This window comes from Massilia violaceinigra (genome assembly GCF_002752675.1).
GTDB lineage: Bacteria > Pseudomonadota > Gammaproteobacteria > Burkholderiales > Burkholderiaceae_D > Telluria_A > Telluria_A violaceinigra.
In genome coordinates, this window is record NZ_CP024608.1 from 1 (window position 1) to 115,343 (window position 115,343).

The 115,343-nt window shown below is 61.0% G+C and carries 98 protein-coding genes, 3 tRNA genes, 5 rRNA genes and 1 pseudogene (1 of these 107 running past the window's edge); 51 read left to right on the forward strand and 56 right to left on the reverse strand.

The features are described 5' to 3' along the window. From CR152_RS00005 to CR152_RS00020, 4 genes are all read right to left on the reverse strand, one after another. Window positions 1-1,631, reverse strand: a 23S ribosomal RNA gene (locus CR152_RS00005); the annotation flags it as partial. 231 nt (window positions 1,632-1,862) lie between these two features. Then, a tRNA-Ala gene (locus tag CR152_RS00010) sits at window positions 1,863-1,938 on the reverse strand. Window positions 1,939-1,960: 22 nt separating this feature from the next. Then, window positions 1,961-2,037: transfer RNA gene (locus CR152_RS00015), tRNA-Ile, on the reverse strand. A 91-nt stretch (window positions 2,038-2,128) separates the two neighbouring features. Continuing rightward, a 16S ribosomal RNA gene (locus CR152_RS00020) occupies window positions 2,129-3,659 on the reverse strand. A gap of 700 nt (window positions 3,660-4,359) precedes the next feature. On the opposite strand from CR152_RS00020, the gene CR152_RS32585 reads away from it, so the two are divergent. Continuing rightward, window positions 4,360-4,842, forward strand: a complete 483-nt coding sequence (locus CR152_RS32585) for a hypothetical protein (RefSeq protein WP_157778251.1) — start codon at window positions 4,360-4,362, stop codon at window positions 4,840-4,842. A gap of 35 nt (window positions 4,843-4,877) precedes the next feature. Continuing rightward, window positions 4,878-5,399 carry a GGDEF domain-containing protein gene (locus CR152_RS00030; protein WP_157778252.1) on the forward strand — a complete coding sequence of 174 codons (522 nt, stop codon included), beginning with the start codon at window positions 4,878-4,880 and terminating at the stop codon, window positions 5,397-5,399. 490 nt (window positions 5,400-5,889) lie between these two features. Here the strand turns inward: CR152_RS00030 and rrf are convergent. The 4 genes from rrf to CR152_RS00050 form a co-directional block, all read right to left on the reverse strand. Continuing rightward, window positions 5,890-6,002, reverse strand: a 5S ribosomal RNA gene (gene rrf / locus CR152_RS00035). 148 nt (window positions 6,003-6,150) lie between these two features. Further along, window positions 6,151-9,023, reverse strand: a 23S ribosomal RNA gene (locus tag CR152_RS00040). A gap of 293 nt (window positions 9,024-9,316) precedes the next feature. Further along, window positions 9,317-10,847, reverse strand: a 16S ribosomal RNA gene (locus tag CR152_RS00045). A gap of 407 nt (window positions 10,848-11,254) precedes the next feature. Then, the gene (locus tag CR152_RS00050) at window positions 11,255-11,836 is read right to left on the reverse strand and encodes a hypothetical protein (protein ID WP_229413223.1); all 582 of its coding nucleotides are present in this window, start codon (window positions 11,834-11,836) and stop codon (window positions 11,255-11,257) included. Between the two features lie 323 nt (window positions 11,837-12,159). Between CR152_RS00050 and CR152_RS00055 the strand changes: the two genes are divergently transcribed. The 11 genes from CR152_RS00055 (at window position 12,160) to CR152_RS00105 (ending at window position 22,104) form a co-directional block, all read left to right on the forward strand. Then, entirely contained in the window at window positions 12,160-13,647 is a 1,488-nt protein-coding gene (locus CR152_RS00055) for a B12-binding domain-containing radical SAM protein (protein WP_099872614.1), read from the forward strand. A gap of 107 nt (window positions 13,648-13,754) precedes the next feature. Beyond that, window positions 13,755-14,888: an MlaE family ABC transporter permease gene (locus CR152_RS00060; protein WP_099872617.1), complete on the forward strand. Its 1,134-nt coding sequence runs from the start codon at window positions 13,755-13,757 to the stop codon at window positions 14,886-14,888. 41 nt (window positions 14,889-14,929) lie between these two features. Further along, complete coding sequence (locus CR152_RS00065) at window positions 14,930-15,745, forward strand: ABC transporter ATP-binding protein (RefSeq protein WP_229413758.1); 816 nt, start codon at window positions 14,930-14,932, stop codon at window positions 15,743-15,745. A gap of 3 nt (window positions 15,746-15,748) precedes the next feature. Continuing rightward, window positions 15,749-16,708 (forward strand): MlaD family protein, encoded by a 960-nt coding sequence (locus CR152_RS00070; protein WP_099872623.1) that lies wholly within the window; start codon window positions 15,749-15,751, stop codon window positions 16,706-16,708. Between the two features lie 8 nt (window positions 16,709-16,716). After that, entirely contained in the window at window positions 16,717-17,364 is a 648-nt protein-coding gene (locus CR152_RS00075) for an ABC-type transport auxiliary lipoprotein family protein (protein ID WP_229413224.1), read from the forward strand. Beyond that, window positions 17,361-18,539: a VanZ family protein gene (locus CR152_RS00080; RefSeq protein ID WP_099872628.1), complete on the forward strand. Its 1,179-nt coding sequence runs from the start codon at window positions 17,361-17,363 to the stop codon at window positions 18,537-18,539. Before CR152_RS00075 ends, CR152_RS00080 begins: the two co-directional genes overlap by 4 nt. A 55-nt stretch (window positions 18,540-18,594) precedes the next feature. After that, window positions 18,595-18,912 carry a (2Fe-2S) ferredoxin domain-containing protein gene (locus tag CR152_RS00085; RefSeq protein WP_054265111.1) on the forward strand — a complete coding sequence of 106 codons (318 nt, stop codon included), beginning with the start codon at window positions 18,595-18,597 and terminating at the stop codon, window positions 18,910-18,912. A 12-nt stretch (window positions 18,913-18,924) separates the two neighbouring features. Next, complete coding sequence (locus CR152_RS00090; protein WP_370663800.1) at window positions 18,925-19,590, forward strand: alpha/beta hydrolase; 666 nt, start codon at window positions 18,925-18,927, stop codon at window positions 19,588-19,590. Window positions 19,591-19,635: 45 nt separating this feature from the next. Next, the gene (locus tag CR152_RS00095) at window positions 19,636-20,781 is read left to right on the forward strand and encodes a D-alanyl-D-alanine carboxypeptidase family protein (RefSeq protein ID WP_099872631.1); all 1,146 of its coding nucleotides are present in this window, start codon (window positions 19,636-19,638) and stop codon (window positions 20,779-20,781) included. Window positions 20,782-20,857: 76 nt separating this feature from the next. Further along, window positions 20,858-21,784 (forward strand): aldo/keto reductase, encoded by a 927-nt coding sequence (locus tag CR152_RS00100; protein WP_099872634.1) that lies wholly within the window; start codon window positions 20,858-20,860, stop codon window positions 21,782-21,784. A gap of 20 nt (window positions 21,785-21,804) precedes the next feature. After that, window positions 21,805-22,104 (forward strand): metal-sensitive transcriptional regulator, encoded by a 300-nt coding sequence (locus CR152_RS00105; protein ID WP_099872637.1) that lies wholly within the window; start codon window positions 21,805-21,807, stop codon window positions 22,102-22,104. A 19-nt stretch (window positions 22,105-22,123) separates the two neighbouring features. On the opposite strand, the gene pssA is transcribed toward CR152_RS00105, so the two are convergent. Beyond that, entirely contained in the window at window positions 22,124-22,903 is a 780-nt protein-coding gene (gene pssA / locus CR152_RS00110; protein WP_229413225.1) for a CDP-diacylglycerol--serine O-phosphatidyltransferase, read from the reverse strand. Window positions 22,904-23,053: 150 nt separating this feature from the next. Here pssA and CR152_RS00115 point away from each other — a divergent pair, with 150 nt between their 5' ends. Beyond that, window positions 23,054-24,001 carry a CAP domain-containing protein gene (locus CR152_RS00115; RefSeq protein WP_099872642.1) on the forward strand — a complete coding sequence of 316 codons (948 nt, stop codon included), beginning with the start codon at window positions 23,054-23,056 and terminating at the stop codon, window positions 23,999-24,001. A gap of 76 nt (window positions 24,002-24,077) precedes the next feature. Further along, window positions 24,078-24,710 carry an Hpt domain-containing protein gene (locus tag CR152_RS00120; RefSeq protein ID WP_099872645.1) on the forward strand — a complete coding sequence of 211 codons (633 nt, stop codon included), beginning with the start codon at window positions 24,078-24,080 and terminating at the stop codon, window positions 24,708-24,710. A gap of 33 nt (window positions 24,711-24,743) precedes the next feature. Here the strand turns inward: CR152_RS00120 and CR152_RS00125 are convergent, their stop codons facing one another. The 16 genes and pseudogenes from CR152_RS00125 to rpmH all read right to left on the reverse strand — a co-directional run bounded on the left by CR152_RS00125 (window position 24,744) and on the right by rpmH (window position 37,288). After that, window positions 24,744-24,929 carry a hypothetical protein gene (locus CR152_RS00125; protein WP_229413226.1) on the reverse strand — a complete coding sequence of 62 codons (186 nt, stop codon included), beginning with the start codon at window positions 24,927-24,929 and terminating at the stop codon, window positions 24,744-24,746. Between the two features lie 316 nt (window positions 24,930-25,245). Further along, window positions 25,246-25,800, reverse strand: a complete 555-nt coding sequence (locus CR152_RS00130) for a DUF1439 domain-containing protein (protein ID WP_099872648.1) — start codon at window positions 25,798-25,800, stop codon at window positions 25,246-25,248. Window positions 25,801-26,354: 554 nt separating this feature from the next. Further along, window positions 26,355-27,647 carry an RNA polymerase sigma factor gene (locus tag CR152_RS00135; RefSeq protein WP_099872650.1) on the reverse strand — a complete coding sequence of 431 codons (1,293 nt, stop codon included), beginning with the start codon at window positions 27,645-27,647 and terminating at the stop codon, window positions 26,355-26,357. A gap of 21 nt (window positions 27,648-27,668) precedes the next feature. Then, entirely contained in the window at window positions 27,669-28,523 is an 855-nt protein-coding gene (locus CR152_RS00140; protein WP_167399852.1) for a YciI family protein, read from the reverse strand. A gap of 94 nt (window positions 28,524-28,617) precedes the next feature. Continuing rightward, window positions 28,618-29,031 carry a YciI family protein gene (locus CR152_RS00145; protein ID WP_099872656.1) on the reverse strand — a complete coding sequence of 138 codons (414 nt, stop codon included), beginning with the start codon at window positions 29,029-29,031 and terminating at the stop codon, window positions 28,618-28,620. Window position 29,032: 1 nt separating this feature from the next. Then, on the reverse strand, window positions 29,033-29,524 hold the full coding sequence (locus tag CR152_RS00150; RefSeq protein ID WP_099872659.1) for a VOC family protein: 492 nt from the start codon (window positions 29,522-29,524) through the stop codon (window positions 29,033-29,035). A gap of 25 nt (window positions 29,525-29,549) precedes the next feature. Then, the gene (locus tag CR152_RS00155) at window positions 29,550-30,014 is read right to left on the reverse strand and encodes a GyrI-like domain-containing protein (protein ID WP_099872662.1); all 465 of its coding nucleotides are present in this window, start codon (window positions 30,012-30,014) and stop codon (window positions 29,550-29,552) included. 87 nt (window positions 30,015-30,101) lie between these two features. After that, window positions 30,102-30,887 (reverse strand): EAL domain-containing protein, encoded by a 786-nt coding sequence (locus tag CR152_RS00160; RefSeq protein WP_099872665.1) that lies wholly within the window; start codon window positions 30,885-30,887, stop codon window positions 30,102-30,104. Between the two features lie 115 nt (window positions 30,888-31,002). After that, window positions 31,003-31,518 (reverse strand): hypothetical protein, encoded by a 516-nt coding sequence (locus CR152_RS00165; protein ID WP_099872667.1) that lies wholly within the window; start codon window positions 31,516-31,518, stop codon window positions 31,003-31,005. Window positions 31,519-31,627: 109 nt separating this feature from the next. Beyond that, window positions 31,628-32,185: a riboflavin biosynthesis intermediates N-glycosidase gene (ybiA, locus tag CR152_RS00170; protein WP_099872670.1), complete on the reverse strand. Its 558-nt coding sequence runs from the start codon at window positions 32,183-32,185 to the stop codon at window positions 31,628-31,630. 93 nt (window positions 32,186-32,278) lie between these two features. Next, window positions 32,279-32,575, reverse strand: a complete 297-nt coding sequence (locus tag CR152_RS33740) for a DUF2695 domain-containing protein (protein WP_208640044.1) — start codon at window positions 32,573-32,575, stop codon at window positions 32,279-32,281. A 641-nt stretch (window positions 32,576-33,216) separates the two neighbouring features. Continuing rightward, a complete protein-coding gene (gene mnmE / locus CR152_RS00185; protein ID WP_099872675.1) occupies window positions 33,217-34,596 on the reverse strand; it encodes a tRNA uridine-5-carboxymethylaminomethyl(34) synthesis GTPase MnmE in 1,380 nt (459 codons plus the stop codon). Window positions 34,597-34,708: 112 nt separating this feature from the next. Beyond that, the gene (gene yidC, locus CR152_RS00190; RefSeq protein WP_099872679.1) at window positions 34,709-36,364 is read right to left on the reverse strand and encodes a membrane protein insertase YidC; all 1,656 of its coding nucleotides are present in this window, start codon (window positions 36,362-36,364) and stop codon (window positions 34,709-34,711) included. Window positions 36,365-36,375: 11 nt separating this feature from the next. Further along, on the reverse strand, window positions 36,376-36,636 hold the full coding sequence (gene yidD / locus CR152_RS00195; protein WP_099872682.1) for a membrane protein insertion efficiency factor YidD: 261 nt from the start codon (window positions 36,634-36,636) through the stop codon (window positions 36,376-36,378). A gap of 113 nt (window positions 36,637-36,749) precedes the next feature. Continuing rightward, window positions 36,750-37,121: pseudogene (gene rnpA, locus CR152_RS00200) on the reverse strand (ribonuclease P protein component); the annotation flags it as partial. Window positions 37,122-37,153: 32 nt separating this feature from the next. Next, entirely contained in the window at window positions 37,154-37,288 is a 135-nt protein-coding gene (gene rpmH, locus CR152_RS00205; protein ID WP_010401996.1) for a 50S ribosomal protein L34, read from the reverse strand. Between the two features lie 668 nt (window positions 37,289-37,956). On the opposite strand from rpmH, the gene dnaA reads away from it, so the two are divergent. The 7 genes from dnaA (at window position 37,957) to CR152_RS32595 (ending at window position 48,888) form a co-directional block, all read left to right on the forward strand. Next, the gene (dnaA, locus tag CR152_RS00210) at window positions 37,957-39,372 is read left to right on the forward strand and encodes a chromosomal replication initiator protein DnaA (protein WP_099872686.1); all 1,416 of its coding nucleotides are present in this window, start codon (window positions 37,957-37,959) and stop codon (window positions 39,370-39,372) included. A gap of 181 nt (window positions 39,373-39,553) precedes the next feature. Beyond that, window positions 39,554-40,660: a DNA polymerase III subunit beta gene (gene dnaN / locus CR152_RS00215; protein ID WP_054265133.1), complete on the forward strand. Its 1,107-nt coding sequence runs from the start codon at window positions 39,554-39,556 to the stop codon at window positions 40,658-40,660. Window positions 40,661-40,841: 181 nt separating this feature from the next. Further along, window positions 40,842-43,334, forward strand: a complete 2,493-nt coding sequence (gene gyrB, locus CR152_RS00220) for a DNA topoisomerase (ATP-hydrolyzing) subunit B (protein WP_099872689.1) — start codon at window positions 40,842-40,844, stop codon at window positions 43,332-43,334. A 382-nt stretch (window positions 43,335-43,716) separates the two neighbouring features. Then, window positions 43,717-44,919, forward strand: a complete 1,203-nt coding sequence (locus tag CR152_RS00225; protein WP_157778253.1) for a DNA cytosine methyltransferase — start codon at window positions 43,717-43,719, stop codon at window positions 44,917-44,919. After that, a complete protein-coding gene (locus CR152_RS00230; protein WP_099872696.1) occupies window positions 44,916-45,884 on the forward strand; it encodes a phosphoribosyltransferase-like protein in 969 nt (322 codons plus the stop codon). Before CR152_RS00225 ends, CR152_RS00230 begins: the two co-directional genes overlap by 4 nt. Next, window positions 45,881-47,905, forward strand: a complete 2,025-nt coding sequence (locus CR152_RS32590; protein ID WP_157778254.1) for an ORC-CDC6 family AAA ATPase — start codon at window positions 45,881-45,883, stop codon at window positions 47,903-47,905. Before CR152_RS00230 ends, CR152_RS32590 begins: the two co-directional genes overlap by 4 nt. Window positions 47,906-47,907: 2 nt before the next feature. Next, window positions 47,908-48,888, forward strand: coding sequence for a hypothetical protein (locus CR152_RS32595; RefSeq protein WP_157778255.1), 981 nt, complete (start codon window positions 47,908-47,910; stop codon window positions 48,886-48,888). A gap of 289 nt (window positions 48,889-49,177) precedes the next feature. Here CR152_RS32595 and CR152_RS00240 read toward each other — a convergent pair whose 3' ends face one another. Continuing rightward, on the reverse strand, window positions 49,178-49,462 hold the full coding sequence (locus CR152_RS00240) for an AAA family ATPase (protein ID WP_229413227.1): 285 nt from the start codon (window positions 49,460-49,462) through the stop codon (window positions 49,178-49,180). Between the two features lie 256 nt (window positions 49,463-49,718). Between CR152_RS00240 and CR152_RS00245 the strand changes: the two genes are divergently transcribed. From CR152_RS00245 to CR152_RS00270, 6 genes are all read left to right on the forward strand, one after another. Then, window positions 49,719-50,330 (forward strand): DUF2760 domain-containing protein, encoded by a 612-nt coding sequence (locus tag CR152_RS00245; protein ID WP_099872701.1) that lies wholly within the window; start codon window positions 49,719-49,721, stop codon window positions 50,328-50,330. Beyond that, window positions 50,327-52,168: an Hsp70 family protein gene (locus CR152_RS00250; protein ID WP_099872703.1), complete on the forward strand. Its 1,842-nt coding sequence runs from the start codon at window positions 50,327-50,329 to the stop codon at window positions 52,166-52,168. Before CR152_RS00245 ends, CR152_RS00250 begins: the two co-directional genes overlap by 4 nt. 8 nt (window positions 52,169-52,176) lie before the next feature. Beyond that, window positions 52,177-55,014, forward strand: coding sequence for an Hsp70 family protein (locus CR152_RS00255; RefSeq protein ID WP_099872705.1), 2,838 nt, complete (start codon window positions 52,177-52,179; stop codon window positions 55,012-55,014). 83 nt (window positions 55,015-55,097) lie between these two features. After that, on the forward strand, window positions 55,098-56,897 hold the full coding sequence (locus tag CR152_RS00260) for a hypothetical protein (protein ID WP_099872708.1): 1,800 nt from the start codon (window positions 55,098-55,100) through the stop codon (window positions 56,895-56,897). Between the two features lie 138 nt (window positions 56,898-57,035). Then, on the forward strand, window positions 57,036-57,368 hold the full coding sequence (locus tag CR152_RS34780) for an HNH endonuclease (RefSeq protein WP_099872711.1): 333 nt from the start codon (window positions 57,036-57,038) through the stop codon (window positions 57,366-57,368). Between the two features lie 93 nt (window positions 57,369-57,461). After that, window positions 57,462-58,541 (forward strand): phospholipase A, encoded by a 1,080-nt coding sequence (locus tag CR152_RS00270; RefSeq protein WP_099872713.1) that lies wholly within the window; start codon window positions 57,462-57,464, stop codon window positions 58,539-58,541. Window positions 58,542-58,641: 100 nt separating this feature from the next. On the opposite strand, the gene CR152_RS00275 is transcribed toward CR152_RS00270, so the two are convergent. From CR152_RS00275 to CR152_RS00285, 3 genes are read right to left on the reverse strand one after another with little or no spacing between them, the layout of a single operon-like run. Further along, window positions 58,642-59,406 carry a hypothetical protein gene (locus CR152_RS00275; RefSeq protein ID WP_099872716.1) on the reverse strand — a complete coding sequence of 255 codons (765 nt, stop codon included), beginning with the start codon at window positions 59,404-59,406 and terminating at the stop codon, window positions 58,642-58,644. 45 nt (window positions 59,407-59,451) lie between these two features. Further along, window positions 59,452-60,240, reverse strand: coding sequence for a DUF2491 family protein (locus CR152_RS00280; protein ID WP_167399853.1), 789 nt, complete (start codon window positions 60,238-60,240; stop codon window positions 59,452-59,454). Between the two features lies 1 nt (window position 60,241). After that, window positions 60,242-60,817: a hypothetical protein gene (locus tag CR152_RS00285; RefSeq protein WP_099872719.1), complete on the reverse strand. Its 576-nt coding sequence runs from the start codon at window positions 60,815-60,817 to the stop codon at window positions 60,242-60,244. 91 nt (window positions 60,818-60,908) lie between these two features. Between CR152_RS00285 and CR152_RS00290 the strand changes: the two genes are divergently transcribed. Both CR152_RS00290 and CR152_RS00295 read left to right on the forward strand, forming a co-directional pair. Continuing rightward, window positions 60,909-61,193 carry a hypothetical protein gene (locus CR152_RS00290; protein ID WP_099872722.1) on the forward strand — a complete coding sequence of 95 codons (285 nt, stop codon included), beginning with the start codon at window positions 60,909-60,911 and terminating at the stop codon, window positions 61,191-61,193. 95 nt (window positions 61,194-61,288) lie between these two features. Next, entirely contained in the window at window positions 61,289-61,774 is a 486-nt protein-coding gene (locus CR152_RS00295; RefSeq protein WP_099872724.1) for a phage regulatory CII family protein, read from the forward strand. A 40-nt stretch (window positions 61,775-61,814) separates the two neighbouring features. Here CR152_RS00295 and CR152_RS00300 read toward each other — a convergent pair whose 3' ends face one another. Then, window positions 61,815-62,231 carry a hypothetical protein gene (locus CR152_RS00300; protein WP_099872726.1) on the reverse strand — a complete coding sequence of 139 codons (417 nt, stop codon included), beginning with the start codon at window positions 62,229-62,231 and terminating at the stop codon, window positions 61,815-61,817. A gap of 119 nt (window positions 62,232-62,350) precedes the next feature. Further along, entirely contained in the window at window positions 62,351-63,499 is a 1,149-nt protein-coding gene (locus tag CR152_RS00305; RefSeq protein ID WP_157778257.1) for a GGDEF domain-containing protein, read from the reverse strand. Between the two features lie 258 nt (window positions 63,500-63,757). Here CR152_RS00305 and CR152_RS00310 point away from each other — a divergent pair, with 258 nt between their 5' ends. After that, entirely contained in the window at window positions 63,758-64,759 is a 1,002-nt protein-coding gene (locus CR152_RS00310; RefSeq protein ID WP_099872731.1) for a 2-hydroxyacid dehydrogenase, read from the forward strand. Window positions 64,760-64,806: 47 nt separating this feature from the next. Here CR152_RS00310 and CR152_RS00315 read toward each other — a convergent pair whose 3' ends face one another. The 11 genes from CR152_RS00315 to CR152_RS00365 form a co-directional block, all read right to left on the reverse strand. Continuing rightward, entirely contained in the window at window positions 64,807-65,439 is a 633-nt protein-coding gene (locus tag CR152_RS00315; RefSeq protein ID WP_157778258.1) for a hypothetical protein, read from the reverse strand. Between the two features lie 5 nt (window positions 65,440-65,444). Further along, a complete protein-coding gene (locus CR152_RS00320) occupies window positions 65,445-66,473 on the reverse strand; it encodes a pesticin C-terminus-like muramidase (protein WP_157778259.1) in 1,029 nt (342 codons plus the stop codon). Window position 66,474: 1 nt separating this feature from the next. Continuing rightward, window positions 66,475-66,828: a hypothetical protein gene (locus CR152_RS00325; RefSeq protein WP_099872736.1), complete on the reverse strand. Its 354-nt coding sequence runs from the start codon at window positions 66,826-66,828 to the stop codon at window positions 66,475-66,477. Between the two features lie 14 nt (window positions 66,829-66,842). Continuing rightward, window positions 66,843-67,415 (reverse strand): DUF4123 domain-containing protein, encoded by a 573-nt coding sequence (locus CR152_RS00330; RefSeq protein WP_099872739.1) that lies wholly within the window; start codon window positions 67,413-67,415, stop codon window positions 66,843-66,845. A gap of 1 nt (window position 67,416) precedes the next feature. Further along, a complete protein-coding gene (locus CR152_RS00335; protein WP_099872741.1) occupies window positions 67,417-67,752 on the reverse strand; it encodes a PAAR domain-containing protein in 336 nt (111 codons plus the stop codon). A gap of 29 nt (window positions 67,753-67,781) precedes the next feature. Next, window positions 67,782-70,457: a type VI secretion system Vgr family protein gene (locus CR152_RS00340; protein WP_099872744.1), complete on the reverse strand. Its 2,676-nt coding sequence runs from the start codon at window positions 70,455-70,457 to the stop codon at window positions 67,782-67,784. A 353-nt stretch (window positions 70,458-70,810) separates the two neighbouring features. Beyond that, window positions 70,811-71,551: a DUF4142 domain-containing protein gene (locus CR152_RS00345; protein ID WP_099872747.1), complete on the reverse strand. Its 741-nt coding sequence runs from the start codon at window positions 71,549-71,551 to the stop codon at window positions 70,811-70,813. Between the two features lie 287 nt (window positions 71,552-71,838). After that, window positions 71,839-72,648: a response regulator gene (locus CR152_RS00350; protein WP_099872750.1), complete on the reverse strand. Its 810-nt coding sequence runs from the start codon at window positions 72,646-72,648 to the stop codon at window positions 71,839-71,841. A gap of 32 nt (window positions 72,649-72,680) precedes the next feature. After that, window positions 72,681-73,022 (reverse strand): Hpt domain-containing protein, encoded by a 342-nt coding sequence (locus CR152_RS00355; protein ID WP_099872753.1) that lies wholly within the window; start codon window positions 73,020-73,022, stop codon window positions 72,681-72,683. Further along, window positions 73,019-73,405: a response regulator gene (locus CR152_RS00360; RefSeq protein ID WP_099872756.1), complete on the reverse strand. Its 387-nt coding sequence runs from the start codon at window positions 73,403-73,405 to the stop codon at window positions 73,019-73,021. The genes CR152_RS00355 and CR152_RS00360 overlap by 4 nt, the downstream gene beginning before the upstream one ends. A gap of 26 nt (window positions 73,406-73,431) precedes the next feature. Continuing rightward, window positions 73,432-75,411, reverse strand: a complete 1,980-nt coding sequence (locus CR152_RS00365; RefSeq protein WP_099872759.1) for a PAS domain S-box protein — start codon at window positions 75,409-75,411, stop codon at window positions 73,432-73,434. Between the two features lie 353 nt (window positions 75,412-75,764). Between CR152_RS00365 and CR152_RS00370 the strand changes: the two genes are divergently transcribed. The 7 genes from CR152_RS00370 to CR152_RS00400 all read left to right on the forward strand — a co-directional run bounded on the left by CR152_RS00370 (window position 75,765) and on the right by CR152_RS00400 (window position 82,900). Next, window positions 75,765-76,352 carry a hypothetical protein gene (locus CR152_RS00370; protein ID WP_099872761.1) on the forward strand — a complete coding sequence of 196 codons (588 nt, stop codon included), beginning with the start codon at window positions 75,765-75,767 and terminating at the stop codon, window positions 76,350-76,352. 124 nt (window positions 76,353-76,476) lie between these two features. Beyond that, window positions 76,477-76,547: transfer RNA gene (locus CR152_RS00375), tRNA-Cys, on the forward strand. Between the two features lie 38 nt (window positions 76,548-76,585). After that, entirely contained in the window at window positions 76,586-77,767 is a 1,182-nt protein-coding gene (locus CR152_RS00380) for a right-handed parallel beta-helix repeat-containing protein (RefSeq protein ID WP_099872764.1), read from the forward strand. A gap of 374 nt (window positions 77,768-78,141) precedes the next feature. Continuing rightward, the gene (locus CR152_RS00385) at window positions 78,142-80,028 is read left to right on the forward strand and encodes a carbohydrate-binding module family 20 domain-containing protein (protein WP_229413228.1); all 1,887 of its coding nucleotides are present in this window, start codon (window positions 78,142-78,144) and stop codon (window positions 80,026-80,028) included. Between the two features lie 293 nt (window positions 80,029-80,321). After that, complete coding sequence (locus CR152_RS00390) at window positions 80,322-81,626, forward strand: cation:proton antiporter (protein ID WP_099872767.1); 1,305 nt, start codon at window positions 80,322-80,324, stop codon at window positions 81,624-81,626. A gap of 124 nt (window positions 81,627-81,750) precedes the next feature. Further along, window positions 81,751-82,419, forward strand: coding sequence for a hypothetical protein (locus CR152_RS00395; RefSeq protein WP_157778260.1), 669 nt, complete (start codon window positions 81,751-81,753; stop codon window positions 82,417-82,419). Window positions 82,420-82,456: 37 nt separating this feature from the next. Next, window positions 82,457-82,900: a hypothetical protein gene (locus CR152_RS00400; RefSeq protein WP_099872771.1), complete on the forward strand. Its 444-nt coding sequence runs from the start codon at window positions 82,457-82,459 to the stop codon at window positions 82,898-82,900. Between the two features lie 31 nt (window positions 82,901-82,931). On the opposite strand, the gene CR152_RS00405 is transcribed toward CR152_RS00400, so the two are convergent. Continuing rightward, entirely contained in the window at window positions 82,932-83,255 is a 324-nt protein-coding gene (locus CR152_RS00405; protein WP_099872774.1) for a transposase, read from the reverse strand. A gap of 55 nt (window positions 83,256-83,310) precedes the next feature. Beyond that, window positions 83,311-84,690: a thioredoxin family protein gene (locus CR152_RS00410; protein ID WP_157778261.1), complete on the reverse strand. Its 1,380-nt coding sequence runs from the start codon at window positions 84,688-84,690 to the stop codon at window positions 83,311-83,313. Window positions 84,691-84,799: 109 nt separating this feature from the next. On the opposite strand from CR152_RS00410, the gene CR152_RS00415 reads away from it, so the two are divergent. Continuing rightward, entirely contained in the window at window positions 84,800-86,647 is a 1,848-nt protein-coding gene (locus CR152_RS00415) for an AsmA family protein (RefSeq protein WP_167399854.1), read from the forward strand. Between the two features lie 121 nt (window positions 86,648-86,768). Then, a complete protein-coding gene (locus CR152_RS00420; protein WP_099872778.1) occupies window positions 86,769-87,587 on the forward strand; it encodes a hypothetical protein in 819 nt (272 codons plus the stop codon). 16 nt (window positions 87,588-87,603) lie between these two features. On the opposite strand, the gene nudC is transcribed toward CR152_RS00420, so the two are convergent. After that, entirely contained in the window at window positions 87,604-88,425 is an 822-nt protein-coding gene (nudC, locus tag CR152_RS00425; protein WP_099872781.1) for an NAD(+) diphosphatase, read from the reverse strand. A gap of 226 nt (window positions 88,426-88,651) precedes the next feature. Here nudC and CR152_RS00430 point away from each other — a divergent pair, with 226 nt between their 5' ends. Further along, window positions 88,652-89,656 carry a glycosyltransferase family 9 protein gene (locus CR152_RS00430; protein ID WP_099872784.1) on the forward strand — a complete coding sequence of 335 codons (1,005 nt, stop codon included), beginning with the start codon at window positions 88,652-88,654 and terminating at the stop codon, window positions 89,654-89,656. 305 nt (window positions 89,657-89,961) lie between these two features. On the opposite strand, the gene CR152_RS00435 is transcribed toward CR152_RS00430, so the two are convergent. From CR152_RS00435 to CR152_RS00455, 5 genes are all read right to left on the reverse strand, one after another. Beyond that, window positions 89,962-91,029 (reverse strand): glycosyltransferase family 9 protein, encoded by a 1,068-nt coding sequence (locus CR152_RS00435; RefSeq protein ID WP_099881852.1) that lies wholly within the window; start codon window positions 91,027-91,029, stop codon window positions 89,962-89,964. A gap of 74 nt (window positions 91,030-91,103) precedes the next feature. Continuing rightward, window positions 91,104-91,910, reverse strand: coding sequence for a glycosyltransferase (locus CR152_RS33960; RefSeq protein ID WP_099872787.1), 807 nt, complete (start codon window positions 91,908-91,910; stop codon window positions 91,104-91,106). Further along, window positions 91,907-92,524, reverse strand: coding sequence for a DUF4254 domain-containing protein (locus CR152_RS33965; protein ID WP_099872790.1), 618 nt, complete (start codon window positions 92,522-92,524; stop codon window positions 91,907-91,909). Before CR152_RS33965 ends, CR152_RS33960 begins: the two co-directional genes overlap by 4 nt. Window positions 92,525-92,612: 88 nt before the next feature. Next, window positions 92,613-92,813, reverse strand: a complete 201-nt coding sequence (locus CR152_RS00450; protein ID WP_099872793.1) for a DUF2795 domain-containing protein — start codon at window positions 92,811-92,813, stop codon at window positions 92,613-92,615. Between the two features lie 80 nt (window positions 92,814-92,893). Beyond that, window positions 92,894-94,114 carry a pyridoxal-phosphate-dependent aminotransferase family protein gene (locus CR152_RS00455; protein ID WP_099872795.1) on the reverse strand — a complete coding sequence of 407 codons (1,221 nt, stop codon included), beginning with the start codon at window positions 94,112-94,114 and terminating at the stop codon, window positions 92,894-92,896. A gap of 791 nt (window positions 94,115-94,905) precedes the next feature. Between CR152_RS00455 and CR152_RS00460 the strand changes: the two genes are divergently transcribed. From CR152_RS00460 to CR152_RS00470, 3 genes are all read left to right on the forward strand, one after another. Beyond that, a complete protein-coding gene (locus CR152_RS00460) occupies window positions 94,906-96,264 on the forward strand; it encodes a flavin-containing monooxygenase (protein WP_157778262.1) in 1,359 nt (452 codons plus the stop codon). Between the two features lie 247 nt (window positions 96,265-96,511). Continuing rightward, window positions 96,512-99,808, forward strand: a complete 3,297-nt coding sequence (locus tag CR152_RS00465; RefSeq protein ID WP_099872801.1) for a DEAD/DEAH box helicase — start codon at window positions 96,512-96,514, stop codon at window positions 99,806-99,808. Window positions 99,809-100,086: 278 nt separating this feature from the next. Continuing rightward, entirely contained in the window at window positions 100,087-100,620 is a 534-nt protein-coding gene (locus CR152_RS00470) for an isochorismatase family protein (RefSeq protein ID WP_157778263.1), read from the forward strand. A gap of 8 nt (window positions 100,621-100,628) precedes the next feature. Here CR152_RS00470 and CR152_RS00475 read toward each other — a convergent pair whose 3' ends face one another. Continuing rightward, window positions 100,629-101,486, reverse strand: coding sequence for a DUF2306 domain-containing protein (locus tag CR152_RS00475; RefSeq protein ID WP_157778264.1), 858 nt, complete (start codon window positions 101,484-101,486; stop codon window positions 100,629-100,631). A gap of 148 nt (window positions 101,487-101,634) precedes the next feature. On the opposite strand from CR152_RS00475, the gene CR152_RS00480 reads away from it, so the two are divergent. Both CR152_RS00480 and CR152_RS00485 read left to right on the forward strand, forming a co-directional pair. Further along, on the forward strand, window positions 101,635-102,693 hold the full coding sequence (locus CR152_RS00480; RefSeq protein ID WP_099872806.1) for a sensor histidine kinase: 1,059 nt from the start codon (window positions 101,635-101,637) through the stop codon (window positions 102,691-102,693). Beyond that, window positions 102,690-103,460, forward strand: coding sequence for a LytR/AlgR family response regulator transcription factor (locus CR152_RS00485; RefSeq protein ID WP_099872809.1), 771 nt, complete (start codon window positions 102,690-102,692; stop codon window positions 103,458-103,460). Before CR152_RS00480 ends, CR152_RS00485 begins: the two co-directional genes overlap by 4 nt. Before the next feature lie 18 nt (window positions 103,461-103,478). Here CR152_RS00485 and CR152_RS00490 read toward each other — a convergent pair whose 3' ends face one another. The 3 genes from CR152_RS00490 to CR152_RS00500 are packed head-to-tail and all read right to left on the reverse strand — an operon-like array spanning window position 103,479 to window position 106,088. Next, entirely contained in the window at window positions 103,479-103,841 is a 363-nt protein-coding gene (locus CR152_RS00490; protein ID WP_099872811.1) for a glyoxalase superfamily protein, read from the reverse strand. 55 nt (window positions 103,842-103,896) lie between these two features. Continuing rightward, complete coding sequence (locus CR152_RS00495; protein WP_099881853.1) at window positions 103,897-105,213, reverse strand: aminopeptidase P N-terminal domain-containing protein; 1,317 nt, start codon at window positions 105,211-105,213, stop codon at window positions 103,897-103,899. Continuing rightward, window positions 105,213-106,088: a DMT family transporter gene (locus tag CR152_RS00500; protein WP_167399855.1), complete on the reverse strand. Its 876-nt coding sequence runs from the start codon at window positions 106,086-106,088 to the stop codon at window positions 105,213-105,215. The genes CR152_RS00495 and CR152_RS00500 overlap by 1 nt, the downstream gene beginning before the upstream one ends. Before the next feature lie 96 nt (window positions 106,089-106,184). Here CR152_RS00500 and CR152_RS00505 point away from each other — a divergent pair, with 96 nt between their 5' ends. Then, a complete protein-coding gene (locus CR152_RS00505; RefSeq protein WP_099872815.1) occupies window positions 106,185-107,051 on the forward strand; it encodes a LysR family transcriptional regulator in 867 nt (288 codons plus the stop codon). Window positions 107,052-107,146: 95 nt separating this feature from the next. Here the strand turns inward: CR152_RS00505 and CR152_RS00510 are convergent, their stop codons facing one another. Then, window positions 107,147-107,842: a glutathione S-transferase family protein gene (locus tag CR152_RS00510; protein WP_099872817.1), complete on the reverse strand. Its 696-nt coding sequence runs from the start codon at window positions 107,840-107,842 to the stop codon at window positions 107,147-107,149. Window positions 107,843-108,352: 510 nt separating this feature from the next. Between CR152_RS00510 and CR152_RS00515 the strand changes: the two genes are divergently transcribed. The 3 genes from CR152_RS00515 (at window position 108,353) to CR152_RS00525 (ending at window position 112,414) form a co-directional block, all read left to right on the forward strand. Then, entirely contained in the window at window positions 108,353-109,246 is an 894-nt protein-coding gene (locus tag CR152_RS00515) for a c-type cytochrome (RefSeq protein ID WP_099872820.1), read from the forward strand. 141 nt (window positions 109,247-109,387) lie between these two features. Next, window positions 109,388-111,523 carry a DNRLRE domain-containing protein gene (locus CR152_RS00520; protein ID WP_157778265.1) on the forward strand — a complete coding sequence of 712 codons (2,136 nt, stop codon included), beginning with the start codon at window positions 109,388-109,390 and terminating at the stop codon, window positions 111,521-111,523. A 69-nt stretch (window positions 111,524-111,592) separates the two neighbouring features. Beyond that, on the forward strand, window positions 111,593-112,414 hold the full coding sequence (locus CR152_RS00525) for a tetratricopeptide repeat protein (RefSeq protein WP_157778266.1): 822 nt from the start codon (window positions 111,593-111,595) through the stop codon (window positions 112,412-112,414). A 125-nt stretch (window positions 112,415-112,539) separates the two neighbouring features. Here the strand turns inward: CR152_RS00525 and ssb are convergent, their stop codons facing one another. Further along, on the reverse strand, window positions 112,540-113,046 hold the full coding sequence (ssb, locus tag CR152_RS00530; RefSeq protein ID WP_054265190.1) for a single-stranded DNA-binding protein: 507 nt from the start codon (window positions 113,044-113,046) through the stop codon (window positions 112,540-112,542). A gap of 332 nt (window positions 113,047-113,378) precedes the next feature. Here ssb and uvrA point away from each other — a divergent pair, with 332 nt between their 5' ends. Further along, a protein-coding gene (uvrA, locus tag CR152_RS00535; RefSeq protein ID WP_099872826.1) for an excinuclease ABC subunit UvrA crosses the window boundary here: on the forward strand, window positions 113,379-115,343 show its 5' portion. Its footprint extends 882 nt past the window's final position; only the first 1,965 of its 2,847 coding nucleotides appear in the window; it begins with the start codon at window positions 113,379-113,381; the stop codon falls past the right edge of the window.

Genomic DNA, 115,343 nt, shown 5'->3' on the forward strand with positions numbered 1-115,343 from the left:
CATCTCGCCCACCTGTGTCGGTTTGCGGTACGGTCTCGTATGACTGAAGCTTAGAGGCTTTTCTTGGGAACCACTTCCGATTGCTTCAGAACCTAAGTTCCTCGTCTCGACCCCTTGAATTACGCGCCCGGATTTGCCTAAGCGCCTTCTATGAGTCAAAAACCAACACTTCCAACCGTTGGACAACCTTCCGCGATCCGTCCCCCCATCGCATCATACGACGGTGCAGGAATATTAACCTGCTTCCCATCAGCTACGCATCTCTGCCTCGCCTTAGGGGCCGACTCACCCTGCTCCGATGAACGTTGAACAGGAAACCTTGGGCTTACGGCGTGGGAGCTTTTCACTCCCATTATCGCTACTCATGTCAGCATTCGCACTTCTGATACCTCCAGCATCCTTTACAAGACACCTTCGCAGGCTTACAGAACGCTCTCCTACCATATAGATCAAGATACAAGTATCGAGAAATATATCCGCAGCTTCGGTGACTGGCTTAGCCCCGTTACATCTTCCGCGCAGGACGACTCGATCAGTGAGCTATTACGCTTTCTTTAAATGATGGCTGCTTCTAAGCCAACATCCTGACTGTTTTAGCCTTCCCACTTCGTTTTCCACTTAGCCAATCTTTGGGACCTTAGCTGGCGGTCTGGGTTGTTTCCCTCTTGACGCCGGACGTTAGCACCCGACGTCTGTCTCCCAAGCTCGCACTCATCGGTATTCGGAGTTTGCAATGGTTTGGTAAGTCGCAATGACCCCCTAGCCATAACAGTGCTCTACCCCCGATGGTGATACTTGAGGCACTACCTAAATAGTTTTCGGAGAGAACCAGCTATTTCCAAGTTTGTTTAGCCTTTCACCCCTACCCACAGCTCATCCCCTAATTTTTCAACATTAGTGGGTTCGGACCTCCAGGGCGTGTTACCGCACCTTCATCCTGGCCATGAGTAGATCACTTGGTTTCGGGTCTACACCCAGCGACTGTCGCCCTATTCGGACTCGATTTCTCTACGGCTTCCCTATATGGTTAACCTTGCCACTGAATGTAAGTCGCTGACCCATTATACAAAAGGTACGCAGTCACGGAACAAGTCCGCTCCTACTGTTTGTATGCACACGGTTTCAGGATCTATTTCACTCCCCTTCCGGGGTTCTTTTCGCCTTTCCCTCACGGTACTGGTTCACTATCGGTCGATTACGAGTATTTAGCCTTGGAGGATGGTCCCCCCATATTCAGACAGGATTTCTCGTGTCCCGCCCTACTTGTCGCACGCTTAGTTCCACACATCGAATTTCGTATAAGGGGCTATCACCCTCTATGGCACCAATTTCCAGTGGTTTCTACTATCCGTCATGCTAAAACGTGCAGGCTCATCCCATTTCGCTCGCCACTACTTTGGGAATCTCGGTTGATTTATTTTCCTGCAGCTACTTAGATGTTTCAGTTCGCCGCGTTCGCTTTGCATACCTATGTATTCAGTATGCAATGACCTAAAAGGCCGGGTTTCCCCATTCGGAAATCTGCGGATCAAAGCTTGTTTGCTAGCTCCCCGCAGCTTATCGCAAGCTACTACGTCCTTCGTCGCCTGTAATCGCCAAGGCATCCACCATGTGCACTTATTCGCTTGTCCCTATAACGTTAGCCTCTTAGTGTTGCCACTAAAAGAGCGTTACAGAGATAAGAAAGTACAGCGTTGTTGCTTTGTTTTGATACATACAATCACTACCCATCGAACCGCCTGTCGGCGATTCGATTAAAACTTTACTTCTTCCAGATTGTTAAAGAACGAAACAGCTTTAATCTCTAAAAGACCAAACCTAAACCCAGTGGCTTACGTTTGTACTTTCAGAAGTTTGTAGAGTGGTGGAGGATGACGGGATCGAACCGACGACCCCCTGCTTGCAAAGCAGGTGCTCTCCCAGCTGAGCTAATCCCCCAAGGTATATCTAAAGACATAACTGGTAGGGCTGGTTGGACTCGAACCAACGACCCCCGCGTTATCAACACGGTGCTCTAACCAGCTGAGCTACAGCCCCGACTTGGACACTGCTACTGTTTCTTCTTAATTAAACAGCCGATAAGTGTGGACGTTTGTTGAACCGGCTCTATAGCCTGGTGCAACTCTAGAAAGGAGGTGATCCAGCCGCACCTTCCGATACGGCTACCTTGTTACGACTTCACCCCAGTCACGAATCCTACCGTGGTAAGCGCCCCCCTTGCGGTTAAGCTACCTACTTCTGGTAAAACCCGCTCCCATGGTGTGACGGGCGGTGTGTACAAGACCCGGGAACGTATTCACCGCGACATGCTGATCCGCGATTACTAGCGATTCCAACTTCATGTAGTCGAGTTGCAGACTACAATCCGGACTACGATACACTTTCTGGGATTAGCTCCCCCTCGCGGGTTGGCGGCCCTCTGTATGTACCATTGTATGACGTGTGAAGCCCTACCCATAAGGGCCATGAGGACTTGACGTCATCCCCACCTTCCTCCGGTTTGTCACCGGCAGTCTCATTAGAGTGCTCTTTCGTAGCAACTAATGACAAGGGTTGCGCTCGTTGCGGGACTTAACCCAACATCTCACGACACGAGCTGACGACAGCCATGCAGCACCTGTGTTACGGTTCTCTTTCGAGCACACCTCGATCTCTCGTGGCTTCCGTACATGTCAAGGGTAGGTAAGGTTTTTCGCGTTGCATCGAATTAATCCACATCATCCACCGCTTGTGCGGGTCCCCGTCAATTCCTTTGAGTTTTAATCTTGCGACCGTACTCCCCAGGCGGTCTACTTCACGCGTTAGCTGCGTTACCAAGTTAATTAAAACCCGACAACTAGTAGACATCGTTTAGGGCGTGGACTACCAGGGTATCTAATCCTGTTTGCTCCCCACGCTTTCGTGCATGAGCGTCAATCTTGACCCAGGGGGCTGCCTTCGCCATCGGTGTTCCTCCACATCTCTACGCATTTCACTGCTACACGTGGAATTCTACCCCCCTCTGCCAGATTCTAGCCTTGCAGTCTCCATCGCAATTCCCAGGTTGAGCCCGGGGATTTCACGACAGACTTACAAAACCGCCTGCGCACGCTTTACGCCCAGTAATTCCGATTAACGCTTGCACCCTACGTATTACCGCGGCTGCTGGCACGTAGTTAGCCGGTGCTTATTCTTCAGGTACCGTCATTAGCAAGAGATATTAGCTCTCACCGTTTCTTCCCTGACAAAAGAGCTTTACAACCCGAAGGCCTTCTTCACTCACGCGGCATTGCTGGATCAGGCTTTCGCCCATTGTCCAAAATTCCCCACTGCTGCCTCCCGTAGGAGTCTGGACCGTGTCTCAGTTCCAGTGTGGCTGGTCGTCCTCTCAGACCAGCTACTGATCGATGCCTTGGTAGGCCTTTACCCCACCAACTAGCTAATCAGATATCGGCCGCTCCAGGAGCATGAGGTTCTTGCGAAGCCCCCACTTTCATCCTTAGATCGTATGCGGTATTAGCGTAACTTTCGCTACGTTATCCCCCACTCCAGGGTACGTTCCGATATATTACTCACCCGTTCGCCACTCGCCGCCAGGTTGCCCCGCGCTGCCGTTCGACTTGCATGTGTAAGGCATGCCGCCAGCGTTCAATCTGAGCCAGGATCAAACTCTTCAGTTCAATCTCTGTTTAATGTCCTTGCGGACAGATCGCTCACTCAAAATACTGACAGGCCACTTCTTGCGAAGCGCCTATATTTCTTTTTTGTGAACATTTGATAATTTAAGTATTCAACGTCGCTTACGCTTCGTTGGCACCTTCATCAAACGCCCACACTTATCGACTGTTAATTGTTAAAGAACTTATTCTGTACTACTTCTGCCGTTTGCTACGAAGCGTTGTGTTCGTTGCAGCAGAGAGGTGAGATTATGCAGCGTTTCGCGTTTCTCGTCAACCCCTTCTTTGCTACCGCGTCTCCTTGGAGACGGCCCCAACTGCCTGCTAACTACTTGATTTCGTTAACCCTTTCAGCGGGGAGGCGAACTATAGCAAAGGCCCCTGAGTTTGACAAGGTGCCTTTCGCATTTACTTGGACTGATGACTCATCAGCGGCAGTACCACTGCGGTCGTTATCAACGTTGTCTCGACCGCATGCGAGCTTCCCCCTCGCTCACCTGCAGCCAGCACGGCAGTTTGTACGGGTTCCACGACCCGTTGTATGTGTGCGTAAAACTTACGCAGAGGTATGCATTGCGTCGCGGCAATCACATCGCTCCCCTGTAAGTACGCGCGGTCTTTGATCCGCCCCGATGACGATCTGGCGAACTGCCCCTTCAACATGCAATTTCCTTCTCGTTCCCTCCCCCACATGGAAACGCTCGTGATCGGATTGATCGTGCTCACGGCAACCCTGCTCGTCTGGCAACACTTCGGAATGGAAAGGATCATGGAGTTTTCCGCCGCCAGTGGGCGACCGGTTGAGCTTTTGGATGACCGCCTGCAGCAAGGCGGCAGTGTCGCCAAGCTCACGCGACGACCCGATGCGCTGGTTATGGATTGCGATCTGCGCCTGACGGTCGAATGGCCCTACTGTCGCGTCCTTTTTACGCTAAGCAAAAATGAATTCGGCGTCGATCTGTCGGAATTCGACTCCATGAGCTTCGACATGTCGTACGAAGGCCCGGGCGACCATACCGTACGGATCTCTCTCCGTAATTTCGAGCCCGACATGTCGACATTGGACGACTACATGGCGCAAAAGGTGAACGAAACCCACTTTGTCGTCCCAGCGAAAGGCATCGTCAAAATGCCAATGAAGGTCTTGCGTACCGCGCCCTGGTGGACCGTGTCCGATCGCAACTGAGTAATAGCACGACCCGACTCGCTTTACTGAGCAAAGTGAATGAGGCTCTGGAGCTGGAAACCCGTGAACTGGCCGGCCAGGCCCACACGGATCCGCTCACCCAGGTTCTGAATCGGGAGGGCTTACGCGCTGCGCTGATGGAAAAGTGGCCGCATCCCGATGCGTCACCTGAGCAGTTCGCAGTGGTGTTTGTCGATATCGACCATCTTAAAAAGGTGGATGATACACATGGCCATAGTGTCGGCGATAAGGTGTTGTGTGCTCTCGCTGCTGCGATACAACGTGGAATTCGCGCAAGCGACAAGCTGGCGCGTTGGGATGGCGAAGAATTCCTGATCATTTGCCCCGGTACCAAGGCAGCCGATGCTCATCTATTAGGGGAGAAGCTGCGCGAAGCATTGAGTTATCAGATCTGGCCGCACGGGCTCCGGGTTACCGCGTCGTTCGGAGTGACGGCCCTTCAGCCTGGAGAAGTCATTGGTGACGCGATCAAGCGCGCCGACAGTGCGCTTGATCAAGCCAAATCGAATGGCAGGAACTGCGTGCGAGTTGCTTAACATGATGGTGCAATAATGCGGAGGTTGACATCATGCGACACCAGCATGTCGAGAGCCTGCCGGCCGGGCGCCAGCAGTAGCGCCGGCAATTTTCGCAACGCCGCACAGATGGCGACAGCCGGCAGCTGCGCCATTTTTGCAAGAAAGAATTAAATGAAACGACACTATCTTTTCGTTGTTGCCCTGGCCTTACCCCAGATAGGGCGAAAGCGACGACCCGAACCAAAGCTATTTTCTAAAGAAGAAATTCAAGGGCAGTAAATTTGATGCTGGAGTACAAGATTGAACGTAACTGCGGCCGCATTCCCGGACCAGGCAACGATGATCGTCTGGAAATTGTGAAGCGGCTGACTGTCGTGAAATAGCAATACTCGACTGCAGAGGCGCCAGGTGATCTCAAATTACCTGGTAATGAACACGTCCAAACGAATCTGCGGACGAAAAAAAACCCGCATGGCTTTCGCTCACACGGGTCTTTCTCTTATAACTAGCCTGACGATAACCTACTTTCACACTGGTTGCAGCACTATCATCGGCGTAAAATCGTTTCACGGTCCTGTTCGGGATGGGAAGGGGTGGTACCGATTTACTATGGTCATCAGGCATAACTTGTACAGCTTGGTGCTCCCGATCGGGCAGCACTAGCTTGAATCTGGAAGAAGTATCGTTTTATTGTATTACTGGGGTAGTGACTGTGCGTATCGCACAAAACACAACGCGCATTTCTTATCTCTGTACCTGCTAAGGTTATAGGGACAAGCCGTACGGGCAATTAGTATCAGTTAGCTTAATGCATTACTGCACTTCCACACCTGACCTATCAACGTCCTGGTCTCGAACGACCCTTTAAAGAGCTCAAGGCTCTGGGAAATCTCATCTCAAGGCAAGTTTCCCGCTTAGATGCTTTCAGCGGTTATCTCTTCCAGACTTAGCTACCCGGCAATGCCACTGGCGTGACAACCGGTACACCAGAGGTCTGTCCACTCCGGTCCTCTCGTACTAGGAGCAGCCCCCTTCAAATTTCCAACGCCCACGGCAGATAGGGACCAAACTGTCTCACGACGTTTTAAACCCAGCTCACGTACCACTTTAAATGGCGAACAGCCATACCCTTGGGACCGGCTACAGCCCCAGGATGTGATGAGCCGACATCGAGGTGCCAAACTCCCCCGTCGATATGAACTCTTGGGAGGAATCAGCCTGTTATCCCCAGAGTACCTTTTATCCGTTGAGCGATGGCCCTTCCATACAGAACCACCGGATCACTATGTCCTACTTTCGTACCTGCTCGACTTGTCAGTCTCGCAGTTAAGCACGCTTATGCCATTGCACTATCAACACGATGTCCGACCGTATCTAGCGTACCTTCGAACTCCTCCGTTACACTTTAGGAGGAGACCGCCCCAGTCAAACTGCCTACCATGCACTGTCCCCGATCCGGATAACGGACCAAGGTTAGAACCTCAAACAAACCAGGGTGGTATTTCAAGGATGGCTCCACGAAGACTGGCGTCCCCGCTTCAAAGCCTCCCACCTATCCTACACAGATTGGTTCAAAGTCCAATGCAAAGCTACAGTAAAGGTTCATGGGGTCTTTCCGTCTAGCCGCGGGTAGATTGCATCATCACAAACATTTCAACTTCGCTGAGTCTCGGGAGGAGACAGTGTGGCCATCGTTACGCCATTCGTGCAGGTCGGAACTTACCCGACAAGGAATTTCGCTACCTTAGGACCGTTATAGTTACGGCCGCCGTTTACTGGGACTTCAATCAAGAGCTTGCACCCCATCATTTAATCTTCCAGCACCGGGCAGGCGTCACACCCTATACGTCCACTTTCGTGTTTGCAGAGTGCTGTGTTTTTATTAAACAGTCGCAGCCACCAGTTTATTGCAACCCTTTCACCCTCATGGAGTAAACCAATCAAGCTACCGGGGCGTACCTTTTCCCGAAGTTACGGTACCAATTTGCCGAGTTCCTTCTCCCGAGTTCTCTCAAGCGCCTTAGAATACTCATCTCGCCCACCTGTGTCGGTTTGCGGTACGGTCTCGTATGACTGAAGCTTAGAGGCTTTTCTTGGAACCACTTCCGATTGCTTCAGAACCTAAGTTCCTCGTCTCGACCCCTTGAATTGCGTGCCCGGATTTGCCTAAGCACCTTCTATGAGTCAAAAACCAACACTTCCAACCGTTGGACAACCTTCCGCGATCCGTCCCCCCATCGCATCATACGACGGTGCAGGAATATTAACCTGCTTCCCATCAGCTACGCATCTCTGCCTCGCCTTAGGGGCCGACTCACCCTGCTCCGATGAACGTTGAACAGGAAACCTTGGGCTTACGGCGTGGGAGCTTTTCACTCCCATTATCGCTACTCATGTCAGCATTCGCACTTCTGATACCTCCAGCATCCTTTACAAGACACCTTCGCAGGCTTACAGAACGCTCTCCTACCATATCCTTGCGGATATCCGCAGCTTCGGTGACTGGCTTAGCCCCGTTACATCTTCCGCGCAGGACGACTCGATCAGTGAGCTATTACGCTTTCTTTAAATGATGGCTGCTTCTAAGCCAACATCCTGACTGTTTTAGCCTTCCCACTTCGTTTTCCACTTAGCCAATCTTTGGGACCTTAGCTGGCGGTCTGGGTTGTTTCCCTCTTGACGCCGGACGTTAGCACCCGACGTCTGTCTCCCAAGCTCGCACTCATCGGTATTCGGAGTTTGCAATGGTTTGGTAAGTCGCAATGACCCCCTAGCCATAACAGTGCTCTACCCCCGATGGTGATACTTGAGGCACTACCTAAATAGTTTTCGGAGAGAACCAGCTATTTCCAAGTTTGTTTAGCCTTTCACCCCTACCCACAGCTCATCCCCTAATTTTTCAACATTAGTGGGTTCGGACCTCCAGGGCGTGTTACCGCACCTTCATCCTGGCCATGAGTAGATCACTTGGTTTCGGGTCTACACCCAGCGACTGTCGCCCTATTCGGACTCGATTTCTCTACGGCTTCCCTATACGGTTAACCTTGCCACTGAATGTAAGTCGCTGACCCATTATACAAAAGGTACGCAGTCACGGAACAAGTCCGCTCCTACTGTTTGTATGCACACGGTTTCAGGATCTATTTCACTCCCCTTCCGGGGTTCTTTTCGCCTTTCCCTCACGGTACTGGTTCACTATCGGTCGATTACGAGTATTTAGCCTTGGAGGATGGTCCCCCCATATTCAGACAGGATTTCTCGTGTCCCGCCCTACTTGTCGCACGCTTAGTTCCACACATCGAATTTCGTATAAGGGGCTATCACCCTCTATGGCACCAATTTCCAGTGGTTTCTACTATCCGTCATGCTAAAACGTGCAGGCTCATCCCATTTCGCTCGCCACTACTTTGGGAATCTCGGTTGATTTATTTTCCTGCAGCTACTTAGATGTTTCAGTTCGCCGCGTTCGCTTTGCATACCTATGTATTCAGTATGCAATGACCTAAAAGGCCGGGTTTCCCCATTCGGAAATCTGCGGATCAAAGCTTGTTTGCTAGCTCCCCGCAGCTTATCGCAAGCTACTACGTCCTTCATCGCCTGTAATCGCCAAGGCATCCACCATGTGCACTTATTCGCTTGTCCCTATAACGTTAGCCTCTGTTCCGGAGAACAAAGAGCGTTACAGAGATAAGAAAGTACAGCGTTGTTGCTTTGTTTTGATACATACAATCACTACCCATCGAACCGCCTGTCGGCGATTCGATTAAAACTTTACTTCTTCCAGATTGTTAAAGAACGAAACAGCTTTTAATCTCTGAAAGATCAAACCTAAGCACGGATGCTTACGTTTGCGCTTTCAAACGCTGTTCTTCTTGATTGACAGTCGATAAGTGTGGACGCTTAATGAATTGGCTCTATAGCCAGTGCAACTCTAGAAAGGAGGTGATCCAGCCGCACCTTCCGATACGGCTACCTTGTTACGACTTCACCCCAGTCACGAATCCTACCGTGGTAAGCGCCCCCCTTGCGGTTAAGCTACCTACTTCTGGTAAAACCCGCTCCCATGGTGTGACGGGCGGTGTGTACAAGACCCGGGAACGTATTCACCGCGACATGCTGATCCGCGATTACTAGCGATTCCAACTTCATGTAGTCGAGTTGCAGACTACAATCCGGACTACGATACACTTTCTGGGATTAGCTCCCCCTCGCGGGTTGGCGGCCCTCTGTATGTACCATTGTATGACGTGTGAAGCCCTACCCATAAGGGCCATGAGGACTTGACGTCATCCCCACCTTCCTCCGGTTTGTCACCGGCAGTCTCATTAGAGTGCTCTTTCGTAGCAACTAATGACAAGGGTTGCGCTCGTTGCGGGACTTAACCCAACATCTCACGACACGAGCTGACGACAGCCATGCAGCACCTGTGTTACGGTTCTCTTTCGAGCACACCTCGATCTCTCGTGGCTTCCGTACATGTCAAGGGTAGGTAAGGTTTTTCGCGTTGCATCGAATTAATCCACATCATCCACCGCTTGTGCGGGTCCCCGTCAATTCCTTTGAGTTTTAATCTTGCGACCGTACTCCCCAGGCGGTCTACTTCACGCGTTAGCTGCGTTACCAAGTTAATTAAAACCCGACAACTAGTAGACATCGTTTAGGGCGTGGACTACCAGGGTATCTAATCCTGTTTGCTCCCCACGCTTTCGTGCATGAGCGTCAATCTTGACCCAGGGGGCTGCCTTCGCCATCGGTGTTCCTCCACATCTCTACGCATTTCACTGCTACACGTGGAATTCTACCCCCCTCTGCCAGATTCTAGCCTTGCAGTCTCCATCGCAATTCCCAGGTTGAGCCCGGGGATTTCACGACAGACTTACAAAACCGCCTGCGCACGCTTTACGCCCAGTAATTCCGATTAACGCTTGCACCCTACGTATTACCGCGGCTGCTGGCACGTAGTTAGCCGGTGCTTATTCTTCAGGTACCGTCATTAGCAAAGGATATTAGCCTTCACCGTTTCTTCCCTGACAAAAGAGCTTTACAACCCGAAGGCCTTCTTCACTCACGCGGCATTGCTGGATCAGGCTTTCGCCCATTGTCCAAAATTCCCCACTGCTGCCTCCCGTAGGAGTCTGGACCGTGTCTCAGTTCCAGTGTGGCTGGTCGTCCTCTCAGACCAGCTACTGATCGATGCCTTGGTAGGCCTTTACCCCACCAACTAGCTAATCAGATATCGGCCGCTCCAGGAGCATGAGGTTCTTGCGAAGCCCCCACTTTCATCCTTAGATCGTATGCGGTATTAGCGTAACTTTCGCTACGTTATCCCCCACTCCAGGGTACGTTCCGATATATTACTCACCCGTTCGCCACTCGCCGCCAGGTTGCCCCGCGCTGCCGTTCGACTTGCATGTGTAAGGCATGCCGCCAGCGTTCAATCTGAGCCAGGATCAAACTCTTCAGTTCAATCTCTGTTTAATGTCCTTGCGGACAGATCGCTCACTCAAAATACTGACAGGCCACTTCTTGCGAAGCGCCTATATTTCTTTTTTGTGAACATTTGATAATTTAAGTATTCAACGTCGCTTACGCTTCGTTGGCACCTTCATCAAACGCCCACACTTATCGACTGTTAATTGTTAAAGAACTTATTCTGTATTTCTATCTTGCCGCATGGTACGAAGCGTTGTGTTCGTTGCAGCAGAGAGGTGAGATTATGCAGCGTTTCGCGTTTCTCGTCAACCTCTTTTTGTTACTTCGCTTCTTTCGAAACGCCCCTGATCTGTCTTGCAACTACTTGATTTCGCTACTGAATCAGCGGGGAGGCAAACTATAGCAAACAGGCCGCGTTTCCACAAGCCACCTTTTGTGAATTACTTCGATTTATAGGTGATCAGCGGCATGGCCACGTCGACGTTGTTGACCACATCATTGGTTCCGCCCGACATATCGAGGCTCGCCTTGTCGCACCATTGCACCCGACCCGACGTACTCTGGCCCAGCACCTCAGCCATGACCTCATGAATCTTGGCCGCGACCTCGCCCTGGAGCGCAGTCCGCCTGGGGGGAGCCATGTCGGCCATCGCGCGCCGTTGCTTTTCGATAAAGCTGCTGTTGCGCTGCTTCCAGCCGTTGGCGGCGGTAACGAATTTCTTGCTCAGGGGCGCCGCATTGGAACAGACCGGCTCAAACTTGGCGGCCACTTCGGACATCAGTGCCACGACCAGCACGGCATGCTGCAACTCGGGCGACGGCACGCCGGCAGCCGAGATGCCGCCGCCGGACGCATCGGCGCCGCTTCCCTTGGGACGCGGCGCGATCTTGGGCTGAGCCGGCACCGGACCCTCCACTGCGCGCAGCACCGAGCCCTTCATCACGCTGACCTTGAGCTTGTCGCCGTTTTGGGGACGGTCGGAAAACGTGACTTTCCCATCCGGACCGACGGTCTTGTACATTTGCTGGGCGGATGCGCCGCAGCAAATAAGGGCAGCAATGATGACAAAAATGGGCTGTAATTTATTCATGTGACAAAAAGTGGCGCACTACTCCACACGAGGGTGATCGATTCATATACTAACGTAGCATGGGGGCGAAATGCGTAAATATATTTCCCATACGCACTTTTCTGAGCAAGAACACAACAGCCTGCTCTTCAACTGCATTTGAATGCAAGATTTATGCCTGAGATTGTTATATGGTAGCAACATCCCGCTGGCACCTGCCGGTCACCAGCCGTGCGCGCAGGTAGAATGTCAGGTTTCGCCAACGCCGCCCCGCCATGACCATCCTGCTCTCGACCCTGAACGCCCGCTACGCCCACGCATCGCTGGGGCTGCGCTATCTGCTGGCAAACATGGGCCCCCTGCAGGAGCAGACCAGCCTGCACGAATTCGTGATCGGCGCGAAAACCACCGAAATCGTCGAACGCCTGCTGGCGCAGTCGCCGCGCATCATCGGTTTCGGTATCTATATATGGAACGTCGAGGAAACCACCAGGGTCGTCGCCATGCTCAAGCGGATCGCGCCCCAGGTGGTGATCGTGCTGGGCGGGCCGGAAGTGTCGCACGAGCCGGGCGAGCAAGCCATTGTGCAGATGGCGGACTACCTGGTGACCGGCTGGGGCGACGTCACCTTCCCCAAGCTGTGCGGCGAGATCCTGCACGGCCCCAAGCCGCTGATGAAGATCCACGCCGGCGTGCAGCCGCCGATGGCCGACATCGCCATGCCCTACTCCTTATATACAGACAACGACATCGCCAACCGCACCTTATATGTGGAGGCCTCGCGCGGCTGCCCGTTCAAGTGCGAGTTCTGCCTGTCGGCGCTCGACAAGACCGCCTGGCCCTTCGGCCTGGACACCTTCCTGGGCGAGCTCGAAACGCTGCACGCCCGCGGCGCGCGCCTGTTCAAGTTCGTCGACCGCACCTTCAACCTGAATATCAAGACCAGCCTGAAGATCATGCAGTTCTTCCTCGACAAACTCGAAGCGAACCCGGACGACCCGGTCTACGCCCACTTCGAGCTGGTGCCCGATCACCTTCCCGATGCGCTCAAAGATGGCATCCGCAAGTTCCCGCCCGGCGCGCTGCAGTTCGAGATTGGCATCCAGAGCTTCAATCCGGCGGTGCAGGCGCTGGTCAGCCGGCGCCAGGACAACGCCAAGGCCGCCGAGAACATCCGCTGGCTGTGCGAACAGTCGCACGCCCACCTGCACGTCGACCTGATCGCGGGCCTGCCGGGCGAGGACATGGACAGCTTCGCGCGCGGCTTCGACCAGCTGGTGGCCCTCAAGCCGCACGAAATCCAGTTCGGCATTCTCAAGCGCCTGCGCGGCACGCCGATCATCCGCCACACCGAAGAACACGGCCTGGTCTTCGATCCCTACCCGCCGTACACCATCCTGGCGACGAAGCTGATCGACTTCCAGACCATGCAGCGCCTGGTGCGCTTTGCGCGCTACTGGGACCTGGTGGCCAACTCGGGACGCTTCGCGCACACGCTCGCGCACCTGCTGGGCGAGTCCCCGTTCGCCAACTTCATGGCCTTCTCCGACTGGATCTATGCAAAAACCGATGCCACCCACCGCATCGCGCTCGACCGCCTGGCCAAGCTGGTCGCGCAATGGCTCGAGACGCGCGGCATGAGCCGTACCGACGCGGCGCAACTGGTGGGCAGCGATTATGCCGGCCGCATCGACGCCCCGGCCGAGAAAGCCAAGCCGGTAGCGAGCGTGCCGCAGCGCCAGGCGCGCCATCTGGGAGCGTGACGGCCGTGCATACACCCGCGCTGTAAACAAACGATTACAAGGGGGGTGCCGCCCCCCGCGCACGAACTCCTGTAGCGGTCACGGCGATTCTCTTTTACACTGGCGCAATGCAGATTGAAAATGCGCCAACTTTAACCCTCGAATCGCCTGATGCAGGCTCGCCCCAATCGGTCGTCGCCAACGGGATCTGGCAGGTCCACGCGCTGGCCCAGTGCGGCGCGATCAAGACCATCAACGCCACCCTCACCTCGCTCAAGGACAAGCCGGCACTGGTATGGGACCTGACCCAGATCGTCCGCCTCGACCACATCGGCGCCCAGATGTTCTGGAACGCCTGGGGCAAGCAGCGTCCGGCCCAGCTCCAGCTGGCCGAAAAACAGGAAGAACTGTTCAAGCGCATCGAGGAAGCGAGCAAGCTGCAGATGCCGCGCACGCGCCCCAACCGTTTCAACTGGGTGATGACACTGGGCAGCGGCATGCTCAACTTCTTCGAGCATACGCAAGGCTTCATCCGCCTGATCGGCCAGGTGGTACAGGATATCGGCCGCTTCATCCGCCATCCGATGACGGGGCCGTGGCGCGAAGTCTCGGCCAATATTTTCCACTCCGGCTTCCAGGCGCTCGGCATCACCGCGCTGGTGGGCTTCCTGATCGGCGTCGTGCTGTCCTACCTGTCGGCCCAGCAGCTGCGCATGTTCGGCGGCGATATGTACCTGGTCAACATCCTGGGCATGAGCGTGATCCGCGAACTCGGTCCGCTGCTGGCCGCCATTCTGGTCGCGGGCCGTTCCGGGTCCTCCATCACCGCGCAGCTCGGGGTGATGCGGGTGACCGAGGAACTCGACGCCATGCTGGTCATGGGCATCTCGCACGGCTACCGCCTGATCATGCCGAAAGTGGTGGCGCTGGCGATTTCGATGCCGCTGCTGGTGGTATGGACCGATGCCATGGCCCTGATCGGCGGCATGGTCTCGGCCAAGGTCGAACTGAACCTGTCGGCGCGCTACTTCCTGCAAAAGCTGCCGGACGCGGTGCCGCTGTCGAACTACATCATCGGCCTGCTCAAGGGGACCACCTTCGGCATGCTCATTGCGCTGGTATCCTGTCACTTCGGCCTGCGCATCAAGCCGAACACCGAAAGCCTGGGGCGCGGCACCACCACCTCGGTCGTCACCGCGATCACGGTGGTGATCCTGGCCGACGCGGTGTTTGCGATTATTTTCAGCGGAGTCGGTTTCTGATGGATGAACAAAAAGCGGAAGGCGCGCGCCAGCATCTGAACATGCGGCCCGAGGAAGATGTCGGCCCGCCGGTGGTCCAGATCACCAAGCTGTGGACCAAATTCGGCCGCACCGTGGTGCACCAGGACCTGAGCCTCGACATCTACCAGGGCGAGATCCTGTCGATCGTGGGCGGCTCGGGCACCGGCAAGACGGTGCTGCTGCGCCAGATGCTGGGCCTGGAGACGCCCGCCAAAGGCTGCGTGCGCGTGTTCGGCGAAGACATCAGCGAGGCCGACGCCGACCAGCTGCAGCGCATGCGCAACCACTGGGGCATGCTGTTCCAGCAGGGCGCGCTGTATTCGGCGCTGACCGTGTTCGACAACATCGCCCAGCCGCTGCGCGAACTGCGCGCCCTGCCCGAAGACGTGATCCACGACGCCGTGCTGCTGAAAATGAACATGGTCGGCCTGGGCGTCGAACACGCCAAGAAGATGCCGTCCGACCTGTCCGGCGGCATGATCAAGCGCGCCTCGCTGGCGCGCGCGCTGGCCCTCGAACCGCAGCTGCTGTTCCTCGACGAGCCCACCGCGGGCCTCGACCCCGACCTGTCGGACGCGTTTGTCGCGCTGATCCAGTCGCTGCACCGCGAACTGGGACTGACCGTGGTCATGGTCACGCACGACCTGGACACCCTGTTCGCGCTGTCGACCCGGATCGCGGTGCTGGCCGAAAAACACGTGATCGCGATCGGACCGACGCGCGATGTCCTGAAAGTGGACCATCCCTTCATCAAACAATTCTTCCTGGGTGCGCGCGGCCAGCGCGCCCTCGAAGTGCTCGACGAATACGACGCCGAGCACGCACCGGAGCACTAGCATATGGAAAACAGATCGCACGCCCTGATGACAGGTTTCTTCACGATTGCGCTGCTGGTGGCCACGGTCCTGGCGGGCATCTGGTTCAACCGCGACCGAGTCGAGCGCGTGCCCTACCAGATCGCCACCATCCAGTCGATCCCGGGCCTCAATCCCCAGGCGGCGGTGCGCTACCGCGGCCTGGAAGTGGGCAAGGTCGATGCCATCAGCTTCGATACCAAGATCCCCGGCCAGATCCTGATCCACCTGTCGGTCGATGCGGAAGCGCCAGTCACCAGCACCACCTTCGCCACCCTCGGCTACCAGGGCGTGACCGGAATCGCCTTCATCCAGCTCGACGACGAAAAAACCGGTTCGCCCCTGATGGCCAGCAGCGAAGAGAAGCTGGCGCGCATTCCGCTGCGTCCGGGCCTGCTCGACCAGCTTGAAAAGCGCGGTCTCGTGATCCTCGACAAAGCCGAGGAACTGGTCACGCGCCTGGACGCCATGGCGGCGCCGGAAAACCAGAAGATCATCCTCGACGCCTTTGCCAATGTCAGCAAGGCGGCGATTGCCTACGGCGAGATTCCGGCCAAGCTCGAACCGACCCTGGCGCGCCTGCCGCAACTGACGGCCAAGGCCGACCAGAGCCTGGCCTCGTTCGACACCTTCACCGCCAGCGCCACCACCATGACGCGCAGCTACACCAAACTGGCCGACGACCTGCAGTCGCCCAACGGCGCCATTGCACGCCTGAACACCACTGTGGACCGGGTCGGCGGCTCGCTCGAAGCGGTTACCACCGATCTCGAAATGCAAACCCTGCCGCACTTCGTGGCCATGACCGACGAAGCGCGCACCTCGCTGCGCGCCGTGCGCCGCACCATGAATTCGCTCAACGACCGTCCGCAAAGCCTGCTGTTCGGCGCCGCGCCGCCCACCCCGGGGCCGGGTGAACCAGGTTTTACCGCACCGACCAAATGAGGACCACCGTGAATCACACCCAGAATCCACGCACGAACGTGACCACCACCGTGCGCCGCCTGCTGCTGGCCGCAAGCACCGGCGCCACCCTCCTGCTGGCCGGCTGCGCCAGCGAAAAACCGGCCCTGAACACCACCTTCGACTTCGGTCCCGCGACCAATGCCGCCCAGGCCGCGCGCGCGCCGATCGCCGCCGTCGTGGTGGGCGAAGTGACCGGTTCGGCGGCGCTCGACAGCGAGCGTATGTACTACCGCCTCAATTACAGCGACCCGCTGCAGGCGCGCGCCTACGCCAACAGCCGCTGGAGCGCCACGCCGCTGCAGATGGTCACCCAGCGTCTGAAGTCGCGCATCGCCCAGTCGGGCGCCAAGGTGCTCAGCGTGAGCGACGCCTCCGACGGCGTGCCGATCCTGCGCCTGGAAATCGACGACTTCACCCACAACTTCGACAGCCAGGCCCAGAGCCACGGCCAGCTGGTGCTGCGCGCGTCGCTGTTCCAGGGGCATAAACTGATCGACCAGAAAACCTTCGACCGCAAGAATCCCGCCACCAGCATGGATGCCGGCGGCGGCGCGCGCGCGCTGGCCGGCGCCACCGACACGGTCGCCGCCGACGTCATCGCCTGGCTCGCCACGCTGCCGCTCAAAAAAGAATGAATGCGCCCGACGCGCCGGGGCCCGGTCCCGTACCCGCACCGCTGACGGCCGCCGTGCGCGGTTCGCCCGTGGCGCGCGCGTCGCTGCTGGCTTACATGCTGCTGATCGTGTACGCCAGCTGGTTTCCGTTTTCCGGCTGGCGCGGCAGCGGCCTGTCGCCGCTGATTTTCCTCACCCTGTCCATGCCCCAGTACTGGACCGGCTTCGACGTGATGGTCAACATCATCGGCTACATCCCGCTCGGGACCCTGCTGGTGCTGGCCATGTACCCGCGCGTGCACGGCGTGTGGGCCGTCCTCGCCGCTGCCATCCTCGGCATCCTGGCATCGGGCACGATGGAAGCGGTACAGACCTACCTGCCCAGCCGCGTGCCGTCGAGCCTGGACTTCATCACCAACTCGGCCGGGTCGCTGGTGGGGGCCATCATCGGCGCCCTCGGCGCGCGCTCGTTCCTGGACCAGAGCCGCCTGTACAAGCTGCGCCAGCGCTGGTTCGCGGCCCACGCCAGCCAGGGCCTGGTGCTGCTGGCCCTGTGGCCGCTGGCCCAGATCTATCCGCTCGGCTATATGTTCGGCCATGGCCAGCTGCTGCCGATTTTTTCCGAATGGCTGTCGGCCTGGCTCGATACCGACATCGACCTGGTCACCATGCTGCGTCCCGGCGCCGCCATGAGCGTGGAACAATACTGGCTGTCGGAAACCATCATCACCGCCTGCGGCATGACCGGCGCCGTCCTGACCATGCTGTGCCTGCTGCGGCGCGGCGCCCCGCGCCTGTTGCTGATCGGCGCCATGCTGGGCGCGGCGCTGCTGACCAAGACCCTGGCCAGCTCCCTGCTGTTCAAGCCCGACAATGCGCTGGCCTGGATCACCCCGGGCGCCCAGGGCGGCTTCCTGATCGGCCTGATCATGCTCGCCGGCCTGGCGTTCGCGCCTGCAAAGGCGCAGCGGCGGCTGGCGGTGGTCACCCTTGTGCTCAGCCTGCTGGTGGTGAACACGATCCCGGTCAATCCCTACTTCAGTGCCACCCTGCAAGGCTGGGTGCAAGGCAAGTTCCTGAACTTTAATGGCGCAGCGCAATTCCTGTCCTTGCTATGGCCGTTTTTTGCGATCTGGTTCCTGCTGCTGCCCTCGCATAAACTCAATCGGCGCGAAGAGCGCGTATCATTGCGCTAGCTTTGCGCGTATGCAAATACCGATCACGCAGTACAGGAAAGAAACGGGAACCCCCATGAGCGATACACCCTACTTCGAGCAGCACGTCTTTATCTGCATGAATGTGCGCGAGGATGGACGCCAGTGCTGCGGCAAGCTCGGCGCCGAAATCGCGCAAAAGCACGCCAAGCGCCGCATGAAGGAGCTCGGCCTGAACGGGCACGGCAAGGTGCGCATCAACCAGGCCGGCTGCCTCGACCGCTGCGACGAAGGCCCGGTGCTGGTGGTCTATCCGCAAGGCACCTGGTACACCTATGTCGACACCAGCGACATCGATGAAATCATCGACTCCCATTTGGTTGGCGGCAAGGTCGTCGACCGCCTCAAAATCTGATTACTTGTTTACATGAACACTGCCACGCATAATCTGCTGAACAAAAACGCTGAAAAATTCACCCTGGCCGGCGGCGCCGGACCGATGGAATGCCTGCTCGACCTGCCCCCAAGCGCGCCGCGCGGCATCGCCCTGGTAGCCCATCCGCACCCGCTGTACGGCGGCACCATGGACAACAAGGTGGCGCAAACCCTGGCGCGCACGTTCGTTGCGCTCGGCTACGCGGTGGCGCGCTTTAACTTTCGCGGCGTCGGCGCATCGGCCGGCGTGCACGACGGCGGCGCCGGCGAGACCGACGACATGGCCCTCATGCTGGCGCACATGGAATCGCAATATCCTGGGCTGCCGCTGGCGCTGTCGGGCTTCTCGTTCGGCACCTTTGTGCAAGCCCAGCTGCAGCAACGCCTGATCGCCGCGGGGCGCCCGGCCGAGCGCCTGGTGCTGGTCGGCACGGCCGCCGGCAAGTGGCCGATGCCCGATGTGCCGGCCGACACCATCCTGATCCACGGCGAAGTCGACGACACCATTACCCTGGCCCAGGTGCTGGACTGGGCGCGGCCGCAAGACATTCCGGTCATCGTCATTCCCGGCGCCGATCATTTCTTCCACCGCAAGCTGGCCCACATCAAGACACTGGTGGTCCAACTGTGGCGGCGTGAGGGTGAAACCCCACTATAATTGGGCGCCCTTTTTTTGCACCACCTTTATTGAGTACTTATTCCCATGAGAAAATTTATTGCCGCACTGGCTGCCAGTGTCCTGGCGCTATCGTCCGCCGTTGCGCAAACCATGCCCTCGCCGACCATCGCTGCGCGCTCCTGGATGCTGCTCGACGCCACCAGCGGACAGATCATCGCCTCGCACGAGCCCAACGCCCGCATCGAACCGGCCTCGCTGACCAAGATCATGACGGCCTACCTGACCTTTGCCGCGCTCAAGGAAAAGAAGCTGGCCCTGAACCAGATGATCAACGTCTCGGTCCGGGCCTGGAAGGTCGATGCCAGCAGTTCCAAGATGTTCATCGACCCGGCCACGCCGGTCTCGGTGGACGACTTGCTGCACGGCTTGATGGTGCAGTCCGGTAACGACGCCGCCGTCGCCCTGGCCGAAGCGGTGGCTGGCGACGAAAGCGCCTTCGTGTTCCTGATGAACCGTGAAGCCCAGCGCATGGGCCTGAAAAACACGCGCTTCGCCAACCCGCACGGCTTGCCGCACCCCGACAACTTTTCCACCGCCCACGACCTGTCGGTCCTGGCCGCGCGCGTGATCGCCGACTACCCCGAGTTCTACAAGATCGACTCGGTCAAAAGCTTCACCTACAACAAGATCACCCAGCCGAACCGCAACCGCCTGCTGTGGCTCGACCCGACGGTGGACGGCATGAAGACCGGCCATACCGAAGCGGCCGGATTCTGCATGATCGCCTCGGCGCGCCGTCCGAACGGCAACAGCCAGCGCCGCCTGATTTCGGTCGTGCTCGGCACCAATTCCGACCAGGCACGTACGCAGGAAAGCCAGAAGCTGCTCAACTGGGGCTTCCAGAACTTCGATACGGTCAAGCTGTATGCCAAGGGCCAGGCGATCCAGACGCCGGAAGTGTGGAAAGGATCGGCCAACGTGGTCAAGATCGGCTTCAACCAGGACGTGCTGGTGACGGTGCCGAAAGGTGTCGCGGCCAAGATGAAGCCTGTACTCGAACGCAACGACCCGCTGGTCGCCCCGCTGCCGCTCAACAGCAAAGTCGGCACCCTGAAGATGATGGTCGATGGCAAGCAGATGCTGGAATTGCCGGTCGTCGCGCTGGAAGAAGTGCCGCAAGCCTCGATCTTCGGCCGCGCCTGGGACTCGATGCGCCTCTGGCTCAAGTAAGCCGCAACGTTGCCCAACCGGGGTCAGACCTCGGTTAGGCAATTGACACGATAGAATTCAAAAGAGAAAGAAACCGATGACCGCAGCCCTGCCCGCCGACCTGTTTTGCCCACGCGTAAGTACACGCTCCCATGGCCCCGACCTGTCGCGCATCGTCGCCGGCATGTGGCGCATGGGCGAGTGGGGCATGTCGGCCGAGCAGCGCGTCGCTTTCATCGAGCAGTGCATCGCGCTCGGCGTGACCAGCTTCGACCATGCCGATATCTACGGCAACTATGGCGTCGAAGGCCTGTTCGGCGAAGCCCTGCGCCTGCAGCCTTCGCTGCGCGACCGTATCGAGCTGGTCAGCAAGTGCGGCATCAAGCTGGTGTCCCCGCAACGCCCGCAGCATGCAATCCAGCATTACGACACCAGCGCCGCCCACATCGTGGCCTCGGTCGAGCAATCGCTGCGCCAGCTGCATACCGACCGCCTCGACCTGCTGCTGATCCACCGCCCCGATCCGCTCATGGAGTTCGACGAGATCGCCGCCGCCTTCGCGGCCCTGCGCCAGGCCGGCAAGGTGCGCCATTTCGGCGTGTCGAATTTTTCGCGCCACCAGTTCGAGTCGCTCAACCGCCGCATCGAACTGGCGACCAACCAGGTCGAGTTCTCGCCCCTGCACACCACGCCGATGTTCGACGAAACCTTCGACGGCCTGCAAGACCTGGACGTGGCGCCGATGATCTGGTCGCCGCTGGCCGGCGGACGCCTGTTCGCCAGCAGCGACGACAATGCCGATCACCTGCGCCTGGTCATCAAGGGCATCGCCGATGCGCTGAACCAGCCATTCGCCAGCGTGGTGTTTGCGTGGATCATGCAGTTGCCATGCCGTCCAGTGCCGCTGACCGGCACCGGACGCATCGAAGCAATCGCCGTGGCGGTGGCCGGCACCCGCTTCACGCTCAGCCGTGGCGACTGGTTCGCCATCCTGCGCGCCGCGCGCGGTCACGAAGTCGCGTAAGCCGCCCGGGAGCAAGGTGTATGTCGGACATCGTCGAGAGCACGGCCCTCACCGCCCTGCAAAAGAAGGATTTGCTGCATCGCCTGGCGCGCATCGAGGGCCAGTTGCGCGGGGTGCAGAAGCTGATCGCGCTGGCCGCCACGCCGTCCGATTGCGACGCCGTGGCCCAGCAGATGGCGGCGGCGCGCAAGGCGCTGGACCGCTCGTTCGTGCAACTGCTCACCAATACCATCCAGACCCAGAGCGCCAACGCGCGCGACCTGGCCGAAGCACAGGCCAGCGCCAGCAAGCTGGCCGCCATGCTCGACAAGTTCGCCTGAGGCGTTCCCGCCCCCGGTGCTAGTCTTCGTACACGGCCGGAGCCGGCACGCCGCGCCAGCCCAGCTGCCACGCGATATTGAGCAGCAGGGTAAAGCTGATATACAGCACGAAAAACAGCACGAAGAAGCGCGTCTGCAGCCAGGCGAGCAAGGCCACGCCGACGCCGATGACGACGAACAGCAGCATGCTTTTCGGCTGCTTGGAGCTCGGAAAGCGCACCGTCGAGACCATCAGCGTGCCGACGCCCACCATCAGCAGCATCACCAGATACCCTTGCATGGTGGTGGTCAGCGGCGCCGGCCAGGCGACCACGACCGCAGCCACGCAGGCCGCGCCGGCCGTGATCGGCATGCCGACGAAGTAGCGCGGATCGGTGCGCCCGACATTGACGTTGAAGCGCGCCAGCCGCAGCGCGCCGCAGGCCACGAACACGAAACAGGCCAGGCCGCCGGCGCGCAGCAGGGTCGGATGGTCGGCGCCCAGTTGCACGAAGCCGTAGCAATAGAGCAGCATGGCCGGAGCGCAGCCGAAATTCATGACGTCGGCGATCGAGTCGAGCTGCATGCCGAATTCGGACGAGGTATTGGTGGCGCGCGCGACAAAGCCGTCGAGCGCGTCGAACACGCCGGCCAGCACCAGCAGGATGGCGGACATGCGGTAGTCCGCGGCAAGGCCGACGTGGGCATTGTCGACCGACATGACGATACTGCCGAAGCCGCACGCAATCGATAGCAGCGTGACAAAGCTCGGCAGGGCAAACTTGGCGCGCGCGAGGCGCTGCTGGCGTGTGGGTTTCAAGTGGTTTCGCAATCGCATCGAGGATAGTGTTGGTATTTTACAGCGTCGACCTGCATGCGCCAGATCAAACGGCGGCAAACAAATCTCACCGATTTCTGAATTCCCCTAGAATCAATTCTCAAGAGATTTTTCCAGTCGGGGGAGAGCAGGATGAACAGAGTGCATCGCTGGAGCACGCTGGCAGCGGGTCTGTCATGCGCGCTGGCCATGTCCGCCTGCGGCGGCGACGGCGACAATCCCCCCTCGGCCCAGACCAGCGCCTCGGCCGCGCTGGCGCAGGTGCCGGGCGCCCCCCTCGCCACCAACAATACCGCGGTCGACGGCTTGAACTGGATTAACTTCCGCCGCGCCCAGATCGGCATGCCTGCACTCACGCGCAACGCCGATATCGAGCGCGCCGCGCAAGGGCACTCCGACTATCAGAAGAGCAACAACAAGGTGACGCACGACCAGACCGCCGGCGCCCCCGGCTATACCGGCGCGCTGCTGCTGGACCGCCTGACCGGTGCCGGCTATGTGTTCGTACCGAGCAACACCGCCTATGGCGAAGTGATCTCGGCCACCTCCAACGCTTCCGGCTTTTACATGGCGGAAGAATTAATCACCGCCATCTACCACCGCTTCGTGATGTTCGAGCCCAAATTCAAGGAAATCGGCACCGGTTCGGCCACCAACGCCGCCGGCTACACCTACTTCACCAGCAATTTTGCGGCCAACAATGGCTTCGGTCCCGGCGTGGGACGCGGCAATATCGCGACCTGGCCGGCCGATGGCCAGGCTGGCGTCACGCCTAACTTTTTCAGCAACTACGAAGAGCCGGACCCGGTCGAGAACCTCAATGAAGTGGGCTACCCGATCAGCGTGCATGCCGACCTCGACGCCACGCTGACGGTGGACAGCTTCACCGTACGCCCGCGCGGCGCGGCGCTGCTCAACGTCAAGCTGCTCAAGCTCGGCGTGGACAGCCACACGCCCAAGTCGGCCGCCGCCATCGTCCCGCTCACGGTGCTGGCGCCGCGGACGGTGTACGACGTCAGTTTCACCGGCACCATCGATGGCTTGCCGATCACGAAAACCTGGTCTTTCACGAGCAAATAGGGCGATGGGACTGCGGTTTTGCCGTTAAAAGTCTGCTATCGTGTAGTTTATTAGATAATGAACAACAACCTAATTCATGCCCCCGAGAGAGAAGCCGTCCATCCCCATCGAATTGCGCGCCGATGCGACCGCGCGCGCGGTGATCGATATGGCCGACGGCATCGACCGCATCATGGGCAACCGCGATCTGTACGCGCGCATGCTCAAGCGCTTTCGCAGCGATTATGCGCACGGGGCGGTGCCGATCGCCGAAGCGCTTGGCGCGGGCGACACCATCCTGGCGCATCGCCGGGCGCATACCCTGAAAGGCGCGGCAGGCATGATCGGCGCGCACCGTCTGCACGAGCATGCCAGCAGCCTGGAACTGGCGATCCGCACCGATCCCCTGGCGCAGCAAGTGGCGCTCAATGCGCTTGCGGGCGCCTTCGACAAGGTCTTGCACCTGCTCGACCAGGTGCTGGCCGGCAGTGCGCCGGACGGCTTCGTGCTCGACATGCCGCAGCGCCCGCTGATGCAGGACCCGGTGCTGCTGGCGCGGCTGGTGGAATTGCTGATCGACGCCGATGGCGCGGCGGTCGACCTGCTGGACGAATCGGGCGCGAGCCTGCGCGTGATCCTGGGCGAGCCCAGGCTGGCGCGGGTGACGGCAGCGGTGAATGACTTCGATTTCGAGGGCGCCCTGCGCGCGCTCAGGCAGTCCGCGCTTTGATCGACGGCGATCGCGCGGCATGGCGCGGCCGCGTCAGCGGGTGTATTCGGCTTCTTCGTCGAACGAATCGGCGCAGGCCTTGCCGCAGAAGCGCTTGACGCTGTCGAGCGGCTTTTCACAATACCAGCACGAGCCCTTGGGCGGCAGGGCCTGGCGCGGCCGCACCGGCGCCGACGGCGCGTCGGACGAGGCGTCGAGCCCCGCCTCCTTTTCCGGCAAACTTTCCTCTATCGTTCCCACGAGTCACCCCCAAAATGGCAGCACAGCGAATTCTCAGAGCAAGATTACTTTAGCGGAATACTTCGGACATGAGAATTCGCAAGTCCTGCGGCATTCGGTGAAACGGTCACGATCAATCCCAAGTTTGCACGCAATATGCGGCTGCCGCAATCAAGGGAAAAGACACGTTCGTTGCGACGCAACAACCACGGAGATACCCGACAGTGGGTAGATTCGCAGCGTTAAATCATAGCAGGGTTGGAAATGCGCGTCGGCCGCGGGGACGGCCGGGAAGGCAGGGAAAATGCCGGCGGCCTTACTTCGCCGGCTCGACCGTGACGATGAGGGAGGAGGCGGTGGTCTGGATGCGCGTCGGTACGAATTGCACCCCGGCATAGCGCAAATCTTCCGGGCGGAAGTTGTAGACTGCGACATCGGCGACGACCTTGTTCATCAGCACATTCGCCGCCGCGGCCAGGTTGCGCTGTTGCGCGGCGTCGATGCCATCGATGGCGAAGCGGTCAACGCGCGGCTCGGCCATCAGCACGGCGTTGCGGGCCGCATCGATATACGGGCGGCCGGACATGGCCAGGCTGCCGCGCCATGACTGGCGCGTGAAGGGCGAGGCCACCGCCGCCTCCAGGGAAACGCCGACGCGGCCGCTGCCGGGGACGAGCGACAGTTGCGGGCGGTGGAGCTGGATATCGAAGATTTCCAGCGCCCGGTTGCTGATGGGGAAGCGCCGGTCCATGCCTGCCTGCAGCTTACTTAAGGGGAGTTCAATCTGGCGCGGGCCGATCACGCTGGCGCAGGAGGCCAGCAGGCTGCCGGCCAGCGCCAGCAGCGCGCATGTGCGGAGGAGCTTTTTCATGAGACGAAGGCTAGCATAATTCGATGGGGGCGGCCGCGAGCGTGATGATGCGCCGGACTTTATGCCATGCTCTACGCCAGCTTTTGGAGTTGGGTTTCGGGCCGAATGCCGTTGCTTCAGCCGTTTTTGCCAGCACACTCAAAACCGTCATTCCCGCGCAGGCGGGAATCCAAGCTATGTTTGCTGGGCGAAGGTGCCTTGGATTCCCGCCTCTCCAGGAACTGGCGTTTCGACTCGATGGCGTTAGGTTCAGCGGTTTCTGACCACAAACTTCAAGACCGTCTTTCCCGCGCAGGCGGGAATCCAATTCCGTAGCGAAGTTGCAGGCGGCTCATTGAAACTTGGATTCCCGCCGAGTGCCGCCTTGGCGCGGGAATGACGAAGCTTGCGTTATCGGCATTTACCCCGGGACTTGCCTTGTTCCACGGAATTCGAGGAGTTTCTTGGAAACTGGGACCTGCGCGGGAATGACGGTCTTAAGGTTTGCAGCCCTACCCGGCGCCTGCGCCAAGCAGTACATCCGCCGGCGGCACGCAGCGCATCTGTCTATCCGTCTATCCCCCATCCCCAGCGCAACCTTGCGCGCGCGCCAGCAGCAGCGCCCGCTCGCGCAAATTATTGGTCAACTCCGCCGCCTGCTTGAACTCGGCACATGCCTCGTCCGTGCGCCCCAGGCGCGCCAGCAAATCGCCGCGCACGCTGGGCAGCAAGTGATAATTGCGCAGCGTATCGCTGGCGATCAGCGCATCGACCAGTTCCAGCCCGGCCGCCGGCCCGTACGCCATCCCCAGCACCACCGCGCGGTTGAGCTCCACCACGGGCGACGGCATCAGCTGCGCCAGCGCATCGTACAGCGCGGCAATGCGCTGCCAGTCGGTCTGCTCCGGTGTCAACGCGCGCGCATGGCAGGCGGCGATGGCGGCCTGCAGCGCGTACGGACCGTAGCTCTCGCCCAGCTGCCCGGCTTTCTCCAGCGCCGCCAACCCGCGCCGGATCAGCAACTGGTCCCAGCGGCTGCGGTCCTGGTCGAGCAGCAAGACCGGCTCGCCTTGAGGCCCGAGCCGCGCCCGTGCGCGCGAGGACTGGATTTCCATCAACGCCACCAGACCGTGCACCTCCGATTCGTGCGGCAACAGGCCAGCGAGGATACGCCCCAGCCGCAAAGCCTCGTCGCACAGCTTGGGGCGCATCCAGTCGCCGCCGGCGCTGGCCGAATAGCCTTCGTTGTAGATCAGATAAATGACTTGCAACACCGACGCCAGACGCGCCACCAACTGGTCGGTGCGCGGTACCTCGAACGGAACCTTCGCTTCGGCCAGGGTGCGCTTGGCGCGCACGATGCGCTGCGCCACCGTCGCTTCGGAGACGAGAAACGCATGGGCGATTTCATCGGTCGTCAGCCCGCCCAGCAAGCGCAAGGTGAGCGCCACCCGCGCCTCGGTCGAGAGCACCGGGTGGCAGGCGACGAACATCAGGCGCAGCAGATCGTCGCCGATGTCGTCTTCCAGGGTGGCGTCGAGGTCGGGCGCGGCATCCTGCAGCAGGGTTTCGATCTCGTAGGTAAGCTCGGACTCCTTGTTGCGCTGCAAGGTGGCATGGCGCAGATGGTCGAGCGCGCGGTTCTTGGCCACCGTCATCAGCCAGGCGGCCGGATTGTCGGGAATGCCGGCCTCGGGCCAGCGTTCCAGCGCACTGACCAAGGCGTCCTGCGCCAGCTCCTCGGCCAGGCCGACATTGCGCAGCATGCGCGCCAGCGCCCCGATGATGCGGGCCGACTCGATGCGCCAGACGCCTTCGATCACGCGCGCGGCCGTGTGCTTCGCCTGCGTCGCTTCCTTTGCTGGCATCGGTTCCTTTGCCGCCATCGGTTAGCGCGGCACGGGCGCGCCGGCCAGCTGCGCGCGCATGCCGGCGTCGAGCTGATGAGTGCGCATGTGCTGCTCGGCGGCGCGCAACTCGGGCGTGAAGACAGCGGCGCCGTCATGCAGCTCGGCCAGCTGGCGGATTTCCACCTCGACCGGCGGGCCGACCGGATACGGATTGCGCGTGGCCCAGGCGATAGCGTCCTGCAGCGACGGGGCGCGGATCAGCCAGTAGCCGGCGATCATTTCCTTGATTTCGGTGAAGGGGCCATCGACCACGGTCAGCTTGCCGGACGCCAGCCTGACGCGCGTGGCCAAGGCGCTCGAGCGCAGCCCGTCGGCCCCCAGCAGCACGCCGGCGCGCGCCTCGGCCGCATTGTGGGCGTCCAGGGCGTCAAGCCGGGCGCGGGCGACCGGGATTTCATTTTCCAGGTCGACGCTGGAACGCAGCAGGATGGCGTAACGCTGGCCCGACGCACCGGGCTGCTCGGCCGCGTGGACATCGGCGCAGCCATCGGGACAACCGCTCAGGCGCACCTCGACCTCGGCGGCGCCCGCCTCACCCGGCGGCCAGCGCGCGGCCCATTCCAGCGCTTCGCCTTTCGATGCGACATCGATCGCCGCGAAGCCGGCAATGAGCGCGTGCGCCGCCGCAAAAGGACCGTCAGTCCGGGTCACGCGGCCGTTGGCGATGCTCAGGCGCACGCCGCTGGCGCTGGGAAGCAGGTGCTCGCAGGCGCGCAGGATGCCGGCGTCCGCCATGGCGCCGGTGTAGGCCACCAGGGCCGCGCGGCGGGCGGGCGAGATGGGCAGGCCGGCTTCGTGGGCCGGGTCGGATCGCCGCAAGAGCATGTAGCGCATGGTGTTCTCCAGGTGGGGACGCAGTGAACGAATCGTGCCGACGAACCGCCCTTCCCGCGCCTGATGGGCGGGAAAGGGCGGGATCGACATGGGACTACAGCTGCGCGCGCAATCGTTCTTCCTGCTCGCGCAACTCCGGCGTGAATTCGGCGCCGAAATCTTCGGCCTCAAACACTTGCCGGATCTCGATCTCGGAATCGCTTTCCATCGGATTCGGACAGCGTTTGACCCACTCGATCGCTTCTTCCTTCGACTTTACCTGAATCAGCCAGAAGCCCGCAACCAGCTCCTTGGTTTCGGCAAACGGCCCGTCGACCACGGTGCGTTTGTTGCCCGAAAACTGGACGCGCGCGCCGCGCGAACTCGGGTGCAAGCCTTCGCCAGCAAGCATCACGCCGGCCTTGACCAATTCTTCGTTGTATTTGCCCATCTCGGTCAGCAGCTTTTCGCTGGGCATTTTTCCAGCCTCGGACTCGGGGCTGGCCTTGACGATGATCATGAATCTCATGTCAGGTCTCCTGTTTTCCGCCGGGTTCGCCGCAGGCCTTGGCCGCGCCTTCCTGCATTTCTTCCATGGTCATGTCGCGCACGTGATGGGCGATCGACCAGCTGTGGCCATACGGGTCCTTGACCACGCCATAGCGGTCGCCCCAGAACATGTCGGACGGCGGCATGACGGCGGTGGCGCCGGCGTCGACGGCGCGCTTGAATGCCGCATCGGCGTCCTGCACGTACAGATGCAGGGTGACGGGCGAGCCTTTCAGGGTCAGGGGGCCGATGGAACCCCACTCCGGCGTTTCTTCGGCCAGCATGATGGCGGAGTCGCCGATGCGGATCATTCCGTGGATCAGCTTGCCATTCGGCGCCAGCATCTTGCCGGTATCGGTGGCGCCGAAGGCCTTGACATAAAAATCGATGGCCGACACGGCGTCGGCGCACACGATGTGCGGGGTAACGGTGTGCATGTCTTCGGGAATACGTTTGACGGCTTGCGTGCTCATGGAGATTCTCCTTTGCGTATATTGGTTAGTCAGTCAATGGTTGGTTAAGTTCCGTGCGCCAGGTGGACGGATCGGGATCGAGATCCGGACCGCTGACGTACACTTCCCACAGGCCAGGCGCTTTGCTCAGGCCCTGCGCCTCGATCCAGGCCATCAGCTGGCCCCAGGCGCCGGGCAAGGCGTCGTAGGGACCATGCAGGACGGCGCGTGCCACCCGCGCCGCCGGCAGTACACCGGGCTGCACGCGCCCGGCTGGCGTGACCGGCGCGGACACCGGGACGCCGATTTCAAAGTCGAAACGGTCGGACTGCATGCTGAAGTGGTGCGAATAGCAGCGTCCGGCAGGGCCGACGCCCTGGGCCGCGGTCGTGGCCAGCAATTCGGCCATGCCGGGGCCCATCACGTGGACGATCTCGGCGCGTGGAATGTCGAGGCGAATGACGGCCGCCTGCACCGGGTCGGTGCGGGTAATATACGGCGTGTCGAGCATAGCGTTTTCTCCTTGAAGAGTGGGTTGCTACTACGACGACGAAGCAGCCGCCGCGAAATCGACAGCTTTTTTGAATATTTTTTTAGTTTACTTCCAGGCGGCCGGATCGACCACGCCGATCGCGCGGAACGCGGGCTGGCAGAACAGATAGCCCTGCATCAGATCCACGCCGGCATCGCGCAGGAAATCGCGTTCGCCCCGCGTTTCGATGCCTTCGGCCAGCACCGCGATACCCAGCTTGGCGCAAATGCTCACGATGCCCGACACGATGGCTTGCCTGGCCGGGCTGGTATCGATATCGCGCACCAGCTGCATGTCGATCTTGATGATATCGGGCTGGAATTCGGACAGGAGGTTCAAGCCGGCATAGCCGGCGCCGAAATCGTCGATGGCGGTGCGAAAACCGAAGCGGCGGTACTCTTCGAAGATATTGACGAGGTGCGGGCGGTCCATCACCTGTTCGCTTTCGGTGACCTCGAAGATAATCCGCTCGATCGGAAAGCCATATTCGCGCGCCGCATTGAAGGTGCTGCGGATGCAGGCTTCGGGCCGGTACACGGCATTCGGCAGGAAGTTAATCGACAGCAGCTCGGCGATGCCCAGTTCGGCCGCGCCGCGAATGGCCCGTACCCGGCACGCCTGGTCGAACATGTAGCGGTTGGTATCGTTGACCTTGGAAAGCACCGAATACGCCGATTCGCCGTTCGGCCCGCGCACCAGCGCTTCGTGCGCGTAAATGGCGCGCTGGCGCAGGTGAATGATCGGCTGGTAGGCGTATTCGAAATCGAAATCCAGTTCGTCGTTATTTCTGCATTGCACGCAAGCGGCAACCGGCTTGACGTGGGCATCATCGGCGGGGCAAATCGGGATCATCGGGCAGCCACTCCTGAAAATGCGGCGAATGAGCCACTATATCAAATGAGCGGACTCATGCGCGCACCGTGCGACTTGCCTTGTGCATATGCCGTCTGGCGGCGCCTGGCGCGGACTATTGCGCGAGGATCGCCGCTGCCGTCTGCTTCAGTATGCCGACCCGTTTGGCGGTGCAGCGCACGTCCTGCTCATCGTACGTTTCATCGGCCAGCTTTTCGCACTCGACCGCGCGGGCGATAATCTTATGCACGGCGCTGCCGCGGCGCACCAGCAATTCGCTGGTATAGCTGTTCATCCACGCCTCGTCGCCAAGGCCGGCGACCGGGAGCACCTGGCTGGTCGGCGTGGTCATCACCATGTCTTTTTCGGCGCCGGCCGGCAGTGGCTTGGTGTAGTGCTCGATGATGAACATGGAGGGACCCTGCTTGGCGGCCGCCGTCGTGAACACGCATGCTTCCGAAAACATCCCCGTGCTGGCTTCCTTGCCGACGACCGGCATGCCGATCAGCGCCGCGATGGTCGCGCTGGGCAGAATATCGCAGACAGGCGTGGCGATCGCGGGCGCGGCAAAAGCAGGCAAGGCTGCCAGTTGCACTAGCAGAATAGCTGCCGCGCGAAAATACTTCTTCATACACATCCCTTCGGTTGTCATTGTGTCGATCAGCTGAGCATTATAGCAACATTAGTTTCATTGCTATAGAGATAACTGATGCACATCCACAACACAACGGGACCGGCGGTCACGCCTGCCGCAGCTGCCGGCGCGCCTCCATCAGGGCGAATCCGAGCAGGTTCGGACCTTCCCACTGGTTCGGGTCTTCCGACCGGGGGTCGGCCGCGGCCAGGCCGGTGCCCCAGATGCGGTCGACCGGACTGGCTTCGACCAGCACGTGCGTGCCGGTACCGGTCAGGAACTCGCGCAGGGCCGGGTTTTGTCCGAATTTGGCGACATTGGCGCGGCAGACGATATCGAAACGGTGCGCCAGCCAGTCGGCATCGACAAAACCGGCCACGCTGCGGCCGAGCGCCTTGGCGGCGCCGGGGGTGGGCGCGGCCAGTACCTTGGCGCGGGTGGACTCGTCATTGAACAGGCGCGCCTTGGCGGCCATCATGAAGTGCTCGGCGGTGGCGTAACGGTCGCCGTCGAGCTCGAACGGGGCGTCGTACCACTGGCTGAAGCAGCTACAGGTGATCTTGCCATCCTTGGCGGGCGTGTGGCCCCAGAACTGCAAAAACGAAAACGATTCGCCGGCGTTGAAACGGCTGCGCAGTTCATCCAGGGTTTGAGGTAATGCCATGTCGGGACCTGTTATTCTTGTTGGAGATGGCCGCAAGTTTAACAGCCGTGGCGGGGCCGGCCAGAGACGAGGTTCGGTTCCGGGACGGCCGTGTTACTCGCCCCAGCGATCTTCCACATTGGCCAGCACTTCGCAGTCGCAATAGCCGCCGTACTGGCCCAGCCACGGCACGACAGTGGCTTCGGGCAAGGAGTGCGACGTCAGAAACAAGCGGGTCAGGCGCAGCGTATGCTGACACGGCTCCCGGCCCAGCGCTGCATCCAGATGGTCGAACAGGCCGGCCAGGTGCTCGCGCGAAATCGGCATCGCCGCTTCTTCAGCCTCCTGCTGCGCGCGCGCGGCGGCGCGGTAGTTATCCTTGTGCCGCTGAATGTCTTCTTTCGATGCCATACGGTTCCAATGAAAATTTACGATCCCACTTCGGCGGGCATCGTGGTTTCCATGCTGCGGTCGGGAACTGCCATTGCTGCCCAGAAACCTAGCTCCGTCATTCCCGCGCAGCCTCCAGTTTCTAAGAAACTTCTCCAATCCCTTGGAACGAGGCAAGTCCAAAGACTAATGCCGCTAACGCAAGCTTCGTCATTCCGGCGCCAAGGCGGCACTCGGCGGGAATCCAAGTCCGGCGTTGAGCCGACGGCTACGGAACAAAATTGGATTCCCGCCTCTCCAGGAACTGGCGTTTCGACTCGGTGGCGTTAGGTTCAGCGGTTTCTGACCACAAACTTCAAGACCGTCTTTCCCGCGCAGGCGGGAATCCAATTCCGTAGCGCAGTTGCAGGCGGGCTCATTGAAACTTGGATTCCCGCCTGCGCGGGAATGACGAAGCTTGCGTTATCGGCATTTACCCCGGGACTTGCCTTGTTCCACGGAATTCGAGGAGTTTTCTTGGAAACTGGGACCTGCGCGGGAATGACGGTTCTGAAGTTTGTGGTCAGAAAAACGCTGAACCTAAACGCCATCGAGCCCAGAGACCAGTTCCTGGAGAGGCGGGAATGACGGAGCTAAATTTAACGCCATTCGCGACATGCGGCTTATTTGCCGATGCAAAAGCGGCTGAAAATCACACCCAGCAAGTCGTCCGACGAAAACTGGCCGGTAATGCTCGACAGCTGCGCCTGCGCCAGCCGCAATTCCTCGGCAAACAGGTCGAGCGACTGGTCGTTTTGCGCGGCATGCTCGCCCGCCAGCGCCAGATGCTTGTGCGCCGAGCGCAAGGCAATCAGATGCCGTTCGCGCGCCAGGAACAGCGATTCGCCGGTCTGCTGCCACCCAGCGATGCGCAACAATTCCGCGCGCAGCAAGTCCATGCCCACGTGCTCATGCGCCGACAGATAGATATTAGTCGCTTCCTCGGTCGGGTTGACCGACGGTTTATGGCCCGACAGGTCGATCTTGTTCCACACGCGCAACACCGGCACGCCAGCCGGAAAGGCGGCGACGATGGCGTCGTCGGCCCGGGTCGGCCCCTGGTCGGCGTCGAGCAGGTGCAGGATGACGTCGGCCTTGGCCACTTCGCCCCAGGTGCGCTCGATGCCGATGCGTTCGACCACGTCGACGGCGTCGTCGATGGTGCGGATGCCGGCGGTGTCGATGATGTTGAGCGGAATACCTTCGATCTGGATGGTTTCGCTGACCTTGTCGCGCGTGGTGCCGGCGATCGGCGTGACGATGGCCACGTCGGCTCCGGCCAGGGCGTTGAGAAGTGAAGACTTACCCACGTTGGGCTGGCCGACCAGCACCACGTTGAGTCCCTCGCGCAGCAGCGCGCCCTGGGCCGCCTGCTGGAACACGCGCTCCAGGGAGGCAACGATGACGGCCAGCTGGCCGCGCGCGTCGGACTTTTCGAGGAAGTCGATCTCTTCTTCCGGGAAATCGAGGGTCGCTTCGACCAGCATGCGCAGGCCGGTGGTTTGCTCGACCAGGGTATTGATGGTCTTGGAAAAGGCGCCGGAGAGCGACTGCGTGGCCGACTTGGCGGCCGCCTCGGTGGAGGCGTCGATCAGGTCGGCGACCGCTTCGGCCTGGGCCAGGTCGAGCTTGTCGTTCAGATAGGCGCGGCGCGTGAATTCGCCCGGCTCGGCCAGGCGCAAGCCGGATTCGGCGCCCGCTTCGAGCACGCGTGCGAGCAGCATCTGCAACACAATCGGTCCGCCATGGCCTTGCAGTTCGAGCACGTCTTCGCCGGTGTACGAGTGCGGTCCCTTGAAATACAGGGCGATACCCTGGTCGATCACGCTGCCGTCGGCCTGCTTGAAAGGAATATAGGTCGCGCGGCGCGCGCTCAACGTGACATCCGGAAACAGCACGGCCAGCAGCGGCGCCAGCGATTTGCCGGAGGCGCGCACGACGCCGATGCCGCCGCGGCCCGGTGCGGTGGCGATAGCGGCGATGGGGGAAGTATCGAGTTTCATAGTCGTGATTGTAATTTAATTGCCGCAACAGGCTGGCGGCATTCTATTGGCGCGCGTGCGGGCATAAAAAAAGCCCGTGAGGAACACGGGCTTTTTTGAGCGCGGCTAACGCTTATTTCTTGGCTGCCGCATCTTCAAATTTCTTGGTGATCACCCATTGCTGGCCGATCGACAAGATGTTGTTGACTACCCAGTACAGCACCAGGCCCGACGGGAAGAAGATGAACATGACCGAGAACGCCAGCGGCATGAACAGCATCATCTTCGCTTGCATCGGATCGGCCGGGGCCGGGTTCAGCTTGGTCGTGATGAACATCGAGATCGCGTACAGCACCGGCAGGATGAAGTACGGGTCCGGCGCGGTCAGGTCGGTGATCCAGCCGATCCATGGGGCGCCGCGCATTTCGGCGGACGCCTGCAGCACCCAGTACAGGGCGATAAAGACCGGCATCTGGACCAGGATCGGCAGGCAGCCGCCCAGCGGATTGATCTTTTCGGTCTTGTACAGTTCCATCGTGGCCTGGTTCATCTTGGCCGGGTCGCCTTTGTACTTCTCGCGGATGGCTTGCATTTTCGGCGTGACCACCTTGATGCGCGCCATGCTCTTGTAGCCGGCAGCCGACAGCGGGAAGAACAGCAGCTTGATCAGGATGGTGAAGGCGATGATGGTCCAGCCCCAGTTGCCCAGGACGTTATGGATCTGGTCCATGACCCAGAAAATCGGCTGCGCGATGATGGTCAGGAAACCATAATCCTTGACCCGCTCCAGGCCCGGCGCGATGGTGGCCAGCTTGTTCTCGTCCTGCGGACCGGAATACAGCCGCACGTCGCTCGACACGCTCGCGCCCGGGGCGATGGCGCCCAGAGGCATCAGGGTACCGATGGCGTACAGGTTGGTGTCGATCTTCTTGGTGAAAATATCACGCGGCTTGTTTGCCGGCGGCAGGAAAGCCGAGACAAAATAGTGCTGCGAAATGGCGACCCAGCCATCGTTCGCCTTGGTGGCGTGCTCGGCGTGACCTTTTTTCTCGATGGCTTCGAACGTCAGCTTCTGGTAGTGCTCGGCCGGGGTGTACATCGTCGGGCCGGTGTAGCTCGAATTGAAGTAGGACTCGCCCTCTGGCTTGTTGCCGTGGTGCAGCAGCTGAACGTACAGCGACGGGTTGACCGGAACGGTGCCGACGTTGGCGACATCGTGGCGCATGCCGATCAGGTAATCGCCGCGCTTGAAGGTGAAGGTCTTGGTCAGCTTGACGCCGGCCTGCTCGGCTTCGAGCACGAGCTGGACTTCGTTGGCGCTGTCGAGCGCGCGCGGACCGGACTTGGCGATGAAGCCGGTTTCATGGCTCGGCATCGCTGCGCCGGCCACATTGCCGATCAGGCCGGTCTGGCCGACGTAGATGCCCTTGGGCGTCACATCGAACAGGACCTGGTTCTTGGTCTTGTCGATGGAATCGCGGAACTTGAGCAATTCAAGACGCTTGATCACGCCACCGGCGGTATCGATGTCGACTTTCATGACATCGGTGGTGATGGTGATCGTTTCGCCCTTGAAAGCGGCCGGCGCGGCGGTGCCAGGCACGCCGGCCACGCCAGCGGCGGCCGGCAGGCTGGTGGCCGGTGCGGTGGTGGCGACCACGGCCGTCTTCGCAGGCGGCGCGGCGGAAAACATGGACTGTTTACCGTTCGCTACCATCCAGTCGTTCCAGAGAACCACCAGCGAGACGGAAAACACGATCCACAGGATAGTACGTTTATTGATTTCCATTGAGGTATTGGTCAGGAGTGGTTGCAGCCGCAAGCGGCTGTAGAAGAATTCTTCGGGCGCGCGGGCGGCACCGGATCGAATCCGCCATCATCCCACGGATGGCAGCGGCACAGGCGGCGCGCGCTAAGCAGGCTGCCGCGCGCGGCGCCGTGGGTGCGGATCGCTTCGATCGCATAATTGGAGCAGGTCGGGTAAAAGCGGCAGCGCTGCCCCAGCATCGGGGATAACATCAGCTGATAGCCACGCAATAACCAGACGAGCAGGGTATTCATGGTGACGCTTTCGGCTCGCTTGCCGCATCGCCGGTCGCATCGCGCGGCGCACTATGTGACGCACCAGGTGACGCACTATGCGGCGCACTATGTGACGCACTATGCGGCGCACTACGTGGCGCCTGGGACGAAAACAGGCGCGCAATTTCAGCGCGCAGGATCGCCTTGAGCGCGGCGGTGGTGGCCGGGCCTTGCTTGGTGTTGACCGGGCGCGCGAGGCGCACGATGCAGTCGACGGGAGGCAGCGGCGCCATGCGGAACAGCTCGCGCGTCACGCGCTTGATCGTATTGCGGGTGACGGCACGGGGCGCAAAGCGCTTGGCCACGACCACGCCGAGCCGCGCATGCGGCAAGTCGTTCGAGCGGGTGTAGAGCACGAAATGGGCCGTTTTTTGGGCAGGGCGCAAACGAAAAACGGATGAAAATTCATCCGTTTTAACGATACGCCGAACGCGCGCGAAGTCGTGTGAACCTTCGCTAGTCATAGCCAACCGCGATCGAGCAGTAAGTGCCAGACTTATACAGCCAGGCGTTTGCGACCCTTGGCGCGGCGTGCATTGAGCACATCGCGACCGCCACGGGTAGCCATACGTGCGCGGAAGCCGTGCGTACGCTTGCGACGAACGACGGAAGGTTGGTAAGTACGTTTCATGGTGGTCTCGCTTAAAGCAAAATAAAATGCAAAATCGGGTCTGACGTCCCGTCAGTTTTCGGCGCCAATGACATTTCGCAGATGTTAAGCCAGCGTCACGCCACAGCAAAAATACTCATATTTACCCGCTAAGCCACACCAATAAGTCACAACAGATTGACTCATTTGCACGGAGTACGGGCGGGGAACCTTGGATTAGAACTCATTTGACTGGCTTTTGTCAAGGAAGGCTGTGGTTTGGGGGCTTGGCCGGGGTGTTTTTGGCGGGGAAATGTGGGGTGGGAAACACAGTGCCGCGCCCTTTGCTCCCGTCGACCACTGCCGCTCCCCGCCGTCGTTCCCGCGAAGGCGGGAACCCAATTCCGTGCCGAAGCCTCCGGCGGCTCAACGAACTTGGGTTCCCGCCTTCGCGGGAACGACGGCGGCGGCGGCGGCGGCGGATGCGGCGCGTGCAGAATACGAGAACGGCGTGAATTTACGACAACTTGCCTTTCCTCCATTTCCCCTCTGCCACGTCACCTCCGCACCGAAAATAAGCAGCGTGCCTGTGGATAACTCGGGCCGTCGCGGGTAGAATAGCGTGTTACGTGTGGCGAACCGCTCGCAACGCATGCGCTAGCGAAGCATCATCGAACCGCCCCTCCACACCTTATTCAGACAGAAGATTCATGGAAAATTTTTGGCAGACCTGTTCCGCGCAGTTGGAACTGGAGCTGACGCCGCAACAATTCAGTGCGTGGATCAAACCGCTGGTTGCCCTCGACTACGAGGACGGCAAGTTGCGCATCGCAGCACCGAACCGCTTCAAGCTGGACTGGGTGAAGTCGCAGTTCGCCAACCGCATCACCGCCCTCGCCTCCCAGTACTGGGAAGCGCCGACGGAAGTGCAGTTCGTGCTCGACCCGCGTAACGCGCTGCCGAAAAAACCGGTCGCGCCCCACCCGGCCCCGAACGACGGCCCGCTGCCCGGCACCATCAACAATGGCCCCGGCAATGGTAACGGTACGGCGGACAATCCGGCGGCACCGGAAATGTTCAACATCGGAAATTCGCCGCGTCGCGAACAGAGCCGCGTCAACACCGACCTGACCTTCGACAGCTTCGTCACCGGTAAGGCCAACCAGCTGGCGCGCGCCGCCGCGATCCAGGTGGCCAACAATCCGGGCGTGAGCTACAACCCGCTGTTCTTCTACGGCGGCGTGGGCCTCGGTAAAACGCACTTGATCCACGCGATCGGCAACCAGGTGATGGCCGACCAGCCGGGCGCGAAGATTCGCTACATCCACGCGGAACAGTATGTACGCGACGTCGTCACCGCCTATCAGCGCAAGGGCTTCGACGACTTCAAGCATTACTACCACTCGCTGGACATGCTGCTGATCGATGATATTCAATTCTTCGGCGGCAAGAGCCGTACGCAGGAAGAGTTTTTCTACGCGTTCGAGGCACTGATTGCAGCGAAGAAGCAGATCATCATCACCAGCGATACGTATCCAAAAGAAATCACCGGCATGGACGACCGCCTGATCTCGCGTTTCGATTCCGGCCTGACGGTGGCGATCGAGCCGCCGGAGCTGGAAATGCGCGTGGCGATCCTGCTCAAGAAAGCCCAGTCCGAAGGCGTGACGTTCTCCGACGACGTGGCCTTCTTCGTGGCCAAGCACCTGCGCTCGAACGTGCGCGAGCTCGAAGGCGCGCTGCGCAAGATCCTGGCGTACTCGCGCTTCCACGGCAAGGACATCACCATCGACGTGGTGAAGGAAGCGCTGAAGGATTTGCTGTCGGTACAGAACCGCCAGATCTCGGTGGAAAACATCCAGAAGACGGTGGCCGACTTCTTCAGCATCAAGGTGGCCGACATGTACTCCAAGCGCCGGCCTGCGAACATTGCGCGGCCGCGCCAGATCGCGATGTACCTGGCCAAGGAACTGACACAGAAGAGCTTGCCGGAGATCGGCGAACTGTTCGGCGGACGCGACCACACCACGGTGCTGCACGCGGTGCGCAAGATCGCACTCGACCGCACCAAGAACGCCGAGTGCAACCATGAGCTGCACGTCCTGGAACAGACTTTGAAGGGTTAAAGCCTGAATTAATGTGCGAACGGCAATTTCTGGCAAAATATAGCATTAGCAGCAAGGTTACCGTGGCCCTGTTGTTGCGTTGTCAGCCTCAAGGCAAGCCCGCTTGCCGGGGGCGGCCGGCGTAGCGGCACTGCGTACCGGGCCATACAGTATATTTCTGACAACTCTACCGAGGATTACTATGCAATTGGTCAAAACCACCCGAGATACCCTTCTCCGGCCACTGCAGATCGTGAGCGGTATTGTCGAGCGTCGGCACACTATGCCGATTCTGGCCAATATCCTCATCCGCAAGGACGGCGAAAACGTCTCGTTCCTGTCGACGGACACCGAAGTGCAGATCACGACGCACGCCAGCATCGGCTCGGGTGCCGATGTGGCCGGTACCACCGTGGCCGCGCGCAAGCTGCTGGACATTTTGCGCGCCCTGCCCGAGTCGGGCGACGTCACGATGACCCTGCTGAACAAGCGCCTGACGGTGCAGACCGGCAAATCGCGCTTTGCGCTGCAAACCCTGGCGGCGGAAGAGTTTCCGACCGTTTCGGTCGCGGACACCTACAACGCCACGGTCACCCTGCCGCAGAAAACGCTCAAGCACCTGTTCAACATGGTGCACTTTTCGATGGCGCAACAGGACATCCGTTACTACCTGAACGGCCTGCTGCTGGTGCTCGATGGCCGCAACGTGATCGCCGTGGCGACCGACGGCCACCGCCTGGCGTTTTGCCAGGTCGAGACCGAGCAGGAATTCACGCGCCAGGAAGTCATCATTCCGCGCAAGACGATTATCGAATTGCAGCGTTTGCTGGAAGAAAGCGACGAGACGGTCCAGTTGGACATTTCCACTTCCCAAGTCAAGCTGACCTTCGCCGACATCGAGCTGGTCTCGAAGCTGGTGGAAGGCAAGTTCCCGGATTACACGCGTGTGATTCCGAAGGGCTACAAGAACGACTTCACGATCGGCCGCGACGAGTTGCTGCGTTCGCTGCAACGCGCGGCGATCATGACGAGCGACAAATTCAAGGGCGTACGCTGCATCATCAGCCCGGGCAGCATGAAGATCAGCTCGACCAATGCCGATCAGGAAGAAGCGGTTGAAGAGCTGGAGATCGACTACGGCGGCGACAGTGTCGACATTGGTTTCAACGTGACCTATTTGCTGGACGTGTTGAACAATTTGAAGTGCGACCAGATCAACATCGCCCTGGGCGACTCGAACTCGTCGGCGCTGATTTCGATTCCGGATAACGCGGACTTCAAGTACGTCGTTATGCCGATGCGGATTTAAGCAGCAAGCAATACCGGGAACGTATGTTCCGTCGTTCCCGCGCAGGCGGGAACCCAAGTTCGTACCGTAGCTACAGGCGGCTCGATAACCTTGGGTTCCCGCCGAGTGCCACCTTGGTGCGGAACGACGAGGCCGTTTCCACATTTAGTACCCGATACATCGTTTTTTGAGAAAGCAGTCCATGTCCGAGAACACACCAGCAATCCCCGCCAAGATCGAAGAATACGGAGCCTCCTCAATCCAGATCCTCGAAGGTCTGGAAGCGGTGCGCAAGCGCCCCGGCATGTACATTGGCGACACCTCGGACGGCACCGGCCTGCACCACCTGGTGTTCGAAGTGCTGGACAACTCAATCGACGAATCGCTGGCGGGTCACTGCACCGAAATCCACGTCACGATCCACTCGGACAATTCGATTTCGATCACCGATAACGGCCGCGGCGTACCGACCGGCCTCAAATTCGACGACAAACACGAGCCGAAGCGCAGCGCCGCCGAAATCGTCATGACCGAATTGCACGCCGGCGGCAAGTTCGACCAGAACTCGTACAAAGTCTCGGGCGGTCTGCACGGCGTGGGCGTGTCCTGCGTCAACGGCCTGTCGAAACTGCTCAAGCTGACCATCCGCCGCGACGGCAAAGTGCACTACATGGAATTCGTACGGGGCGTGCCGCAGAACCGCGAAATCGAAATGATCGACGGCGTGGCTGTTTCGCCGATCAAGGTCATCGGCGAAACCGACAAACGCGGCACCGACGTCCACTTCTGGGCCGACGAAGAGATTTTCACGCACGTCGAATTTCACTACGAAATCCTGGCCAAGCGGATTCGCGAACTGTCGTTCCTGAATAACGGCGTCAATATCAAACTGACTGACCAGCGCACCGGCAAGGAAGAAATCTTCGCCTTCGAAGGCGGCACGCGTGGCTTCGTCGAGTACATCAACAAAGCCAAGACCGTCCTGCACCCGACCGTGTTCCAGGCCACCGGCGAACGCCTGTCCGACCAGGGCACCAATATCAGCGTCGACGTCTCCATGCAATGGAACGACGCCTACAACGAACAGGTGCTGTGCTTCACCAATAACATTCCGCAGCGCGACGGCGGCACCCACCTGACCGGCCTGCGCGCCGCGATGACGCGCGTGATCAACAAATATATCGACGAGCACGATTTCGCCAAGAAAGCCAAGGTTGAAATCAGCGGCGACGACATGCGCGAAGGCCTGACCTGCGTGCTGTCGGTGAAAGTGCCCGAGCCGAAATTCAGCTCGCAGACCAAGGACAAACTGGTATCGAGCGAAGTGCGCGGCCCGGTCGAGGAAATCGTCGCCAAGACGCTGACCGACTACCTGATGGAAAAGCCGAACGACGCCAAAATCATTTGCGGCAAAATCGTGGAAGCGGCGCGCGCGCGTGAAGCGGCCCGCAAGGCCCGCGACCTGACCCGCCGCAAAGGCATCATGGACGGTTTGGGCCTGTCGGCCAAACTGGCCGATTGCCAGGAAAAAGACCCGGCGCTGTGCGAACTGTACATCGTCGAGGGTGATTCGGCAGGTGGCTCGGCAAAACAAGGGCGCGACCGTAAATTCCAGGCCATTTTGCCGCTGCGCGGCAAGGTGCTGAACGTGGAAAAGGCGCGCTTTGAAAAGATGCTGTCGTCGGAACAGATCACGACCCTGATCGCGACTTTGGGTACCTCGATCGGACCGGACGAATTCAACGTCGAGAAGCTGCGTTATCACCGCATTATTATTATGACCGATGCGGACGTCGATGGCGCCCACATCCGCACCCTGCTGCTGACCCTGTTCTATCGCCAGATGCCACAACTAGTGGAACGCGGCCATATCTATATCGCGCAACCGCCGCTGTACAAGGTCAAGTCGGGCCGCGACGAGCGTTATCTCAAGGATGACGTGGAAGAAGCGAGCTACATGATGACGGTGGCGTTAAACAGCGCCGTACTGACCCCGCGCGACGGCGGCGAGCCGATTTCCGGCGAACCGCTGGCCGAACTGGTACGCCAGTTCAACCTGGCGAACGCGATCATGATGCGCCTGACGCGCGTGATCGACCGCGCCGCGCTGACCGCCATCATGACCGGCGTGACGCTCAATCTGGACACGCTGGACAACGCCGGGGTATCGGCCGCCGCGATGGAAAAGATGATCGACGACAAAGCCGTCAAGGTGAGTGTGCGTTCGGACGACCTGAGCGAAAAACACGCGCTGCGCATCGAGCGTATGCACCATGGCAATATCCAGGTAAGCTCGATCGATGCCGATTTTGTGCAGGGTGCCGATTATTCGACCTTGGCCAGTGCTGCGGCGACCTTCCAGGGTTTGATCGGCGAAGGCGCGTTTATCCGCCGCGGCGAAGGCGAGCGCATGAAGGAAACGGCGGTTGACGACTTCCACCACGCGATGCAATGGCTGCGCGACGAAGCCGAGCGCACTGTCAGCAAGCAGCGCTACAAAGGGCTGGGCGAGATGAATCCGGAACAGCTGTGGGAAACCACGATGGACCCGACTGTGCGCCGTTTGCTGAAAGTGCAGATCGATGACGCGATTGCGGCGGATCAAATTTTCACCACCTTGATGGGTGATGAAGTCGAGCCGCGCAGGAACTTCATTGAGTCGAATGCGCTACGGGCGGGAAATATCGACGCCTAAGCTGTTGTAGGTGGTCCCAAAAGCTGGCAGGTTGGGAACAGCAATCTGGCGAAGAAACGAGAGGCTCATGCAGAAACGCATGGGCCTCTTTCATTTCTAGAATTCTACCAAAGGACAAGTGCTTCGCCTTTCAATGTCAAATGGTTAATACTCAATTAGGTTATTGAATGGACAACCGCGCGGACCTTTAGTAAGACTCTGCAAGCTGGCCAACACTTTCAAAGCTTAGAATATAGACATCGGGTTTGCATGCCGTTCCTCAGCTAAGGGATTTCCGAAAGGAAATCGTCTTGGCTAAAAACTAAATTTTAACTAACGTTCCTTTGGAATGCCTCCTAAGCTATACTGCTTGGCACATGGCTTATATACGAGGGGTACGACGTTGGGCAACAAGAGGTTAACGGCTGTTAGCCTGTTCTCAGGGTGCGGTGGTCTAGACAGCGGGTTTGAGGCCGCTGGCTTTCGCATTCTGAGCGCACATGACATTGATCCTGTAGCGGTACAGAACTATAACAACAATCTCGTCCCTGTCGGCGTAGTGTCGGATATCTCATCCAAGGAATTCACCATACCGAGTGGTGTTGATGTCGTTATTTCAGGATCTCCATGCCAAGGTTTCTCCTTAGTGGGGAAACGGAACGTCCTAGATCCTCGCAACTCATTGTTGTTAACGTCTTGCGAACTTGTTCGTAAGGCCTCTCCTCGCGCAGCAATATTCGAAAATGTCCCCGGTGCCTTGGCTGGCGCACATAAAGAGATTTGGGACAATGGCGTCAAGATATTGCAAAGTGCTGGCTATCGCGTTCACTACGAAACTATCGCCATGAACGACTATGGTGTAGCGCAAATGCGCAAACGGGTTTTTCTGATCGCGTTTAAGGACAGAGACCCATTTTCTTTGAGCGATACTCTGCGCCCTGTCACTCCCCCATCTTTGCGTGACGTGTTGGACTCAGCTCATCGAGTTGGGTCAGGCGACTTGTTCTTGCCCATGGCCCCTGGAAGCTTGGACTGGCGAATTGCGGAGCGGATTGGACCTGGACGAAAGCTCTGCGACGTTCGTGCTGGAGAGCGGAGCGTACATAGCTGGGAAATCCCAGAAGTGTTTGGCGAAACTTCGTCTGAGGAAAAGGAGTTGCTGATTTCTATTTTGAAGCTAAGGCGGCAGTTGCGTCGGAGAGAAAACGGAGACGCCGATCCAGTTGATATTGCTGTTTTGACAAAACTCCACGGTAAGGGAGTTGTAAAAAAAACCGCTCAGCTTGTTGAAAAGAATTTCCTCACATTTGATGGGAATTATGTTGACCTCAGGCGACGTTTCAACGGCAAATATCGCCGTTTCTCTTGGGACGCGCCAAGTTACACGGTTGATACCAACTTCGGCAATCCACGTTATTTCCTTCACCCTAGCGAACATAGGGGATTTTCGGTGCGGGAGGCCGCGAGGATCCAGAGCTTCCCGGATACATTCGACTTTTCGGGATCCATCAGAGACCAATTTAAGGTTATTGGCAACGCCGTACCGCCTGCCATATCTGTATTGTTGGCTCAGCAGTTGAAAGCTGCTTTATATAGCAAATTATGAACCGCATATTCGATGAGTGGCAGTCCCATCAAGATCGAGAAATACTTTGCTCTCAGTTAATGGAGAAGTATGGCCTTTACGCAAAGAAACTTTTCGCGAATTATGAGCCGCTCATCATTTCCAATTCCGACTCTGTCCCGAGAGATTTTTTTCAGCGACTAGACCTTTGGCTGAAAAACTTTGCGAACGACGACGATCGATGGGAAGCATTCCAGCTAATAGATGATATATTTTATGTTGGTCGTCACGAGCTCGTTGAATTGTATCGCGTGGCATTCGAAATGACCGTGCCAAATTGGGTTGCCGAAGTTCACAATTTCGATCTGCGAAGCAAGAATATTATTGCCGAATTAAAGAATACCGTCGCGAAAACATGGTTCTGTCCAATTACAGATAGCCTGAGAATTAGCGCGTTTAGACACGTCAATCATATCGAGCAACCTGAATATTTTCCGGATTGGAGGTCTTTGGAGAGGTTTGGTTCTGAGACTGCAATCAAGGATTATATTAGAGACCAGAAATTTAAGCAAGTTGTGCTTATTGAAGATTTCGTGGGATCTGGTACCCAAATTACGCCGGCAGTAGAATTTGCAAAACGGATTAGTGAGGTTCCTGTATTAATTGTTCCACTAATTATCGGATCTAAAGGATGTGACACGCTACAGCAGCTGGCGGATAAGAGTGAGGGGAAAATACAGTTTAAGCCAGTGGTAGTGCTGAGCGGCGATTGTGTCGTCACGCGTTTAGCGGCGATTCCTGAACTCGCTACTTCTACAAGAGCCAGAAAGATGGTTGAGCTATACGCTCAGTCCACCGGCGACAAAAAAGCTTATGGCTTTGAAGATGAGCAAGGATATCTTTTTGTTTCTGAGGCGAATTGTCCGAACAATACGATCAGGCCCATACACTCCGAATCTAAATGGAGTCCTCTTTTCCCGCGGTCGGGGCGACGGAAGCTGAAATGAACTTCTCAATAAACCCATTCGCAGAATCGACCATCGCTGAACATATCCAGTCGGAAGAGTTCGTCCAGATTTTCAGTCCGGCTATTATTAATTCTGCTCAAGAGCTTTTTCGGCCCGGAAATGTGATCTTAAGGGGCGCGCCAGGTAGCGGAAAAAGTATGCTTTTAACGCTTCTAAAACCTGAAACGCAAGCCGCGTATGCTGATTCAGGGCAAGATTTCCCGATTCCTGCGAGGGTAGCAACGTACCTAGGTGCTGGAATTAATCTAGCTAGGGCCGGCGCTCAAGATATCGGCACCCGTTTATCAAGGAATGCCACTGCACAGGATAAACAGCGGCTGGCAGGTATTTTTGGCGATTTCATCAATTATTATGTGACACGTGACCTTCTTCGTTCAGTTCAAACGGTAGTCGAGAAGGGTGAGCCTAAATTAAATGCAATGACAGGTGTGCAGCCAGGGGCTTCAGCGAATTTAGACCAAGTGGCTATTAATCTTGCAAAGGATCCCTGCTGGGGTGGTTATTTGCCTATACCGTCATCCTTTGATAATTTGCTTCATTTGCTTGAAGACCGATTGAAAATTTATCGATCCTATTTTAACTTCGCAACTGACCTGTTGCCTGAGGCTGTAAGCAATTCCATCACGTCGATTGGTGAGCCGATAGCGGTTGCTGCTCAATGTCTAAGGCAATGTGGAGTGATTGGAGACGCCACAAGTGTTTTCATTCGAATAGATCAGCTAGAAGAGTTATATTACCTGGAGAAGAAATTCGATCTAGGTGTTATGTTTCGGCAAGTGGTTAATAAAGCGCTAGCTATGCGCGACCCCCGCGTGTCCTATCGAATTGGCGTCCGTGGATTTGCTTGGGAAGAGCAGCTTACGGTGTATGGCTCTGCGGCGCGACTGGAACAAGGGCGTGACTTTTCGGTTGTCGACCTTGATGTTATTTTTAAGAGATCCGAGAATTCGAAGACTTGGATATTTAAGAGCCTCGCCGCGGATGTTTTTAAGAGGCGGTTAATTGCAGCGCATCTCGATGTAGGGAAGGATGATGCCGCTAATATAATGAAGGCAGTTTTGGGAAAGGGAATTTCTCATGATATGCTTTCGCAGCTCTATGCAGGCAAGGCCCCAGATAAAACCCTGGATTTGGACGAACAATGGCCACAGCCTTGGAAGAGTTTCCTGGAAGATCTTGTGAAGAGGTCACCACTTGAAGCAAAATTTGCCGAGGCATGGTCGCGGCAAAGGGGTAAGGGCGATGTGGTTCGGATGGGGTTTGATCCCGGCTCACCGCCGTGGGGAAAATACTACTGGAGGAAAGAACGGAACGATCAAGCGCTAATGCAAATAGCTGCGAAGTCCAAGGCACGCTTGGTATGGTCTGGGGTTGAAGATGTTATAGGATTGAGTGGCGGCAATACGCTGTGCTTTATTACGGTTTGCAAATTTATATGGCAAGCTTGGTTGCGTACGCCTCAAGCGAGCCGCTATCCGAATGGCAAACTCCCACAGATTGAACCTTCAGTGCAAGCGACAGGTATATTCGATGCCAGCCGTACATGGTTTGAGAATGTAATTTCTCAAGGTCATAATGGCGATACACGTCGACGGTTGATTCAAATGTTGGGAATTTGGTTTAGTAAAGAAATGGGGGGAGATCGTGCTATGTCCAATCCAGGGCATAACGGATTTTCCCTAACGACTGATGACATCGAGTCCGATCAGGAAATCCGCCGTGTATTGGCTTTCGCCGTGGATTTTGGTGATCTCTTTGAAGGGCCTCATACAACCAAGCTCGCCGATAAGAAACCAAGACGCAAATGGTATTTATCTCCAATACTTTGTCCTTACTTTAGAATTCCACACATTCGAACGAAGGAACCGATTTATACAAATGTATCGGATCTTCGTCGGCGCATCGAGGCGGCGGAGGTGTTGATTGGCAATGGCAGTGGCTATAAATCACAACAAGCGCCTGTTGAAGTCGCACAGTTGAATTTATTCGACAAGGAATAGCTATGCGCAGACCTTGGGGGCATATAGATAGGTGGTTCACTGGCGATGTGGCCAGACATTGGGACTTTATCGGGACTTGTGGCTTTGAAGATCGTTCTACTACTGCACTTGAATTAATGAAACAGTACGTCAAGAACTCGATTTTCTTGAAGCTTGATCCGGCTTCTCCGCGGTTAAAGGAAGAGGTGGTAGGGAAAATTGAAAAAAATTCGAAGAAAATAGTCAGAATATTTCCAGCTATCAAATTTTTTGAGGCTGAGCTTTTGGATCCACCTCAAGATTTTATTGACATGATCGACGATTGGCTGGCAACTGGCCCAAAAAAAATCGTCATAGACATGTCGGCCATGCCGAAGCGATTTTTTGTTGTACTTCTGAAAAGAATATTAGGAAATAAAGGTGTTGAAGAGGTTCTAGTTACATATACCATTCCCGAGAGATACACGGCTAGTCCACTTGCAGAAGATCAAGCCCCTGTCCGTACGTTCCAAGCATTTTCAAAGGAGAGCTTGGTCGATGTTCAGTTGGAACATGTTGTGGTTGGCCTTGGTTACATGGCATTTGATCTCACGAACGTACTAGACTCAACTGGATACCAGCCTAAAACTAGCGTATTGTTCCCTTTTCCTCCTGGCGCTCCGAGCTTCCAGCGGAATTGGAAACTGCTAAATAACTTGTTTGGCACTGGCGAAGAATTTCCTGAGCCAATTCGAATCGACTCTCGGGATGTTTCCTATGCATTCGACGTAATAGATGATATCACTAGCGCTGGTACAGAGGCCTGCCTACTTCTTCCATTCGGACCTAAACCGCATTCGTTGGCGATGATATTGCATTCCATATATCGAAATAGCGAGGTTAGATATACACAACCAACTTTCTATCACCCAGACTATAGTACAGGTGTAAAAAAAATTGCAGGGAGGGAAGAAGTTTATGTGTACGCGATCCGACTAGATAGCGTTAATCTGTTCGCAGATTAAACCCCTCTGCGCACCGAAATGAACGAAACTTTTATAAAAAATTGGCAGAAATTTTGCAAAGGCTAGGAAACTGTTGCCGGTTGCCGAGCAGGAGCCAGCGATTTTTCAATTCCCAGACCCGTAGAGTCCCCGGCTTGACGCCCACCCGTGACGCATACCGTGCAATCAGTTGCCGCAGTTGCTCATAGCCCAATCTCCGGTACATGGCGCGCATGAGCTCATCGGCCTTGTCGACCTGAGTCCGGCTTAAAACCAACCGGTCGCCTTCTTGGTATAAGGGTCGAAGTTGCTAAAGAAAAGTAAGCGAGCCAGGCTTCCGAGCCGCAGCATGCTGCGGTAAATATGTGCAGCGGGGTCGGCACAGCAGACACCGGGCATCAGGCCCACCGCTTTTGGCGACATAGTAGTTCAACTCGCTCGCCATCAGGCGCGCCAACATGCGGAAAAAACTGATGAAGTTGCTCTTTCCTGCGCCATTAGCGCCAATCAGCACATTCAGATTGCTAAGCCTGAGCTTTTCCAATGAGCGAATTGACTTGTAGCCGCGAATAGTAATTTTATCGATAGAATTCATGCTGTATCATTCTTGAGGCGTGATGAGAACATCATAGCGCAGGCGCCCTTCTACCGCAGCTGCCGTCCGCGCAGGCTGTTTTTTGCGTTGATGACACAGAGTGGCATTAACCAGCGTCGTAGCCAAATGATTTATACTGCCGCGCAGCATAAATTTAGGCCCTACACAGCATACAATCCCGGTTCCGGCCCTGTGGCACCTTTGCCCGGCCAACCCTATCAGTCCGACACACAGCCGGCACACTCAGGAGTAATTGATGATCGACTCGACGCCAGACTCGAATCACCCGTCCCCGGACAACAACCCGCCTTCTTTCCTCCGCCGCATTCCGATCGCTTTCGGCGCATTCTTCGGCGCGCTGTCGGATGCCGACTTCGCCGGCCGGGTTGAGCGCGTGCGTCATGGCAGCATCCCCGCGCCAACGCCCGCCCCTGCACCAGTCGCCCCGGTGGCCGCCGCACCAGCGCCAGCCCCCAAGCCAGCCGCTCCCACGCCAGACACCGCCCTGCAGCTGCTGTCCCTGCTCCAGCGCGATGCGCGCCTGATCGACTTCACCCAGGAAAACCTGAGCGGCTTCTCCGACGCCGACATCGGCGCCGCCGCGCGCGTGGTCCACGAAGGCTGCGCCAAGGTACTGCGCGAACACTTCACCATCGTCCCCGTGCGCGACGAAGCCGAAGGCAGCCGCGTCACCCTGAACGACGGCTTCGACGCCCGCGCGGTACGCCTGACCGGCAACGTGGTCGGCAAGGCCCCGTTCAACGGCAGCATCAGCCATCGCGGCTGGCGCGCGGCGGACGTCCGCCTGCCCACTCTGGCCGCCGGCCACGACGCCACCGTGGTGGCCCAGGCGGAGGTGGAACTGTGAGCAACGCCTACTTCTCGATCGGCATCGATCTCGGCACCACCCACTGCGCCCTGGCCTATGTGGACCTGACCGCCAGCGATGGCGAGAAAACCAGCCACGGCGTGCTCGACATTCCCCAACTGGTCGATGCCGGCGCGGTCGGCAATGGCCACCTGCTGCCCTCCTTCCTGTACATGCCGCACGGCGATGAATTGCCGCCCGGCGCGCTGAACCTGCCATGGACCAGCACGCAAGACTACGCCGTCGGCGAATTCGCCCGCGCGCGCGGTGCCCAGACGCCGATCCGCCTGGTGTCGAGCGCCAAGAGCTGGCTGTGCCATCCCGGCGTCGACCGCCGCGCAGCCATCCTGCCGAGCGACGCGCCACCGGAAGTGACCAAGCTCTCGCCGCTGGAAGCGTCCACCCGCTACCTGGCGCACCTGCGCAACGCGTGGAACGCGGCCCATCCGGAAGCCCCATTCGACGAGCAGGACATCACCGTCACCATTCCTGCCTCGTTCGACCCGGCCGCACGCGAGCTGACCGTGGAAGCGGCCAAGGCCGCCGGCTACGTCAACCTGACCCTGCTGGAAGAGCCGCAAGCGGCGCTCTACAACTGGATCCAGAACAGCGGCGGACGCTGGCGCAAGGATGCCAAGCCGGGCGACATCATCCTCGTTATCGACGTGGGCGGCGGCACCAGCGACTTTTCGCTGGTCACCGTCCTGGAGCGCGACGGCAACCTGGAACTGCACCGCATCGCCGTGGGCGACCACATCCTGCTCGGCGGCGACAATATGGACCTGGCGCTGGCCCACCTGGTGGCGCGCAAGGTCGCCGCCACCGGCACCCAGCTGGACGCCTGGCAAATGCGCGCGCTGGCCTATGCTTGCCGCGCGGCCAAGGAAAACCTGCTCAGCGATGCGCAACTGGCCACCCAGCCCATCGTCGTGCCAAGCCGCGGCTCCAAGCTGATCGGCGGTTCGATCCGCACCGAGCTGACCCAGGAAGAAGTGCGCGCCACCATCCTCGAAGGCTTCTTCCCGCAAGTGGAAGCGGCCGCCCGTCCGGTCAGCCGCCCGCGCGGTGGTCTGGTCCAGCTGGGCCTGCCGTACGCGCAGGATGCCGGCGTCACCCGCCACCTGGCCGCTCTGCTGGGACGCCAGACCAACGCAACGGCCGAGCTGGAAGGCTTCGCCGGCAAGACCAGCGACGGCGCCAGCTTCCTGCACCCGACCGCCGTGCTGTTCAACGGCGGCGTGTTCAAGTCCGACGTACTGGCCGAACGTACCCTCACCACTTTGAACGACTGGCTGGCCGGCGAAGGCGCGGAACCTGCGCGCATGCTCACCGGCGCCGACCTCGACCTGGCAGTGGCGCGCGGCGCCGCGTACTACGGCTACGTGCGGCGCGGCAAAGGCATCCGCATCCGCGGCGGGACGGCGCGTGCCTACTACGTCGCCATCGAATCGTCGATGCCAGCCGTGCCCGGCTTCGAGCCGCCGATCCAGCTGCTGTGCGTGGCGCCGTTCGGCATGGAAGAAGGCATCGAAGCGCAACTCAAGACCCAGCAGTTCGGTCTGGTGGTCGGGCACGCCATCACCCTGCGTTTCTTCGGCTCGTCGGTACGGCGCCAGGACCGCCTGGGCGACCTGCTCGACTTCTGGCATCCGGACGACATGCAGGAAGTTGGCGAAATCCAGGCCACCCTGCCTGCTGAAGGACGCCAGGCGGGCGACGTGGTCGCGGTGACCCTGGCCGCCGTCGCCACCGATACCGGCACCTTGGAACTGGTGGCGCAAGCCGTCCAGGGCGAAGAGCGCTGGAGGGTGGAGTTCGACGTGCGCGGCAACAGCTAGGGCACGGCGTGGCGCGCCAGTACATCGTCGGCATCGACCTCGGTACCACCAATACCGTGGTGGCGTACGCGCCCATCGATGCGCAGGCGGACGGGCGCGCCGCCATCACTCTGTTCGAGATCGAGCAACTGGTAGCGCCCGGCCAGGTGGCTGCCTTGCCGCTGCTGCCGTCGGTGCGCTACCACCCGGCCGATGGTGAGTTACCGGCGGCCGATGTGCGGCTGCCGTGGCCGCAAAATAATAGCGAGGCGCAGCCGGTCGTCATCGGCCAGCTCGCGCGCCGGCTCGGTGCGCAAGTGCCGGGCCGCATGGTGGCCAGCGCCAAAAGCTGGCTGTCGCACACCGCGGTGGACCGCCTGGCGGCTATCCTGCCGTGGGGCGCCGCGCCCGATGTGGCCAAGGTCTCGCCGGTGGCGGCCAGCGCCAGCTATCTGGCTTACCTGCGGGCAGCGTGGAACAGCAAGTTTCCCGATCATCCCCTGGAGCAGCAAGAACTGGTGCTGACGGTCCCGGCGTCGTTCGACGAAGGCGCGCGCGCGCTGACCCTGAGCGCGGCGCGGCAGGCCGGACTGCATCAACTGCGCTTGCTGGAAGAGCCGCAGGCGGTCTTCTACGACTGGCTGTTCCGCCATCGCGGCGAACTGGCCGGGGAACTGGCGCAAACGCGCATGGTGCTGGTGTGCGACGTCGGCGGCGGCACCACCGACCTGAGCCTGATCAAGGTCGACCTGCACGATGGCCAGCCGCAACTGACGCGCATCGGCGTGGGCAACCACGTGATGCTCGGCGGCGACAACATGGACCTGGCGCTGGCCCATGTGACCGAAGCGAAAATGGCGCAGATGGCCGGCACCGATCAGCCGCGCACGCATCTGTCGGCCAGTGCCCTCTCTCAATTGATGGAACGCTGCCGCGCCGCCAAGGAACAATTGCTGGCGGCCGACGCGCCCGAACAGGCGCAAGTGACCTTGCTGGGCTCCGGCTCGCGCATGATCGGCGGCATGCGTTCGGTGGCGCTGACGCGCGATGAAGTCGGCAGCATCATCGTCGATGGCTTTTTCCCGCTGGTGGCGGCTACCGACCGCGTGCAGCAAGGCCGCGCCGGCATCGTCGAGTTCGGCTTGCCGTACGCGCGCGATCCGGCGGTCACCCGTCACATCGCCGATTTTTTGCAGCAGCATGCCAGCGCACTGCAAGCGGCGCAGGAAGACGGCACGACCATGCCCGATACCCTGCTGCTCAACGGCGGCGTGTTCCGCGCCGATGCGCTGGTCGAGCGCTTGCAGGAAACCTTGGGCAGTTGGCGTGGCGCGCCCTTGCGCCTGCTGCACAACGACAATCCGGACGTGGCCGTGGCCCGTGGCGCGGTGGCGTATGCCCTGTCGCTGCAGGGCCAGGCGCCGCGCATCGATGCCGGTGCGGCGCGCAGCTATTTCCTGGTGCTCGACGAGGCCGGCACGGGGCCCAAGCGCGGCATCTGCATCCTGCCGCGCGGCAGCGAAACCGGCCGTGAAATCCTGCTCAAGGACCGTACCTTCGCCCTGCGTCTCGGACAGCCGGTGCGCTTTCACGTGATGACGTCCAATGCCGATGGCGCCGATGCGCCGCCCGCGCCAGGTGAACTGGTCGACCTCGACGACCCGAAATACGTGCGCCTGCCGCCGATTGCGACCGTGCTGCACGCGGCCGACGGCAAGGTCAAGCCGGCGGGCAGCAAACAGGAAACCGCCGTGCAACTGGCCACCGCGCTAACCGAGGTCGGCACCTTGGAAATGCACTGCGTCAACCTGACCGATGCCGGCCAGCGCTGGCTGCTGGAATTCGACCTGCGGCACGACAACGCGGCGGCCGAGAACGACAAGACGGAGGCTGCGCCGTCGCCGCAACTGACGGCCGCCATCGACAAGATCGACCGCATTTTCGGCAAGAGCGGGCAGCAGGTGACGGCCAAGGAAGTCAAGCAGCTGCGCGCGCAACTGGAGCAACTGCTGGGTGACCGCGAGCAATGGCACACGCCACTGCTGCGCCAGTTGTTCGACGCCTTGTGGCAGCGCGCGCGCGGACGGCGCCGCTCCGCCGAGCATGAACGGGTGTGGCTGAACCTGACCGGCTACTGCCTGCGTCCGGGCTTCGGCTACGCACTCGACGAATGGCGCCTGGAGCAGCTATGGCCCCTGTTCGAGGCCGGCGTGCGCCATGCCGACGACAAGCAGGCGCGCGCGGAATGGTGGACCCTGTGGCGCCGCGTCGCGGGCGGGCTGGGCGCTACCGAGCAGCTGCGCCTGCTCGATGACTTCGCCTTCAATCTCCAGACGAATAAGGAGGGCGGCGACGCTGGCGGCACCGTGGTGGCCGGCAGCGATGACGACATGCTGCGCCTGGGCGCCTCGCTCGAACGCATTCCGGTCGATTACAAGGCGGAAATCGGCGGTTGGCTGCTGGAGCGCATCCAGGCGGCGCCCGCCACGCCGGGCAAGGACAGCACCAGCGCCAGCCGCTACCTGTGGGCGCTGGGGCGCATCGGCGCGCGCCAGCCTTTCCACGGCAGCACGCACGACGTGGTGCCGACCGAGGTGGTGGAAGGCTGGCTCGATGCCATCCTGGCGCTCGACTGGAAGCGGGTCGAGTCGGCCGCCTTTGCCGCCGTGCACCTTGCGCGCATGACCGACGACCGTTCGCGCGACCTGCCGCTTGCATTGCGCGAACGGATCGTGCAGCGGCTGGTGGCGATCAACGCGCCTCCGGCGACCATCACCATGGTGCAGCAGGTGGTGCAGCTCGACCAGGCGACCGAACGCTGGATTCTGGGCGAATCGCTGCCGCCGGGACTTAAGCTGATTGCCTGATGCGCACGCTCGCCATGCTTGACCCAAGGCGTATATATGTCATGCTGACGTCCTCGTTTATCTTCCCTACGCAAATGAATACATTGCCCGACGCACTGAGCAGCCTCACTGTCGAACAACTCAAGTCGCTGCTTGCCAACTTTCCCGATGCCGTGAAAATCGGACGCAAGGACGTCCTGATCGCTGCCCTGCTGGAGCAGATGTCGGACGCGGGCCTGCCACGCGTCTGGACGATGCTCGATCCCTGCCAGCAACTTGCGGTACGGGAAGCGGCCTATGATGTCCAGGGGCATTTCGATGAGCGCCGTTTTACCGCGAAGTACGGGCAAGCGCCGCGTTTTTACCATGATCCGAAGCACCCGTACGGCCGCGGTCCCACGACAGTGCTGAGCCTGTTTCTGTTCGAGCATGGCGACACGCGCACGATGCCCGCGCAGTTACGCCTGCGCGTGGCGGCCTTGTTCCCGGCACCCGTGCCCAACGCGCTGGCGAGCCTTGCCTCCTTGCCGGAGCCCGGGCCGGAGCTCAAAGCGCAAGCCGACGGCGACGCCGACGCCGATGTCATGCCGCTAACGCAGCGCAATACCTCGCCCGATGCGCTCTACGAGGTAGTGGCCATGCTGCGCATGGCGGATCAAAAACTGATCGCGGTCAGCGACAAAACACGCATGCCGGGGACAGCCGCCTTGCGTGCGATTGAAGCCAAGCTCGCCGGCGCCGATTTCTACGGACCGGACGCCGAAGCCAGCCCCAGGCATTCGGATCAGCGGATCGGACCGATCAAGGCGGTCGCCTGGCCGCTGCTGCTACAGGCAAGTGGCCTGGCCGAACTTCATGGCAGCAAGCTCGGCTTGACCACGGCCGGCATCAAGGCCTTGCAAGCGGCGCCGGCCGACGTGCTGCGTGGCATCTGGCGCGGCTGGCTGGCATCGACCTTGTTCGACGAGTTCAACCGGATCGACGAAATCAAGGGCCAGAAGGGCAGGGGCCGCCTTACGCCAGTCAAGCCGCGCCGGGCCATCGTCGGCCAATTCCTGCAACGCTGTCCGCCAGCGCGCTGGGTCGAGGTCGATGAATTGTCGCGTTTCATGAAGGCTGAGGGCGCGCCGCTCTCCGTGGCCGAGGATCCCTGGTCGCTTTACCTGTGCGACGCAAATTACGGTGCCTTGGGTTATTCCCACGATGAGTGGGATACATTCGAGACACGCTATCTGCTATGCGTGCTGTTCGAGTATTGCGCAACCTTGGGCATGGTCGATGTCGCCTATTGTTCGCCGCACCACGCGCGCACGGAATTTCAATCCCTGTGGGGCGGTGCGGGTATGTCGCTGCTGTCGCGCTACGACGGCCTGATGTATTTCCGCTTGACCGATCTGGGCGCCTACTGCCTGGGCCTGAGCACAGCCTACGCGCCGCCCGCGCGCGCCGCGTCCTGCACGCTGTCGGTCAGCGCCAACCTGCAGATCAGTGTGACCGGCGGCAGCCTGTCCGCCGACGAAAGCCTGCTGCTGGAGAACTGGGCCAACCGCGAAAGCGCGCAGCTGTGGCGCCTCGACCGCGAGAAAACCATGATCGCCGTCGAACGCGGCCAGGATACGGCGCCGCTGGAAGCGTTCTTGCGGTCACGCGACAGCCAGCCGCTGCCGGTGCAGGTGGAAGCCTTCCTGCGCGCCTGTAACAAGGGCGGCAAGGCGATGCAGGTGATAGGCAGCAGCTTGCTGATCGAATGCGTCGATGCGGAAACGGCCGAGCTGATCGCGCGGCATCAAGACACGGCGCCGCTGTGCATGCGTGCGGGCAAGCAGCACCTGGTGGTCCAGGTCAAGCACGACACGCGCTTTCGCAAGGCGGCACGCGCGCTCGGGTACGGCATCCGCGAATAATCGCCGCGCACATTGCAGTCACCGAAAATTTGTATAGGGGAAATTGAACGCCTGATACACTGGCCGCCCGAGGCGTCGACCAAGAGTGCGGATTGGACCGACGAGGAATTGGCCGCAGCCGTGCGCGCTTACGTGGCAATGCTGCGTAGCGAGCTGGCTGTCAAGGCCTGGGTGCTCAAGGTCGCCGACGGCATTTGCGAAGGCTGCGACATGCCGGCACCGTTCACGGGCACCGATGGTTTTCCGTATCTGGAAGTGCACCACATCATGCCGCTCGCCAGCCACGGCTCGGATACACCGTCGAACACCGGCGCGCTGTGTCCAAATTGCCACAGACGCTGCCATCTGGCCCTCGACCGCGACGAATTCCGGCTGGCGCTATACGAAAAAATCGACCGCCTCGTGCTGGAACTGCCGGAGCCGCCGCTGCACGACACCGCCATCTATATCGATGACGCAAGCGACATCTGATGCAGTCCTGCAACACATAAATACATGCAGCGCGACATTTTTTCTGATATTGCGCTACAGTAACCACCCTTTGTCATTTTAGAAACATCCCACATGCACGCCGCCCGACTGCCCCTCCTCCTGACCACCCTTTTCATCTCCGCTGGCGCCGCCCAGGCAGGCGAGCTCGAACAGCAAATGCTGCGCTGCTCCGTGCTTGGCGATCCGAGCGCGCGACTCGGGTGCTTTGACGCGCTCACCAAGGCCGCCACGGCCGACACCGTCGCCGGCAATCCAACGCCGGACGCGACTGTCGCCGCCCCAGCCGCCAAGAAGGGTGAGCCAGCCGAGCCGGCGACGCCGATCCCAGCCGTGGCATCGGCCACACCAGCGCCGCCGGAAACGCCGATTTCGCGTACCGAGCAGTTGTGGGAGCTGACCAAGGCGTCGCGCCGCGGCGTGTTTTCCTTCCGTCCGCACCGCGAGAATTACCTGCTGGTGGCCAACTACAGCACCTCGTCGAACGATGAGCCGTACCGCCATTTCACACCGGCCGGCTTGAAGACCAAGCGCGTCGAGCTGACTTATCAGCTGAGCCTGAAAATGAAGGCCGCCGAACAGGTTGCTGGTTTGCCGGTCGATATCTGGCTCGGCTACACGCAGCAGAGTTTCTGGCAGGCGTACAACCGCTCGCAATCGAGCCCGTTCCGCGAAACGAACTACCAGCCTGAAATCATGGCGGTCGTCCCGATTAACCAATCGTTCGCCGGGTTCAATCTGCGCTTCGTCAATTTTGGCCTGATTCACCAGTCGAACGGGCAGACCTCGACCCTGTCGCGCAGCTGGAACCGCTTGTACACCGAAGTCGGCATCGACCGTGGCAATTTTGCGATGAGCGCGCGCCTGTGGCGCCGTCTGGATAACGCCAAATCGAACAACGATAATGCGGACATTACCGACTTCCTGGCGCGCGGCGACGTGCGTGCCAGCTATCGCAAGGATGGCTACGAGTATTCGATCATGGCGCGCCGGAATATGTCGACCGACCATGGCGCGATCCAGGCGGCGATGTCGTATCCGCTCACGACCAACCTGAAAGGCTATGTCCAGCTGTTTTCCGGCTACGGACAAAGCCTGATCGACTATAACTATTCGCAGCGTTCGATCGGCGCCGGCTTTACCGTCGATTTCTGATCCGCGTTCAAGCGATGGAATAAAAAAAACGGCCTCGAAAGAGGCCGTTTTCATGTGTGCCGCAGCCGCCATACGCATGGCGGCCGGGTGATATCGCTACTTACACGGCGGCCGGCTTGCCCGACAGGCGCTGCAGGCGTTGCAGCGCGGTTTCGCCGCTGGTGTCGTTCTGCACCGACTTGCGGATCGCATCGATTTCCGCAGCCTGGTCGAGCGGCTTCTGGCCGATATCGGCGACGATGCGCATGCCTTCGGCTTCGTTGCTTACTTCCTGGGCACGGCGCGTCAGTGCGTTGAGCGCGGTCGAATTGCCTTTCATGCCGGTCAGGCCGGACAGTTGGCTCTGGCGCTCGGCGCGCATGGCTTGCAGATCCTTCTGCGCCTGGGCTGCTGCCAGCTGCTGCAGCGCTTTCTTGGCCTGGGCATCGAACTCGGCGAGCTGCTTGGACAGCGCATCGATGATCTTTTGCAGTTCGTCCATGTACGCCTTGGCGTCGGCTTCTTCCTGGATCTCTTGTGGCAGGCGGCTCTTGTTCGCTTCGAGTTCGTCGCAGAACATGGTCACGGTGGCTTCCGAAATCTTGCCCGCGGCCAGACGTTCGGCCAGCGTTTCCGTGGCTTTTTCGTCGTTGGCGATCAGCGCACGCAGGCTGACCACATCCTTGTGTTCCTTCTCGAAGGAGGAACGCGCCGATGCCAGCACTTGCGCGGTGGCGCGCAGGGTGTCGGCCAGACGGTCGCGGTCAGCCTCGGTCGCCGTTTCAGGGTCAAAATTGGCGATCGCTGACGATATACGGTCACCCAGCACGCCGAAGTGCTTCGAAATCAAACGCGCCGTCAGTCCCCATCCACTTGCATTGCTCATCTTGAATCCCTTTCGTTGTTAAGTAAGACTGCCTTTACCGAACCGTTATTGAATAACGACCCGTTCTTGCTCCACCGGTATGCCAATGACGAAATCGACATGGATACCGCGTTTTGAGTTATCGCCATTCACGCTGGAGATGATCTCCGTCGTGATCAGCAAATATTCGCTGCCGCCGGCCGCCAATTCGCGCACGTACGGCATGAAATACATTTCCTGCTTCAGACCCTGCACCCCGCCGGCATCATCGATCCGGGTTTCGGTGCCCTTGAACGGGGCCACGAACGTGGCGTTGCGGTCGCCCGCGTCGCGCACATAATCGAGGCGGTCGCTGTCGCCGAAAACCGTGGCCAGTTCATCCTCGCTCAAGCCCACGTCGTCGAGCTGCTCGCGCCACAAGGTGTAGGTCTGGTCGCCCAGGCCAAAGCCGGAACGGCCGGTGTAGGCATCCTGGTCTTCCGCCGTTTCCGGAATCACGCGCGCCAGCTGGGTGCAATACATGATCTCGGCCACCTTGCCATCTTTATCGGCGTACAGCTGCAAAAACTTTTCCTTGGCATCGTCGTCGCCCTTGGCCAGGTAATACCGATACAGCCCGCCCGCCAGATTGAGCTTGATCTGCGATACCGCCAGGATCAGCGTATCGGCATCGCGCGGCATGGCGATCAGCGAACCATTGGCCTGCGCCCGGATCAGGGGCGACATCTGCAGCTGGAGCATGCCGCCGATGCGCGCGCCGAGCGGCAAGCCTTCGTCTTCGCGCCGCGCTTTGCCATCGGCGCCATGGTTGCCGGCGATGCCGCGCATGTAATCGAATGCGTTCTTCCAGCCCATGTCAGTTCCTGTCAAAAGAATAGTTTGCCGTGCTTGGCGCTTTACCGCGCCGTAAAAACTTCCATCCCAGATAAGCCACCCACGCCAGCACCGACAGAATCACCAGCCAGACAAAGGTACGCAGCAGCGATTTACCGAGCGACCTTTCCGGCATCGCCTGGGACCCTGCCACCGGACCGGCGCTGGTGGCGCCGCTGCCCGGAACGGTACCAACCATCCCGCTATTGTTCGTATTACCCGGATAACCGCTGTTCGCATGCGAGTTGGACATCGACCGTCCCAGCAAGAAGCCGAGAATGGCATTGCCCATTCCGTTATTATTCTGCGGCACGATGATCGGTGCCGGCATCGAATTGCCGCCATACTGGCCATTCCGGCTGCCGTTGTACTGGCCGCTATTCGTATTCCCGTACTGCCCCGCATTGTTCGATCCGTACTGCCCGCCCGATGGCTGCGAGGACGGCACCGGCTTGATCTCGCGCGGCGCATTGGCCGCCTGCTCGGCCGCCCGGCGCGCCTCCAGCGTGCGCAAGGCATTGGCCTCGGCGTTGCCCTTGTCCAGGCGTTGCGACAGCACCGAACCCGACTTTTGCTGCCCTGGCTGGGCGCCGCTGTCCTGCCGCGCCGGCGCCCCGCCGAAGGACCCGAAGCCCCCGAACGAACCTTTCTTGTCCGCCTTGCCCGCATCCGCGCTGCCATCCTGCGAACGCTGCGACCACGACGACCCGGACTGCTGGGGCGGCGGCGACGAAGACCGGCTCCCAAACGAGCCGAACGACGAGTTCTTCGACGACGTTGACGACTTGCTACTTGATGGACTGGATTTTTGGGAGGAAAATCCACTCTTATACGAGCTCGACCGCGAGCTCGAACTCGAACTTGATGCCGGTTTCGCGCCGGCCGTGACTGTGGCCGCGGCGGGTAGCAGCAGTGCCAGCAGCAACATGATCTGAGTTGACTTCATTTTTCTTTGGCCGGGTTGAAGGTTGAAAGAAGCATAACAGCACCAATACTGCCAATGCACCGGTAAAAATAGGCAAGATTCACCATGACTCGTAAATATCTGGACATGAACCAGCACGATGCGCTGTACAGCGTGGCGCGCCGCTATCCCGGTGGCATTGACATGCTGGCCAAGGAGATTGGCATTTCCGCCAATGTTCTGCGCAATAAGCTGTCGCCCACCATTTCATCACATTACCCATCGTTCGAGGAGGTTTCCATCATCGTCGAGCATTGTCACAAGGCCGGCGTGCAGGAAGCGATGATGCCGCTGCATGCGCTGCTGAACCGGCACGGCATGGCCGCCTTCATCGTGCCGCAGCCGGAACAGGTGGGCCGCGACGACCTGTCGCAGACGGTATGCCGGGTGATGAGCGAAGTCGGGGCCGTGGCCGAAGCCGTGTCGGGCGCGCTGATGGACGGCGTTGTCACCAGCGCCGAAGCAGACCTGATCGAGCGCGAATTTCATTCTGCGTTATCGGCGTTGGGTGAATGGCGCGCGCGGCTGCGCATGCGTACTGGCGGAACCTGACAGGGGCGGCGATGCGCACATCATGCGCATCGCCAGCGCCTTATTGCGCCTGTGGCGGCGCGGCCCGCGCCGGCTTGAGCGAACGCAGGAACAGACCGAGCCCGCCAATGGCCAGCACCAGGATGCAAATGAGCTCGAACGCCGACATGGTGCGCAGGCTCATGCTGACCGAGGAAATCACGCCAAATACCAGCGCCGCGAACGAGCACAGGGCAATCAGCCAGCCAAGGTAGTTCTTCGAGTTATAGAAAACCATGCCGATACCGATCATCATCGGAATCATCACCATGCCGCCGCTGACGCCGAATCCCGAGCCAAAGCCGAACAGACGCGTGCCGAATCCGAAATTGGAACTGACCACGATCCCGTTAAGCAGTAAATAGAAACCGCCGCACATCATAATCAGGCCGAGAAAAAACTGGCCCGTGCCACCGCTGGTTCCACCTGCTCCGTTCATGTCCACATCTCCGCTATTCAAATAATGCCGACACTATAACAAAAAGTAATTCGGGTAAACATATCCGATCATGGGAGGGTTAAACAGGCAGTTGCCGCATGGCTTTTGTCTTTTCTTTGCTACACCAGTGCCGCTACCGGCTCGCTGACCACGACCTGGTTGCGGCCCTGGTGCTTGGCCTGGTACAGCGCCTCGTCGGCCGCGCGCAGCAGGGCTGCGGCATCGTCGCCGGCGCAGGGCAGGCCGATCGCCACGCCGACGCTGACAGTCAGCCTGCCGAGGTCGCTGTCGAGGTGCTCGATGTGGAGCGCCGCCACCGCGGCGGTGAGCACCTCGCCCATCGCCTGCAATTCGCCGGGAACCGGGTTATGCCAGATCACGGCGAATTCTTCGCCTCCGTAGCGGGCGGTCAAGTCGAGCGGGCGGCGCGCCAGGCCGGCGATCACGTCGGCCACGGCTTTCAAGGCCGCGTCGCCGCGGGCGTGGCCATAGCGGTCGTTATAGCGCTTGAAATAATCGATATCGATCATCGCGATGGCCACCGCTTGCCGGTCGCGCAGGGCCTGGCGCCAGACGCGCTCCAGGTGAATATTCAGGCTGCGCCGATTCGACAGTCCGGTCAGGCCGTCGAGCGCCGCCAGTTCGTGCAGCAGGGTGTCGACCAGAAAAGTGGTGCGGATGCTGTGTTCGAGGAAGTACGCGCCGTACGCGCCCACGCCATTGGCCGCGCACATGAAGATAATCTGGTACAGGCGCGCCTGGGCATTGGTCTGCAGCGTGAATTCCATGACGACGAAAGCGAACAAGGTAACCATATTGGCAAGCAGCGCGCGGCGCCATTCCAGGCAGGCGATCAGGTACACGAACAGCGCCACCAGCAGGATGCCTTCGTACGGGATCTGGTAACCGACGTCGAGCGCGCTGCCGATCACCGCGACGGTGCTCACCCCCGTGACCAGGGCGGCGGTAAATACCGCTGTTCCGAGATACGGGCGCCACGCGGCCCGGTAGCTGGCCAACAGCACGATGATGAAGCTCGGGATAATCAGCGTCACCCGGATGCTGACCGTGCGTACCGATACATAGGCGGGCAGCGTGGCCAGATCGATCAGCACGAACATGATGAACAGGACAATACTCACATAGGCGGCCACGCGCACGCGCACCAAATGCCCTTGTGTAAAAAACGCCTGGAACTGTTTTTCCAGGCCATCCTCGAAGCGCAGCCAGCGATATCCCTGCTCCAATGCGCGGCGATGCGGCGACATGCTGGCGTTATTCAGTAACTCAGGATCGATTTTCAGCATCGGCGGCGGAAGTGGAGTGGAAGCGGGCAAGCCCATGATACGCGCGCAAGCCCATGCACAGCGCGTTGATTGCACCGTTTCGTCACACGCGTGCGCACGACACGCAAACGGCCTGGGGGACCTGCTACACGGCCGCCGAGCACGAATGCGGGGATGCCACGCCGATAACGCCGTCCGGGCTATGATGGGTAATCTCAATCCCCGCGGGAACCGAACACCATGAAAATTGCCATTTTCAGCACCCAGGCCTACGACCGGCGTTTTCTCGATGAGGCGCTCCAAGCCCATCCGGACAGTCGGCACATCGAACTGGTGTATCAGGAGGCGTCGCTGGCGCTGCACACCGTCGCGCTGGCCCAGGGGTGCGATGCGGTATGTGCCTTCGTCAACGACCGGCTCGATGCGCCGGTGCTCGAAGCATTGCACCAGGCCGGCGTGCGCGCGGTTCTGATGCGCTGTGCGGGATTCAATAACGTCGATATCGAGGCGGCGCAGCGGCTGGGATTTTTTGTCGCGCGTGTGCCCGCGTACTCGCCGGAAGCGGTGGCCGAGCATACGCTGGCGCTGATCCTGACGCTCAACCGCAACACGCACCGGGCGTACGCGCGGGTCCGCGAGGGAAACTTCGCGCTCGATGGCCTGCTGGGCAGCAATCTGCACGGGAAAACCGCAGGGATTGTCGGCACCGGCAAGATCGGGCTGGCGACGGCGCGCATTCTCAACGGCTTCGGCTGCAAGGTGCTTGGGTACGATCCCGCGCCGGCGCCGGAGTTCGCCGCGCTGGGGACGATGGTGGACCTGCCGACCTTGCTGGCGAAATCGGACATCGTGTCGCTGCACTGCCCATTGGTGGACGCCACGCGGCACATGATCAATCGCGACAGCCTGGCTGGAATGAAGCGCGGGGCGATGCTGGTCAATACCTCGCGCGGGGCGCTGATCGATACGCCGGCCGTGATCGCAGCGCTGAAATCGCGCCAGCTGGGGTTTCTGGCGATCGATGTGTATGAGCAGGAAGGCTCGCTGTTTTTTCACGACCGCTCGGGCGATATCATCGAGGACGATGTGTTCCAGCGCTTGATGACGTTCCCGAACGTGCTGGTGACCGGGCACCAGGGATTCTTTACCGTGGAGGCAATGCGCGAAATTGCGGAGGTGACGTTCGGGAACATCGATTGTTTCGTAAGTGGAAAGCATTGCGCTAACGAGATACTCCCTTGATGCTGCGAACGTCTGATTCTCATTGAACACACTAGCGTTACCTGACGTTACCTCATGCGTTTCAAGCGCACGCCCAAAATGCCAAAGTTAGAACCGTTTTTTGATTTTCCATCAATATATATCGGAAATATCAGGTCGCCGTTTCGCGCAACCCAAGCATCGATGTTATGCGTCTTGCTGAGATCGACGAGACGATACTCAACCGGCGTGACATCCGGCCAACTTCTCGTTTCATAACGATCAATCCCCTTCCATTTTACGATATCAACAATCATGAAACTGACCGTGTAATTTATTGGTCGATCCGTACATAAGTGTTCCCAATAGTCTTTACAAAAATTTTTTTCAAACGGCATGAGAAAAGACATTTCTATTACTTCCCCAATCGGCCCGTCAAAATCCATTTTTTCAAAATTGTAATTCCCCGGCATTAGCGATAGACCAGCCGATTCCATGCGAATTTTCTGACCTATCGGAAAAGCGCCGGCGTGCGCTATCAATTGCTTTTCAATATTCTGCGGCACTTCTTTAAATTCATGGAAATCATAAGAATCAACACGCCATGTACCCGCAAACTGAAGGGCAGGATTCTCAAATTTTCTCACGGCAGCCCTCGCATTCTGGAACTCAAGTAGATAAGTTAAAATTACAAGCAACAGAAGTTTAACGATATATTTCACGATTTTTACTCTTTATTTTTTTCTGCTGGCATGGATTTATAAAGATATTCACGTTCGCGTATAGACGGAATCAGACTCCTTTTCCCTTGCCAAATAGCGTTTAACAAGTCATTCGTCGGCGTCCCGTATTGATATGTATGTGATAGCAGAGCGGTCTGCTGCTCGACAGTCAAATCCACGAAATCCGTATGTTTAGTATTTTTAATTCTGTATTGATATAGCGATATGGTTTTTTCCAACGCTTCGTCCTGCGATATTTTGTCTAAAAAATTCGTCTGCCGCTCGTTCAGAATCAACGGATTTTTGCGCAAAAATCTGCAGGCGTCACCACCGATAAGTTGGAAATAAGGTATGATTTTTTCATGCAGAGCTGATAACTCCTCATCTGTAATCTGATGTGCTCCTCCATTCCCTTTTTTCATCATTCGCAGAAACGCGTCTGGTGAAAACTGCCCTAAATCCACTCCGACTCCAACTGTTGTACCAGATTTATTGTCAGGCCTTCCGCCGTACCCTCCAGCGAGTCGAGGTACATCCGGCTCACGTATGCCCGGATAAAATCGAATAACTGGTTTATCATTTTCCACATAAGCCCACCATGGTATATAAGCGGCAGTGTGTTCCCCACCTTCGAGTTCCACTAACTTAGAAAAATCAATTTTAGTGCCATGCCGCTTGTTTATTTCATCTCCTATGGATTTTGGAAATTTAATTTTTTTAGCGTTCGTAACTTCAACGCATCCAGGATGACGGACGCGGCATGTTGCGTCGGGGATTCCTTGTAAGTGCACTATTTTTTGTTCAATATTTCTTACTTTTTCCTTGTAATTCTGTTCTTTTTTACTTAATATTTTTTTCTCTTTATTTAGCCGTTGTATTTCTCTTTTTGCAATTTCTTCGCTAGCTTTACATTCTTCCGATAGAGCAATCAAATCACGCTCTTTCTGCAGCTCCTCCTTATCATAGTCAGGTAAATTTTCTTCCACCAGAGACACGCGCTTTGAAAGCGAGGAGGATTGTTTTTTCTTGCTCATCTTATGCGACCTCTTCCAGGTAGATTTCAATCCAATTTTGGGCGTAATCTACGTTCGCAGCATTCGCGTGCATGAGAAAGTATTTCATCATCCCGATAATATCTTTCCTAGAACACATCAGCAAGTTAGCGCGCAAGACATCAAACCCCAAGATAGAAATTGACCCAACATCGCTCACCTTGTGGGCTTGGCACAAGAAATAAACTTCCCGCAAATCCGATACCACAGCGGCTGCTGAATAATCCGTTGCGTGCGGATGGTCACTTGTGTACCACGCCTCGGCCATCAATTTTGTCCATGCCCGGCAATCCCTGCGCATGGCCTTTTTTTCCTGATCCGCTGTGAACTTGATCATGCCCGACCTCTTCTCTATTGATGAGCCGCGATATCGCGCACAGCGAACTGCATCGCGTCGGGATCGAAGATACGGCTGATCAGCTTCATCCTTTTTCCGGCCAGCGCAATAATCTTCCCGCTCCCGGCGTCTTCGAAATAAATCGTTCGACACGTACTTCCAAAAAATTCACTCAACTGATCGTTGCTCGCAAGTCGGACAAAGCGCGCGAATGCCCGCGCGTCGTAGTAACGGAAATAGCAAACCTCTCCCTCGCTATTGCGGACATAACTGTTTTTCTTGAGCTGAACCTTGAGCGCCTCGCACCCCGCCTCGGACTCGACGAGCATGGTCACGCCACGGTGCCACACTTGGTCAGTAAAGCCTGCCACGTCCGCCTGAAACTGCTCGCACGGGATCAGATATGGCGCCACATTACGCAGTGTGATTGCCTTCGTGCCGCTGTACAGACACTCGTGCGTCAGCCCATCCCGCTGCAAATCGGCCAGCAAACTGTTGTCCGCTGCTGCGTCGTACAAGGCATATAGCGTGCCGCTGCGCTCGCTGAGCAGCCGGTGAAGCGCATTACAGGTCGCATCGTTCGCCATCTCAACTCCCCGGTTGGACCGTCATCGCGCCCGCTGCGGCGGCTTCGATAAGGCAGGTCTCGTCCTTATCCTTCCCGAACAACACCGTCATGCAGCCGCCGATGACGATGCCATGGCAACTGACCCTGTCGCTCATGCACGCCGCCGGTTTGCCGTTGATAAGAACTGTTTTCTCGCCCTCGACAATCGTATCCCTCGCTCCGTTGTGCTGGACCTTGTCGCCAATGCGCGCCGCAGGCAGGTTCCCAACAAGGACATCGGCGCTGCCCTCCAGAATGGCGCCACTTCCGCGCGGATGCGCGACGTCATCCGTTTGCCTTGCTGATGGCTTTCCCATTGCTGACGCCTCCGTGAATCGAAACAGGTTTAAATACCGCCGGCACCCTTGCCGCTGCCCTTGATGACAGCCGCCGCGCCGCTGGCCACCGAGCCAACCACATTCACAATGGCGCCAACGTCGCCGTTCTTCACCGCTTTCGCCGTCTGGGCAAGATTCTTGAGTTCCTTGAATACGGCCAACGGACTCATTTCCCCGCTCATCAACTTTTCCAGACCGGTATCGATGCCGCCCGTACACGGGCCACCGCAATCGACCAGCGAAGATCCAGTCGCCGCTGTCGTGTCGGGAGGCGTTTCCTTCTTCGCCCCGGGCGCGGCTGGCGGAGCTTTGGCAGCGCCGCAATTGAGCTGCACCAAGCCGCCGTCGGCGTTGATCTGCGCGCTGCCCTGCAAATGAATCTGGGTGCCTTGCAAAAAGATGCTGCCATCGCTGCGCAAGACAATCTTGGCCGCTCCGCACACCAGTTCCAGATGCTCGCCGACCGAAGTGATGTGGCTTTGTCCAATGGTTCTGGTTTCCATTTTGCCGATGCTGACTTCCTGCGTTTCGCCCACCGTCACCTTGCGCGATTTGCCCACCGTCAGCAGGTCGGCCACGCCCACGGCGGTATTACGGACCATCCCCACGATCAGCGAGTACGCAATGCCGATATTGGTCATGCGCGCCAGGCCGATATTCTCCAGATTGGCCATGCCGATATTTTCCTTCTTCAGGCGGCCCACCTTGATCGACCAGTTCTTGCCGATTTTGTCGGACTCATTATTGTGAACATCCTTGTCGCGGTTGCTCCCGATCGTGATGCGTTCGTTCTGCCCCACCGTCTCGGTGCGGTTCTGGCCAATGTGGATCGTTTCGTTCTTGCCCACGTCCTCATCGCGATGGTTGCCGATGCTGATCGCTTCGTTATGGTCGACCCGCTCGCTGCGGTTGTTATGAACGGTAATGGTTTCATCATGGTCAACCGTTTCGGTACGGTCGTGATGGACCGTAATGGTTTCATCGCGGTTGACGGTCTCGGTGCGGTCACGCTTGATATGACTGGTCTCGTCGCGATCGATGGTCTTGCGCCGGTCATTGCCGACCCATTTATCTTCATCGTGCTCGACTTCCGTCAGCTGGTCCTTTTCTGCATGTAGCCAAAGCTGCTCCGCGCCTTTCTTGTCCTCGAAACGCAGCGCATTGGCATTGTCGTATCTGCCGCCCGGGGTGGAACGCGTGAGGATGCCGGACTGGGTTTTGTTATCCGGCAGTGTCCAGGGCGGCATGGTATTCACATTCGGAACCATGCCGGTGATGATCGGACGATCCGGATTGCCATCCATGAACTGCACCAGCACTTCGGTTCCGACGCGGGGAATGGTGGTCATACCAAAATTGGCGCCCGCCCAGGGCGTTGCAACGCGCAGCCATGTGGAGCTTTTCTCGTCGTTGATTCCCGCGCGGTCCCAGTGGAATTGCACGCGTACGCGCCCGTATTCGTCGGTGTGAATCTCTTCACCGGCGGGACCGACAACCGTGGCGGTCTGGATGCCGTGAATGCGCGTGTCGCTGCTGTTATGCCCGCGCGGAGGCCGCCAGGTAATGATTTTGCGGATCGCCTTGAGCCGATTTTCATAATGCGATGGCGTGGCGGCCTTGCAGTGGTAATTATTGCTCGCACTGTGATGGACTTCGGTAATCAGGAATTCGCGCGCCTGCGCGTCATCGCCCAAGGTGGCGGCATCAAAATGTCCCGATAGGCGGAACCAGCGGCCCGGCATGGCGTGGCGGTTATTGCCACTGCCATCGAACTGCTTTCCGCCCGCTTCAAGCGCCTCGATCTGGCGCTGCGCTACCTCGCGCGCGTTGCCGCTGTCCTTGAAGCCGTAGGCTCCTGCGTATTCGTACGACTCGATATCGAGCACGTCGCCCTGCTGCTGCACCGTTGGCAGCGATGTTGTCGCCGGCCGGCCGGTCTTGAAATCATAGGACGCCAGTGCCAGCGTCCCCTGGGTGATCTGGCGGCCCGGCGACCATTCGCAGATGCCATCTTCTTCGGCCGATCCACCATGCCGCTGAAATGGCACCTCGGGATCGCCATCAATCGCCGGCGCGCTGGTCGAATCATCCGAGAGCACCAGTTTGTGGCCATGCTCCGTATGTTCGAACCAATAATGTATGCCCGCCGTTGCCCAGCGCCGCTCCAGGTAATTGCTGTCGGTTTCGCCGAACTGGCAGGCGTCAGTCATGATTGTATCGGCACCGCTCACGCGCCAGTCCCAGTCGGCCACGTTACCGTAGTCGCCGAAAATGCTGGCGGTCTGCTGGTAAAGCGTGGTGTTGTGAAACAGGTAGTTATCCTTGCGCATGTCCAGATAGTTGTACCAGGGCCCCATCCGCGCCTCGTAATACGACACGCCTCCATCGACCGTCTTGAGACTGAAACCGAAAACCCGGCCGGTGAAATAGCGCATGCTGCCGTCCTTGCGCACAAGCTGCACGCACAGCATCTTCCCCTGAAGGCTTTTGAGCGGGATATTCGGCTCGTCCGATAGCAGCTCGACGATGTATTCAAACGGCTTGGACAACGCCTCGAATGCGTCGAGCGAGTTGACCAGCAATTGCGTGGCCGGACCATCGTTGTGCGGAAACGACAGGCGCAGGATGCGGTCGTGCTGGCGATCGCTGATCAGGTCGCGCAGGCTGTGCGGCGCTTCGCTCATGCCGGCACCTTCCGATGGCGCAGGTCACGCAGCAGGCTACGGCAGATCACAAGGAAGGCGGCGGCTGGCATGGCGGTCCCGGAAAATTGAACGATTGGCGAAAGCAGATGTCTGACTTTAAGCTTCGCGTTTTATCGTTCAGATGACAGGGCGCAACATTTTTATTAGGAATTTAGTCGACGCCAGCCGTATGCCCCGAAAGCCGTCAAAGAGGAGGGAATTAGTGAGATAAATACGACAGATACGGGACGCAGAACGAGCGCAAAAGCGGCATCGTGCCAGTCATGGCGAGGCTGATATGGCCAACCTCGCCGTCACGTACCGGCGCGCGCTGCGCCGGCAATGTCATGCCACTAGCGCTTGCCGGCGTTCTGCTCGTTCGTAGCGCCCGCCACCGGCGGCTTGACACCGGCCGCAGGAGCCGGCGTTTTGGCGCCTGCCATCGGCGTGTTATGGGCGGCTCCGTGCGCGGCGCCGCCTGGCGAGCTGTGATCGTTCGCTTCGCCCGTTACTGGAGCTTTGGTGCCTTTGGCGCCGCCCTTGGCGGGGGTCAGGCTGATAGCCGAATGCAGGTGCTGTTCGACGGTCGGCAGCATCTTCGCGGCCAGGGCTTTAACGTCCGGGTCCTTGGCCTTGGCTTCGAACTTTTTCAGCGCCGCGTGCACGGCCTTGTGGTCGCCCACGCCTGCCTGGGCCATGTAAGCCTTGTCGAAGGGATCGCCGGTCAGCTTGCTCAGCTTCGCGGCCATCGCCTTGTGCTTGCTGTCGAGCTCGGTCGGGAGCGTGACGCCCTTGGTTTGCGCAAGTTGCGTCACGTCGCCCAGCGCCTTGGTGTGATCGTCGATCATTTGCTGCGCGAACGCTTTCACTTGCGCGTTCTGGCTGTTGGCCAGCGCCAGCTTGCCAGCCTCGATTTCGGCCATGTTCGCGCGTGCCATGTCGGCCACGATTTTCTGGTCGGCCTTGTTCAGCGCGCTTGCCGCTGGCGTGTCCATTGTCGCCTTGCCCGCTTGGGCGTAGCTGGTGACCGGCATGGCGAAAGCGGTGGCAATAGCGGCGCCCAATACACATTTGATCAAAGTCGTTTTCAGCATGTGGATCTCCTTTTTAAATAATGTCATTAAACCAATAACACTGTGGAGCCAGTCTAGCCGTGTAAGCATTTTCCGAGCGCCCGGTAGCCTTTACGCAAGCTTACTTTCTGGCTGGCGATGAACCATAGCGAGAGCTATGTACGCGGGGAGACAAAGGAAGGAACAACAAGGAGGGAGATCAACAGCGCGAGTGCAGGGAAAGCGCTTTTGCGGACAGCGCTGGCAATGCCAAAAAAAACCGGCGCCGGTATACCAGCGCGGGTATGCCGGCGCGTCATGCGATCACGTCAGATGCCGACCACGCTCTGGATGCAGGAATACAGCGTTTCCCATTTGAAGGGTTTGAAGATGTAGCCGTCGGCTCCCGCCTTTAAGCCTTTCATTACCTGGTCGTCGGATACTTCCGACGTCACCATGACCACCGGCGCCTTGGACCAGCCCTCATTGCGGCGGATGGCGGCCAGCAGATCGAAGCCATCCTTCCCTGGCAGGCCGGGCAGGACGATGTCGAGCAGCACCAGGTCGGGCGCCATGGCGGTCTGCACCACCGCCAGCGCATCGTTCATGTTGCCGGCCGCATGCACGGTAAAACCCTTTTCGCTCAGCAGCACCACCAGCAGTTCCGACAGTTCCTCATCGTCTTCGACCACCAGGGCCGTCAGGGCATGTTTGCTCGCGCCCAGCTGCGCCTTGTTCCCGTACGAATAGAAGCCGGTGTTTTTCAGTTCGGTCGCGCCGCGCCGGGCCTGGGCCCAGGCTTCCACGCTCTCTTGCGGGGTCAGCTCGGTCACGTCGAGGGTCGGCAGGGTTTCCGAAAAATCGAATCCGTCATCGTGCATGGCGGCCTGTGCCTGCGCTGCCGGCAGGCTTTGCTGTGCACCGGCAAACACGCGCACCAGACCCTGTTTGGTCAGCGCGTCGAGCTCGCTGACGAGCTTATCGATCGACATGCCGCCCAGCGCGAGAAAATCGTGCACGCTGGAGCGTCCGTTAATCATCGATAAAACCCGGGCCGGATCGCGGGCCAGGTTCTTGCACCCGTTTTTCAGCTCCGTCATGCCTTTGGAAGTTTTGCTGTAGATCGTCGATGTATCCATGATTTCCTGTTCCTGCCTGATAGGCGCTGTCTTTACGCTGCCGGCGTGGACAAGGCCATGAGCCGCAGCGCGGCCATGTCGGCACCGATGTCATCCAGATTCTCGATTGTCCAGTCGTTTTCGGCAAGCTGCGTTTTGATTTTTTCTTCGATGCGGCGCGCCGCCAGTCCCAGCTCGGCCGCACCAAACGTACCGGCCGCGCCGCCCAGCGAATGCAATAGCCGGTACAGTTCCTGCCCGTGCGCGCGCTCGGCCATATCGCTGCGGCACAGCGCATACGCCGCATCCATCTGCTCGAAACGGGCCGGCAGGCGCGTGCGGAATCCCTGTGCCAGCAGCGCCACCTTGGCCTGCAGATCGGCGGGCGTGTTCATGCCATCGCCTCGTCCCACAGCTGGCGCACTTGCAGCGGCAACTGCATCGGATCGAAGGGTTTGGCGATCACGCCGAGCGCGCCGAGCGAGCGGTAATATGCCACTTCGCTGGCCTGGACCTTGGCCGTCATGAAAATGACCGGCGTGCTGGCGGTATTGGGCAGCTTGCGCAATTCGGACAGGGTCGTCGGGCCGTCCATTCCGGGCATCATGACGTCGAGCAGGAGCAGGTCCGGCTTGCACTCTGCGGCCGCCGCCAGCGCTTCGCGGCCCGAACTGCAGGTACGCAAGGCCAGTCCGCCGACCATTTCGAGCGCCATCTGGGCGACGGTCTGGATATCGGGATCGTCTTCCACGTACAGGACCAGGGAAAGTGCAGTCATAAATAAGGACGTCCTGAAAAAAGCGGTTATGCCGCGAGCGGCAGTTCAAAGAAAAACTCGGTGCGCACGCCGCATTCGCTGAGAAAATCGATGCGGCCGCGATGCCGTTCGATGATGGCTTTCGAGATATTCAGGCCAAGGCCGGTGCCGCCTTTCGGGCGCGTGTCCGACGCATCGGCCTGGGCGAATTTCTGGAAAATACGGCTGCGGAACTGGTCGGGAATACCGGGGCCATGATCGGTCACCGACAGGCGCGCGTATCCCGGCTGGCGCAGCAGGCGCACTTCGACCACGCCGCCGGGCGGGGCGAACTTGGCCGCGTTCGAAAGCAGGTTGACGATCACCTGGATCAGCCGGTCGGTATCGGCGGCCACCATCAGGTCGCCATTGTCGGAACGCAGATCGAAGCTGACCTTGAAGGGAGAGGCAAAGGCATGGGTTGCGGCGATGGCCTGTTCCACCAGCGGCAGCAAGGGCTGGACCACCGGCTCGAAACGCATATTGCCGGACTCGATTTTTTCGACGTCGAGAATGTCGTTAATCAGGCGCACCAGGCGGTCGCAATTCTTGCTGGCGATATCGAGCAGCACCTTGGCGCGCACGGGAATCTCGCCCGCCGCGCCGCCCGCCAGCAGGCCGAGCGAGCCTTTGATGGAGGTCATCGGCGTTCTCAGTTCATGAGAGACCGTGGAAATGAATTCATTCTTCATGTTTTCCATTTTCTTGCGTTCGCTGATGTCCTGGGCGATGCCGACAAAGCCGGACAGCGCGTTTTCATCATCCCAGACGGCGGAAACCGACAACAGTACCGGCAGCCGGCTGCCATCCTTGCGGATATACGTCCATTCGGATTCGTCGGGCAGGCGCTCGCGCGCCTTGGCGATGAACATTTCCGCGCCAGGCCGGATCGGACGCCCCAGTTCGGCGCTGAGCGCATGCACGCGCGCTTCCAGCTCCGCCGGGTCGTGCAGCACCAGCAACGACGACTGGGTGCGCATTTCGGCTTCGGAATAACCGAGCATGCGCTGCGCGCCATCGTTGAACATGATGACCTGGCCGTGCACATTGACGTAAATGATGGCGTAGTTATTGCTGTTCAAAATCGCCTGCTGCAGGCTGAGCGTCTCCGCCAGGCGCCGGTTCAGGCGTTTCATTTCATCGGCCTTGCGGCGCCGCGCCGAAATATCGCGTACCAGGCCGGTAAAGGCGCGGCGCCCGTTGATGTGCATTTCGCTCACCACCAGGTTGGCCGGAAAACGGGTACCGTCGCTGCGCTGCCCGAATACCTGGCGGTTGATGCGCACGCCGTCGCCGATGCCGTCGCGCGCCAGTGCGCGCACATAACTGGTGACGGCGGCACGGTAATGACGCGCCACCAGCTTGCTGAATGACCCGCCGATGATCTGGTCGGGCCGGCATGCGAACAGGCGCTGCGCCTCGGGATTGAAGGTTTCGACCAGGCCCTGGTCGTCGATGGTGATGATGGCGTCGCCCGCGTGTTCGACAATCGCCCGCAGGCGCGCTTCCTTTTCGCGGCTGACCTCGGTGGCCTGCTTGATCGTGTACACATTCAGTTCGAGTTCGGCCCATTGCGCCAGGTCGCACAGGGCGGCAATATCGTCGTCGGAAAAGCTGCGCGGCACGCGGTCGATCAGGCACAGGGTGGCGACCAGGGCGCCGTTATCGGCGCGCAGGGGAATGCCGGCGTAAAAGCGGATGTGCGGGGGACCGAGCACCAGCGGATTATCGGCAAAGCGCGGGTCGGCGGCCGCGTCGGGAATGACGAATGGGAAGTTGCGCAGGATCGCGTGCGCGCAAAAGGAGATATTGCGCGGCGTTTCAGGCACATCGAGGCCAAGGCGCGATTTGAACCACTGGCGTTCGCTGTCGACCAGGGTCATCAGCGCGATCGGACAGTCGAACATGCGCTGGGCGCTGCGCGTGATGCGGTCGAAGCGCTCCTCGGGCGGGGTATCGAGGATATTGAGGCCGCATAGTGCGGCCATGCGCGCGCTTTCGTCGGCGGGTACTGGGGCATCAAGCAAGATAATGGCTTTCCAGGTTTGGCACCGCCCCCGGACAAGCAAGCCGCGGGCGCTCATTTCACATCTGGCGCGGTCCCGCCGCTATCGTTTGCCAGCTGCACAGATAGCTATCGGTAATGGTTAAATATACCCGATTCTCCTGTTTCGTGGCGTTGCTTGCGCCATGCAGGCAAGCGCCGGCCGGGCTGGTTCCCGCCCTCTGTTGTGTTTCCGTTAGGAAGTTATTTATTAGTGAAGGCTAATGGATTTACGATATTATCGGCACTGCTTGCACATGCCGGGCAATTGACTAAATGACTGACCAAGGATTTACCATGAACATCACCTCCAAAGCATTGCTTTTTGCTTCATGCCTGTCGGGTGCGGTATTGCTGCAAGGCTGTGGCGCCACCAGAATCAAGGCGTCGTCGACCACCAATCCGCCGCCATCCGAAGCGTTTTCGGCGTTTGGCCGCATCGACGTCAAGCCGGTGGTGTTCGGGCCCGACGTCAAGGCCGATCGGGATGGCCTGAACAAGATCGAAGCCAACCTGCAGAAGGATTTGTCGGCCTCGCTGCTGGAATGGAACGTGCGCCCGGCGAATGGCCGCACCCTGATCATCCAGCCTGTGATCGAGCAGATGAGCTTCAAGCGCGGCGCCCAGCGCGTGCTGCTGGGGCCACTGGCCGGCAGCTCGGGCGTGCTGCTGCGCCTGAAAATCACCGACGGCAAGGGCCGCGTGGTGGCCAATCCCGAATTCTTCCAGCGCGCCAACGCCATGTCGGCCGGCTTCACCCTGGGCGTTCACGACAACATGATGCTGACCCACGTGGCCAGCCTGGCCAGCCGCTATGTGATCAACAATTACAGCCGGGCCGAGGGTGGCGCGACCGGTGCCGACGCCAAGGCGATCGCCCCGTAAATAGCGCTTTCTCAAACAAGTTCATGCGGCCCCACGAGGGCCGCTTTTCTTTGGGCGGAGCGCAAACGGTTTGTTTGATCCAGTCGGCATGGTATGACGCGATGCGGGTGGACACTACTCCCATGGCGGAGTAGCAAAATGGCAATGCACCAGCTTGCAACGCTGGGGAAGTCGGTTCGATTCCGGCATCCGCCTCACCTCTTCCAGCACGATCCGGCGAAAAGGAACTGTTGATGAACTTGTCCAGGCCACACCATCCTCTCCTGCTGGCAGCATGCCTTGCCTGCCTCGGGCTGTCCTTGTCGGCGCGCGGCACCTCGGCGTCCGGTAACCCGGCGCCAGGCACACCGGCGGCCGTCGCCCCGGCAGCCGCCAGCTACCACTACTACGTTGCGAGCAACGGTTCGGACGCCAATCCGGGCACGTCGTCCCAGCCGTTCGAAACCATCCCGCGCGCATCCAGGGTCGCCCTGCCCGGCACCACCGTGCACGTGGCGCCGGGCACGTACGCGGGCGGCTTTCGCACCACGATGAGCGGCACGGCCGAGCGCCGCATCAGCTACATTTCCACCGTGCGCGGCGGCGCGCGCCTGGTGCCGCCGCGCGGCTCGACCACCAAGATGGCGTGGGAAAACCGCGGCGACTTTGTCGACATCGTCGGCTTCCAGGTGGACGGGCGCAACGGCCACGGCGGCGTACGCTGGACCTACGGCATCTACAACGCCGGCTCGGGCGCGCTGATCCGCAACAACCACGTGCACCATGTGGGCCAGGACGTGCCCTGCACCAGCGCCAGCGCGGCCGGCATCAGCATCGACAGCTACTACAAGGGCCGCATGGGCACGGTGACCGGCAATACCGTGCATGACATCGGCCCCACCGATTGCCGCTTCGTCCAGGGCATCAACATGAGCACCACCGGCAGCGTCACCAACAATGTGCTGTATGCCATCGGCGGCGCTGCGATCCAGATGTGGCACGACGCCACCAAGGTTGTCGTGAGCCACAACACGATCGCCCGCTCGATGACGGGGATCCTGGTCGGCGGCGGCGACCCCTACTACATCAAGGGGCCGAACGATTTCACCAATGTGCACAACAACATCGTCTACGACAACAAATACGGCATCTCGGAGCAGGGTTCGACGGGCCTGCACAACAGCTACCGCAACAACCTGGTGTACCTGAACGCGGTCGCCGACTGGCAGCTGAAAAACGGCCTCAAGCATAGCGGCACGGTGGCGCAAGCGCCGCAGTTCGTGCGCTACGGCAAGGGCGGCCTGCCGGATTTCCGCCTGCGCCCCAGCTCGCCCGGGGTCGGCAAGGGCAGCGGCGAACTCGCTTTACCAGCCGACATCGCCGGCAAGGCGCGCGCCAGGGATAGCGGCATCGATATCGGGGCGTACCAGCGTTAGACATCCTGCAGTAAACAAGCGTGGGGCTTGGGGTGGGCCGGGGGATCTTTCCTCCGGCTTTTTTGTTTTTTTGCGCCAACCAAAGCGATGTAGATATGCTACATCGACGTGAGATGAAATACAGCAAACCTTTCATCCCTAAACAAAATTGATACATTCTTTATACTTCACTTTACATTCAATGTAGTTATGCTACATTCCCACTCCGGAGACACATAAGGGCACAGCCCGCAGCCTCCGTCCGGTGCCCACCCGGCGCCGCAATACCGTCCGCGTTTCACACGGCCGCATCCCATGCATGGAGACAGATGGGATCAGCGTGCTTCTGCTGTAACTGTTGTGCATTCCACTACCAAAAACCATAAGGAAGCAACATGACATCACTTCGTACATCGCCCCTGGTGCGCTCGCTGATCGCCGCCGGCGTCCTGTTCGGCGCCGCTTCCGGCCAAGCAAGCGCGGCCGGTTTCAACGCCCCGGACACCTCGGTCCAGATGTTCCGCTGGAAATGGAACGACATCGCCCGCGAGTGCACCAACTGGCTCGGCCCGCAGGGCTACGGCGCGGTCCAGGTATCGCCGCCGCAGGCGTCCGCCAGCCTGGGCACGTGGTGGGACATCTACCAGCCCGTCAACTTCACTTCGCTCGCAAGCAACATGGGGACCGAAGCCGAATTCCAGGCGATGATCAATACCTGCCACGCCGCCAAGGTGCGCGTGTACGCGGACGTGGTGGTGAACCACATGGCGGCCGGCGCCGGCACCGCCACCAACGGCTCGGCCTGGAATTCGAGCGCGCTGACCTACCCCAACTTCAGCGGCCTGGATTTTCATCCGGCCTGCGACATCCAGGGCGGCGACTACGGCTCGCCGGGCAACCGCAACAGCGTGACCAACTGCCGCCTGAGCGGCCTGCCCGACCTCAAGACCGAGAGCAGCTACGTCCAGGGCCAGGTGCGCACCTTCTTCAACAAGCTGGTGGCGATGGGCGTGGACGGCCTGCGCATCGACGCCGCCAAGCACATGGCGCCGGGCGACATCAGCGCCATCCTGGCCGGCACCAACCGCACCACCACCTCGGGCGAAGCGCTGTGGCTCACGCAGGAGGTCATCCCGGACAGCAACGTGGTGCGCTCGGGCTACTTCGGCAACGGCACCCTGAACGAATTCCAGTACGCGTACGCCATGAAAGCCGTGTTTCGCAACGAGAACGGCGCCAATCTTGCGCAGATCCGCAGCATCATGGGCACGCCCGGCAACTGGGGCGGGACCTGGGGCTTCGTGCCAAGCGACAAGGCGAGCGTGTTCGTCAACAACTGGGACACCGAACGCAACGGCAGTTCGCTGGTGGCCAGCAACTACGTGGCGGGGCAGGTCAACGACACCCAGGGCAGCAAGCGCTACGACCTGGCCAATATCTTCATGCTGGCCTGGCCGTACGGACACGCGCAGGTGCATTCGGGCTTTCGCTTCAACAGCTACGACCAGGGTCCGCCGGCAGCGAGCCCGTTCGATGCGAACGGCAATCCGCTGATCAACCAGTCGTGGGATTTCATTCACCGCTGGTCGGACATTTCCAATATGGTCGCCTTCCGCGCGGCCACGGCCGGCCAGGGGATCGACCACTTCGTCAACGGCACGCCGAACCAGATTGCCTTTGCGCGCGGCAGCAAGGGCTTCGTCGCGATCAACAATGACGGAGCGGCGTGGAATGCCTCTCTGCAAACGCTGCTGCCGGCGGGGACGTACTGCAATGTCGTGACGGGCAAGCTCAATGCCGCGCAGACAGCTTGCAGCGGCGACAGCGCAACGGTCGGCAGCAACGGCATCGTCAGCGTCAGCCTTGCGGGCAATGGCGGTGCCAGCGTGCCGGCGCTGGCCTTGCATGTGAATCAGAAAGTCAGCGGCGGCGGAAGCACGCCGCCAGCCTGCAGCACCGTGGCGGTGACCTTCCGCGTGGCCAATGCGAATACGGTGCCGGGGCAGAACGTGCATGTGACGGGCAACCGCAACGAGCTGGGCAACTGGACCGCGACCAACGGCAACCAGCTGGCGATCGAGGGCAGCGGCGCCAATGCGGCGTGGTCGCGCACGGTACAGTTGCCGCCGTCGACCGCGATCCAGTACAAATTCCTCAAGCACGGCGCGGTGGCGGATGTGTGGGAACGCAACCAGGCGACCAGCAGCGGCAATCGCCAGGCCACCAGTCCGGCCTGCGGGGCGGCGGCGCTGGTGCTCGATGCAGGGAGTTTTGCGTTTTAACTGGTGGCGATGGGGCACGAAGGCGAACAATCCACCTCGTCGCCCCCGCGCCAAGGCGGCACTCGGCGGGGGCCCAAGTACGTCGATTAGCCACCAGCTACCGCACAAACTTGGGCCCCCGCCTGCGCGGGGGCGACGGTAGTGGGCGGGGGCGACGATAGTGGCGGGGGCGACGGTAGCGGGCGAAAACGACGACAGGGGGCAGGGCTTCAATCCGTACGGCAACAGCGCGTAGGGAAACAGTTGTCTTCTGTAGAATCGCCCCACGCCCCTTTTCCCCGCCGATGCTTTCCATGACGACTACCCACTGGTTTATTCTGATCGGTTGCCTGATGCTGGCGCGGGGCCTGATGGCGACCAGTATTTCGCGCCTGCCGTTCACGTCGGCCATCGTCTACCTGTGCGTCGGCCTCGGCCTCGGCCCCATGGTGCTGGGGATTTTTTCCTTCAGCCCGGTGGAGCAATCGCACCTGCTCGAAACCCTCACCGAAATCGCCGTGCTCGTCTCTCTGTTCTCGGCCGGCGTAAAGATGCCGGTGCCGATTTCGCGCCAGCGCTGGATGCCGGCCTTCCGCCTGGCGTGGGTTTCGATGAGCCTGAGCGTGGGCGTGATCGCCACCTTCTGCTATTTCGTGCTCGGCTTGCCGCTGGGCGCTGGCGTGCTGCTCGGCGCCATCCTCGCCCCCACCGACCCGGTGCTGGCCACCGATGTCCAGGTGCGCCATCCCGACGACCGCGACAGGCTGCGCTTCACCCTCACCTGCGAAGCGGGCATGAACGATGGCTCGGCCTTCCCTTTCGTGATGCTGGGCCTGGGCTTGCTCGGCGCCCATGAACTGGGCGACTTCGGCTGGCGCTGGGTGCTGGTCGACGTGCTGTGGGCCACCCTGGCCGCGATCGCCATCGGCACCCTGGGCGGCGCGGCGCTTGGCCGGCTCGGATGGATGCTGCGCGGCAAAGATCCCAAGCACGAGGTGCTCGACGACCTCGTCGGCCTGGGCCTGATTGCCGTCGTGTACGGCCTGAGCGTGGTGTTCGTGGCCTGGGGCTTCCTGGCCGTGTTTTTCGCCGGCGTGGCCCTGCGCCAGACCGAACTGGTGTTGTCGGGCGCCCACAAGGACCGCCAGGGCTTGCTGGTGCCCGAAAAATCCAAGGACGATCCGGGCGCCGAAGCCCCGCCGACCAACATGCCGCTGACCGTCAGCGCCGAGTCGCTGGTGTTCAAGGAGCATCTCGAACGGCTGTCGGAACTGACCCTGGTCCTGCTGCTCGGCGGCATGGTGTCGATGCATGACTGGAACTGGCGCAGCGTCGGCACGGCCCTGTTCCTGTTCGTGGTGGCCAGGCCGCTGAGCGTGATGATCGGCCTGCTCGGCTCGGACAGCTCGATGCGCATCCGCGGCATCACCGCCTGGTTCGGCGTGCGCGGCATCGGCTCGCTGTATTACCTGATGTATGCCATCAACCACGGCTTGCCGGTTTCGCTCTCGCGCGAGCTGATCCAGATTACGATCGTCGTCATCATGCTCTCGATCGTGGTGCACGGCACCAGCGTCAAGCCGCTGCTCGAGCGCTTCTGGCGCCGGAAACAGCGCTAGGCCAACAACCCGGCCGTGTCGCCTGGCCGCGATGCGGCGCGCATGAGCCAGGCCAAACCGGGCCCGCGGGGCGCGCCTACAATCGAACTCCTCCCCAGTGATTTTGCGCGAGGCGGTGACGGCCATGGCTACTTTTTCCAGTGCATCGACGGCGGCGCTGACAGCCGCGCTGACCCTTTCCTGCGGCGCCGCGCTGGCGCAGGCCCACTTACCGGCCGACGACCTGGCGCACTTCGGCGCGGCCGACAACAGCTGGCTATCCGAGCCGCCGCGCTATTACGCGGGCGCGGCCACGCGCATCGCCTCTCCCGAGTTCGCCCGCGCCATGCGCCTGAGCACCAGCGCCTGGTGGGGCATGGCCAACAGCAACACCACCAATTACTCGGTGGGCGGCATCGCGGTCATGCTCGGGCAGGATGCGCTGCCCGGCGCGCCGGTGGAGATCGCGCGCCTGCTGGCGCACCGCGCGCTGGCCGCCACACCGGCCGCAACCTCGACCTGCATGGTGCCCTGGCTGCAGTGCGCCGCCTTCGGCAGCCTGGAAGCGCGCATGCGGGCGCAACACGCCTTCCTGAACGGCAGGAACCCCGACGACGACGCCATGGGGGGCCGGCGCAACGTCATCCATGCCCTCAGCGCCGGCATGCGTTTCGATTTTCCGTACACGCGCACGGCCGCGCACGGCCCCTGGTTCGTGCAACTGCGGGCCACGCGCCGCTCGTCCGCGTTCAAAGGCTCGCTGCACAGGCAGGGGCGCAGGGGCGTCTCCCTGACCATCGGCACCGAGTTCTGATCTATACTTGCTGGCATTACTCCACAGGAAAGCGATCATGCGCAGGTTCTGGATTTTACTGACGCCGCTGCTCCTGGCCGGCTGCATCAAGGGCTCGGCCAGCTACTACATCGATGACGCCAGCAACGACCACGTCATTACCGTGCGCGCGGAGCAGGAATACTTCTGGAAAAAAGACATCACCCTGACCCTGGTCGCCTCGCACATGCCGGAATGCCAGCGCGTCTTTCCCATGACCAGCATGCCGGTCGACGAAGTGTCGGTCGAGCTGTTCTCGAACGGCGACGACATCTACACCGTGCGCTCCGGCACGGAAGTGATGCAGGTCGACACCCTCGGCTGCGCGCTGCTGGCCGAACCGGCGCCCAAGGCGCTGGGACAGCCGGTCGGCACCTTCTTCCTCGATGAGAAGACCATGACGTTTGAAAAGGCAACAGCGCCACCCGCGCCAGCAACAGGCGCTGCTGGCGCTGGCGGCTGAGGCGCCGCTGACGGGCGACCCAGCCGGCGCGTCAGTGCCGGCCCAGCACCTTGTGCAGGGTTGCCACGGTGTTGGGCCGGCCGATCTGCTCCAGCGCTGTTTCGAGCAGCATGGGTTCGCCCGGCCGCACCGCCGTCCACTGGGTAAAATATTCGTGCACCGTGCGCCAGGGCGGAAACCCCTCCGGCACGCCGCGCCAGGCGGTCCCACTTTCCAGAAAATACAACACTGCGCAAAACACATCGTACAGATCGTGCTTGCGCGGGCGCGTCTTGCGGCGCGCCGCTTCCAGCATGCCGCGTACCGCCTCAAACTCTTCGCGCGAAACGTCGCTCGCGAAATCGGGTCGTGCCATCGTCGTTAACCTCAAATCTTGTTTGAGGGTCTGATCTGGAACAGGTTCCCTAAATTTATTCGTTGACTCTGATCAGTAAGGCCTGCTTAAGTTTTTCGACTTGCTCGCCGGAACCATTCAAGGCGCTCAGCTTGTTCAGCATGCGTGCAAGCTGGGTGCCGTTGCGGCGGTAGTTGGCGTCCGTCATGCCGTCCACCTCAGACAGTAGCGCGGCGGCAAGGCGGCCGATGCGCTCCGCGTCAGCCGGCGTCGCATCGATCAGCGCCAGCAGGAAGGTGGCGCCCCATTGCAGGCGCGTGGCCGGGCCGCTGGCCTGTTCCAAGGCTTGCTGGTACCAGTCGAGCATGGCGGAAATATCGCCACGTTTTTTGGCGACGGCGGCCAGATTGTGCATGAAGTAGAACGGCGCGTGCGAACCGGGCAGCGCGGCGCGCAGGACCGCGTCGGCGTCGTCGAGCAAGCCCGCATCGGAAAACGCGCCGGCCGCGGTGTTGATCACGTGATGGCGCAGCGCCGGTTCTTGCGCGCCCGCCAGCACGCTGGCAACCCGCTCGCGCAGCAGTGCGTTCAGGCCGGCAACAGGGCTGCCCAGGCGCGCCATGCGCACCCGCACGCGCAAGGCCGCCAGCTGGTCGGCCGGATCCAGCGCCTCGGACGACTCGAGCCGCTGCAGCGCGTCGGACCACGCGCTTGTCAATGCCATGCGCTGTTCCGACTGCGGCGCCGTCAGCGCGCGCACCATGTCGACCGCATAGTTGGTCACCAGATCGACGTGCGCCAGCACCGCCTGCGCGTCGGCCAGCGTGCGCAGCAGCATGGCCAGCCCCTCATGCCCGTTGGCGGACGTGGCGGCGTGCAGCGCGTGCCAGGCCAGGCGCAACGCCGGCTCGGGCTCGGTGCAGGCATCGCGCAAGCCGGCGAGCGTGGCGGCCAGGTCGCGCCCGGCCAGCAGCTGGCCTTCATCGGTATCCCAGGAATAAAAAGCGAGCAGGCGCCACTCGTCGGCGGACAGGGCGCGCTGGCCCGACAGGGCGTCCCGCAGCGATTGCGCCGCCGTGAACGGCGCCGTCAGCGCCAGTTGCAGCATCTCAAGAAAGCGCGGCCCCGCCAGTTCGCACGGCAGGCGCGTGATTTCGGCGCCATCGGGACGGTACAGCACCAGGGACGGGTAGCTGCGCAGATGCAGGCGATCGGCTGCACGCTGCGCGCCGGCGGCGTCGCCATCGATGTGCAGCGGCACGAACGACGGCGCCAGCGCGGCAAAGGCGGGCTCGGCCAACACCGCCGCCTTGAGCCGGTTGCACGGCGGACACCACCCGGCGCCCCAGTACAGGAACAGCGGCTTGCCACTGGCGCGCGCCTGGGCAAAAGCGGCGTCCGGATCATGATGCCAGCCGATGACGGTGGTTGTCTGCGCGTTGGCATCGTTGGCCATGGTCTGTCCCGAGAATGTTGAAAATGGCGAAAGTATATCCAAAACAGGGGCGTGCCGGCGGGCCTGCCCGGTGCTACACTCGACGCCTTTCCCGCCTCCGAGTTTCGTCATGCAAGCACGCATCAGGATCGCCGTCATCGCGCTGGGCGCCACCGTGCTGGTGCTGGGCAGCGCCCTTGGCATCCTGGCAGCCCGCTTCGATCCGAACGCCTACAAGAGCGCCATCATCGAGCGGGTGCACGAAAAAACGCACCGGACCCTGAGCATCGGCGGCGATATCCGGCTGGCCGTGTATCCGCGCCTCGGCGTGCACCTCGGCAAAGCCAGCCTGTCGGAACTGGGCGGCAAGGGCGAATTTGCCGCGCTCGACAGCGTGCGCCTGTCGTTCGCGCTGGGGCCGCTGCTGCTGCGCCAGGAAATCGTGATCGACCGCATCGAACTGCGCGGCATGCGCGCCACCCTGGTGCGCCAGGCCGACGGCAGCATGAATATCGACGACCTGACCGCCGCGCGCGTCAAACCCAACGCCGGCGAGCGTGCCGGCGCGGCCGGAAACGCCGGCGCCGGGCCGGCCCGCATCCGTTTCGCCGTCGACAGCATTCGCATCGACAACGCCCATCTGCGCTTCGACGACCGCAAGGCCGGACGACTATTCGATATCGCGCGCCTGAACATCGATTCCGGCCCGATCGCGCACGGCGTGCCGAGCCGGGTCGCGCTGTCGGCCAATATCGGCGTCGACAAACCGGCGCTCAATACCGTCCTGATTTTCGAGAGCGGCTTTTCGCTCGACCGCGACACGCGCCGGGTAGCGATGACGGAACTCGACGCCAATCTCGACCTGTCGAGCCGGGCGGGAATCGAATCGCGCGCCAAATTGAAAGGCAGCATCGAGATCGACTTCGGCACGAAAGCCATCGCCGCCGCGCTCAAAGGCAAGATCGATGACAGTGCTGTCAGCGGCAAGGGCGCATTGCGCGACGGCATGCTGCAGCTCGACATCGATATCGACCGCCTCGACATGGCGCGCTATCTTCCGCGCGCGCCGTCCGCGCCGCCAGCCAGCGACGCACCGCCAGGCACTGACGCAGCGCCGGACCAGCCGGTCGACCTGTCGGCCCTGGCCCGGCTGCGCGCCAGCGGCACCTTGCAGGTGGGTGAACTGACGGCGGGCGGCCTGCGCGCCTCGAATGTGCACGCGGTGCTGCTGGCCGACGCCGGCAAGACCACCATCAAGCCGCTCTCGGCCACGCTGTATGGCGGCAACGGCAACGGCGCGCTGAGCCTCGATTTCACGGGCGACGCCAGCTCCCCGCGCATGGCGCTGGTGCAGGACCTGCGCGGCATCTCGCTCGGCCCCCTGCTGCTTGATGCCACCGGCAAGACGCCGCTGGCGGGACGCGGCGACGTCCAGCTCGACCTGACAACGCGCGGCGCCAGCACGATGGCCCTGCGCGAGGCGCTCGGCGGCACGGCGGCGCTGCGGCTGCGCGACGGCGTCATCGGCGGCATCGACCTGGGCCGGATGGTGCGCGAAGCCAAGGCCGCCGCGGGCGTGGGCAGCGGCGCCGACTCGACCGGCTTCACCGAATTGAGCGCAACCTTCCGCATCGACAGCGGCGTTGCCCACAACAAGGATTTGTCAGCGAGCACGCCGCTGTTGCGCATCGGCGGTGAAGGCCAGGTCGACCTCGCGCACGAAACCGTCGATCTGCGCTTGCGTTGCACGGTGGTACCGAGCCTGACCGGCCAGGATGGACCCGCGGTCGGCACCTTGAACGGGCTGACGGTACCGGTCGCCCTGAGCGGCCCGCTGGCGCAGATGACGTGGCAGGTCGATGTGGCGGCGCTGGGCACCGAGGCGGCGCAAAAGATGCGCGGCGCCCTGCCGAGCGGCGGCAAGGAAAAACTGAAAGACCGCGTGAAGGACACGCTCGGCGGACTGTTTCCGCGCTAACAGCCTGTTCGTGGCAAGGGCGCCACGGCGCCGCCTTTTGTTGAGCAAAACGGCGCCGCACGGCTGGGCTTTGGACTAGCGTCGGAGATAGCAAACCTTAGCAAACACATCGGGAGGATATATGTTCGGAAGCACAGTCCTTGAAGTGGCGGTTGGCCTGACTTTTTGCTACGCGACGGTAGCATTGATTGTCAGCACGGTGCAGGAAGCGCTGGCGTCGGCGCTGAAACTGCGCGCACGCGGGCTGCTCGAAGGCATCAAGAGCATGCTCAACGATCCAAATTTCAACGCCCTGGCGCGCACCCTGTACGCCCATGCGCTGGTCAATCCGCACAGCAACCCCGCTCTTCCCGAGCAGGAACACATCGGCACCAAGCCGTCGTACATCAAGCCCGAGCATTTCGCCATCGCCCTGATCGACGCCATCCAGTCGATTCCCGGCGACTACGCCCAGCTCGGGCGCGACATCGATGCCCTGACCGATCCGCAGATCAAGCGCGCGCTGCAAGGCATCTACCAGCGCGCGGAAGGCGACATGGCGCGCTTCCAGGCATCCGTGGAAGGCTGGTTCGACACGGCGATGGAAAGGGTGTCCGGCCTCTACAAGCGGCGCTCGATGGTGGTCAGCGTGCTGCTGTCGCTGCTGCTGGCGGCGCTGTTCAACATCGACAGCATTCACCTGTTCAGAACGCTATGGGCGCATCCCTCGCTGGCGGCCCAACTCGGTGCGGCCCCGGCCACCATGAACCCGCAAGCGCTGCAGATGCTGTGGACCTTGCCGATTGGCTGGGAACAGTTTCCCCCGGCATTGAACCGCGAGTTCGCGCTCAGTGTCGCCGGCTGGGCGCTGACGGCCTCGACCGCGCTATTCGGCGCCCCGTTCTGGTTCGACCTGATGAAGCGCACGGTCCAGGTGCGCGGCACCGGGCCCAAACCGTAGGGCCAACCGCCCGCTGTCAGGCAGTGCGGTCCGGACGGTGGGCGTCGACCAGGATCGTCGATACGGAATAGTGCGGCACGCGTTCGGGCCATTCGTCGTTCGGCCCGAACCAGCGCGCTTCGACGATTTCGCTCGGGTCCACGCGGATCTCGCCGTCCAGATAATCGGCGGTGAAGGCAATCATCAGGGAGTGGGGAAACGGCCACGACTGGCTCGAAAAATATTGCAGGTTGTGGACCCGTAATCCGACTTCTTCGAACACTTCGCGGTGCACCGCTTCTTCCACCGATTCGCCCGCTTCCAGGAAGCCCGCCAGCGGCGTGAACCGCTTGCTCGGCGAGGCGGCGTGCAGCGCCAGCAAGACATGGTCGCCCTTGCGGATCAGCACCATCATCGCCGGCGAAATGCGCGGATAGGCCATCATGCCGCAGGCGCTGCATACGTAGCAGCGCTCGCCGGCTTTGAGCTGCATCGGCTGGGCGCAGGCGCCGCAGTAGCGGTGGGTGCGTGCCCACTCGGCAATCTGGCTGGCGCGGCCGGCCACGCTGAGCAGATCCTCGTCGAAGCCGCCGAACAGGGAACGCATGCTGCGCCAGGTGTAACCCGGCAGGGCCAGCGCCTCGCTGGCGTGCCAGACGGTCTGGCAATAGCGACCGCCCAGGATGCCCACCGGATGCGGCGTGCCCGCGATGTCCAGACCGGCAAGCTCGTCTGCGGAGGGAATCCCCAGGTCGGCTTCGCGCAGCAGCAGGCGGCTGCCATGGAAGACAAACGTCACCGGATCGGAGTGGGATTGCGCCGTGATCAGCGGCGTAAACGTTGATGGCATCTGAAGCATGCGGCCTGCCTTTTGTGTTGTGGACTGCAGGCAGCATACCGCATTTTTCAAGCACGGATTGCGGGGCGAGGGCGACGCAACCGGTACCACATACGATCTGCATCAAGCTGCCGCGCGCTGCATCGAACGGATGCGAAGGCGCCCTGTCATACCGGGAAGTGCCCGCGCGGGCATGACCGGGCTGCGCAATCGGCGGCAAAGACGCTCACATCAATGGCATTACCCCATGACGACATCCTCCTGGTTAGCCCGGCACGACCACACCAGCGTGGTCATTTTCCGCGCGCTTCAGCTCGGCGATATGCTGTGCGCGGTGCCGGCACTGCGCGCCTTGCGGGCGGCCATGCCACGCTCGCGCATCAGTCTGGTCGGCCTGCCCTGGGCGGACCAGTTCGCCCGCCGGTTCAGTGCGTATGTCGACGAGTTCATTGCGTTCCCCGGGCACGAAGCGTTTCCCGAACAGCCGGCCAGGCTCGACCAGCTGCATGACTTCTACGCCAGCATGCGTGCGCGCCGCTTCGACCTGGCGCTGCAGATGCACGGGAACGGCCAGTACAGCAATGCCGTCGTGCGGGCGTTCGGGGCGCGCGCGATGGCGGGATTCGGTGCCGCTCCGGGGCGCGGCGATGAATGCCTGATTCCCTTCCCCGACACGGGAGCGGAACCGCTGCGGCTGCTGGAACTGGCGACCGGCCTCGGTGCGCCGGCGTGCGGTCCCCAGCTTGAATTTCCGATCACCGCTGCCGACGAGCGGGAGCTGGAAGCAAGCGGTGTGGCGCGCGGACTGGCGCCCGGCAGCTACGTGTGCATTCATCCGGGCGCGCGTTACGCCGACAAGTGCTGGCCGGCGAAAAAGTTCGCGGCGGTGGCGGACCAGCTTGCGATCCGGCCGCAGCTGAAAACGGTGCTGACCGGCTCGCCCGCCGAGGTGCCGCTGACGGCCGCCGTGGCGCGCCTGATGCGGCGTGCGCCGGTCGATGCGGCCGGGCCCTTGTCGATCGGCGCGATGGCGGCGCTGATGAGCCGTGCGCGCCTGCTGATCTGCAACGATACGGGTGTGTCGCACATCGCGGCCGGGCTCCGGCTGCGCAGCGTGGTTATTTTCAGCAAGGCGGATATTAGGCGCTGGGCGCCGCTCGACCAGCAGTTGCATCGCTGTTTATGGGACCCGTTTGGCGAGCAGGCGAAGGCCGTGCTGGATCAGGCGAGGGCGTTGTTGATGCTGCGTTGAGGAGGGTGGAGAGGAGGCGCCGTGCGTGCAATATGCCATGATGATTTCGCACGATTTTTGTGTGCTGCCATCTTCTGACATTCCGGGTACTGCCCTTCGTCATTCCGGCTACCATCTCCGTCGTTCCGGCTGCCTCCCCCGTCGTTCCGGCCACCCCCGTCGTTCCCGCGCCAAGGCGGCACTCGGCGGGAACCCAAGTTTGTACCGTAAGTGGCGGCTCCGCGAACTTGGGTTCCCGCCGAGTGCCGCCTTGGCGCGGGAATGACGGAGGTGGCGGATCAACGGTAGCGATCGGAACGGCGAGCTTAGTTGCGGTTATGGGAATCCTGACTCCGGTGGCCAACGCCGCTTGAGCCAACGCCATGAGCATCAGCACTGCGTCCGGCACGCAGCAACCCCAGCGCCAGCCCGTTGACCTCATCCTGCGTTACATCATCAACAAAGCTCGCATCATGCGCGCAGCGCGTCCTGATGTTTTCCTTGCCACAAACCGGACAGTGCACGCGCAGCGATACCGCGGCGCGATGGCCGTCCTGCCGCAGCGGCCCGGATTCGATCAGATTGGTCAGCCAGTAAATGCCCACGGCAGGCGTGCCGATCGCCAGCGCCAGGTGCAGCGGGCCGGTATCGTTCGATACCACCAGCGTGCTGCGCGCCAGGATGCCGCACAAGGCACCGAGCGACGCCTTGCCGCTCAGATCAATCGCCGGGTGGTGCATCGCCCCGATAAGCTCGCGCACCAGCGGCGCTTCCTCCGCGCTGCCGTTCACCGCCACGATGGCGCCTTCAGTCACCAGCAGATCGGCAAGCGCCGCAAAACGCCCGACCGGCCAGCGCCGCCGCGGGTCGCTCGCCCCCGGCTGCAGCAACACCAGCGGCCGGTCGCGCGGCGGCGGCAGCAGCAGCGCTGCCTGGGCAAGATCGTCCTCGGAAACGTCAAGCTCGCGCCGCATCGGCCAAGCCGCGGCACCAGCCAGGGCCGCCACTTCCAGCAGCTGCAATCGCCGGTTGACCAGCCCTTCATGCCGGACATTGCGGTCCAGCGGCTCGGCGCCGCCAGCGCACATGCCCACCGTCAGGCGCGCACCGAGCCGCCGGACGAACGGGTTGGCGTGGCGCCCGCCGCCAAACAGCTGGATGGCAAGATCGATCCCGCTCATGCGCAGGTTTTCCACAAACGCCTCGACAGCGCAGGGATCGGCATCGCCCTGCCCGCACACACCCATGCCGGGATACGGCGGCATGATGGCCACGGCATCGACCGGCCCCGGCCGCCCTTCCAGAAACGCCGCATGCCACGGCAGGCCGATGTACAACAACTGCGCCTCCGGATAACTGTGCTTGAGTGCATGCAAAGCCGGCAGGCAGAACATGAAATCGCCCAGCGCGCTCGGACGCAGCACGACAATATTGCGCACACGGGCCAGCCGCGCGTGCTGCCCTCTCTTCACAGCAACACCCTGGGTGCGTCGACCCGGCGCGACACCACGGTGGTCGGCAATTCCATATGATAGGCACCCGACGGAATGATGCCGCAGCCGCCCGAGCGCGCCATCACGCGCAGTTGTGCCAGCACATCCTCACCGCAGTGTTCCGGCGGCAGCTCTTTCCAGAAATCGAATCCGCCGGCGGCGCGCAGTTTGGCCGTGTCGAACAGCACGCAACCGCCGATCCAGGCAACCCGGTACGGCCGCGTTGCATCGCGCCCGATGCCCAGTTGCGCCTGCACGTGGAACAGGTTGGCCGCGCTGTGCAAATGATGCCGTTCCCAGGCGCTGCCGCCGGGCGCGACCAGTTCCGGTTCGACCTGCCCTTCCCAGAATTCGATGGCTTGCTGATGCGGCCGGCAGTCGTGCCGATGACTGAGGCCGTGCAGGGCGCTGCCGACGAAGCCGCAGCGCTGCTGCCGCATGGTGTGCGCCAGACGCTCGATCAGGTCGCTTTCGATGATGACGTCGTCGTCGAGAAACAGGCACCAGGGCGCCGCTACCTGCGCCAGCAGAAAGGCGCGCTGCTCGGCCATGCCGCGCCGCGGCAGGTGGCGCAGCATGTCGACCGGCACTCCGCGCGCCGCCAGATAGCGCAGCACGGCGCGCACTTCGGCGCTGGCGGCGGCGCCTTCTCCATCGGACTGGTCGGACACGACGATGCGCAGATTGCGCGCCGTTTGCGATGCCAGCGCCGTCAAGGTCACCGCCAGCGCCGCCGCCCGATTGCAGGTCGGAATCAGCACATCGATGCAGTCCTCGCTCATGGCGCAGTCCCGCTGCGGTCCCGGCCCGGCGCGGCTCCATACAGCCAGGGATTGAGCGCGGGGTCGTTGTACATCTTGAACTGGCGGTAGATCTTGAAGTAGGCATGCCCGTTGGCGACTTCGGCAAGCAGGCGGTCGAGGCAGCAAGCCAGGTCGTGCCGCTGCAGCACCAGCCGCTGCAGCCTGGCCAGGCAGGCGCTCACGTGCTCCGCGCCGGCCTCGGTGCGCCGGGTCTGCGCACGCATGTGGAAAATCTTGAGCGCGAGGATGGACAGCCGGTCGATCATGGCGCCCGCAGTCTCGCTGCTCAGGCGCGCGCCAGGCTGGGGCACCACGCCGTCGAGCTGCGCGAGCAGCGCTTCGTCGATCGCTTCCACCGCATCGTTGCGCAACTGGTTATGGCGGTCGATCAGGCGCTTGCTTGCGGCAATGGCGGCGCTGCCGGCATCGGTGCGGCGGGCGCGGTCTTCTTCATCCCACAGCAGGTGGTTGTGACGGTGATTGGCCTCGACCCAGCGCCAGAGCACGCTGTCGGCCGGGGCCGCCAAGCAGGGATCGTCCAGTTGCGCGTCGTGCCACTGCAACAACGATACGGCATCGAACTCCTTGAGCATCGCCACTCTCCTCGGGTGTACAGCCGGATGCCAGCGCAACCGGGTACAGCTTGGAGCGCCAGAGCGTGCCCGAAGTTCCCGTGGCCGCTCAATCGTCGTCGGGCCCCTTGAACGCCTGGCTCACCTCGGCCGGCGTCTGGAACTCTTCGTCGGGCAGCGCGTCGAGCGAAGCGCACACGTTCTCGTCGGCGCCGAGCTTTCTGGCATTGGCGATCAGGGCGGCCTTGTTGGCCGGATAGTCCACGCCCTTGAGGAATTTTTGAATCTGGAAGGGGTTTGCATGCGCCATGGTCGTCTCCCGAGTGGTTTACGGTTGGACAGCATGGCGCGGCGCAGGTTCACCCCAGATCGCAATAACAGTTCCGGATACTAGCTTGCGCCCTGCGCGATCGCATGGCGCGACAGCGAGCGTTCCAGTTCGGCCATGCCGGCCGGCAGGTCGAGGCTGGCGCCGCCGGCCTGCATGCTGGAACCGAAGGCGTGCAGGGTGCGGAACAGGTTGTGCGCGCGGCTCTGCTCGCCCATCTGGCCGATGCGCAGGATGTTCAGCCCGAACGCGCCGGAAATTTCGACCTTGTGAACGCGCGACATGTGCGCGCGCACCACGTCGGACGACACATGATCGGGCGTGACGATGCCGATCACGGAATTGAGCCGGTGCTGCTTGGGCACCAGCAATGCCAGCCCCAGCGCTTCGATGCCGGCCTGCAGCGCTTCCGAGCATTGCTGGTGGCGCGCGAAGCGGCGCGGCAGGGTCTCGGCGCAGACCAGGCGCAGCGCTTCGTGCAGCGCCAGGATGCCCGATACCGGCGCCGTGTAGTGATAGGACTTCTGGTTCCAGAACTGGTCGGCCAGCTGGGCGTCGAGGCACCAGTGGTAGGGCTGGTGGCTGCGCGAGGCAATCTTTTTGGCCCAGGCATGTTCCGAGAACGCCAGCAGCGACACGCCCGGAATCGAGGACAGCCCTTTCTGCCCGCCCGTGATGACGGCGTCGACCTGCCAGGCATCCATGTCGAGCGCCATCGTGCTCAGGGTGCAGACGGCGTCGACGATCACCAGGCAGCCGTGCTCGTGCGCCATGCGCGCGATGCTGCCCAGGCTGTGGTTGCACACCGTGTTCGAAGTTTCGCCCTGCACCAGGGTGATGGCGGCATAGTTGCCCTTGGCCAGTTCGCGCTGCACCAGCTCCACGCTCGCGCTCTCGTTGTTGTCGATGTGCAGCAAGGTCGGCTCGCCGCGCACGCGGCTGACCATCTCGGCCATGCGCTTGCTGAAGTAGCCGTTGCAGATGCATAAAACCTTGTCGCCGGGATGGACCAGGTTGGCGATCGCCATTTCCATCGCCGCCGAGCCCGGCCCGCCGACCCCCATCACGTGCGATGAGCTGGTCTGGAAGACGTAGCGCCCCATCTCCTTCACCTGCGCGATCACCTGGTTCATGGTGTCACCGAGGTGGTTGATGACGATCGAATTGGCGGCCGCCACGGCGGCGGGAATCGGCACCGGGCCCGCGCCCATCATCAGCAAGGGTTCATCCGGCAGGATGTGTTCGAGCGGAACTATGTCGGGAACGCGGATTGCCTCAACCATTCAATGACTCCTCAAATATGTGCGATGGATAGTCATCATAGCCTGCAATCGATTAACTAGTTTCCAAACGGTCATTTTTGATCGGACCAGGTTCGGACCGCGTCAAGCGGGATTCGGACGGACGGTTTTTTTCTACCCGACATGAGGTAGATCAATAACTTTGCTGAATATGCGTAAATACAACCTTTTATTGTCCGTTTTAGCATAGCAACCGCCGTTCCGCACATTCCATTGCCACATATTCAAGCGCACTCAGCTTAATAAACAGGCAGACGAATATGACAAGGCCGTGACAAATATGGTCTTTTTACCATAACAATTAATGTTCAATTAATTAATCGCGGGGTGTCGTGTCTATACATATACTTCGTCACCTCACTGCGGCAAGGCAGTGCGGAGTGATCGAATTTTCAACATCTCAATTGGCGCAACAACAACACCATGAAATAGAAGCGAAAACCAAACCCGTTTAAATTCAATTGCTTACCGCTTTTTCTTATGCGACATAAATTGCCATTGGTAATACCTGCGCAATATTGATTGACACTCCGATGCCAAATCGTTTTTAATCGCCCCGGCGAAATAACAATATTTCGCAAAAATGCCGCACCCGGCATTAACTGCGCGTTCCCGGCCGGCGCAAAAGGCCGGCCGTTTCATTTATCCGTCCTGCGAGTGGTGAATACAATGTCGATATTTCGATCTATTGATGTGATGTCCCGATCCGGGCAATTGGCTTTACCGGCCGGTTACACGACGCCCTGTGCCATGGGCCGCGCGGAGCTGTGCCGGTGAGCGCCGCTTTGCCCACCTTTGCCGACCTGGCCGCGCGCGTCGCCGGCGGCGCACTGAACCGGCCCCGCATCGCCATCATCGGTGCCGGCAGCAGCGGTCTGGCCTGTGCCACCGAGATGCTGCAACGCGGCCTGGACCCGGTCCTGTTCGAGGCGCGCTCGCAGCCGGGCGGGCTGTGGGGCAAGGATCCGCTGTCGACGATCTACCCGGACCTGGTCCAGAATGCGGCCTCGCAACTGCCGCTGTCGCGCCCGGAAGCCGGCAGCTGGGCCGCGTACACCGAGCAATGCCTCGACACCATCAAGCGCCAGGGCCTCGCTTCCCGCATCTTCACCTCGACCAAGGTGCTGTGCGTGACGCCGTCGCTGCATTCGGGCGGCGCCGACCTGCTGATCGCCAGCGCGGATCAGGCCGCCCCGCCCCTGCTGCGCCACTTCGAGCAGGTGGTGTACGCGGGCGGGCTGTACCACACGCCGCAGATGCCCGACATCGCCGGGGCGGCGGACTTTACGGGCCGCATCATCCATTCGTCCGACGTGCGCGACATCAGCCGCTTTGCCGGCCAGCGCGTGCTGATCGTCGGCCTGGGCAATACGGCCATGGAGTGCGCGGCCAGGCTGTTTCCGGTGGCGCAGCAACTGGTGCTGTCGGGCCGCAGTCCGACCTGGCTGGTGCCGCGCCTGATTTACGGCAGCCCGATCGATGTGGCCACGCGCGCGCTCAAGGATGCCTACCGCCACAGCTACCAGGCCAGGCTGTGGGAAGCGTGCCGCGTCCACGGGGCGATCGGCCATGCGGTCGACCCGTCCAGCCACGAAATCGACGTGGGACGCCAGCGCATCACCGTCAGCGACGCCATGCTCGGGCCGGTGCGCAGCGGCATGGTGCCACTGCGCCCGGCACTGGCGCACGTCGCCGAACGCAGCGTCCATTTTGTCGATGGCAGCAGCTGCGATGCCGACGTGATCGTCTGCTGCACCGGCTACCAAAGCCAGTCGATCCTGGCCGAGGGCAGCGAGGTGCCGCAGCAGCTGGTCGGCAACGTGCTGCATGCGCGCTACCCCGGCCTGTGGTTCACCGGCGCGCCGGCGCTGTGGGGCAGCCCGGCGCCGATTGCCAAGAAACAGGGCCGCCTGATCGCCCATGCGATCGCTGCCGGTTGGAACCGCGAGGACCTGACCCAGGCCGTGCGCCCGCACGCCAATTACGACAAGGCCGCCACGCGCCTGCCGTTCGGCTTCGAGGTAGCCGACTTCAGCGGATACGCACACATGGTCGACGAGGCCAGCGCCAGCGCGGTCCCCGGCGACGCGCACGCGCCGCTGGCCGGCAGCCCGGTCAACTACGCCGGATAGGATAGCGCCGCGCCGGATAGCGCCGCGCCGGACAGCGCCACGCCGGACAGCGCGCCGTATCCACCGGGGATGCACCGGGCCGGCAAGGAGTGCGGCAACCGCCGGCAGCGTGCGCCATTGTGAAATCGGCCCATGTTTTGCCGTCGGTGAAGTTACAATCCCGCCTTGTCAAATGGCCGCCCCCGCATGGTCATGCATGATGGCTGCCGGCGTGTTCACCGGGCAGCCACGCTCCCGGAAAAATCCTATGCCTGCACAGTATGTCAACACGCTTCGATACTGGTTCGATGTCGAAGCGCTCATGTATCCCGATATTCCCAGACCAGGCAAGCGGCCCGCCTTTTTCAAGCGCTACGACGAGAAGCTGCCGTGGCTGCCGGCGCCCCGGGGCACGCTGGCGGACGACGCGCCGCACGGCCGGCACAAGTATTTCGTCTGGTTCGGCCTGGTCGAGAAAGGCGTGCTGGAAGCGGAACTGGTGGAGATGTTCCCGCTCGAGGCGGCCGAGGAAAAATTCAGCGGCAACCACGTCCATCCGGCCAAGGGCAACACCTTTCTGTGCGCCGTCGAAATCGGTTCGGACGGCCGGCCCAGCGTCGACACGCTGCAGCTGGCCGCGTTCGCCGTCGCCTTCGCGGAAAAGAAAAACAAGACCCGGATCGGCTACGGCGTGACCCTGTTCGGGCTGAAGAACAAGCTGCACGAACTGGCCATGGGCAACCACGGCATCGCCGACGCCGACTGGTTCGACGACATCACCGACTTCCTTATCAGCGAGCTGGACTGGAAGCCGCGCACCCTGCTCGCGCGCGCCCAACTGTGCGCGCACGAGGTCACGCTGATCGACCGCCGCGGCAAGAAATTTCCGCGCGAGCCGGAGATGGACCCGGTCAATTCCTTCTATCTCGACGATCTCGACCGCATGCGCCAGGAGGCCGAGCACGGCGCCGGCTCGGCCCAGATCCAGGCTTACCTCGACGGCCACGAGCGTAGCGACGCCCGGCGTGGCGACGCCCGGCGTGGCGACGCGCGACGTAGCGACGCCCGACGCGATATCACCCGTCCCGCCTCGGTCAATGCCGCGCTCGATCCGCGCCGTTTTCCGCTGGGACGCTGGCCGACCGAGTTTCCACTTTTCCTGATGCAGCAGGTGGCCGTCAATATCGGTCTGGAAACCTTGGCCGACGGCGGCATCTTTTCGGTCAACGGCCCGCCCGGCACCGGCAAGACCACCCTGCTGATGGACATCATCGCCGCCCGCGTGGTCGAGCGCGCCAGGATCCTGGTGCAATTCGCCAATCCGGAAGCGGCGTTCGCGCGCTCGCCGCACCAGGTGGAGTATCCGGCCAACAGCAGCGGCGTCGCCTTCAGGGGGCCATGCTTCCACATCGATGAGCGCCTGCTCGACACCGGCATCGTGGTCGCCAGCGAAAACAACAAGGCGGTCGAAAATATCACGCTCGACCTGCCCAGCATCAAGAAAGTGGCGCCGCAGGCGCTGCTGGTGGACGGCGAACCGTTCGACTATTTTGCCGCCAGCGCCGAATCGATCCTCAACGAAGAAAAGAAAAAGCTGCCGGGCGAGGCAGGCGAGGCCGAGGCGCCCGGGGAAGACGACGCCGGCGACGAGCATGGCAAGATCCGCTGCTGGGGCCTGATTTCGGTCCCCCTCGGCAAGATGGCCAACCGCAGCCTGGTGGCCAACCGCCTCGGCGCCTTCAAGGAGTCAGGCCTGGCGAAACAGCTCGCCGCCGCGGGCGCCTCGCTCAACTGGGAAGCGGCGCGCACCCGCTTCAACCAGGCCGTGGCCGAGGTCGAAGCGATCCAGGCCGCGATCCTCGATTACGACGGCGCGCTGCCGGCATGGAAGGCGGCGCGGGAACTGAGCGCGGCGTTCGATGGCGCCGCCGCCGCGGCACGCCAGCGCAACGATGACGCCAGCGCGGCCCTGGCCGCGCTCGATACCGATGCCGCCGGCAATGCCTCGGCCATCGCCACCAATCTGCAGGAACGCGAACTGCACGCCACCGAATGGCCGGCCTGGCGCCAGTTGCTGGCGCGCTTTTTCAGCAAGGCGACATTCGCCGGATTCCAGTCGCGCCAGCAAGCATTGTCGGACGAGTACGACAGCCTGCGCACCGAGCGCGCGCGCTTGAAAGTGGCGCGCCTGGAAGCGCTGACCAGCGCCAGCAACTGCGCGGCGCACTGGCAGGCGGCCCGGGCCGATGCTGCCACGCACGCCGCGGCGCTGCGCACCGTCCGCCAGCGCCTCGACGCGCTCGCGGCCACCTTGGGCGAAGCCGCCTTCGACCCGGCCGCGTTTGCCGCGCTTCCGGTCGAGCAGCAACAGAAGTCCCTGCCGCGCAGCAACGCCAGGTATCACACGGCGCGCGCCACGGTGTTCGTCGCCGCCATGCAGCTGCACAAGGCTTTCCTCAAGCATGCCGGCAAACCGTTCGAAACCAACTTCCGCCTGGCGCTGGCCATGCTGGCGCAGGAAGGCTACATCCAGCCGCACCTGGCAGCCATGGCGCGCCACTTGTGGGCCACCTTTTTCCTGGCCGTGCCGGTGGTATCGAGCACGTTCGCGTCGGTATCGCGCTGCTTCGCCGACCTTGGCGAAGGAGAAATCGGGCTGCTGCTGGTGGACGAAGGCGGGCAGGCGGTGCCATCGCACGCGCTGGGCGCCATCTGGCGCTCGAAGCGCGCCCTGATCGTCGGCGACCCGCTGCAGGTCGAACCCGTGGTCACGATGGACAAGAAGCTCGACTACGGCATCCTCAGCTACCACCAGGCGCCGGCCGAGCACCAGCTGACCGCGTATTCGGCCCAGCACCTGGCTGACCGCGGCAACCGCTTCGGCGCCAACGTGGTGCAGTACGACGGCAGCGACCTGTGGGTCGGCGCGCCGCTGCGGGTGCACCGGCGCTGCGCCGATCCGATGTTTTCGCTGTCGAACCAGATTGCCTACAACGCCAAGATGGTCTACGGACCGGCGCGTGCCGAGGAAGAACAAGCCACCGCACTGCGTCCGCTGCTCGGTCCGTCGTGCTGGCACGACATAGTTGACGGCGAATTCGAGGAGCACTACAACGAGCGCGAAGGCGCGGTTGCTGCCGGCATCGTGGTGCGTTACGCCAGCAACGGCTGGGTCGACAAAGCGCACGGCTTGCCGGACCTGTTCCTGATCTCGCCGTTCAAATCGGTGGCGCAGGAGCTGACGGGGCTGCTGCGGGCACGCGCCGACGAGTGGGCGGGCGACGCGGACGACGAGGCCATTGCCAAGTGGCTGCACGGGCACGTGGGCACGGTGCATACCTTCCAGGGAAAAGAGTGCGAGACGGTGGTATTCGTCCTCGGCGGCAAGACCAACGAAGCGCGCAACTGGGCCGCTGGCCGGCCCAACATCATCAACGTTGCCGCGACCAGAGCCAAGCGGCGCCTGTACGTGATCGGCAACCGCCAGCAATGGTCGCGTACGCTGTTCGGCCGCCAACTGGCCGACGCCGTACCCTTACTTTCCCAACCGGGGTCAGAGCTCTGACTCGAAACTTTTTCGTTGCCTAACCGGGGTCAAACCCCTGAATCGAAACTTTTTCGTTGCCTGAGCCTGCTTCGCGCTATTGGCACGCACTGGCGCAGCACTTTTTTTGTTCACATCAGGCATTTGTTTCTAATTAGAGCTCTGACCCCGGTTGTAGGAATATCAGCCGTCCGGATTCGCAAGCGCTGGTTACCAATCTCCGAACCGGATGACCGTTTATCATGGTGACGTTTTCGATAACACTGGGCCCCTCTTCATTCACCACGAGCCGGCCCCCCATGAACACACTCCTGATCATCGACATGCAGAACGCATGGCTGAACAACCCCGCCCAACCGTGTTTCGACAGCGCCGGCGTTGTCGGGCGCATCAATCACGCCGCCAGCCACATCCGTGCGCAGGGTGGCAAGGTGATCTTCGTCCAGCATTCGGATGCGGATGCCGGCATCGGCTCGGCGCCCTGGCAAGTCATCCCGGCGCTGGAACAAGCCGCCACCGACAGCACGGTGCAAAAGCTGGCGGGCGACTCGTTCGCCGCGACCGACCTGGCGGCGCAGCTGGCCGCCAGCGCCACCACCACCTTGTATATCAGCGGCTTCGCCACCGAATTTTGCATCGACACCGCCGTGCGCGCGGCGGCCTCGCGCGGCTTGCACGTGGTGGTCTTGTCGGATGCGCACACCACCGCCGACCGTCCGCACCTCGCTGCGCCGGCCATCATCGCGCACCACAACTGGGTGTGGTCAGGCTTGCCGGTGCCCGCCGACAGCTCACTGACCGTGTGCACGACGGCCGAGGCGTTCCCCGCCTGAACGGCGCTTCAAAGATGCGGCAGCCACAGGATCATCGTCGCGGCAGCGACGCCTGCCGCGGTCGCCACGCTCAGCACCAGCATGGCGACGGCCATCGCGCTGCGCGCCACCACGCTGTCGCTCGCCTGCGCGCGCGCATACAGCTCCAGCACCGCAAGCGGCAGCAGGTACTGGGCAAACGACAGGAAGCTCAGGAACGGCCCCTGGAAGGTCACTGGATCGAACCCGGCAGGTCCCTGGTTGGCAACGATCCAGGCCATCAGGCCGATCCGGAAGAACCACACACCGCTGACCGCCAGGAACAGGCGCAGGGCCCAGCGCCGGTGCAGGGCGATGCGGCCGGCGCGCGCATGGTGCACGGCCAAGACCGCGCACAGCACGATCAGCACGGCATTGCCGCTGATGCCCACATGCTGCGCCAGGCCGCCCACCGCGCCGCGAAACCACACCATGTACAGGCCGACGAGGCTCGACGCCACCGCCAGCAGCACGTACACGCGCCCGTTCCATCGATGAAACGAGGGCGCCAGGCGCCGCAGCGGCGTCATCAGCTGGAGCGCGCCGCCAATGGTGATGACAACCGCCACCAGCATGTGCATGCCGATGGCGGCATTGCCAGCGGTATCGCCGGGGACATACCCGCGCGGCATGACCTTGTTCCACTGCGCCAGGTCGCCGTGCGCCAGCGCGCCGCCGTAGAAAGCGGCCACGTACCAGGCAAACAGCAGTTGCCCCAGCACGGCCACGCCAAACCACAGGCGCGCGGACCAGGCCAGTGCGGTGTCGACCCTGTCGCGCCGCGCGGTCATGCCCGCCGTGCCTCCGGGTGCCGTGCGCGGCGTGCTTCCAGCCGTTTGCAAGATCATGTGACTTCCTTTCGTGTGATTCGTGTGATATCGGATGGGCACACAGTAGGAGCAGGCGGCGCCGCTGGCGAGGGCGCGCGGCGATCGGCGCGACCGGCGGCGGTTTTCCGGGCTTGAACGACGGTCGGCGAACGGTTATTGTGGCGGGATGACCAACGCGCCGCCACCTGCCCTGCCCTCGCGCCATCCGGCGCTGCCGACCCTGCGCCAGGCGCTGGTGGTGACGCTCATCGCGCTACAGCTGACGTGGGTGCTGGCAACGCTGTCGTCGGGACCGTTTTTGTCGGTGCTGCTGCGCATCGGTTTCATCGCCATCGTCTTGCTGCTCACCTACACGGCGAGCGGCACGCTGCGCCAGCGCTGGCTGCCACCGGCCCTGGTGCGGCTGCTGGCGGTGGCGCTGATGGCACCGCTCGCCACGCTGGCCATTTTCCGGCTGACGGAAAACAGTCCCGCCAAACGCGAGCTGGCGTATGGCTACATCATGCTGGCCGTCGTCGCGGTGGTCGTCGGGGTGCTGGTGACGTTCGTGGCGCTGCGCGTCGAACGCAAGGCGCGCGAGCGCGCCGCCCGCCTGCAGACCGAACGCGAACGCCACACACTCGAGCGCGAGCTGCTCGACGCGCGCCTGCGCCTGCTGCAGGCGCAAATCGAACCGCACTTCCTGTTCAATACGCTGGCCAATATCGAGGCGCTGGTCGAGGCCAAGTCCGACAATGCGGGGCCGGTGCTGCGCCATCTGATCGCCTACCTCAAGGCCGCGATGCCGCGCCTGAACGATGCCGACGCCACCCTCGACACCGAGCTGCAACTGGTACGCGCCTATCTGGAGCTGATGCACATGCGCATGCCCGACCGCCTGCGCTTCAACGTGCAAACGGCGCCCGGGCTGAACGGCTTGCCGTTTCCGGCGATGGCCTTGCTGACCCTGGTGGAAAACGCGGTGCGGCACGGCATCGATCCGAGCCTTGACGGCGGCTGCATCGAGGTCGGCTGCAAGCGCGATGCAGCCAGCGGCCGCGTGAGCTTGTGGGTGAGCGATACCGGCGTCGGCATGTCGGAGCTCAGCCAGCCGGGCACCGGGCTGACCAATGTGCGCACGCGCCTGCTGGCTTTTTACGGCGCCGGCGCGAAGCTGGATTTACACGAACAGGCGCCGCATGGCTTGCACGTCGAACTGACCTTTCAACCACGGAGCGCCGCATGAACCACCCGACCGCCCTGATCGCCGACGACGAACCGCTGCTGCGCGAACACCTGCGCGCGCAACTGGCGCGGCTATGGCCTGAGCTGGACATCGTGGCCGAGGCGCGCAACGGCGGCGAGGCAGTCGAGCTGTTCGACCAGCATCACCCGGCAATTGTGTTTTTGGACGTGCACATGCCCGGCCTGAACGGCATCGAGGCGGCGCGGGCGCTGGCGCGGCGGGCGCAGATCGTGTTCATTACCGCGTACGAGCAGTATGCGGTGCAGGCGTTCGAGCAGGGCGCCATCGATTATCTGGTCAAGCCGATCGATGCTGCGCGCCTGGCCGACACGGTGCAGCGTTTGCAGGAACGGCTGGGGCGAGCGCCCGACGCCGGCGCGGCCTTCGACGCGGTGCTCGAACGCATGGCCAGCGAATTGCGCCAGCGCAGCGGCACGCGCAACTGGCTGCAGTGGATCAAGGCCTCGGTCGGCAGCCGGGTGCGATTGATTGCGGTGGAGCAGGTGGCGTTCATCCGCGCGGACGGCAAGTACACCTCGGTAGTGTGGGACGATGGCGAGGCGCTGATTCGCAAGAGCATCCGCGAACTGGGCGACGAGCTCGATCCGGACCGCTTCGTGCAGATTCACCGCTCGGTGATCGTCAATCTGCATTACGTGAGCGAGGTGGTGCGCGGGGTGAACGAAACGGCCGATGTGCACCTGCGCGGACGCGCGGAGGTGCTGCCGGTCAGCCGGAGTTACCTGCATCATTTTCGGCAGATGTAGCTGTCGTACCGCCCACTGTCAGGGCGGCGGCTGGCAAAACCGGATGCGGTTGCCGAATGGATCGCCCACTTGCATCACCCTGCCCCACGGCAAGTCGTCGACACCAGGACGCGCATAGGCGTATTCCTTGGCCGTCAGTTCCTGATGCAGCGCGTCGATGTCATCGAGATGGACGAAGATGGTCGAGCCGGGCGTGGCATCGCCATGGTGTTCGCTCAGGTGGATGACCAGCTCGCCACGCCTGATCTCCATATACAAGGGCATGCCCTCCTCGAAGCGGTGCTCCCACTCGCAGGCGAAGCCGAGGAAGTCCAGGTAGAACTCCCTGGCTTTTTCCTCCGAAAAAATGCGCAAAATGGGAATGGCCGGGGAAAGGTTCACGCGTCGCTCCTGATGGGTTCTGTGGCCCTCAGCGTGCGTCATCGGCATGCCTTTGTCAACGCATCAGCGCTTCGATGTCGTCGATTGCCTTGGGCACGCCGGCACTGAGCACTTCCCGGCCCGACGGCGTCACCGCCACGTCATCCTCGATCCGGATGCCGATATGCCAGAACTGTTCCGGCACGCCAGGCGCCGGCCTGATGTACAGACCCGGTTCGACGGTGAGCGTCATGCCCGGTTGCAGGGTGCGCCAGGCGTCGCCGCCCGGTTCGCGGTAGCTGCCGACGTCATGCACGTCCATCCCGAGCCAGTGGCTGGTTTTGCACATGAAGAACTGGCGATAGGCGCCGCTGCCGATGACGTCGTCGAGCGAGCCGGCGCGGTCGGCATCGAGCAAGCCGGTGTCGAGCATTCCCTGGGACAGGATGCGCACCGCGGCCTCGTGCGGCGCCATCACGTGTGCACCGGGGCGCACCGCGGCGAGCGCGGCCAGCTGGGCATTGAGCACGATCTCGTAGATCCGCCTTTGCGCGGGCGAAAAGCGGCCGTTGACGGGGAAGGTGCGCGTGATGTCGGACGCATAGCTGTCGAGCTCGCAGCCGGCATCGATCAGCAGCAGCTCGCCATCCCGCAGTTGCGTGCGCCCGGGATTGTGGTGCAGCACGCAGGCATTCGCGCCCGCTGCCACGATGGATGGATACGCCGGCGCGGCCGCGCCCTGGCGGTGGAATTCGTACAGCAGCTCGGCCTCGACCTGGTATTCGGCAAGGCCGGCGCGTGCTGTGCGCATGGCGCGCAGATGGGCATCGGCCGCCACGGCGGCGCTGCGCCGCATGATGTCGAGTTCCCCGCCGTCCTTGAACAGCCGCATGTCGTCGAGCAGCATGTGAAGGTCGTGGATGACCGGCGGTGCGCGCACGCCGGTCCGGCCCGCGGCGCGCAGGCCGCGCAGCGCTCCGTTGAGGCGCTCGTCGAAGGCTGTGTTACGCCCCATGCCGGCGAACAGGGCCGGCGCGTTGGCCAACAGGGCCGGCAGGTGCTGGTCGAGCGCCGAAATGGAATACGCCTGATCGAACCCGAAATGCGCGCATGCGCCGGCCGGGCCATGCCGGAATCCGTGCCAGATTTCATGCGCGGCATCCTGGTCGCGGCAGAAGAGGATGGAACGCGATTGCGCCCCGGCCACCAGCACGATCACGGCTTCCGGCTCGGTTACGCCGGAGAGATAATGAAAATAGCTGTCGTGCCGGAACGGATACTCGACATCGTTGTTGCGCATGACTTCGCGGGCAGTTGGAATGACGGCGACGCCGCCGCCTTGCTTGCGCATCCGCGCGATCAGCTGCGCGCGCCGGGCTTGATAGGGCTGCATCATGCGCCTTTCAGGGAAGGGAAAAAGTGCCATTGCAGGTTGACGCCGAGCGTGGCGCTGGCGATCAGCGCAAAGCCGGCCAGCTGCAGCGCGCCGATCGCGTGGCCGTAGACGACGAAGTCGACCACCAGCGCCGCAGCCGGATAGAGGAAGGTCAGCACGGCGATGACGGCCGTGTTCATGCGCGGCGTGGCGCCGTACACCATCACGTAGGCGAGCGCGGTGGGGATCAGTCCCAGTCCGGCCAGCCAGCCCCACTGCGCGGCAGCGATGCCGCCGGCGGGCATGCTGAAGAAGCCGGCCGTGAGCACGGTGCCGGTGAGGCAGTGCGTCAATGCCGTCAGGTGGGGCGGCATGCCGCGGATGGCGCGCGTGGTGAGGGTGACGCCGGCGTAGGCAACGGCGGCGCCGAGCGTGCAGGCGATGCCGATCAGATAGGTGGAACTGAGGGCCATGTCGGTGCGCAGGCCGCATGCCAGCACGAGGCCGGCGAATCCCACCACGACCCAGCCGATATTGTTGGCGCTGACGCTTTCCTTGAGCAGGAGCGAACCGACAATCAGGACCAGGAACGGTTGCACGTGGTACACGATGGTGGTCACGGAAATGCCGACGCGGGCGATCGCTTCAAAGAACATCACCCAGTTCACGCACATCAGGATGCCGCTGCCGAGGGCGAGCATGAGGTTCTTGGGCGATACATTGCTGCGCTTGAGCATGCCTTTGTACGCGCAGTACACCAGCAAGATGGCGGCCCCGAAAGCGCAGCGGAAGAACACGGTCATCACGGGCGCCAGCGCGGCCTCGTGGAAGAAGATACCGAGCGTGCCAAGCATGAGCATGGCAGCGGCGAACGATACGGCGGGATTGGACATGATCTGCTCCGGTGAGTGGTTTCGGGCTATCATCGGGCAGCACCATACATCAAACAAGCTGATTTAATTGATGAAATTCATTCGATAATCGAAACCATGACTCCAGACCTGAACCTGAACCAGCTGCGCACCTTTGTGGCCGCGGCCGATCACATGAGCTTTGTCGGCGCGGCCGATGCGGTGCACCGTTCGCAGGCGGCGGTGAGCATGCAGATCATGAAGCTCGAAGAGACGGTGGGGCAGGCGCTGTTCGCGCGCCACACGCGCCGCATCGAGCTGACGGCGGCGGGCGAGCGCCTGCTGCCGTATGCGCGCCAGATGCTGGCGCTGGAGGGGCAGGCGCTGGCCGCGCTGCGCACCCAGGAGGTGGCCGGGCGCGTGGTGCTCGGCGCGCCGGACGACTACGTGGCGTCCCTGCTGCCGCCGGTGCTGGAGCGCTTCACGAAGCTGTTCGCCAATGTCGAGATCGAACTGGTCTGCCTGCAAAGCACGCTGCTCAAGCCGCTGTTGCAAAAGGGCCAGATCGACCTGGCGTTCGTGACCCGCGCCGACGATCTGGAAGGCAGTTTCATCCGGCGTGAAGCGATGGTCTGGGTCGGCTCGCAGCGGCATGCGGTGTGGAAAAAATCGCCGCTGCCGGTGGCGCTGTTCGACAAGGGCTGCGTGGCGCGCGAGCACACCCTGGCCGCGCTGGAAAAGAGCGGCAGGCCGTATGGGGCCACGTACAGCAGCCCGAGCCTGCTGGGCATCGTGGCGATGGTCGATGCGGGACTGGCGGTGGCGGCGCTGGCCGAGTGCAGCATCCCGTCGCACCTGGTGCGGCTGGGCGAAGCGGAGGGCTTGCCGCCGGTGGAGCCGCTCGAGGTCGTGCTGATCAGGGGACGCAACAGCGGTTCGCCGGCGGTGGAGTGCCTGGCAGGCGAAATCATGGCGGCGTTGCGTCCCTTGCGCGCGGCAGCCTGAGGTTGCGCGCGCGCGTGGGGCAAGCGCCGGGCAGCATTAAGGAGGCCTGGTTTTACCCCACGTTTCCCCGTCCTTGCTCATCGCGGGTTGCGCCGTCAGACCGGAAGCGTGGCCGGGTCGAAGAAGCGGCGGGACAAGCCGCCGCGGCCAGGAAAGAACTTGAAGTAGGGGCGTGCCTGATCGATGGTGAGCGCCACCGAGGGATGATCCATCAGGCGCTCGACATAGGCCGCCAGGTGGCCATGCTGCGGCGGCAGCGGCACGTAGGCCATGGCATAGAACAGGGCCGGCGCCGCGGCGCAGTCGGCCATGCTGAATGCATCGCCGGCGACCCAGGTCCGGCCTTCGAGGTGACGGTCGATGAAGGCATAGGCCGACGTCAGGCCGTCCCGCGCCTTGGCCACGGCGTGTGCGTCGCGCTCGCCTTCGGGCCGCAGAAGGTCGGCTGTCAACGCCTGCATCGGCGTCATCACGTACAGGTCGAACAGGCGGTCCCACAAACGCACGTCGAGCGCCGCGTCCGGCGCATCCGGAATGAGCGTGCGGCCCGGGAGGGCATGGTGGCGCTGGAGATACTCGATGATGATGCTCGTTTCGGGCACGGGACGCAGCCCGTCCATCAAGAGCGGCATCTTGCCAGTCGGCCACAGCGCCAGGTGCGCGGCCCGCTCGCCGGGGTCGCCCAGGTTGAGCAGGCGCCTGTCCACCTCGATGCCCAGGACGTCGATGGCGATCAATACCTTGTGGCAGCAGGACGACAGTGGATGGTAGTGGAGCGTGAGCGCATTCATGCGATTGCCTATGCTTTCCAAAAGTGGAAAGTATGTGCCCGATGCCGCGCCGAGTCAAAAATCCGCTGTCGGGAGCACCGGAGGCAGAACTGTCGGAAATCTTTGTAATCGCCGGAATGTGCGTCGTTCAGCCAGTCCTGCAACGTCGATCGGTTCATGGACGGCGCCTTTTACCTGAAAACTCACGCGCAGTAGCCGAAAATGGCCTACCAATCTGGATTTGTGGGTAGGCCATACACATCCCCTTTTTCATTGCCTGTTATCCATACTGAATGGCACTCCTTAAAGGCGTGTGATAAAAGGAAAGGCCCGTGGCGTGCAAACAGCATCGGCCACACTGCCAGTTGCTTACACTTTGCGAGCAGACTCAGGACCGCACTGCCACCTGACGGTACGGCCTTTTTAGACGCCTCTTCATGTCTCGCATCGAACCCGTGCTCGCGGTGTCATTGAGCGGTCATTCTGTGTCGGTACAGTTGGCGGTTTCCCTGTTTCTTTCCGTAGAGTTCAATGATGGATAAAAATCTGGCTGTCTCCGGTAGAAAATATCCGCTGCAATGCATGGCATCTTCCGCACTCGCGTCCATGGCGATCTCAGCTTCCCTGCTATATCTCGGCGTGCTTGCAAACGCATCGGCACAGGAAAGCATTCGGCCCGCATACACTGCCGATTTTGTGGCGCAGATGCTCGATTATGTCTCCCGCGACTATGCGCTGGCCGTATCGAACGGAAAAATCATCGATGAAGATGAATACGTCGAACAACTCGTCGTTAGCGGTTCCGCACTGGAAGTCGGTGACCAGGTAAAAGCGATAAGGTCACAGCCTGCCATTCGTATTGATATTGCCAGGCTCATCGAGCTGATCAAGGAAAAGGCCCAGCCCGAGGCCATTAAGAAGCAGGCATTGAAAGCGCGTGATGCCATCTACGTAGCAGCCGGAACGGCAACAGCGCCCCGCAATTGGCCCAGCCTGACTCTGGGAAAACAGATATTCACCGCAAACTGCACATCCTGCCACGGCGCAATGGGCAATGGCCGAGGCGTCGCAGCGCAGACACTGGCATCGAAGCCAATGAATTTTCTCGATTCGGCACGTATGGCGTCCATGTCGCCGATGTCCGTCTTTACCTCCGTCAAATTGGGAGTTCAAAACACCGCAATGCCGAGCTTTTCTTCCTTGACAGAGGACGAATTGTGGGCCGTGTCGTTTTACGCACTGTCGCTTAGACCACGCATGGAATTGCCCGTCGCAGCCAAGCTTGACCAAACGGCTGCGGATCTTTGGCTGAAGGCAGCTGCCACGCTTCCTGATGAGGAATTGATGCAAACACTACCGGGGTCTTCCAGTGAGCGTCTGAAGTCGCTGGCGCTGCTCAGATCCCATTCCGAAGATCGCAAGTGATCCGAATTGGTCGACATGACTACCGAAGCTGCGCCGCCTATGAAACGATCACCCTGCCCTGCACGGTGCCGTGCGCCGGAACGAAGTCATCGCAAGGGCCTTACCAACGCTGTTCCACACACCCAGGATATGGAGAAAAAAATGCTACATAACAGAATGCATGGCGTTTTGAAGTCCTACGTCATGCTCCTCGTTCTGCTTTCGTCATCGCTTGCATTCGCTGCCACGGTAGTACGCGGGCCTTACCTTCAAAGCGCAAGCAGCGATAGCATCACCGTGCGCTGGCGTACCGATACTGCTACCGATAGCCGTGTCCAATATGGCAGCACGTCGGGCAGCCTGACGTCTTCCGCAAGCAATGCCACCTCCACCACTGAACACATCGTCAAATTGACCGGCCTCAGCTCGAACACGACATATTTTTACAATGTCGGCTCCAGCAGCGCCGCGCAGGCAGGCGACTCCACGTATTATTTCAAGACCTCGCCGGCGGCCGGCACCTCGGTGCCCACCCGGATCTGGGTGATCGGCGATGCAGGCACAGGTTCAGCCGGTCAGGCAGCCGTCTACAACGCCTACCGCAATCACACCGGAAGCACCTACACGGACTTCTGGATGATGCTCGGCGATAACGCCTACAACAGCGGTACCGATGCCGAATATCAGACCAAGATGTTCAACGTGTACCCGGAGATGATGCGCCAGTCGCCGCTGTGGGCCACGCTCGGCAACCACGACGGCGCCAGCGCCGATTCCGCGACGCAAAGCGGACCCTACTATGACATCCACACCTTTCCGAAAAACGCCGAGGCCGGCGGCGTCGCTTCCGGTACCGAGGCCTATTACTCGTTCAACTATGGCAATATCCACGTCATCGTGCTCGACTCGAACGAGACCAGCCGCTCCACCACAGGCGCGATGATGAACTGGATGAAAGCCGATCTGGCGAATGTCACCGCAACCTGGCTGATCGCCATCTGGCACCATCCGCCCTATACCAAGGGTTCGCACAATTCGGACACCGAGACGAACCTGATTGAAATGCGCCGGAACTTCCTGCCTGTTCTGGAAAACTATGGCGTCGACCTTGTTCTTACCGGGCACAGCCATTCGTATGAACGCTCGAAATTCATCGACGGACACTACGGTCTCTCGAGCACCTACAACAGCTCGTTTGAAATCAACGGCGGCAGCGGTCGCGTCGATGGTACGGGCGCCTATACAAAAACCGCCAGTTTGCCGCATTCCGGCGCAGTCTATTCCGTCGTCGGCGCCTCCGGCCAGGTCAGTGGCGGCATGTTGAATCATCCCGCCATGTTTTTATCGCTGAATGAATTGGGCTCCATGGTCATTGATGTTTCCGGCCAAACCATGGACATCAAGTATCTCAACAACAACGGTACCGTGCGTGACTATTTCACCCTGAACAAAAGCACCACGCCGCCTGCCATTCCAGCAGCGCCTGGCGGCTTGACGGCAACGGCCGCTTCGTCGTCCGCCATTAACCTGACCTGGATCGACAATGCCAATAACGAAGCCGGCTTTGATATCGAGCGGTCCACCGACAATGTCAACTGGGCAGCGCTCGCCACGGTCGGCAGCAACATCCAGTCCTACGGCAACACCGGGCTGGCCGCCAGCACAAGCTACTACTACCGGGTACGCGCCAAAAACAGTACCGGCGCCTCAGCCTATTCCAATGTGGCCAATGCGACGACGCTCGCTGCCGGCAGCACGACGGTGACGGTGGATCTGCGCGACGGCTTGAACGGTTACACCGGCACCCAGGATACCTATGTCGCCAGTGGTGCGACCGGCTCCAACTTCGGCACCTCGGCCAGCGTGCTGGCGGATGGGTCGGACGGCACGAATGGCCAACTGGTTTCTCTGCTCAACTGGAGCTTGTCCGGCATCCCGAGCAGCGCCACCGTCCAGTCGGTTCGTGTGAAATTACAGGCTTTCAACCCGAGCGCTGGCACGTACCGGCTCTATGCTCGAAATGCAGCCTGGAGCGAAAGCACGGCCACTTGGGCCAACGCCAATATCGCCGGCAGTCAGGGGACCGAGATCGGCAGCTTTGTGCCGAGTGTCAACGGGCTTCACACGATCACGCTCAACGCGGCAGGCATCACGGTGGTGCAGGGCTGGTTGAACGGTACGCTAACCAATAATGGCCTGAGCATCCGCTCCACCAGCAGCGACGGCGTCGACTTGCGCTCCAGTGAATATGGCACTGTCTCCCAGCGCCCGACTTTGAGCATTACGTATCAGAATTAATCGCTTACGATTGGCACGAATTTGGCGGGAGAAGAAACTCCCGCCTTTTTATTTGTTGAGGATCCCATCATGCAGTTCATTCGAGTGTTTTTCGCTCTGCTTTTTTTCACTGGGCAGGCGCTGGCCCATGGCTCCTTGCATAATCAGATAAAGGATCTCAGTACGACGATGCTGCGGGAAGGGAAAAGTGCGACCTTGCTCGTCAAACGTGGAAGGCTTCACATGGAGCACGGCAATAACAAGTCCGCGACCCAGGACTTCTTATCGGCTCTGAAGTTCAATCCCGAGGAGCGATCCGCCTACTATTACTTGGCAGAGCAGGCCTTCAATCAGAGAAGATTTCCCGCCGCACGGCGGTACGCTGAAAAATTTCTGGCGATGTTGAACGGTGAGCCAGGCGCGATAGTGCGAGGCCAAAGCCTGTACGGGCGGATTCTGCTCGCGCAGGGGCAGTATGGTGCCGCCGAGACGTCGTTCCGCATCGCAGTAGACCAGGCAGCTGAACCCTCGCCCGAGCATTACCTGCACCTTGCCGATGCGCAGAGCAAAGCGGGCGCCACTGCGCAAGCGCTCTCTAGTCTGGATGAAGGCGTGCAAAAACTCGGGATGTTGCACGTGCTGCAAAACAAGTCCATTAGCCTGAACATCGAAACAAGAGCATGGGACGACGCCCTGACACGCCTGGATGCCATGATCATGCAAGGCCAAGGTCTACCTGAGCTTTACCTTCGCAAGGCAAAAATATTGCTTGCTGCCGACCGCCACCCTATGGCGCAAGAAGTGGTGCTAAACGGGTTGGCGTCGATCGACCACATCCCTTTCGAACGACGTGAGACCCCGGCAATGAAGCAGTTGCGAGCCGAATTGCTTGCACTGCAAGCCGAGCGCTGAATTTCTTGGCATTTGCCCGGTGCTGATGTTGGGTGGACGGCCCGGGATCGGCTTGGCACCACAAGAAAAAGCCCGCATACCTTACGGAAGCGGGCCCGTATCAACAAAAAGCCTGTTTGTCTGGATTAGAACGGGATGTCGTCATCCATGTCCGAAAAATTCGGCGCCGGCTTCGGTGCCGGACGTGCCGCCGGCGCAGGTGGCGCCTGGCGCTGTGGCGCCGGACGGCTCTGCTGCGGCTGCGAATCGTAGCCGCCGCCATCGTCCATGCCGCCGCCGGCGTCGCCGCCCATGCCCTGGCGTCCGCCCAGCATCTGCATCTGTTCGGCGACGATTTCGGTCGCGTACTTCTCGACGCCATCCTTGTCGGTGTATTTACGGGTCTGCAGGCGGCCTTCGACGTAGACCGAAGAACCTTTTTTCAGGTACTGGCCGACAATTTCAGCCAGGCGGCCGAAGAACGAGATGCGGTGCCATTCGGTCAGCTCTTTTTGCTCGCCGGTGTTGCGGTCCTTCGATTTGTACGAGGTAGCGACGGCGATGTTGGCGATGGCGTCACCGCTGGGCATGTAGCGGATTTCCGGATCGCGCCCCAAGTTGCCGACGATGATGACTTTATTGACTGATGCCATGTATTACTCCTGTTGAACTGCTGCGGCGTCCCGCAACCCGATGATTTTTCTAGACGAGGATTATACTCCGCCGTGCGTCTCCAACGCATCCAAACTGCGTCCTCCATGCATCCATACTGCGTCCCGTTCGCAGCCATGGTGCCCCATATTATGCGCCCCTCAGACGCCTGCACACGCCAAAATACTGGTATTATATACAGTGAAAATAGACAAAAACCCTGAGCAACGTCAATACGCTTCTCGCGCAACTGCGGACGCGGCAATCGTCCCCGCAGACGTCGCTTCTGAAACACGGCTATAGTATTAGCTGACCCGTTTAAGGCACACAACACATGGAACAGATCCGCATTCGCGGCGCACGTACGCACAACCTGAAGAACATCAATCTCGACCTGCCACGCAACAAGCTGATTGTGATCACCGGCCTGTCCGGCTCCGGCAAGTCGTCGCTGGCGTTCGACACCTTGTATGCCGAAGGGCAGCGCCGCTATGTCGAATCGCTGTCGGCCTACGCGCGCCAGTTCCTGCAGTTGATGGAGAAGCCCGATGTCGATCTGATCGAAGGCCTGTCGCCGGCCATCTCGATCGAGCAAAAGGCCACCTCGCACAATCCGCGCTCCACGGTCGGCACGGTCACCGAAATCCACGATTACCTGCGCCTCTTGTACGCGCGCGTCGGCACGCCCTACTGCATCAACCACCCGGACCACGCGCTGGCCGCGCAAACGGTGTCGCAGATGGTCGACGCGGTGCTGGCCATGCCGGAAGATACCAAGCTGATGATCCTGGCGCCCGTTGTCGCCAACCGCAAGGGCGAGCACAGCGACCTGTTCGAATCGATGCAGGCGCAGGGCTTCGTGCGCTTTCGCATCCAGAGCGGAACGCACGACGCCAAGATCTACGAGATCGACGACCTGCCCAAGCTGAAGAAAACCGAAAAGCATACCATCGACGTGGTCATCGACCGCGTCAAGGTGAATGCGGAGATCAAGCAGCGCGTGGCGGAGAGCTTCGAGACCGCGCTGCGCCTGGCGGACGGGCGTGCCGTGGTGCTCGAGATGGACGGTGGGGCGGAACACGTCTACTCCAACAAGTTCGCGTGTAACACCTGCGGCTACTCGCTGCAGGAACTCGAGCCGCGCCTGTTCTCGTTCAATAATCCGATGGGCGCCTGCCCCGAATGCGACGGCCTCGGTCACATCGAATTTTTCGACCCGCGCCGCATCGTCGCCTTCCCCAACCTCTCGCTCGCTTCCGGCGCGGTAAAGGGCTGGGACAGGCGCAACCAGTTCTACTTCCAGATGCTGTCGAACCTGGCGGCGCACTACGAGTTCGATATCGACATGCCGTTCGAGCAGCTCGACCTGGCCTCGCAGCAGGCGGTGTTGTACGGCTCCGGCAAAACCTCGATCCCGTTCACCTACGTGAACGAGCGCGGTCGCACGGTCATTCGCGAGCACACTTTCGAAGGCGTGGTCACCAACCTGCAGCGGCGCTACCGCGAAACCGATTCGATGGCCGTCAAGGAGGAGCTGGCGAAGTTCATCAACGAGAAGCAGTGCCCCTCGTGCGAAGGCGCGCGCCTGCGCGTGGAAGCGCGCTACGTCAAGGTCGGCACCGGCAAGCAGCAGCGCGCCATCTACGAGGTCGCGCGCAAACCCTTGCGCGAATGCCTGGAGTTCTTCGAGAAGCTCACGCTCAAGGGCGCGAAGAAAGAGATCGCCGACCGCGTGGTCAAGGAGATCATTTCGCGCCTGAAGTTCCTCAACAACGTGGGACTCGACTATCTGTCGCTCGACCGCAGCGCCGATACCCTCTCGGGCGGCGAGGCGCAGCGCATTCGCCTGGCCTCGCAGATCGGTTCGGGCCTGACCGGCGTGATGTACGTGCTCGATGAACCGTCGATCGGCCTGCACCAGCGCGACAACGACCGCCTGATCGAAACGCTCAAGCACCTGCGCGACATCGGCAACAGCGTGCTGGTGGTCGAGCATGACGAGGATGCGATCCGCACCGCCGACTACATCGTCGACATGGGTCCGGGCGCCGGCGTGCATGGCGGCGAGATCATCGCCGAAGGTACGCTCAAGGACATCCTCAAGAACAAAAAATCGCTGACCGCGCGCTACCTGAATGGCTCGCTCAAGATCGCGGTGCCCAAGAAGCGCCACGTGGCCGACGCCAACAAGCAGGTGGTGATCACCGGCGCCACCGGCAACAACCTGAAAAAGGTCACGCTCAAGCTGCCGGTCGGCTTGATGACGTGCGTGACGGGGGTTTCCGGTTCCGGTAAATCG

What these genes read in the sequence shown, in the direction of transcription:
- dnaN (WP_054265133.1), top strand. Translation starts at nt 39,554, where the DNA reads ATGCAATTGGTCAAAACCACCCGAGATACCCTTCTCCGGCCACTGCAG.
- CR152_RS00070 (WP_099872623.1), top strand. Translation starts at nt 15,749, where the DNA reads ATGGAAAACAGATCGCACGCCCTGATGACAGGTTTCTTCACGATTGCG.
- CR152_RS00120 (WP_099872645.1), top strand. Translation starts at nt 24,078, where the DNA reads ATGCCCCCGAGAGAGAAGCCGTCCATCCCCATCGAATTGCGCGCCGAT.
- CR152_RS00515 (WP_099872820.1), top strand. Translation starts at nt 108,353, where the DNA reads ATGATGGATAAAAATCTGGCTGTCTCCGGTAGAAAATATCCGCTGCAA.
- CR152_RS00295 (WP_099872724.1), top strand. Translation starts at nt 61,289, where the DNA reads ATGACTCGTAAATATCTGGACATGAACCAGCACGATGCGCTGTACAGC.
- CR152_RS00310 (WP_099872731.1), top strand. Translation starts at nt 63,758, where the DNA reads ATGAAAATTGCCATTTTCAGCACCCAGGCCTACGACCGGCGTTTTCTC.
- CR152_RS00055 (WP_099872614.1), top strand. Translation starts at nt 12,160, where the DNA reads ATGACCATCCTGCTCTCGACCCTGAACGCCCGCTACGCCCACGCATCG.
- CR152_RS00450 (WP_099872793.1), bottom strand. Translation starts at nt 92,813, where the DNA reads ATGGCGCATGCAAACCCCTTCCAGATTCAAAAATTCCTCAAGGGCGTG.
- CR152_RS00360 (WP_099872756.1), bottom strand. Translation starts at nt 73,405, where the DNA reads ATGACTGCACTTTCCCTGGTCCTGTACGTGGAAGACGATCCCGATATC.
- CR152_RS00420 (WP_099872778.1), top strand. Translation starts at nt 86,769, where the DNA reads ATGTTCGGAAGCACAGTCCTTGAAGTGGCGGTTGGCCTGACTTTTTGC.
- CR152_RS00525 (WP_157778266.1), top strand. Translation starts at nt 111,593, where the DNA reads ATGCAGTTCATTCGAGTGTTTTTCGCTCTGCTTTTTTTCACTGGGCAG.
- CR152_RS00270 (WP_099872713.1), top strand. Translation starts at nt 57,462, where the DNA reads ATGCACGCCGCCCGACTGCCCCTCCTCCTGACCACCCTTTTCATCTCC.
- CR152_RS00115 (WP_099872642.1), top strand. Translation starts at nt 23,054, where the DNA reads ATGAACAGAGTGCATCGCTGGAGCACGCTGGCAGCGGGTCTGTCATGC.
- CR152_RS00430 (WP_099872784.1), top strand. Translation starts at nt 88,652, where the DNA reads ATGACGACATCCTCCTGGTTAGCCCGGCACGACCACACCAGCGTGGTC.
- CR152_RS00465 (WP_099872801.1), top strand. Translation starts at nt 96,512, where the DNA reads ATGCCTGCACAGTATGTCAACACGCTTCGATACTGGTTCGATGTCGAA.
- yidC (WP_099872679.1), bottom strand. Translation starts at nt 36,364, where the DNA reads ATGGAAATCAATAAACGTACTATCCTGTGGATCGTGTTTTCCGTCTCG.
- CR152_RS00150 (WP_099872659.1), bottom strand. Translation starts at nt 29,524, where the DNA reads ATGAGCACGCAAGCCGTCAAACGTATTCCCGAAGACATGCACACCGTT.
- CR152_RS00410 (WP_157778261.1), bottom strand. Translation starts at nt 84,690, where the DNA reads ATGGCCAACGATGCCAACGCGCAGACAACCACCGTCATCGGCTGGCAT.
- CR152_RS00305 (WP_157778257.1), bottom strand. Translation starts at nt 63,499, where the DNA reads ATGTCGCCGCATCGCCGCGCATTGGAGCAGGGATATCGCTGGCTGCGC.
- CR152_RS00325 (WP_099872736.1), bottom strand. Translation starts at nt 66,828, where the DNA reads ATGATCAAGTTCACAGCGGATCAGGAAAAAAAGGCCATGCGCAGGGAT.
- CR152_RS00475 (WP_157778264.1), bottom strand. Translation starts at nt 101,486, where the DNA reads ATGATCTTGCAAACGGCTGGAAGCACGCCGCGCACGGCACCCGGAGGC.
- CR152_RS00130 (WP_099872648.1), bottom strand. Translation starts at nt 25,800, where the DNA reads ATGAAAAAGCTCCTCCGCACATGCGCGCTGCTGGCGCTGGCCGGCAGC.
- yidD (WP_099872682.1), bottom strand. Translation starts at nt 36,636, where the DNA reads ATGAATACCCTGCTCGTCTGGTTATTGCGTGGCTATCAGCTGATGTTA.
- CR152_RS00435 (WP_099881852.1), bottom strand. Translation starts at nt 91,029, where the DNA reads ATGTTCTGCCTGCCGGCTTTGCATGCACTCAAGCACAGTTATCCGGAG.
- CR152_RS00470 (WP_157778263.1), top strand. Translation starts at nt 100,087, where the DNA reads ATGAACACACTCCTGATCATCGACATGCAGAACGCATGGCTGAACAAC.
- dnaA (WP_099872686.1), top strand. Translation starts at nt 37,957, where the DNA reads ATGGAAAATTTTTGGCAGACCTGTTCCGCGCAGTTGGAACTGGAGCTG.
- CR152_RS00455 (WP_099872795.1), bottom strand. Translation starts at nt 94,114, where the DNA reads ATGGTTGAGGCAATCCGCGTTCCCGACATAGTTCCGCTCGAACACATC.
- CR152_RS00505 (WP_099872815.1), top strand. Translation starts at nt 106,185, where the DNA reads ATGACTCCAGACCTGAACCTGAACCAGCTGCGCACCTTTGTGGCCGCG.
- CR152_RS00350 (WP_099872750.1), bottom strand. Translation starts at nt 72,648, where the DNA reads ATGGATACATCGACGATCTACAGCAAAACTTCCAAAGGCATGACGGAG.
- CR152_RS00080 (WP_099872628.1), top strand. Translation starts at nt 17,361, where the DNA reads ATGAATGCGCCCGACGCGCCGGGGCCCGGTCCCGTACCCGCACCGCTG.
- CR152_RS33965 (WP_099872790.1), bottom strand. Translation starts at nt 92,524, where the DNA reads ATGCTCAAGGAGTTCGATGCCGTATCGTTGTTGCAGTGGCACGACGCG.
- CR152_RS00280 (WP_167399853.1), bottom strand. Translation starts at nt 60,240, where the DNA reads ATGGGCTGGAAGAACGCATTCGATTACATGCGCGGCATCGCCGGCAAC.
- CR152_RS00140 (WP_167399852.1), bottom strand. Translation starts at nt 28,523, where the DNA reads ATGCGCTACATGCTCTTGCGGCGATCCGACCCGGCCCACGAAGCCGGC.
- CR152_RS00500 (WP_167399855.1), bottom strand. Translation starts at nt 106,088, where the DNA reads ATGTCCAATCCCGCCGTATCGTTCGCCGCTGCCATGCTCATGCTTGGC.
- CR152_RS00400 (WP_099872771.1), top strand. Translation starts at nt 82,457, where the DNA reads ATGCGCAGGTTCTGGATTTTACTGACGCCGCTGCTCCTGGCCGGCTGC.
- CR152_RS00355 (WP_099872753.1), bottom strand. Translation starts at nt 73,022, where the DNA reads ATGAACACGCCCGCCGATCTGCAGGCCAAGGTGGCGCTGCTGGCACAG.
- CR152_RS00105 (WP_099872637.1), top strand. Translation starts at nt 21,805, where the DNA reads ATGTCGGACATCGTCGAGAGCACGGCCCTCACCGCCCTGCAAAAGAAG.
- CR152_RS00330 (WP_099872739.1), bottom strand. Translation starts at nt 67,415, where the DNA reads ATGGCGAACGATGCGACCTGTAATGCGCTTCACCGGCTGCTCAGCGAG.
- CR152_RS00345 (WP_099872747.1), bottom strand. Translation starts at nt 71,551, where the DNA reads ATGCTGAAAACGACTTTGATCAAATGTGTATTGGGCGCCGCTATTGCC.
- CR152_RS00300 (WP_099872726.1), bottom strand. Translation starts at nt 62,231, where the DNA reads ATGAACGGAGCAGGTGGAACCAGCGGTGGCACGGGCCAGTTTTTTCTC.
- CR152_RS00060 (WP_099872617.1), top strand. Translation starts at nt 13,755, where the DNA reads ATGCAGATTGAAAATGCGCCAACTTTAACCCTCGAATCGCCTGATGCA.
- CR152_RS00100 (WP_099872634.1), top strand. Translation starts at nt 20,858, where the DNA reads ATGACCGCAGCCCTGCCCGCCGACCTGTTTTGCCCACGCGTAAGTACA.
- mnmE (WP_099872675.1), bottom strand. Translation starts at nt 34,596, where the DNA reads ATGAAACTCGATACTTCCCCCATCGCCGCTATCGCCACCGCACCGGGC.
- CR152_RS00245 (WP_099872701.1), top strand. Translation starts at nt 49,719, where the DNA reads ATGATCGACTCGACGCCAGACTCGAATCACCCGTCCCCGGACAACAAC.
- CR152_RS00385 (WP_229413228.1), top strand. Translation starts at nt 78,142, where the DNA reads ATGACATCACTTCGTACATCGCCCCTGGTGCGCTCGCTGATCGCCGCC.
- rpmH (WP_010401996.1), bottom strand. Translation starts at nt 37,288, where the DNA reads ATGAAACGTACTTACCAACCTTCCGTCGTTCGTCGCAAGCGTACGCAC.
- CR152_RS00390 (WP_099872767.1), top strand. Translation starts at nt 80,322, where the DNA reads ATGACGACTACCCACTGGTTTATTCTGATCGGTTGCCTGATGCTGGCG.
- CR152_RS00135 (WP_099872650.1), bottom strand. Translation starts at nt 27,647, where the DNA reads ATGCCAGCAAAGGAAGCGACGCAGGCGAAGCACACGGCCGCGCGCGTG.
- CR152_RS00065 (WP_229413758.1), top strand. Translation starts at nt 14,930, where the DNA reads ATGCGGCCCGAGGAAGATGTCGGCCCGCCGGTGGTCCAGATCACCAAG.
- nudC (WP_099872781.1), bottom strand. Translation starts at nt 88,425, where the DNA reads ATGCTTCAGATGCCATCAACGTTTACGCCGCTGATCACGGCGCAATCC.
- CR152_RS00050 (WP_229413223.1), bottom strand. Translation starts at nt 11,836, where the DNA reads ATGTACAAGACCGTCGGTCCGGATGGGAAAGTCACGTTTTCCGACCGT.
- CR152_RS33740 (WP_208640044.1), bottom strand. Translation starts at nt 32,575, where the DNA reads ATGGCATCGAAAGAAGACATTCAGCGGCACAAGGATAACTACCGCGCC.
- CR152_RS00145 (WP_099872656.1), bottom strand. Translation starts at nt 29,031, where the DNA reads ATGAGATTCATGATCATCGTCAAGGCCAGCCCCGAGTCCGAGGCTGGA.
- gyrB (WP_099872689.1), top strand. Translation starts at nt 40,842, where the DNA reads ATGTCCGAGAACACACCAGCAATCCCCGCCAAGATCGAAGAATACGGA.
- CR152_RS00240 (WP_229413227.1), bottom strand. Translation starts at nt 49,462, where the DNA reads ATGAATTCTATCGATAAAATTACTATTCGCGGCTACAAGTCAATTCGC.
- CR152_RS00415 (WP_167399854.1), top strand. Translation starts at nt 84,800, where the DNA reads ATGCAAGCACGCATCAGGATCGCCGTCATCGCGCTGGGCGCCACCGTG.
- CR152_RS00365 (WP_099872759.1), bottom strand. Translation starts at nt 75,411, where the DNA reads ATGGCCGCACTATGCGGCCTCAATATCCTCGATACCCCGCCCGAGGAG.
- CR152_RS00510 (WP_099872817.1), bottom strand. Translation starts at nt 107,842, where the DNA reads ATGAATGCGCTCACGCTCCACTACCATCCACTGTCGTCCTGCTGCCAC.
- CR152_RS00165 (WP_099872667.1), bottom strand. Translation starts at nt 31,518, where the DNA reads ATGAAGAAGTATTTTCGCGCGGCAGCTATTCTGCTAGTGCAACTGGCA.
- CR152_RS00380 (WP_099872764.1), top strand. Translation starts at nt 76,586, where the DNA reads ATGAACTTGTCCAGGCCACACCATCCTCTCCTGCTGGCAGCATGCCTT.
- CR152_RS00335 (WP_099872741.1), bottom strand. Translation starts at nt 67,752, where the DNA reads ATGGGAAAGCCATCAGCAAGGCAAACGGATGACGTCGCGCATCCGCGC.
- CR152_RS00485 (WP_099872809.1), top strand. Translation starts at nt 102,690, where the DNA reads ATGAACCACCCGACCGCCCTGATCGCCGACGACGAACCGCTGCTGCGC.
- CR152_RS00320 (WP_157778259.1), bottom strand. Translation starts at nt 66,473, where the DNA reads ATGAGCAAGAAAAAACAATCCTCCTCGCTTTCAAAGCGCGTGTCTCTG.
- CR152_RS00275 (WP_099872716.1), bottom strand. Translation starts at nt 59,406, where the DNA reads ATGAGCAATGCAAGTGGATGGGGACTGACGGCGCGTTTGATTTCGAAG.
- CR152_RS00085 (WP_054265111.1), top strand. Translation starts at nt 18,595, where the DNA reads ATGAGCGATACACCCTACTTCGAGCAGCACGTCTTTATCTGCATGAAT.
- CR152_RS33960 (WP_099872787.1), bottom strand. Translation starts at nt 91,910, where the DNA reads ATGAGCGAGGACTGCATCGATGTGCTGATTCCGACCTGCAATCGGGCG.
- ybiA (WP_099872670.1), bottom strand. Translation starts at nt 32,185, where the DNA reads ATGGCATTACCTCAAACCCTGGATGAACTGCGCAGCCGTTTCAACGCC.
- CR152_RS00520 (WP_157778265.1), top strand. Translation starts at nt 109,388, where the DNA reads ATGCTACATAACAGAATGCATGGCGTTTTGAAGTCCTACGTCATGCTC.
- CR152_RS00160 (WP_099872665.1), bottom strand. Translation starts at nt 30,887, where the DNA reads ATGATCCCGATTTGCCCCGCCGATGATGCCCACGTCAAGCCGGTTGCC.
- CR152_RS00370 (WP_099872761.1), top strand. Translation starts at nt 75,765, where the DNA reads ATGAACATCACCTCCAAAGCATTGCTTTTTGCTTCATGCCTGTCGGGT.
- CR152_RS00155 (WP_099872662.1), bottom strand. Translation starts at nt 30,014, where the DNA reads ATGCTCGACACGCCGTATATTACCCGCACCGACCCGGTGCAGGCGGCC.
- CR152_RS00405 (WP_099872774.1), bottom strand. Translation starts at nt 83,255, where the DNA reads ATGGCACGACCCGATTTCGCGAGCGACGTTTCGCGCGAAGAGTTTGAG.
- CR152_RS00090 (WP_370663800.1), top strand. Translation starts at nt 18,925, where the DNA reads ATGAACACTGCCACGCATAATCTGCTGAACAAAAACGCTGAAAAATTC.
- CR152_RS00230 (WP_099872696.1), top strand. Translation starts at nt 44,916, where the DNA reads ATGAACCGCATATTCGATGAGTGGCAGTCCCATCAAGATCGAGAAATA.
- CR152_RS00395 (WP_157778260.1), top strand. Translation starts at nt 81,751, where the DNA reads ATGGCTACTTTTTCCAGTGCATCGACGGCGGCGCTGACAGCCGCGCTG.
- CR152_RS32590 (WP_157778254.1), top strand. Translation starts at nt 45,881, where the DNA reads ATGAACTTCTCAATAAACCCATTCGCAGAATCGACCATCGCTGAACAT.
- CR152_RS00480 (WP_099872806.1), top strand. Translation starts at nt 101,635, where the DNA reads ATGACCAACGCGCCGCCACCTGCCCTGCCCTCGCGCCATCCGGCGCTG.
- CR152_RS32595 (WP_157778255.1), top strand. Translation starts at nt 47,908, where the DNA reads ATGCGCAGACCTTGGGGGCATATAGATAGGTGGTTCACTGGCGATGTG.
- CR152_RS00495 (WP_099881853.1), bottom strand. Translation starts at nt 105,213, where the DNA reads ATGCAGCCCTATCAAGCCCGGCGCGCGCAGCTGATCGCGCGGATGCGC.
- CR152_RS34780 (WP_099872711.1), top strand. Translation starts at nt 57,036, where the DNA reads ATGCTGCGTAGCGAGCTGGCTGTCAAGGCCTGGGTGCTCAAGGTCGCC.
- ssb (WP_054265190.1), bottom strand. Translation starts at nt 113,046, where the DNA reads ATGGCATCAGTCAATAAAGTCATCATCGTCGGCAACTTGGGGCGCGAT.
- CR152_RS00095 (WP_099872631.1), top strand. Translation starts at nt 19,636, where the DNA reads ATGAGAAAATTTATTGCCGCACTGGCTGCCAGTGTCCTGGCGCTATCG.
- CR152_RS00340 (WP_099872744.1), bottom strand. Translation starts at nt 70,457, where the DNA reads ATGAGCGAAGCGCCGCACAGCCTGCGCGACCTGATCAGCGATCGCCAG.